Source organism: Pseudomonas sp. RGM 3321 (genome assembly GCF_022836805.1).
Lineage (GTDB): Bacteria > Pseudomonadota > Gammaproteobacteria > Pseudomonadales > Pseudomonadaceae > Aquipseudomonas.
The window spans coordinates 1-115,343 of sequence record NZ_JALHBH010000120.1 but is presented as its reverse complement, the minus strand read 5'-3'; the positions used below and the strand labels follow the sequence as shown (position 1 = coordinate 115,343).

The window sequence follows — 115,343 nt, the reverse complement described above, 5'->3', positions numbered from 1 at the left end:
GAGCAGGCTGGAGAACAACGGCACCGCCGTGGCCACGCTACTGCAACGCTGGGCCAGGGCCAATGATGCCTGCTCGTGGCTCAGTAACTCGCTGAGATCACGGTGGGTGGCCATGAGCAGTTCCTGGACACCCTGTGTGGCCAGTTGCACGCGAACCGGCAGGGTGTTCATGAACATGCCCATGGCCCGCTCGGCACCGACCGTACCTTGCAAACGACCGGTGACCACGGTGCCGAACACCACATCTTCGCGACCGGTACAACGCGCCAGCACCTGAGCCCAGGCGACATGGAACAGAACCGCTGGGGACATGCCGCGTTCCCGCGCCTGAGTGCGGATGCGTGCGCAAAGGTTACTGCTCAATGCCAGCTCGGCTTCTTCAACGTCATTGCCGTCGCCCTGAACTTCCAGCAGTTCGAACGGAGCGGTAGGTGAATCAACATCAGCCAGGCGGCGGGTGAAGTAGGCTTCGTGGGCACTTGAAGGGCTGGCGAGGGCCTGTGCGACAAACTCCCGATAAGGCTGCGGTGGCAGCAGGTCGGCGCTCTGGCCTTGCATCAGCAGACGAATTTCTTCGAGTATGAGCTCCAGGGTGACGTGGTCGCTGACCATGTGGTGATCAAGCAGCGCCAGTAGCCAACGATCCGAGTTGGGGTCGCCAGCAATGTAGGCCAGTAGCAGCGGGGCCTGTCGCAGGTCCAGGCTAAGACGATTGGGATCAGTGAGATGATCCACCTGGCTGAGTGCGTCTTCATCCGGCGTCAGGGTGAGGGTATGTACCGCGAATTGCGCCTGGCGGTGCACCACTTGCACCGCTTGTGGCAGGCCGCTCCAATGTACCGAACTGCGCAGGACATCATGGCGGTCGATAACCGTTTGCAGGCCCTCAAGAAAGGCGTCAAGACGCGCACGGCTGTCGAACTCGATCGTCGAGCGCATCAGGTAGGCGTCGCGTTCACGGTTCAGCAGGTAATGGAACAGGATGCCTTCCTGAAGCGGTGCCAGCGGATAGATGTCCTGGATATTGGCGGCTCCACCCGGAACGGCGGAGGTGATCAGTTCAATCTCATCAACGCTTAGTTCCACCAGCGGCAACATTTCTGGCGTTAATTGCGTGCAGTCGGTCGGGATGCGGTTAGCCGGTGCCTGGAACAGGGCTTGTTTATCCTGACTGATAGCCAGGGCCATTTCGCGCACGCTGGGCGCAGTGAATACAGTCTTTACGTTGAGATTCAGGCCGCGCTTGCGCAGACGCTCGATCAGAGAGACGGCCAACAGTGAGTGGCCACCCAGTTCGAAGAAATGGTCGTGACGGCTTACCTGCTCAATGCCCAACAGGTCTTGCCAGATAGCCGCGATCTGCGTTTCGGTTTCGCCTTGTGGGGCTTCATAGCCACGGCTGATCAGTGCATCGGCTTGCGGGGCTGGCAAGGCCTTGCGATCCAGCTTGCGGTTCGGCGTCAACGGCAAGGCATCGAGGATCACGAATGCGCTCGGCAGCATGTACTCGGCCAGTTGCGGTGCCAGTTCGGCACGCAGTTCAGCGGTTGTAAGCTGGCTTTGCGGCTGGGCAACCACATAGGCCACCAGGCGTTTGTCTCCCGGGTTATCTTCCCGAGCGACCACCACCGCTTCCTTGACCCCGGCGCAATTGCCCAGACGGGCTTCGATTTCCCCAAGCTCGATACGGAAACCGCGCACTTTGACCTGGAAGTCGTTACGACCCAGGTATTCAATACGTCCGTCAGCCATGTAGCGCGCCAGGTCACCGGTTTTGTACATCCTCGCGTCAGGGCTGTTGCTGAACGGATCCGCCAGGAAACGCTCGGCGTTGACCTCTTCAAGGTTCAGGTAACCCCGCGCAACGCCGTCGCCACCGATGAAAATCTCACCGGCCACGCCGTATGGCACTGGCTGCTGCTGAGCATCAAGCAGGTAGATACGGGTGTTGGCCATCGGTTTGCCGATGGTCGCGTTGCCACTGCCTTCGCTGCCGGCCACGACGTCATGGCTGACGTAGGCCGCAGTGCAGGAAACGGTGGCCTCGGTCGGACCATAGGTGTTGATCAGGCGAGTGTGCGCCGGGCGCATCTCGTCCCAGAGCTTGAGCTTCTGCGCCGACAGTGCGTCACCCGTGACGTTGATCAAGCGCACATGCTGCAGACGTTGCTCAGCGACCTGCGGCTGGTTGTGCCATTCGGCCACCAGCGTATGCCAGTGCGCAGCGGTCAGGTGCAGGACGGTGAGTTGAATGCCGTGACTTTCAGTCCCTTCGCTGCCGAAGATATCGCTGCTCGGCGCCAGAGTGGCACCAGCCAGCAAGGCCGGGAAGATTTCCTCCACCGAGAGGTCGAAGTTCAGGGTGTTCTGTTGCAGCACGGTGTCGGTTGGGGACAGAGCAAAAAGCCGCGCGGCATCGACGCTGTAGTTGACCAGGCCACGGTGTTCGATCATCACGCCCTTCGGATTGCCAGTGGAACCCGAGGTGTAGATCACATAGGCCAGGTTGCGCGCACCGAGGGCTTGCACCACAGGGTTGTCGTCACGCTCGGTAAAGGTGCTGCGCTGATCATCGTCGAGCAACACCAGTGGCAAGGTCAGAGTCGGCAGATATTCCTGCAAGTGACGCTGTGTCAGCAACGCCGACGGCTGGCTGTCTTCGATCATGTAGGCCAGGCGCTCGGCAGGGTAAGCCGGGTCCAGCGGCACATAAGCGGCACCGGCCTTGAGTACACCGAGCAGCCCGACCATCATTTCCACGCCGCGTTCGACGCAGATCGCCACCCGATCATCCGTGCCGATGCCCAGGCCGATCAGGTGATGAGCCAGACGGTTGGCCTGACGGTTCAATTCGGCATAGCTCAGGCGTTGCGCCTGGAAAGCCACGGCGATGGCATCCGGTTGCGTACGGACCTGTGCTTCGAACAGGTGCTGAATGCACAGGTCCGTCGGGTAGTCCTGGCGGGTCTGGTTAAAGGTCTCCAACAGCCGATTGCGCTCGGCGGCGGGCAGCACATCCAGCTGCGTAACGGCCATCTGCGGTGTATGCGCCAGCGCGTTAGTCAATTGCTCCAGCGCACACTGCATCATGGCGCACAGACGTTGCGGGTCCGCGGGCTGCACGCTGTGTATCAACAGGCCGAGGTCACTGCCGTAATCGTTAACCGACAAGCACAGCGGGTAGTTGGTGCGCTCAGAGCTGTCGAGCAAGCGCATGCCCGGCCATTGCAACTGGCTGTCCTTGCCCTGATGCCGGTAGTTGAGCAGGCTGGAGAACAACGGCACTGCCGTGGCCACGCTACTGCAACGCTGGGCGAGGGCCAATGATGCCTGCTCGTGGCTCAGTAATTCGCTGAGATCACGGTGGGTGGCCATGACCAGTTCCTGGGCGCCTTGCGTGGCCAGTTGCACGCGAACCGGAAGGGTGTTCATGAACATGCCCATGGCCCGCTCGGCGCCGAACGTACCTTGCAGGCGGCCGGTGACCACGGTGCCGAACACCACATCATCGCGACCGGTACAACGCGCCAGCACCTGAGCCCAGGCAACATGGAACAGAACCGCCGGGGACATGCCGCGCTCCCGGGCCTGAGTGCGGATGCGTGCGCAGAGGTCACTGCTCAATGCCAGTTCGGCCTCTTCAACGTCATTGCCGTCGCCCTGAACTTCCAGCAGTTCGAACGGAGCGGTGGGTGAATCAACATCAGCCAGACGGCGGGTGAAGTAGGCTTCGTGGGCACTTGAAGGGCTGGCGAGGGTCTGTGCAACAAACTCCCGATAAGGCTGCGGTGGCAGCAGGTCTGCGCTCTGACCTCGCATCAGTAGGCGAATTTCTTCGACTATGAGTTCCAGGGTGGTGTGGTCGCTGATCATGTGGTGATCAATCAGCGCCAGTAGCCAACGATCCGAGTGTGGGTCGCCAGCAATGTAGGCCAATAGCAGCGGTGCCTGTCTCAGGTCCAGGCGCAAACGACCTGGATCAGTGAGACGATCCACCTGACTGAGCGCATCTTCATCCGGCGTCAGCGTGAGGGTGTGTACTGGCAATTGCGCCTGGCGATGCACCACTTGCACCGCTTGCGGCAGGCCGGTCCAATGCACCGAACTGCGCAGGACATCATGGCGATCGATAACCGTTTGCAGCCCCTCAAGAAAGGCGTCAAGACGCGAACGGCTGTCGAACTCGATCGTCGAGCGCACCAGGTAGGCGTCGCGTTCATGATTCAGCAGGTAATGGAACAGGATGCCTTCTTGAAGCGGTACCAGCGGGTAAATGTCCTGGACATTGGCGGCTCCACCCGGAACGGCGGAGGTGATCAGTTCAATCTCATCAACGCTTAGTTCCACCAGCGGCAACATCTCTGGCGTTAATTGTGTGCAGTCGGCCGGGATGCGGTTAGCCGGTGCCTGGAACAAAGCTTGTTTGTCCTGGCTGATAGCCAAGGCCATTTCGCGCACGCTGGGCGCAGTGAATGCAGTGTTTACGCTGAGACTCAGGCCCTGCTTGCGCAGACGGTCGATCAGGCTCACCGCCAGCAGTGAGTGGCCGCCCAGTTCGAAGAAATGGTCGTGACGGCCTACCTGCTCAATGCCCAGCAGGTCTTGCCAGATAGTCGCGATCTGCTCTTCGGTTTCGCCTTGCGGCACTTCGTAGCCACGGCTGATCAGTGCGTCACCGTCTGGTGCTGGCAGCGCCTTGCGATCCAGCTTGCCGTTCGGCGTCAGTGGCATTGAGTCGAGCAGCACATAGGCCATCGGGATCATGTAGGCCGGCAGTTGTTCCTGCAGCGAATCGCGCAAGCTGTCGATGTCTACCGAAGCATGCTCTGCTATCAGGGTGTAATAAGCTACCAAGCGTTTATCGCCCGGCACATCTTCACGAGCAGTGACCACCGCTTCGTGGACCGCAGGGTGTTTGGCCAGAGCGGCTTCGATTTCGCCGATCTCGATACGCAAGCCGCGGATCTTCACCTGGAAGTCATTACGGCCCAGGTATTCCAGCGCGCCATTGGCCAGCCAGCGACCCACGTCGCCGGTTTTGTACAGGCGGGCCTGCGGATCGCTGGAAAACGGGTCAGCGATGAAACGCTCGGCACTCAGCTCCGGCTGGTTCAAATAACCTCTTGCCACGCCGATGCCGCCAATGTGCAGCTCACCGGCCACGCCCAACGGTTGCAACTGGCCCAGGGCATCCAGCACGTGCATCTGAATATTGGCAATCGGACGGCCGATAGGCACGCTTTCGCCCAGATCCGTCGGGCGGCATTCCCAGGCGGTAACGTCAATGGCCGCTTCGGTCGGGCCATACAGGTTGTGCAGTTCCACGCCCTTGAGTTGTTGCTCGAAGCGGCGCTGCAACGCACGAGGCAAGGCCTCGCCACTGCACAGCACGCGGCGCAGTTGCGGGAAGTCGCGGGTTGAGCGGTGTTCCAGAAACACATCGAGCATCGAGGGCACGAAGTGCAGCAGGGTAATGCCCGCGTCACTCATCACCTGCGCCAGATAGTCAGGGTCTTGATGGCCACCGGGACGGGCCATGACCAGTTCGGCACCGGTCAGCAGCGGCAGGAAAAACTCCCAGACCGACACGTCGAAGCCGAACGGGGTCTTTTGCAGCACCCGATCGTTGCTGTCCACTTGATAGGCGTCACGCGCCCAGAGCAGGCGGTTGACCACACCCAGGTGTTCGTTCATCACACCTTTGGGCGTGCCGGTGGAACCCGAGGTGTACAGCACATAGGCCAGATGATTGGGCTGCAGACCCAGGGCCTTGGCATCCGGGTTGCCGCTCGGCTGCCTGGCCAGTTGCGCGAGGTCATCGCGGCCATCGAGCACCAGCACCGGAACGCTAAGGGCTGGCAGATCTGCAAGCAGATCGCTGCTGGTCAGCACTGCCTGTGGCGAGCTGTCCTCAAGCATATAGGCCTGACGCGCGCTCGGCAGGTCAGGATCGATTGGCACATAGGCGCCACCGGCCTTGAGGATACCCAACAGCGCCACGACCATTTCCGCGCCGCGCCGCAGGCTTACCGCAACCCGCGAGTCGGGTTCCACGCCCAGTTCGATCAGGCGATGGGCGAGCTGGTTGGCCTGTTGGTTGAGTTCGGCGTAAGTGAGCAACGGCCCGCTATCGCCGCGCACGGCGCAGGCATCCGGACGCTGAGCAGCCTGTTGTTCGATCAGTTGGTGAATCAACACATCGCGAGGATAAGGATGGGCGGTGTCATTGAAGCCCGCCAGCAACAGCTCGCGCTCATCGCCCGGCAGTATCGACAGGCTGTTCAGTGCGGCATGCGGCGTGTGTTCCAGCGCTTCCACCAGGCTGCGCAATGCAACCTGCATGTACTCGCCGATGCGCTGGGCATTAATCTGCTGGACGGCCTGAATAGTGAGCGTGAAAGCATCGCCCAGGTCATCGACGTTCAGGGTCAACGGGTAGTTGGTATTGTCTTCAGTGCCGAAAGACTCGATCCCTTCCCAGGCGGCGGCAGCGTGTGCCGAAACATCGCCCACGACACTGTGCCGGTAGTTGAGCAATGCACTGAATAGCGGCGTCGGTGCGGCCACGCCACTGCAACGCTGGGCGAGCACCAGCGGAGCATGCTCATGCCCCAGCAAGGATGTCAGCCGCTCGTGGGTCGCCTTCAATCCCTCGGCTACTGTCGTCGCGCCGATGTCGACGCGTAGCGGCAAGGTATTGATAAACATGCCCAACGCACGGTCGGCACCGTCGCCGGCCTGCATACGGCCCAGCAGTACCGTGCCGAACACCACTTTTTCACAGGCCGAGACATTGCCCAGTACCCGCGCCCAAGCCAAATGCATCAGACTCGCGACGCTGACGCCTGCCTGCCGAGCCTGAGCCCGCAAACGCAGGTTCAGTTCGGCGGCCAGGGTCACGCTGGCCTCTTTGAGGTCGTGGCCGCCGTCCTGCACGTCCTGTACACCGAATGGCAGGGTCGGCTCGTCGATGTCGCCGAGCATCTCGCGGAAGAACGCTTCGTGCTGCGTATCACGGCCCCCCAGGCGAGCCTGGGCGACATAGTTGCGATACGGCACCGTCTCACCCAACGCATTGCCCTGACCGAGCAGGTGCGCCTGAATTTCATGCAGTACCACGGACAGGGAAGTGGCGTCGCTGACCAGGTGATGAGACAGCAGCATCGCCAGCCAGCAGTCGTTGACCGGGTCATGGCTAAAGACAATGCGCATCAATGGCGCGTTACGCACATCAAGGCGGTAATGCCGAGGGTCGAAGCGCTGGTGCAATTGCTCGTCAACAGGGCCGTCTGCAGGGTCGAGGAACAACTCGGTGACTTGCAGTTCAGCCTGGCGCAGCACCACTTGCACCGGTTCATGGAGATCTTCCCACAGCACCGCGGTGCGCAGGATATCGTGGCGGTTGATCACGCCTTGCAAAGCGCCGCTGAAAGCGTCCAGCCGCGCCCGGTCAGATAGGCCGAACAGTGCTTTCAGGGTATAAGGGTCGCCCTGTTCGGCACTGATATGGTGGTAAAGAATCCCCGCCTGCAACGGTGCCAGCGGGTAGATGTCCTGCACATTGGCAGCACCGCCGGGCACGTCCTTCACCACGCGGTCGATCTGCGCCTGAGTGAGGCTGATCAGCGGCAGCAAGTCAGGGGTGATGTGTTCGCAACGTTCGGGAATCAGGTTGGCCGGCACCACGACGTCCGTGCCGCCACCGACTGCTGCGGCGAGCGCCGCCACGGTCGGCTGGCCGAACAGCACATGCACATCGGCACTCAGACCGACATCGCGCATTTGCTGGATCAATTTCACCGCCAGCAGCGAGTGGCCGCCCAGTTCGAAGAAGTGATCATGACGACCCACCTGTTCAACCTTGAGCACGTCGGCCCAGATCGACGCCAGCAGCGTTTCCACTTCGCCTTGCGGCGCTTCGTAACCACGGCTGATCAGCGATTGCGCATCCGGAGCAGGCAGTGCCTTGCGATCCAGCTTGCCGTTGGGTGTCAAGGGCAGGCTGTCCAGCTGCACAAAAGCGCTGGGAACCATGTATTCAGGCAGGTGTTCAAGCAACTCTTTACGCAGGTCTTCGGCGCGGGCCGGTTCGCCACACAGGTAGGCCACCAGACGTTTGCTGTCAGGTTGTGTCGGGTCGTCTGCGCGGGCAACCACTACCACTTCACGCACACCGGCGCACAAGGCCAGAGCGGCCTCGATTTCGCCTATTTCGATACGCAAGCCGCGAATCTTCACCTGGAAGTCATTACGGCCCAGGTATTCCAGCGCGCCATTGGCCAGCCAGCGACCCACGTCGCCGGTTTTGTACAGGCGTGCCTGCGGGGCTTCGGAAAACGGGTCAGCGATGAAACGCTCGGCACTCAGCTCCGGCTGGTTCAGGTAACCCCTAGCCACGCCGATGCCGCCAATGTGCAGTTCACCGGCCACGCCCAACGGTTGCAACTGGCCCAGGGCATCCAGCACGTGCATCTGAATATTGGCAATCGGACGGCCGATAGGCACGCTTTCGCCCAGATCCGTCGGGCGGCATTCCCCGGCGGTAACGTCAATGGCCGCTTCGGTCGGGCCATAGAGGTTGTGCAGTTCAACGCCCTTGAGCTGTTGCTCGAAACGGCGCTGCAACGCACGAGGCAAGGCCTCGCCGCTGCACAGCACGCGGCGCAGTTGCGGGAAGTCGCGGGTTGAGCGGTGTCCAAGAAACACATCGAGCATCGAGGGCACGAAGTGCAGCAGGGTAATGCCCGCGTCACTCATCACCTGCGCCAGATAGTCAGGGTCTTGATGGCCACCGGGACGGGCCATGACCAGCTCGGCACCGGCCAGCAATGGCAGGAAAAACTCCCAGACCGACACGTCGAAGCCGAACGGGGTCTTTTGCAGCACGCGATCATTGCTGTCCACTTGATAGGCGTCACGCGCCCAGAGCAGGCGGTTGACCACACCCAGGTGTTCGTTCATCACACCTTTGGGCGTGCCGGTGGAACCCGAGGTGTACAGCACATAGGCCAGATGATTCGGCTGAAGACCCAGGGCTTCGGCATCCGGGTTGTTGATCGGCTTTGAGGCAAGCTGGGCGCTGTCCTGGTGTTCATCCAGAATCAATACAGGCTGCGTCATGGCCGGCAGGTTTTCGCTTAAGTCCAGAGTGGTCAGCACCGCCCTTGGCGAGCTGTCTTCGAGCATATAGGCCTGGCGAGCGCTCGGCAGGTCTGGGTCGACCGGTACATAGGCGCCACCGGCCTTGAGGATACCCAACAGCGCCACGACCATTTCCGGACCGCGACGCAGGCTCACTGCGACCCGCGTATCCGGTTCCACGCCCAGTTCAATCAGGTGATGGGCGAGCTGGTTGGCCTGTTGGTTGAGTTCGGCGTAAGTGAGCAACGGCCCGCTGTCGCTGCGCACGGCGCAGGCATCCGGACGCTGGGCGGCCTGTTGTTCGATCAGTTGGTGAATCAGGATGTCGCGAGGATAGGCGAGGGCGGTCTGGTTGAAAGTTGCCAGTTGCTGATGCTCGTTTTGGCTCATCAGCGGGAAGTGTGCCAAAGGGTTGTCGTGTTGATCCAGTACAGCTTCAAGCATGGCGAAAATGCGCTGCTGTATGCGCTGAACTTCCTCGAAGGTGAAGTAAGCCGTGTTGAAGTTGAAATCCAGGTGGATGTCTTCAGAGGGATGGTAATCGCGTACGAAGATCGCCATGGGCGTCTGTTCGTAGCCGTTGTCCAGCATCAGCAACCGCGCCGGGTCTTCACCGCCGAATGTGACGTCACCATCGAAGCTTTCAAATGACAGTGAAACATCGAACAGCTGGCGGCGTCCGGTTTGCGCCAGCCGCAGGCTACGGTTGAGCTCGGCAATCGGGAAACGCTGGTGACGGTAAGTGCGACGTAGTTGCGTACCGATGTTATTCATCAGGTCGACCAGCGTTGCATGCGGATCGAAGCCCACGCGAATCGGGCTGATCGAGGAAAACATCCCGATAGTGGCTTTCTGACGAGCATTGGTACGGTTATGCACCGGCATTCCGACAACGATCTCATCGACGCCTACGGTACGGCAGAAATAAGTGCTGATCACTCCGACCAGTACATGAGCCACAGACAGGTTGCATTCGCTGGCAAACTGCGTAAGCGCGTTGTAAAGCGCGCGGGGCAACATGGCTTGAACCTGGTCACTGGGGGCTGGACCGTTGGTTACGCCTGCCTTGAAATCTGCTCTGCGTTGCAGCAGAACCGGCGGCAGTTGGGCGTAGGTCTGCTCCCAGAACAGTCGATCACGCTCGTAGCGAGAAGACGTCATGTAGGCCTTGTCTTCTTCAAGGAACGAGAGGTAAGAAGGCCCCTCGGCAAGCGTTTCCTTGCCTTCCAGCAAGCCTGAGTAGGCATCGCCCACGGCATGCGTGATCAGCACTGCACCGATACCGTCGGCGACCAGGTGGTGCAAGCGATTGAACCAGTAATGCAATTGCGGCCCGCAACGAACCAGACGTGACTCCCAGAGTTGTCCGGTCATTGACTCAAAAGGTTGGCGGAAGGACTCGCGCAGATGCGCAATGGCATGCTCGGCGTCGCCGTCGACCTCAGGCAAGTCGGTCACTTCAAGCTTGAACGGCGCCTCGGACAGAATACGCTGGCCGCCCATACCACTCTCGTGGCTGAAACTCAGACGCAACGCGTCATGGCTGTCGATGACCATCTGGATGGCTTTCTCGAACAGCACAATATCGATCTCGCCCTTGATCTCCAGAGTCATGCCGATGTTGTAGTAAGGCAGGTGCGGGTGTGTGAGCTGATCGAGCCAGATACCTTGCTGAACCGAAGCCAGCGAAAGGGGTTCTTGTTCTTGCGTGCACAGATTGTCGATCAACGAATTCATCTCAAAGCACCTGTTTGCGAAATCAATTGGCTTGTCTCCGGTCGAAGGGCGGCGCGGCATATGGCTGGACGACTGCCAGTCGGAGGGAGGACTAAAAACATTGAAAAAAAAATAGAGCATCCCCTTGGGGATGTCTGTCGTGGGAAGCTGGGACAAGTGCGTGCGCCGGTCTTCCAGGCTGGGGAGCAATGATTCAAGGCTGTACCGAACCTCGGCCACGCAGAGGCCTGGGCCGATCGGAGTGGCGCATCGAGATGGGCCGGCGAGGGTAAGGTCGGCTGTTCGTGCCGCGCCAATAGGCCGCCGTGAAGGTATGCCGGGTGACGCTGCGCTCAAGGCCGCAAAGTAAAGTTGGGGCCCTCAGGCCCCGTTTATACAGCGAGGTATCAAGCCACTGTCAGGCGACAGCGGGCTGAAGGACCTCTTTGAGGAAGCGGAAGGCGGTTTGTTTCGATTGTTGAGTGGAGGAGAAGAATGCGAGGTGGCTGCCATCGCGCTCTACGTGTAGCCTGGCGCCTTTGATCGACGCTGCGATATGCCGTGAGCCGCCGACGTGAGTAGTCGAGTCGGCATCTCCAGCCACCACCAGGGTTGGCGCGGTGATGCGTGTCAGTCGTGGTGCCAGCTCGGTCTTGTTCAGCGCGTCGTTCAAGCGCGCATAGCGATAGAACAACTCGGGATTGACGTAGGGGTAAAGCACTACGTGGGCAATGGACTCAGGGGTGGTGGCCAGCGTTGCCTGATCGAGGAACATCGCTTGCAGGTCGGCAGCCTCGTCGCGATCCTGAGCAGCGCTTTCCATCAGCCACTCGAAGTTTTGCTGATGAGCGGTGCGCAGATCGTTGTCGCCCAGGTTGTAATCGCCATGCCACAAACTCAGAGAGTTGACCCGTTCGCGGTGGTCAGCGGCGGCGCACAGGGCGATGACCGCGCCGCCGCAGATGCCCATCAGGTGTGCGGTCGATAGCCTGAAGTGATTCATCACGCTGATCATGTCGGCGACCTGGGCATCGGTGTCCACCGCGACCTGGTCGAACGCCTCGCAGGCACCGAACAGCCCTCGGGTTTCCCAGGTCACGACAAAAAAGCGCTCGCTCAAGGCGTCGAACCAGTCGCGGCAGAGATCGAACGGAATGCCGCAAGGCAGTGCCAGAACCACGGGAGGCAGTTCGCGGTTGGCGCTGGCATGCACCAGCAATTGGGCATTATCGCGGGTGGTCAGGTGCAGTGTCTCTATATGCGGTACTGCACCGCTGAATTCAAAATGCTTGAGCAGTTGACTGAATGCGGTGACGTCTCCAGCATCGTCGAAGTGCTCGTAGCTATAGTCGAGCGCTTCACAGATTTTTCGGCTTATAAAGTATTCGAACGACGACAGTTGTGCCTCGCCACCGTGCAAGTACTGCAGGGTGCGCACGCCGAGGCGCGCAAACGCGGCATTGATCGCCCGCTCTGTGGCCCGCACGCTGGAGCACGCCGGCTCTGGCAGCGAGCCGTTGGCCTGGGCGAGAAAGCTCAGGCACACGGGATCGGGCAAATTGAGGGCAAGGTGCCTGAGCATCCTCACCGTCTCGCACAGACGCATCGCTGCGTCGGAGGAAATAGTCATGGATCGTTACTCTTTTTGGGCGCTTTTTCAGGCACATTGCGCGAGGCTACTGTCGTCTGCCGTAGTTGGATCAGACCGCTTCGAATTTTTTGCCGCGTGTGGTGTGGGTCACGAGGCGGTTGTATTCCGGTGTTTCGTCACCGATCACCTGCACCGCGCCGTATTTCTCCAGGCTGATGCGGCCGCCGTACTCTTCGATGTGGTCCGAGTCCGGGTAGACGTGCACGAAGGAAGGTACATAGCGTGACGCGAAGCCCATGCGCATTTCCTGTGATTCGCCGCTGTGCGGATAGGAAGCGTGCATCAGCGTTGACCAGAAAATGATGAACTGCCCGGCCTTCATCTGCATGGGCACAGCAGAGGCCTCGTCAGGCTTCCAGTTCTCATCGATCTGCAACTGGCGATAGTCGTAACCGAAGAAACCGCGACGCACGCCGTCCTTGACCACCGAATTGTTGGCATCGGGCTCATAGCTCATGCGCTTGGTTTCGTCATAGTTCATGCTGTTCTGGGTGCCAGGAATGAACTGCAGGCAACCATTGGCAATGTTCGCGTCAGTGAACGCCGTCCAGACGGTGATGGTGCCGCCGAACTCTTCGTTCTCCGGCCAGATGATCTGCGGTTTGCCGGAGGCATTGGCGAAGGTATCGGCCTGATGCCAGTCGGTGCCTTCATCGCCCGGATATTTAGGAAAGAACTCGGTGCGCCAGCAGAGCACGTTCGGACCGAGGATGCTTTCGACGCGGTCGCAGATTTCCGGGCGGCAGATGTGGCTGGCCAGAAAGTCATCGTCCAGATGGCGGTCGTAGTTGGCGATGTTGGTACCACCGGAGATGGCGTCCAGATCCTGGTAGGCCGCAGCGCTACGGTCGAGTAGACGCAGGCGGGTGCGCTTCCAGGTTTCTTTCATTTCTTCTGGCGAGTAGGCGTCAAACGGACCGATAAAGCCGTTTTTCTCGAACGAGGCACGCTGTTCCGCAGTTAAAGCGAATTTTTTGCTCATGAGCTTTTCCTTTTCGGTCAATGGGCTTGAACAAGGCTACGGGAGATGTGGTCGGCCAGGACTTTGGCTGTTGCGCCATCCGCCAGAATTCCCGGGTCGAGGTTGATTTTGTAGTGCGCTTTGAGCTTGCTAAGCGAACGGATCAGCGCCAGCGAGGTGCCACCGGAATCGAAGAAATCATCATTGACGCCGATGTTTTTCAGGCCCAGATCTTCGCTCCAGACCTTGAGCACGAAGTGCTCCTGTTCACTGAGGCCCTTGACGTCTGCCGCGCGTAAAGGCGTCGTGTCAGCGGTAGGCGAGGGCAGTTGTTGCTTGTCGATTTTGCCGTGGTGGGTCACCGGCAGCGATGCCAGCGGCACATACACCGAGGGCCGCATGTACTCCGGCAAACTTTCGGCCAGCAGTGCGGCAACTTCGCTGCGGGTCTGTTCAGTCCAGGCATCGACGCCCTTGCCTGGTACCACGTAAGCCACCAGACGCAGGTCTCCATCACCGTAATCGTGTACGCCGACATGGGCGGCGGCGACGTTCGGGCTGGTTTGCAGAGAGGCTTCGATCTCGCCCGGCTCGATGCGGAAACCGCTGATTTTCAATTGTTCATCGCAACGACCGGCGTAACGGTATTCACCATTACTTTCCAGGGTCATCAAGTCGCCAGTGCGGTAGGCGCGTACAGCACCGGGCAACTCGACGAAACGCTCGACGTTGAGCGCTTCACGGTTCAGGTAGCCCTGAGCCACGCCGGCGCCTTCGATGTACAGCTCACCCGTGGTGCCTTCCGCGACCGGGACCAGGCTTGCGTCAAGCAGGTGCAGGCGCCAGCCGTCCAGCGGTTTGCCGAGCGAGACCATGGCGGCTGTTTCCAGGTCCTGCGCCAACACTCGCTTGAAGGTGGTGTGAACGGTGGCCTCAGTGATGCCGTACATGTTGATCAGCGCGGGCTTCTGGTCGCCATGGCGCTCGACCCAGGGACGCAGCACGGTGGCGGGCAACGCTTCGCCGCCGAAGACCACGTAGCGCAGGGCAAGAGGTGCAGTGTTGCCACGATCAGCTTCATCAAGACCACGGAAGGCCGATGGTGTCTGGCTGAGCACGGTGATGCGCTGATCGGCGAGCCACTGACGCAGGCTGGCAGGAGAGCGCGAGACTTCATACGGCACTATAGCCACCTGGCCGCCGTTGGCGAGGGCGCCCCAGATTTCCCAGACCGAGAAGTCAAAACCGATGGAGTGGAACATCGACCAGACGTCCTGGGCGTTGAAGCCATAGGCACGTTGGGTACTTTCCAGCAGGCGACTGACGTTGCAATGGGAAACCTGCACACCTTTGGGCTCACCGGTGGAGCCAGAGGTGTAGATGATGTAGGCAGTGGCCTGATCCGGGTCTACATGGCCATCTTCGGCAGCCAGTTTCAGCGCCGGTGCGGACAGCAACTCGTCAAGGGCCAATACGCGCAGAGACGGTATTTTCGGCAGATCTGCAGCATCGCCGATGATCAGGCTGAGGCCGCTGTCGCGCATGATGTGTTCGACGCGCTTGCCAGGGTATTGCGGGTCGACCGGCACATACGCGCCACCGGCCTTGAGAATGCCCAGCAGACTGATGACCAGATCGATGCTACGCGACATGTACATCCCCACACGCATGCCGTGGGTCACACCTTCACTGCGCAAACGCGCAGCCAGCTTTGTCGAGAGTGCGTCGAGCTGTGCGTAGCTCAAGGTTCTGAGCGTATCGCTTGCTGCGATGCGCTCAGGAAATTGACGTGCCCTGTCACTGAATATCTCGTGCAGAAAAGCATCGGGCTTGAGAGGGACTGACGCGGCGCCAAGCGATTCGTCAGTGTTCTTGATCGGCATGACAAAGGCTCCTGTGTAGTAACCAGGTGCAGCGTTCAACTCCACTGCACTCGAGACATCCCTGCGGCCTGAAGGATCTGTTCGAAGGGCCGGCAAGATCCGCAGTTGGCGCATTTCAGCACCGACTGCCGGCTTGCGTCTGTCGAGGGAAATGGGGACAAGGCCCTGCTGAACAGCATGAATACGCTTCGACACGCTGCGCGACCGATGTCCCGGAATGCGGTGACAGACGCCCCCCGGCCATCAGTGTTTTTATTCTTGCGCGGTGCTGGAACGTGTTGGTCTGGCACCAAACAACGTGGATGTGAAGGGCTGAGGTCCAGGAGTTTATTCATGAGTCTTCAAGCTAACACTGCGCCCGTTTTCGCTGACGAACAGCAAGCGGATGCGCCAACGTGGCCCGACGGGGCCGCTGACCGCTCGGTGCGGCTGTCCCTGCTGGCTGCCGGCATCAGTTTGCCGATGGTCGTCGAGCCAATCGCTGACGGGCTCGACCCGGCTCAGTGGGCCAGCGAGCGACGCGAGGCGATTGAGGCATTGTTGTGTCGTCACGGCGCGGTGTTGTTTCGCGGGTTTGACCTGCCTTCGGTCGCTGCCTTCGAAGCATTTGCCGAGGCGCTGTCGCCTGGCCTGCACGGCACATACGGCGATCTTCCGAAGAAGGAAGGCGGGCGCAATGTCTATCGCTCAACGCCTTATCCCGAGCGCGAAATGATCCTTTATCACAACGAGAGTTCGCACCTGGAAAGCTGGCCTCGCAAGCAATGGTTCTTCTGTGAGAAGCCTTCGAAAGTGGGCGGGGCAACGCCGCTGGCGGACATTCGCCAAGTGCTCGCCTATCTGCCAAAAGAGGTGGTCGAGCGCTTTGAAAGCAAAGGCCTGCTTTACAGCCGCACCTTCACTGCCGGTATCGAGCCGAGCTGGGAATCGTTCTTCGGCACCTCTGAACGCAGCGTTATCGAGCAGCGTTGCCGCGAACAGGGTACGGACTTCGAATGGCTTGACGGCGACACACTGCAGCTTCGCACCCAGTGTCCGGCGGTAATCAGCCATCCGTTCACCGGCGAGCGTGGCTTTTTCAATCAGGTGCAATTGCATCACCCCTATTGCATGGGCGAAGAGCTACGCGAGGACCTGCTCGATATGTTCGGCCCCGACCGCCTGCCACGGTTGGTCAGCTATGGCGACGGCTCAGCCATCGAAGACTCGGTGATGGCCTTGATCGGCGATGCCTACGAGGCTTGCGCAGTGCGCTTCGACTGGCGCAAGGGCGATGTGGTGATGCTTGACAACATGCTCGTCGCCCATGCCCGAGACCCTTATGAAGAGCCCCGGCTGATCGTTGTAGCCATGGGTGAAATGACCGCTCGGGGCGATGTCTGGCAACCGGGCTGAATGATCGATCTCCAGTGATCCCGTCAGGGTTTTCAACCAGCGGCGCCCCGTGCGGGCTAATGCATCCAAGGACAGCAACCAATGAAAACCAAGCAAGAAAAGAAGGCCAGACCTGGCTCGATCATGCGTCTGTTATGGAACAGCCATCCCTGGCTGACGTTCTTTACGCTGGTGACCGGGATCATCAGCGGCATTGCGTCCATTGCCGTGGTCAATGTGATCAACCAGGCGATTCACGAGGAGACCTTTCAGCGTGAGTCGTTGTTCTGGTTCGTTGGCCTGAGCCTGGTTGCCCTGGTTTTCCGCAACGGTGCGTCGCTGTTTCCAGCCTACGCCAGCATGCGCATCATGACCCGTATGCGCATTGCCCTGTGCCGCAAGATCCTCGGCACGCCGCTTGAGGAAATCGACCGCCGTGGTGCGCCGAATGTGCTGACCCTGCTGACCAGTGATATGCCGCAACTCAACGCTACGCTGTTGGTCATGCCAACGATCCTGGTTGAGTCGGCGGTGTTCCTGTTCGGTATTGCCTACCTGGCCTACCTGTCCTGGGTGGTGTTTGCGATAACCATCTCGCTGATGGTGCTGGGCGTTGCAATGTACATGCTGTTTTTCATGGGTGGCATGAAGTTCACCCACAAGGTGCGCGACGAATTCACGGCCTTCAATGAATACACACACGCGCTTGTGTTCGGCCTCAAGGAACTGAAACTCAACGGTATTCGCCGCCGCTGGTTCAGCCGCTCGGCGATCCAGGAATCTTCGGTCCGGGTCGCGAAGTACAACTACATCGAACGGCTCTGGTTCACTGCCGCCGAAAACGTTGGCCAGTTGACCCTGTCGTTGCTGGTTGGCTGCCTGCTGTTCGCTGCGCCGATGTTCGCTGTTATCGATGCCAGGACCATGAGTGCCAGTGTGCTGGCGGTGCTGTACATCATGGGCCCGCTGGTGATGCTGGTCAGCGCCATGCCGATGCTGGCCCAGGGACGTATTGCCTGCACGCGACTGGCGGATTTCGGATTCTCCATCAACGAACCGCATCCAGAACCGGAAACCAGCGATGCCGACAATGTGCTGCTTCTCGATCACAAGAAGTCATGGGGCAGTATCCAGCTGAAGAACGTACACATGAACTACAAGGACCCGCAGAGCAGTTCCGGTTTTGCTTTGGGACCTATCGACCTGACGATCCACTCTGGTGAGCTGGTCTACATCGTCGGCGGCAACGGTTGTGGCAAAAGCACCCTGGCCAAAGTGTTCTGCGGCCTGTACATCCCGCAAGAGGGTCAGCTACTGCTCGACGGTACGGCGGTCACAGACGACTCGCGCGGCAACTATCGCGATCTGTTCTCGGCGGTGTTCTCTGACTTCCATGTGTTCAACCGATTGATAGGTCCTGACGAGAAAGAGCATCCCAGCACCGATCAGGCGCAGAAATACCTGTCGACTCTGGGCCTGGAAGAAAAGGTCAAGATCGAGGGACTTGGTTACTCGACCACCACGGACTTGTCATACGGCCAGCAGAAACGCCTGGCACTGGTTTGCGCCTACCTGGAGGACCGTCCGATTTACCTGCTGGACGAGTGGGCCGCCGACCAGGACCCGCCGTTCAAGCGTTTCTTTTACGAAGAATTGCTGCCGGACCTCAAACGTCGCGGCAAGACGATCCTGATCATTACTCACGACGATCAGTACTTCCAGTTGGCCGACCGCATCATCAAGTTGGCGGACGGTTGCATCGTCTCCGACGTGAAGTGCGCGGTTCAGGGCAAGCGCGCCTGATCTGAAGCGCTGTTCAACTTTCCAGGGACGATCCTTCACGAAATTGCATGAAGCCGGTTGCTCCCTGGCCACGACCTGACTAACGGCTGCCGCCGCCTTTTGCGCGCGGCGAGGCCGACCCTTTGCGAGAAGAAACGTATGGCATTTGCCCTGACCGCTGCCCAACGCAATATCTGGCTGGATCAGATGACCCAGGGCGACTCGCCGTTATACAACATCGGCGGCTATATTGAGATCGACGGCGCCGTCGATTCCGGGTTGTTCCAGCAGGCCGTGGACCTGTTGATTGAAAAACACGACGCTCTGCGCATGGTCCTGCTTGACGAGCGTGACGAGGAGGGCTTGCCGCTACAGGCCTTCGCCTCGAGCATGCCGATGCCGGTGACACCGATTGACCTGCAAGGGCAGGACGATCCGTTTCAGGCTGCCGAACGCTGGATGCAGCGTCAGCTTGAGCGTGCGTTCCGGCTCGATGGCGAACCGCTGTTCCGTATACATTTGCTCAAGCTCGAAGCACAGCGCTTCTACTGCATGATTTACGCCCACCACATTGCACTCGACGGCTGGGGCATCGACGGGCTCTGCGCGTCGCTCAGTAAGCTTTACAACGCGCTGCACGATCAGCACACGCCCGATCTGACGGCACCGTCCTATGTCGACTTCATCAAGGACGACAGCCAGTATCGCGGATCGCGACGTTTTGCCCTCGATCAAGCCTATTGGCTGGACAAGTACCGCGACATTCCCGAGCCCTTGCTGGTGCCACGCCCGCGTCCGGCTCAGATTCAGAACGAAGCACCAAGCCGCAGCGGCCACCTCAGCTACGGTCTGGCCCGTGACCTGGAACAGCAGATCGACGACCTGGCCCTGAGACTGAACGCCTCGTCGTTCCATGTTTTGCTGGCCGTGCTGTACGTGTACTTCACCCGCGCCTATCAGCGTGATGAACTGGTTATAGGCTTGCCGATCCTCAATCGCCCCAATGCCAGCTACAAAAAGACCCTTGGACTCTTTACCCAGCTCAGTTCAGTGCGTCTGAAATTCAGCGCCGACCTGCCGTTCGCCGAGCTGGTCCAGGGCATCTGCCGGGCGGTCAAGCAGGATTACCGCAGCCAGCGCTTTCCGGTCAGCGACCTCAACCGCCTGCTTGAGTTACGCCGTGCCGAGCGCACGCAACTGTTCGATCTGACGTTCTCCTATGAGCGCAACAATCACCTGCTGCGCTTCGGCCAGGCAACTGCCCACGCCGTCAAATCTTCGAACAATCACGAACAGACGCCGCTGGCCGTCCACCTGCGCACCAACGCTTACGAGGCTGAATCGCGACTGCACTACATCTACAACGAGGCGTATTTTCAGCACGACGAAATCGCCCCCCTTGCCGAGCGCATGCAGCATGTCATAGAGCAGGGGCTGGCGAACCCGCACCTGCCTGTGCACGGGTTCTCGCTGATCGGCAAGAGCGACACTTTGCAGATGCAGGCGTGGAATGCCGGTCAGCCCCATTTTGCCAATGACCTGACGATTCACCAGCAGTTTGAAGCTCGCGCCGCAGAACGCCCGGACGCCGCTGCACTGGTGTTCGAAGAGCAGACCCTGAGCTACGGCGAACTCAACGCGCGTGCCAATCAGGTGGCCCATCGTCTTTTGGCCTTGGGTGTACGCCCTGACGATCGCGTGGCCATCTGCGTCGAACGCGGCCCGGCAATGATTATCGGCTTGCTGGGCATCCTCAAATCCGGCGCCGGTTACGTGCCTCTGGACCCGGCTTACCCGCTTGAGCGTCTGGCCTACACCCTCGGCGACAGTGCGCCGGTAGCATTGTTGAGCCAGCAGTCAGTACAGTCGGCATTGCCGGTTTTAGATGTGCCGCTGATCTGTCTCGACGATGTCGACTTGCAGGACGAGCGCGCCTGCAATCCGCAGGTGTCGGTCAGGCCTAGCGACCTTGCCTACGTGATCTATACCTCCGGTTCCACCGGCCTGCCCAAGGGTGTGATGGTCGAGCATCGTAATGTTGCACGGCTGTTTTCGGCCACCGAAGAGTGGTTCGGCTTCAATGAACAGGACGTGTGGGCGCTGTTCCATTCGTTTGCCTTCGACTTCTCGGTCTGGGAAATCTGGGGCGCGCTGCTCCACGGCGGGCGCCTGTTGATCGTCCCGCAACTGGTCAGTCGCTCGCCCGAAGACTTCTATAACCTGCTGTGCAGCGCCGGGGTCACGGTGCTCAACCAGACGCCGAGTGCGTTCCGCCAACTGATTGCGGCCCAGGGCGACAAAGAGCAGGTGCATTCGCTGCGCCAGGTAATTTTCGGCGGTGAAGCGCTGGAAACAGCGATGCTCAAGCCGTGGTATGCCCGTAAAGTTAATGCCTCAACACAACTGGTTAACATGTACGGCATCACCGAAACTACGGTGCATGTGACCTATTACCCGCTGCAGCCCGAAGACGCCGAGCGAGTCGGCGCCAGCCCGATCGGCACGCGTATCCCGGACCTGCAGCTTTATCTGCTGGATGCCTATGGCCATCCGCTGCCACCGGGTGCAGTCAGCGAGTTGTACGTCGGCGGGGCAGGTGTGGCCCGTGGCTACCTCAATCGCGATGAATTGAACACGACGCGCTTTCTCGACGATCCGTTTGCCTCGGCGCCCGGTGCGCGGATGTACCGCTCTGGCGATCTGGGTCGCTGGTTGCCGGACGGCAGCCTGGAATACCTGGGGCGCAACGACGAACAGGTCAAGATTCGCGGTTTCCGTATCGAGCTGGGCGAGATCGAAGCCCGATTGAGTGCCTGCGAAGGCGTGCGTGACGCCGTGGTTGTGGTACGTGAAGACGAACCGGGCGACCAGCGTCTGGTGGCCTATGTCATCGGCACCGCGGGGCAGGAACCGGACGCTACCTGGTTGCGTGAACAGCTGCGTCTATCGCTGGCCGAGCACATGCTGCCGAGCGCTTTTGTCAGCCTGGAAAGTTTCCCGCTGACCGCCAACGGCAAGCTCGACCGCAAGGCTCTGCCGCTGCCCGCGGCCGAGGCCTTTGCCCGGCGCCAATACGAGGCACCGCAAGGTCTGACCGAAACCCGCCTGGCCGGGTTGTGGACCGAGTTGCTGGGCGTCGAGCAGGTAGGCCGTCATGACCAGTTCTTCGAACTGGGTGGGCATTCCATGCTGGCAGTGAAACTGATCGAACGCATGCGCGACGTCGGTCTGAATGCCGACGTGCGCGTACTGTTCGGCCAGCCGACCCTGGCCTCGTTGGCGGCCGCCAGTGGCAAGACCACAGACGTGCAGGTGCCAGCCAGCAGGATTCCCGCCGATTGCCAGCGTATAACGCCGAACATGCTGCCCCTGGCCCGGCTCACCCAGGCACAAATCGACCGTGTGGTCGCCGCAGTGCCGGGCGGGGTGAGCAACGTGCAGGATATCTATGGGCTGGTGCCGTTGCAGGAGGGCATCCTCTACCACCATTTGTCCAGTGGAGAGGGTGATCCGTACCTGTTGCAGGCGTTGTTGCGGTTCAATGGCTTCGAGCAGCTGCTGGACTTCACGGAGGCCTTGCAGCAAGTCATTGACCGTCACGACATTCTGCGCACGGCGGTAGCCTGGGAAGAGCTCGACGAGCCAGTGCAGGTGGTCTGGCGTCAGGCACGGCTGCGGGTCGAGGCGTTTTTGCCGCACCCGGACCAGGGTGATGTCGCGGCCCAGTTGCAGGCACAGTTCGATCCACGACGGATACGCATGGATCTGCATCAGGCACCGATGATGCGCCTGCACTACGCCGAAGATCCCGTCGACCATAGCTGGGTTGCGGTATTGCTGTTCCATCACCTGATCGATGATGCCACCTCGCTGGCCTTGCTGGGCGCAGAGATCGAGGCGTTCAGACAAGGACGCGGCAACCATCTGCCAGCGTCGGTACCGTATCGCAATCATGTGGCTCAGGCGCGATTGAGCATGAGCCGCGAGGAGCACGAAGCGTTTTTCCGCGACATGCTCGCCGATGTTGACGAGCCGACCCTGCCGTTCGGCCTGCAAGACGTGCAAGGCGACGGCAGCGGAGTGGACGAAGCCCTGTTGCCGGTTGACCCGGAGCTGGCCCGACGTCTTCGCGCCCATGCCCGGCGCCTGGGTGTCAGCAACGCGAGCCTGCATCACCTTGCGTGGGCACAGGTGGTAGGGCGCTTGTCTGGTCGTCAGGATGTGGTCTTCGGCACTGTGCTGCTAGGCCGCCTGCTCAGTGGTCAGGGCGCCGAACGAGCCTTGGGGATGTTTATCAATACCTTGCCATTGCGCGTCGCTGCCGGAGAGCAGGGCGTTGAGGCCGCTGTGCGCACCACCCACGCACGGTTGGCGGCGTTGGTCAGTCATGAGTATGCACCGTTGTCCCTGGCCCAGGGATGCAGCGGCGTGGCAGCACCGACACCGTTATTCAGTGCGCTGATGAACTACCGCCATGTCGCGGTCGGCGCCCAGACACCTCAACAGGCGGGGCAGACCAGAACCTGGGCCGGTGTCGAGGTGCTCGGCGGTGAAGAACGCACCAACTACCCATTATCGCTATCAGTGGACGACCTCGGCGAATCCTTCGGCCTGACCGTTCAGGCAGTAGCCGGAATCGGTGCCCGACGCATATGCGGTTACATGCACACCGTACTGGAGCAACTGGCCGACGCGCTGGACAGCCGGCCCGATGCTCCCTTGCACAGCCTCGACTGGTTGCCCGCGCACGAGCGTCGTCAATTGCTGGAGGACTTCAACGCGTTCGATCGCGACTACCCGCAAGACCTTCTGCTGCACCAACTGTTCGAGGCCCAGGCGGCTGCGCAACCGGATTCGGTGGCGGTCACCTACCAAGGCCAGCGCCTGAGCTACGCCGAGCTCAATCAGTGGGCCAACCAGATTGCCCATCGGTTGATCGCTGCAGGCGTTGGCGCTGATGACCGCGTAGCGATCTGTGTGGAACGCAGTCTGGAAATGATCGCCGGCCTGGTGGGCATTCTCAAGGCCGGCGCAGGCTACGTGCCACTTGACCCTTCCTACCCTGAAGAACGCCTGGCCTACATGCTCGAGGACAGCGCACCGAAAATGCTGCTGACCCAACGTGGTTTGCGCGAGCGCTTTGCGCAGGCCGCCATGCCGGTGCTGCTGCTGGAAGCTGACGCCCGCGCCGAGAACGGTATCGGCCGCGCGCCGGTGACCAATCCGCATCCCGCGGGGCTTGGCGCACAGCACCTGGCGTACCTGATCTACACCTCGGGCTCTACCGGTCAGCCCAAAGGCGTGGCCATGCCCCATGCGCCGCTGGTCAACCTGATGCAGTGGCAGATCGCTCAGAGTGTCGAGGACTCGCGCCCCAGGCAACGCACCTTGCAGTTCGCAGCACTGGGTTTTGATGTGGCCTTTCAGGAAATCTTCAGCACCTTGTGCGCAGGTGGCGAGCTGTCGCTGATCCACGCTGATACCCGACTGAATTTCCGCCGCCTGTTCGAGCATATCTGCGAGCAACGTATCGAACGCCTGTACATGCCGTGCATTGCCCTGCAGGCATTGGCCGAGGCCGTGGTCACCGAACCCGAACAGCCTGAGTGCCTGTTGCAGGACGTGATCACTGCGGGTGAACAACTGCGAATCACCGAACCGATGCGCCAGTTCTTCGCCCGTCTGAACGACGCTCGCCTGCATAACCACTACGGTCCGACCGAGTCCCATGTGGTCACGGCGCTGACCCTGGATGGCGACCCACAGACCTGGCCAACCTTGCCGAGCATTGGCCAGCCGGTGGCCAATACCCGCATTTACCTGCTCGACGAACACATGCGCCCGGTGCCGGTGGGCGTGGCAGGCGAACTGTACATCGGCGGTGCGTGTGTCGCGCGTGGCTACCTGAACCGCGATGACCTGACCACCGAACGCTTTATCGCTGATCCGTTTGCCGCCAGCGATGTCGGCAACCCACACGCGCGCCTGTACAAGACCGGCGACCTGGGTTGCTGGCAGGCCGACGGCAAGATCGTCTATCTGGGCCGTAACGACGATCAGATCAAGATCCGAGGTTTCCGTATCGAACTGGGCGAAATCGAGGCGCGTCTCGGTCAATTTACAGGCCTGCGCGATGCAGCGGTGCTGGCCCGCGAAGACGTTCCCGGTGAAAAGCGCCTGGTCGCTTATTTCAGCGTGCAGGCCGGGCAGGTTGTGCCCGAGGCCGACCAGATGCGTCTGCATTTACAGGCTCTGCTGCCTGATTACATGATCCCTGCAGCCTATGTACACCTGGAAAAACTGCCGGTCTCGCCCAACGGCAAGCTGGACCGCCGCGCACTACCGCAGCCATCAGCCGATGCCTTCGTCAGTCGCGACTATCAGGCCCCGATCGGCGACATCGAAACCACGCTGGCTGCGCTCTGGTGCGAAGTGCTGAGTGTGGAACGGGTCGGTCGGCAGGACCATTTCTTCGAGCTGGGCGGTCATTCGCTGCTGGCGGTGAAGCTGATCGAGCGCATGCGCCAGGTTGGCCTGAGTGCCGACGTTCGCGTCCTGTTCGGCCAGCCCACCCTTGCTGCACTGGCGGCGGCGGTGGGCGGCGGCATCGAGATCGAAGTGCCCGCCAATGGCATTCCCGAGGGCTGCAGGCACATCACCCCGGACATGCTGACCCTCACCGCGCTGGACCAGGCAAGTATCGAACGCATTGTCGCCGACATTCCCGGTGGCGCGGCGAACGTGCAGGACATCTACCCGCTGGCGCCGTTGCAGGAAGGCATTCTTTATCACCATCTCGCCGCGGAGCAGGGCGACCCCTATCTGCTGCAAGCAACCTTTGTCCTGCATGATCCGGCACACGTACGGCGCTTTGCCGAAGGCTTGCAGGCGATGATTGATCGCCATGACATCCTGCGCACGGCGCTGGTCTGGGAGGGTCTGGAACAACCGCTGCAAGTGGCTCTGCGCCGGGTCGAACTGTCGATGGAGCAGATCACCCTGGCCCAGGACGGCGGCGATATCGTCGCTCAGTTGCAACGCCGTTTTGATCCACGCGAGTACCGCCTCGATCTCAATCAGGCCCCGCTGATTCACCTGGCCTTTGCCGAGGACTCGGAGAACCAGCGCTGGGTGGCAATCCTGCTGTTCCACCACATTGCCCTTGACCACACCGCGCTGGACGTGATGAGCGTAGAAATGCTCGCCCACTTGCAAGGCACCGCAGCGCAACTGCCGGTAGCGATGCCTTACCGGAATTACGTGGGTCAGGCTCGTCTGGGCGTGAGTCGCAAGCAACACGAAGCGTTTTTCCGCGAGATGCTCGGTGATGTCGATGAACCGACCCTGCCATTCGGCCTGCGTGAAGTGCAGGGTGACGGGCAGGGTATCAAGGAGGTTCGCCACGCTCTTCCGGCTGATCTGTGTCAGCGTCTGCGTACTCAGGCGCGGCAACTGGGGGTGAGTGCAGCCAGCCTGCATCACCTGGCCTGGGCGCGAGTGCTGGGCAGCGCCAGCGGACGTGAAGACGTGGTCTTCGGCACTGTGTTGCTGGGACGCATGCAAAGTGGCCTGGGTGCTGACCGCGCCCTGGGGATGTTCATCAACACCTTGCCGCTGCGGGTCGATGTCGGTAACTGCGCCGTGCGTCAGGCCGTGCGTCAGACCCACGCCCGATTGACCGCATTGCTCGGCCACGAACATGCGCCGTTGGTGCTGGCGCAACGCTGCAGTGCGGTGGACGCAGCGTCGCCGCTGTTCAGCGCGTTGCTCAACTATCGCCACAGCCCGGCACGTGAAGCCAGCGGTGGCGATCGTTGGGCGGATACCCAGGTGCTCGGCGTACTCGAACGGACCAATTACCCGTTGACCCTGTCGGTGGACGATCAAGGCGAAGGCTTCCTGTTGAACGTACAGGTAGCAGCCGGCTTCGATGGCCAGCGGATCTGCGACTACATGCAGACCGCCCTGAGCCATCTGGTTCAAGCCCTTGAATCCGCGCCGGACTCAGCAGTGCGCGATCTGCCGGTGGTGCCGGAAGCCGAACGGATGGAGCTGCTGGTGGCGTTCAACGACACCGCGCGGGACTATCCGCAGCAACATACCGTGCATGGCCTGTTTGAAGCTCAGGTGCGGGCGTTCCCCGAGGCTTGTGCGGCAATCCACGACGGCGTTGCAGTGAGCTATGCCCAACTCAACACTCGGGCCAACCGTCTGGCGCGGCATCTGCTGGGTCTTGGCGTGCAGCCGGGCGACAGCGTGGCGACTTTGCTGGAGCGCAGCCGCGACCTGCTCGCCAGTCAACTGGCAGTGCTCAAGTGCGCGGCGGTGTATGTGCCGCTGGACATCAATGCACCGGTCGAGCGTCAGGCGTTCATGGTCGAGGACAGTCAGGCGCGTGTACTGCTCACCCACAGCCACGTTTCGCTGGCAACTGCGGCACAACGTGTCGATCTCGATGGTTTGACCCTGAGTGATCTGAAAGACACTGATCTGGCGTTGCCGCAGTCAAGCGAAAGTGTTGCCTACATCATGTACACCTCTGGTTCGACGGGTGTTCCGAAAGGTGTGCTGGTGCCGCATCGGGCCATAAGCCGTTTGGTGATCAACAACGGTTATGCCGATTTCAACGCTCAGGACCGCGTGGCGTTCGCTTCCAACCCTGCGTTTGACGCCAGCACGCTGGATGTCTGGGCACCGCTGCTCAATGGCGGCTGTGTGGTGGTGATCGGGCAGAACGCCTTGCTGTCTCCGCGCGACTTCCAGCGTCTGCTGCTGGAGCAATCGGTAACCGTGCTATGGATGACCGCCGGTTTGTTCCATCAATACGCCTCGGGGCTGGGCGAGGCTTTTTCGCGCCTGCGCTACCTGATTGTCGGCGGTGATGTGCTGGACCCTGCTGTCATAAGCAGAGTATTGGCAAACAGTGCACCGCAACACCTGCTTAATGGCTATGGCCCGACCGAGGCGACGACCTTTTCCGCGACCTGCGAGATTACTTCGGTCGGCAATGGCTCGATTCCTATTGGTAAACCCGTGGGCAACAGCCGCCTGTATGTGCTCGATAGCCAAGGCCAACACGTGCCGTTGGGCGTGCCCGGCGAGCTGTATATCGGCGGGCAGGGTGTCGCCAGGGGTTATTTGAATCGGGATGAACTGACCCTTGAGAAATTCGTTGCCGACCCGTTCGACAGCGACCCACAGGCACGCTTGTACCGCACCGGCGACCTGGTTCGCTGGCGTGCCGACGGTAATCTGGAATATCTGGGTCGCAATGATGATCAGGTGAAAATCCGTGGTTTCCGTGTTGAACCGGGTGAAATCGAGGCACGCCTGGCCGAACACGTCGATGTACGCGAGGCCGTGGTGCTGTGCCGTCAGGATGTGCCGGGCGACAAGCGTCTGGTGGCTTATGTCACGGCGCGGCAGCCTGTCGACATCGAACAACTGCGCAGCCATCTGCAAGGATTGTTGCCAGACTACATGGTGCCTGCGGCCTACGTGCAGCTCGATGCGCTGCCGCTGACCGCCAACGGCAAGCTAGACCGCAAGGCACTGCCGGCGCCGGATGCGCAATCGCTGATCAGCCGTGGCTATGAAGCCCCTCAAGGTGAAGTCGAGACCCTGTTGGCGTCGATCTGGGCCGACGTGCTCCAGGTCGAGCAGGTAGGGCGTCATGATCATTTCTTCGAACTGGGCGGCCACTCGTTGCTCGCGGTGAAGCTGATCGAGCGCATGCGTCAGGTCGGCCTGAGTGCCGATGTCCGTGTGCTGTTCAGCCAGCCTACTCTGGCGGCGCTGGCAGCGGCAGTCGGCGGCGGAACGGAAGTTGTAGTGCCGGCCAACCTGATTCCAGAATGTTGCGAACACATCACCCCGGACTTGCTGCCGCTGATGAGTCTGACCCAGGCGCAGATCGACCTGGTGGCTGCCAGCGTGCCGGGCGGCATGGCGAACGTGCAGGATATTTATCCACTGGCGCCTTTGCAGGCCGGGATTCTCTATCACCACATCAGCGCCGAAGAGGGTGACCCCTACACCTTGAAAGCGTTGTTCGGGTTATGTGACCGGGCGCGCCTGGACGATTTCAGCGGCGCTCTGCAAGGCGTGATCAATCGCCACGACATCCTGCGCACCGCCGTGCTGTGGGAAGGTCTCGACGAGCCGGTGCAGGTGGTGCTGCGCAGGGCCGAACTGCCAGTCACCGAGCTGTTCCTCGACCCGGCGGACGGCCCGGTCGATGAGCAATTGCACCAGCGCTTCGATCCTCGGCATTACCGCCTCGATGTGCGTCAGGCGCCACTGATGCAGATTGTCTTCAGCCACGACCCGCTCAACGACCGCTGGCTGGCAATGCTGCTGTTTCACCACATGGTCAACGACGCCACCTCGCTGCAGGTAGTGCTGCATGAAGTTCAAGCGCACCTGCTTGGCCAGAGCGCAGTCTTGGGTGAGCCAGTGCCGTATCGCAACTATGTTGCCCAGGCTCGTCTGGGTGTCAGTGAGGCACAGCACGAAGCGTTCTTCCGCGACATGCTCGGCGATATCGACGAACCGACACTGCCGTTCGGCTTGCAGGACGTGCAGGACGGTGGCCGCGACATCGAAGATGCCTGTGTGACCCTGACCACAGAACTGAACCAGCGTCTGCGGGGTCAGGCCAGGCAGGCGGGCGTCAGCGCCGCGAGCCTGATGCACCTGGCCTGGGCGCGGGTGCTGGGCAGTGTCTCGGCCCGCGAGCAGGTGGTGTTCGGTACGGTACTGCTGGGCCGTATGCAGGCCGGTGATGGAGCCGACCGCGCCCTGGGCATGTTCATCAACACCTTGCCGCTGCGCGTCGATGTCGGCGCGAAAGCGGTGGTCGAGGGATTAAAAGCAACTCACGAGCAACTGACGGCCTTGCTGGGCCATGAACATGCGCCGCTGGTACTTGCCCAACGCTGCAGCGGTGTCGCTGCACCGGCCCCTCTATTCAGCGCGTTGCTCAACTACAGGCACATGGCAGCGACCCAAGTGACAGCGCAGCATAAAGCCGCCTGGCAAGGGATCGAGACCTTCAACGCCAAGGACAACACCAATTACCCCCTGACCCTGAACATCGACGATGCAGGCGATGGTTTCCGGTTGTCAGTGCTGGTCACTGCCCGGATCGGTGCGCAACGTCTGTGCGATTACATGCAGGCGGCGATTGAGCAACTCGTTCATGCGCTGGAGCAAACGCCTGCGGCGCCACTGAACAGCCTGTCGATTCTGCCAGCGGCGGAGCGTCAGCAGGTACTGGTCGGTTTTAACGCCACGGCTACCGATTCACCACAGCAAATGACCGTGCATGCGCTATTCGAGGCTCAGGCACAGCGCACACCCGAGGCCGCTGCGGTGGCGCATGATACGACGACGCTGAATTACTACGAGCTGAATGTTCAGGCCAACCGTCTGGCGGCAAAACTCCTGGAGCTGGGCGTGCAGCCGGGGGACAGCGTAGCGCTGCTGTTGCCACGTTCCATCGACCTCGTGCTCAGCCAACTCGCAGTGCTCAAATGTGCGGCCATCTACGTGCCGTTGGACATCAATGCACCGCGTGAGCGTCAGACCTTCATGGTGCAAGACAGCCAGGCGGTACTGGTTCTGACCTACAGCACTGAAACCCTGGATCCGGGCATGCGGCGTCTGGATCTGGACACCCGGCCAGCGAGCACGGCACCGGCAGACAACCCCGATCGGCCGACCTGCGCCGATTCTGTGGCCTACATCATGTACACCTCCGGCTCGACCGGCACGCCAAAAGGTGTGCTGGTGCCGCACCGTGCCATCAGCCGTTTGGTGATCGACAACGGCTACGCCGACTTCAACGGGCAGGATCGTGTGGCTTTCGCCTCCAACCCGGCCTTCGACGCCAGCACCCTGGATGTCTGGGCGCCACTGCTCAACGGCGGCTGCGTGATCGTGGTCGAGCAGTCGGTATTACTCTCGCAGGAGGCATTCCGGGCGCTGTTGCTGGCGCAGTCGGTCAGCGTGCTGTGGCTCACCGCAGGCCTGTTTCATCAATACGCCGACGGCCTGATGGAGGTGTTTTCCGACTTGCGCTACCTGATTGTGGGCGGCGATGTGCTGGACCCAGCGGTCATCACCAGAGTTCTGGCACAAGGCGCACCACAACATCTGCTCAACGGTTACGGCCCGACCGAGGCCACGACCTTTTCCACGACCTACGAGATTACTGCGGCGGACCACGGTGGCATTCCGATCGGCCGGCCGATTGCCAACAGCCAGGTTTACGTCCTCGATGCCTTGCGTCAACCGGTGGCGGTGGGCGTGCCCGGCGAGCTGTACATAGGCGGGCAGGGCGTGGCCAGGGGTTACTTGAACCGCGATGAATTGAGCGCCACACAGTTTGTCGCCGATCCATTCAGCGAGCATGACGACGCGCTGATGTACCGCACCGGCGACCTGGGACGCTGGAGGGCCGACGGCAATCTGGAATACCTGGGCCGTAACGACGGTCAGGTGAAAATTCGCGGTTTCCGTATTGAACTGAGTGAAATCGAGGCCGTTCTGGCCACGCACCTTGCGGTACATGAAGTAGTGCTGCTGGCACGACAGGACGCAGGAGAAAAGCGCCTGGTGGCCTATTTCACCCAGCGTGAGCCACAGCAAACGCTGGAAATCGAAACCCTGCGTAACCATCTGCAATCGCGCCTGCCGGACTACATGGTGCCCGCAGCTTATGTGCGCCTCGATGCGCTGCCACTGACAGCCAACGGCAAGCTGGACCGCAAAGCGCTGCCCGTACCGGATGCGCAGGCATTGGTCAGCCGTGGCTACGAAGCACCGCAAGGCGAAGTGGAAAACCTGCTGGCGACGATCTGGGCCGACGTGCTCAAAGTCGAGCAGGTCGGTCGACATGACCATTTCTTTGAACTGGGCGGGCACTCGCTGCTGGCGGTGACGCTGATCGAGCGAATGCGTCAGATCGGCCTGAGTGCCGACGTTCGCGTGCTGTTCGGCCAGCCGACTCTCGCCGCGCTGGCTGCGGCTGTAGGTGGCGGAAGTGAAATAACAGTCCCGGAAAATGTCATCCCGGACAACTGCACGCGCATCACTCCAGAGCTTTTGCCGCTGGCCGAACTCGATCAAGCCGCTATCGACCGTATTGTCGCCAGCGTGCCGGGTGGCGTAAGCAATGTGAAGGACATCTACCCGCTGGCACCTTTGCAGGAGGGGATCCTCTACCACCATCTGGCCGCAGAACAAGGCGACCCTTACGTCCTGCAAACGGTATTCGAGGTCGCCGATCGCGAGCGCTTGAACGCGTTTATCGACGCCCTGCAAAGTGTGATCGACCGTCACGACATCCTGCGTACCGCAGTGCTCTGGCAGGGGTTGGAAACACCGATGCAGGTGGTCTGGCGGCAGTCCAGACTGCATCTGGAACAGGTCGAACTCGACGCGGTCGAGGGCCCGATCATGGACCAGTTGCAACAGCGCTTCGACCCTCGCCATTCGCGACTGGACATGAGCCAGGCACCATTGCTGCGCCTGGCCTTCGCCGAAGACTCGCCCAACCAGCGTTGGGTGGCAATATTGCTGTTCCATCACATGATTCTCGACCATACGGCGATGGAAGTTGTGCTGCATGACATGCAGGCACACCTGCTGGGCCAGACCGGCCAGCTCGACGTCGCCATTCCATATCGCAACTACGTGGCCCAGGCCCGTCTGGGCGTGAGCCGCGAGGCCCATGAAGCGTTTTTTCGCGAACTGCTGGGGGACATAGACGAACCGACGCTGCCGTTCGGCCTGCTGGATGTGCAGGGCGACGGCCGCGATATCGAAGACAGCAGCCTGACACTGGACGCTCAGCTCAATCTGCGCCTGCGTGCCCAGGCCCGCCAGTTGGGAGTAAGTACCGCGAGCCTGGTGCATCTGGCGTGGGCTCAGGTGTTGGGCAAGGTATCGGGCAGGCAAACAGTGATATTCGGCACTGTGCTGATGGGCCGCATGCAGAGTGGCGAAGGTGCCGACCGGGCGTTGGGGATGTTCATCAATACTTTGCCGCTGCGCGTCGATCTGGCCGGGCAGGGTACACGGGACGGGGTGCGGGCGACCCATGCCCGGCTCACTGCGTTGCTCGGCCACGAACACGCGCCGTTGGTGCTCGCGCAGCGTTGCAGCGGTGTGGCGGCGCCATTGCCACTGTTCAGTTCGCTGCTCAACTACCGTCACAGTGCCGTGGCAGAGCCCTCAGACGAGTCAATTGCGGCCTGGCGCGGTATCGAAGTACGCAGTGGCGATGAGCGCACCAATTACCCGTTGACCTTGAACGTCGATGACCTGGGCGACGGTTTCAAGTTGTCGGTGCTGGTGACCGACAAGGTCGGTGCCGGGCGAGTGTGCGGATATATGCAGACTGCGCTGGAAAATCTGCTGGTTGCGCTGGAACAATCACCGGACACTGCCCTCGACAGCCTGTCGGTTCTGCCTGCTGCCGAGCGCGAGCAGTTGCTGGAGCAGTTTAACGATACTGCTCTGGATTTCCCGCGGCAGCAGACCATTCATGGCTTGTTCGAAGCACAAGTGGAGCGCACACCGGAGGCGCTGGCAGTGGTCCACGGCGAACAGCGCCTGACTTATCGCCAGCTTAACGAACAGGCCAACCGTTTGGCACATGCCTTGCTCAAGCAGGATGTGCAGCCGGATTCGCGGGTCGGTATCTGCGTTGAGCGCGGCATGGAGATGGTCGTCGGCTTGCTGGCGATCCTCAAGGCGGGCGGCGGTTATGTACCGCTGGACACGGCTTATCCAGCGGAACGTATTGCTTACATGTTGCAGGACAGCGCTCCGGCTGCCGTGCTGGCGCAGTCGGCAACTGAAGCGCTGCTGGCCGATGTTTCGGTGCCCGTCATCAATCTTGATCGGAGCAACTGGCAGGACCAATCCGCCCAGAATCCGCAGGTGCCTGGGCTGACTTCGGCGCACCTGGCGTACCTGATCTACACCTCAGGTTCGACCGGTCTGCCGAAAGGCGTGATGATCGAGCACCGCAACACCGTGAACTTCCTGACCTGGGCGCACACGGCTTTCGATGCTGGCCAAAACAATTCGGCGCTGGAAAAAACGCTGTTCTCCACCTCATTGAACTTCGACCTCGCAGTCTATGAGTGCTTCGCGCCACTGACTTCGGGCGGAAGCATCGCGGTAGTTAAAAACGTTCTGGAACTGCAACACGGCGAACACGATATCGGCCTGATCAACACCGTGCCATCGGCGCTCAAGGCCTTGTTGGGAGTCAATGGCTTGCCAACATCGGTCCACACGGTAAACGTTGCTGGTGAAGCGCTGAAACGCAGCCTGGTAGAAAACCTGTTCGAAAAAACCGGCGTGCAGCGGCTGTGCAACCTCTACGGCCCATCCGAAACGACCACCTATTCAAGCTGGGTGGCGATGGATCGTGAAGACGGCTTCGCTGCACACATCGGCAAACCAGTGGGCAATACGCAGTTCTACCTGCTGGATGAGCAGCAACAGCCCGTGCCACTGGGTGTGGCGGGAGAGATCTACATCGGCGGCGCTGGCGTGGCCCGTGGCTACCTGAACCGCGACGACCTGACTGCCGAACGCTTCCTCAAAGACCCATTCAGCCAGCTGCCAGCGGCACGCATGTACCGCACCGGCGACCTTGGCCGTTATCTGCCAGATGGCAATATCGAATACCTCGGCCGTAACGACGATCAGGTGAAAATCCGCGGCTTCCGTATCGAGCTCGGCGAGATCGATGCGCGTCTGGCCAAACACCCGGCCGTCCATGAAGCGGTGGTTACCGCCCGTGAAGACGTCCCTGGTGAAAAACGTCTGGTGGCGTATTACACGGTCCGATCCGCGCAAGCAGAACCGGAACCGGCCATCGACAGTCTGCGCGGCTGGCTGCTAGGGCAATTGCCGGCCTATATGGTCCCGGTGGCTTACGTGCATCTCGACGCATTGCCTCTTACGCCCAACGGCAAGCTCGACCGCAAGGCGCTGCCTGCGCCGAGCGAGGGCGCGTTGATCAGCCGCGGCTATGAAGCCCCACAAGGCGAGAGAGAAATACTGATCGCAGAGATATGGCAAGACTTGCTGGGTGTCACTCAGGTTGGACGGCATGACCACTTTTTCGAACTGGGCGGCCACTCGCTGCTTGCTGTGAGCCTGATGGAGCGCATGCGCCAGGAAGGCCTGGATGCGGAAGTCAAGTCACTGTTCGAGCACCCGACCCTTTTGGAATACGCGGCAACAACGGAAAGAATGGAGATTGTTCTGTGAGCATGGTCGAACTGTTGGCATTACTGAAAGAGAAAGATGTGCAGCTTGCCGTCAAGGGCGACCAACTGATCGTCAGTGGCAAGCGACAGTCGCTTATCGAACCCGCCGTACTGGCGATGTTGCGCGAGAACAAGGCGGCGTTGATCGAATTGATCAATGCCGGCGAGTATTACAGCGGCAAGGCCGATGAAGTGGAGGTCCCTGCCCAGGCGATCATGCCTGGCTGCGAGCGCATCACCCCCGAAATGTTGCCGCTGATCAAACTCGACCAGGCAGCCATCGAAACCATCGTTGCCCGCGTCCCTGGCGGTGTGCGCAATGTGCAGGACATCTACCCGCTGGCGCCGTTGCAGGAAGGCATTCTTTATCACCACATCGCCGCTGATCAGGGCGATCCTTACGTACTGCAAGCTCAGTTTACGATTGCCAGCCGGGAACGTTTCGACGAGTTCACCACAGCCTTGCAGCAAGTCATCGACCGTCATGACATCCTGCGTACCAGCGTGGTATGGGAAGGCCTGGACGAGCCAGTGCAGGTTGTCTGGCGCAAGGCTGATCTGGTGCTTAGCGAAATCACCATTGACCCTGCCGCCGGCCCCGCCAGCGAGCAATTGCAACAACGCTTCGACCCACGGCATTACCGCCTCGATATCAGCCAGGCACCGTTGCTGCGGCTGGCCTTCACCCACGACGTGGTCAACCAGTGCTGGGTGGCGATGCTGCTGTTTCACCACATCGCCATCGACCATGCGGCACTGGACCACGTACAGCATGAAATCCATGCGCACCTGTACGGTCAGGCCCACACCCTCGGCGAGCCGGTGCCATATCGCAACTACGTGGCCCAGGCCCGGCTCGGCGTCACGAATAAACAGCACGAAGGTTTTTTCCGCGAGATGCTCGGCGATGTCGATGAACCAACGTTGCCATTCGGCCTGCACGATGTGCGCGGCGATGGCCATGGCATCGAAGAAGCACACCAGACCCTGTCGGCCGAACTGAGCAAGCGTTTGCGCACCCAGGCCCGACAGCAGGGGGTGAGTGCGGCGAGTCTGCATCACCTCGCCTGGGCTCATGTGCTTGGGCGCCTGAGCGGGCGCACTGATGTTGTATTCGGCACAGTGCTGCTCGGGCGCATGCGTGGCGGCGAAGGGATTCGCCGGGCCTTGGGAATGTTTATCAATACCTTGCCACTGCGGGTGAACGTGGGTGAGCAGGATGTGTGCTCAGGGGTCAAGGCGACCCATGCACGTTTGACAGCGTTGCTCGGCCACGAACACGCGTCACTGGCGTTGGCCCAGCGTTGTAGCGGTGTGACCGCGCCGACGCCACTGTTCAGTGCGCTGCTCAACTACCGCCACAGTTCCGCTGAGGCGGTAACCGGTCAGGCGATTCAATTATGGGAAGGGATCAAGGTCAGGGGCGGCGAAGAACGCACCAACTACCCGTTGATTTTGTCCCTCGACGATCTTGGCGAAGGGTTCAGCCTCAATATTCAGGCTGTCGCCGGTATCGGCGCCCAGCGGGTTTGCGGGTATATGCGAGCGGCGCTGGAAAGCCTGGTGCATGCGTTGGAACAGACGCCACAGGCGTACTTGAACAGCTTGCCGATTTTGCCTGCTGCAGAGCGCGAGCAGCTGCTGTCAGCATTCAACGATACCGTGCTGGATTACCCGCAGCAGCAGACCATTCATGGCTTGTTCGAAGCGCAGGTCGAGCGCACCCCGCAGGCGCTGGCAGTCGTGCATGGCGAACAGCGCCTGACGTATCGCCAGCTTAACGAGCAGGCCAACCGCCTGGCCCATGCCTTGCGCAAGCAGGGCGTGCAGCCGGATTCGCGGGTCGGCATTTGCGTTGAGCGCGGCATGGAGATGGTCGTCGGCTTGCTGGCGATCCTCAAGGCGGGCGGCGGTTACGTGCCGCTCGACCCGGCTTATCCAGCGGAACGTATTGCTTACATGTTGCAGGACAGCGCTCCGGCCGCAGTACTGGCTCAAACCGCTACTCAGGGCCTGCTGGCCGACGTTTCGGTACCTGTCATCAATCTTGATCTGAGCGATTGGCAGGACCAATCCGTCCAGAATCCGCAGGTGCCTGGTCTGACTTCTGCGCATCTGGCGTACCTGATCTACACCTCGGGTTCGACCGGTCTGCCGAAAGGCGTGATGATCGAACACCGCAACACCGTGAACTTCCTGACCTGGGCGCACACGGCTTTTGATGCGTCTGCTCTGGAAAAAACACTGTTTTCCACCTCGCTGAACTTTGACCTTGCGGTCTACGAGTGCTTCGCGCCGCTGACCTCGGGCGGCAGCATCGAAGTCGTCAAGAACGTGCTGGAACTGCAGCACGGCGAGCACGATATCGGCCTGATCAACACCGTACCGTCGGCGCTCAAGGCCTTGTTGGGAGTCAATGGCTTGCCAACATCGGTCCACACGGTAAACGTTGCTGGTGAAGCGCTGAAACGCAGCCTGGTAGAAAACCTGTTCGAAAAAACCGGCGTGCAGCGGCTGTGCAACCTCTACGGCCCATCCGAAACGACCACCTATTCAAGCTGGGTGGCGATGGATCGTGAAGACGGCTTCGCTGCACACATCGGCAAACCAGTGGGCAATACGCAGTTCTACCTGCTGGATGAGCAGCAACAGCCCGTGCCACTGGGTGTGGCGGGAGAGATCTACATCGGCGGCGCTGGCGTGGCCCGTGGCTACCTGAACCGCGACGACCTGACTGCCGAACGCTTCCTCAAAGACCCATTCAGCCAGCTGCCAGCGGCACGCATGTACCGCACCGGCGACCTTGGCCGTTATCTGCCAGATGGCAATATCGAATACCTCGGCCGTAACGACGATCAGGTGAAAATCCGCGGCTTCCGTATCGAGCTCGGCGAGATCGATGCGCGTCTGGCCAAACACCCGGCCGTCCACGAAGCCGTAGTGACAGCCCGCGAAGATGTGCCGGGCGACAAGCGTCTGGTGGCTTATTACACACTGGTCGCCGGGCATACGGCGGTGGACATCGATAGCCTGCGCAACCATTTGCAGGAAAAACTGCCGGAATACATGGTTCCAGCCATTTACGTGGCGCTGGAGAAGCTGCCACTCACCCCCAACGGCAAGCTCGACCGCAAGGCGCTGCCAGCGCCGGACGTTGACGCACTGATCAGCCGTAACTACGAAGCCCCCAAGGGCGAAACCGAAACGCAGATCGCGGTTATCTGGCAAGAATTGCTGGGCGTCGAGCAGGTCGGTCGTCACGACAACTTCTTCGAACTGGGCGGTCATTCGCTGCTGGCGGTGAGCCTGATCGGGCGCATGCGTCAGGTCGGTCTGAGTGCTGATGTAAAGACGCTGTTCAGTCAGCCAACCCTCGGTGCACTGGCCCGTAGCGTAAGCGATGGTGAATCAGGCAGCGGGGAAATAAATGTACCGGCCAACCTGATTACCCAAGGTTGCGAACGCATCACTCCAGACCTGTTGCCACTGATCAACCTGACCCAGGCGCAGATCGATCAGGTAGTGGCCTGCGTGCCCGGCGGCGTGGCGAATGTGCAGGACATCTACCCGCTGGCGCCATTGCAGGAAGGCATTCTCTATCACCATATCGCCGCAGAGCAGGGCGACCCTTACGTGCTGCACTCACAGTTCACACTGTCGGATCGTCAGCGTCTGGAAGCCTTTGCCAAAGCGCTGCAACAGGTCATCGACCGCCATGACATCCTGCGCACCGCGGTGATCTGGCAGGGGCTGGACGAACCGCTGCAAGTGGTCTGGCGCAAGGCCGAGCTGAGTATGGAACAGGTCCATCCGGACCCGCGCAACGGCGATATCGCACGCCAGTTGCGAGAGCGCTTCGACATTCGTCACTCGCGCCTTGATCTGACCAGGGCGCCACTGATGCAACTGGTGTTTGCCGAAGACGAGGCCTGCCAGCGCTGGGTGGTAATGCTGCGCTTCCATCACATGGCGCTGGACCACACTACGCTGGAGGTGGTGCGCCATGAGATTCAGGCGTATTTGCTCGACCAGCCCGATACCCTCGCCGCGGCCATACCGTATCGCAACTACGTGGCCCAGGCCCGCCAGGGTGTAGGCCGCGAGGAGCAAGAGGCGTTCTTTCGCGACATGCTCGGCGATGTCGATGAACCGACGCTGCCGTTTGGCGTAAGCGATGTGCAAGGCGACGGTCAGCCGGTCAAAGAGGCCACCTGTGTGCTGCCGTCGACGCTGAGCCTGCGTCTGCGCGCCAGTGCCCGACAACTGGGGGTGAGTGCCGCCAGCCTGCATCACCTGGCCTGGGCTCAGGTGCTGGGCAGGGTATCGGGCAAGCAGGATGTGGTGTTCGGCACCGTACTGATGGGCCGAATGCTGGGCGGCGAGGGCACGGAACGGGCACTGGGGATGTTCATCAACACTCTGCCACTGAGGGTTGTCGTGAGCGAACAGGGCGTGCGCGCCGGGGTCAGAGCGACCCACGAAAGCCTGACCGAATTGCTCGGCCATGAGCACGCATCCCTCGCCCTGGCCCAGCGTTGCAGCGGCGTAGCCGCACCGACCCCGTTGTTCAGCGCCTTGCTCAACTACCGGCACAGCGCCCCGGCCAGCGTGTCCGAACAGGCCATGCAGGCGTGGCAGGGTATTGATGCCCTGAGCAGCGAAGAACGCACAAACTACCCGCTGACCTTGAACATCGATGATCTGGGTGACGGCTTCAGCCTCAATGTATTGGCGGTCGCGGACATTGATGCCCAGCGCGTCTGCGATTATATGCAGACGGTCTTGAGCCATCTGGTCGAAGCTCTTGAATCTGCACCGGATTCAGCCGTGTGCGGCCTGCCGATAGTGCCGGAAGCCGAACGTCGGCAACTGCTGGTCGCATTCAACGACACCGCGCGGGATTACCCGCAGCAACAGACCGTGCATGGCCTGTTCGAAGCTCAGGTGCGTAACAACCCGGAAGCTTGCGCCGCAATCCACGACGGCGTTGCCTTGAGTTATACCGAACTCAACACCCGGGCCAACCGCCTGGCGCGGCATCTGCTGGGGCTCGGTGTGCAGCCGGGTGACAGCGTGGCGATCCTGCTGGAACGCAGCCATGATTTGCTCGCCAGTCAGTTGGCAGTGCTCAAGTGCGCGGCGGTGTACGTGCCGCTGGACATCAACGCACCGGTCGAGCGCCAGAGTTTCATGATTGAAGACAGCCTGGCGCGTGTCCTGCTGACTCACAGTCAGGTATCGCTGACAACAAGCGCCCAGCGTATTGACCTCGATGGCCTGACGCTGGAGCGTCTGAAAGGCACCGATCTGGCATTGCCGCCGCAGTCCAGCGAAAGCGTTGCCTACATCATGTACACCTCCGGTTCCACCGGCACACCGAAGGGGGTGCTGGTGCCGCACCGGGCCATCAGCCGTCTGGTGATCAACAACGGCTATGCCGATTTCAATGCACAGGATCGCGTCGCATTTGCCTCCAACCCGGCCTTTGACGCCAGTACCCTGGATGTCTGGGCGCCGCTGCTCAATGGCGGCTGTGTGTTGGTGATCGGGCAGCACGACTTGCTCTCGCCGCTGAATTTCCAGCACCTATTACTGGAACAATCGGTAAGCGTACTGTGGATGACCGCCGGATTGTTCCATCAATACGCTTCAGGTCTGGGCGAGGCCTTTTCGCGCCTGCGCTACCTGATTGTCGGCGGTGATGTGCTGGACCCGGCCGTTATTGGCCGAGTGTTGGTGAATAATCCGCCACAGCATCTGCTCAACGGTTATGGCCCGACCGAAGCCACGACGTTCTCCGCGACTTACGAAATTACCTCGGTCGGCAATGGCTCGATCCCTATCGGCAAACCCGTGGGCAACAGCCGCCTGTATGTGCTCGATAACCAAGGCCAACCGGTGCCGTTGGGCGTGCCCGGCGAGCTGTATATCGGTGGGCAGGGTGTCGCCAGGGGTTATTTGCACCGGGATGAGCTGACCCTTGAGAAGTTCGTCGCCGACCCGTTCAACAGTGACCAGCAGGCTAGCTTGTACCGCACCGGCGACCTGGTGCGCTGGCGTGCCGACGGCAACCTCGAATACCTCGGTCGCAATGACGAGCAGGTGAAGATTCGTGGTTTCCGTGTTGAACTGGGTGAAATCGAAGCACGTCTGGCCGAACACGCCGAGGTTCGCGAAGCCGTAGTGCTGTGCCGTCAGGATGCGCCTGGCGACAAGCGTCTGGTCGCTTATGTCACGGCGCAGCAGCCTGAAACTGCACTGGACATCGAACACCTGCGCAGCCATCTACAAGGCTTGTTACCGGACTATATGGTGCCGGCGGCCTACGTGCAGCTCGATTCACTGCCGCTGACCGCCAACGGCAAGCTCGATCGCAAGGCCCTGCCAGTGCCGGATGCGCAGTCGCTGGTCAGCCGTGGTTACGAAGCACCGCAAGGCGAAGTGGAAAAACTGCTGGCCTCAATCTGGGCAGACGTACTCAAGGTCGAGCAGGTCGGTCGTCATGATCACTTCTTTGAACTGGGCGGCCACTCTCTGCTCGCGGTGACGCTGATCGAGCGCATGCGTCAGATGGGGCTGAGTGCCGATGTGCGTGTGCTGTTCAGCCAACCGACCCTGGCCGCGCTGGCAGCAGCGGTCGGCGGCGGCAAGGAAATCGTAGTCCCGGCCAACCTGATCCCGGAACGCTGCGAACACATCACCCCGGACTTGCTGCCGCTGATCAGTCTGACCCAGGCGCAGATCGACCTGGTGGTTGCCGGGGTGCCGGATGGCGCGGCAAACGTGCAGGATATCTACCCGCTGGCGCCCTTGCAGGCGGGGATTCTCTATCACCACCTCAGCGCGGAACAGGGCGACCCCTATGTGCTGCAATCGCAGTTTGCTTTTACAAGTCAGGAGCGTCTGGAGGATTTCGTCGTGGCCCTGCGACGGGTTATTCAACGCCATGACATCCTGCGTACTGCGCTGGCCTGGGAAGGACTTGATGAGCCGGTGCAAGTGGTCTGGCGTCACGCCAGCCTGATCCGCGAGCGTCTGCATCCGGACCCGCAAGGCCCCGATGTGTCTGCACAGCTTCATCAGCGTTTCGACGCCCGGCACTATCGTCTGGACATTCGTCAGGCACCGATGATGCGTTTGATTCATGCCTGGGATGAGCCCAACCAGCGCTGGCTGGCCTTGCTGCTGTTTCATCACCTGGCGCTGGACCACACCGCGCTGGATGTGCTGCGACACGAGATGCAGGCCTGCCTGCTGGGCCAGCAAGCGCAACTGGGCGCGCCGGTGCCGTATCGCAATTATGTGGCTCAGGCGTGTCTGGGCCTGAGCCGCGAGGAGCACAAGGCATTCTTCCGCGACATGCTGGGCGACGTCGACGAGCCGACGCTACCATTTGGCCTGCAGGATGTGCAGGGCGACGGTCACGCTATCGAAGAGGCGACGCGGGTCTTGTCTGCGGCGCTGAACCTGCGCCTGCGGGCTCAGGCACGGCAACTGGGCGTGAGCGTTGCCAGCCTGGCGCACCTGGCGTGGGCGCAAGTACTGGGTAAGGTGTCGGGCAGGCAGGATGTGGTGTTCGGCACCGTACTGATGGGCCGGATGCAGGGTGGTGATGGCGCTGACCGGGCCCTGGGGATGTTTATCAACACCTTGCCGCTGCGGGTTGCCGTAGGTGAGCAGGGCGTGCGGGCCGGGGTGCAGGCGACGCATGCGCGACTCACGGCATTGCTGGGCCATGAACACGCGTTTCTGGCACTGGCCCAGCGTTGCAGTGGCATATCCGCGCCGACACCGTTGTTCAGCGCCTTGCTCAACTACCGGCACAGCGCCGAGGCCCGGGTGTCCGAGCAGGCCACACTGGCCTGGCAGGGTATCGAAACCCTCGGTGGAGAGGAACGCACCAACTACCCGCTGGCCTTGAATGTCGACGACCTGGGCGATGGTTTCAGCCTGAATGTGCAGGTCAGCGGCAACGTAGGCGCCATGCGGGTGTGTGACTATATGGAAACCGCGCTGGAGCAGCTGCTTCTGGCGCTGGAGCAGGACCCCGAAGCGCCGCTGAACAGCATTGCGATTCTTTCGGCTGCCGAACGGGAGCAGCTACTGGTCGGGTTCAATAACACCGCGCTGGATTACCCGCACCAGCAGACCGTGCATGGCCTGTTCGAAGCACAGGTCCGTAACTACCCGGAAGCCTGCGCCGCAATCCACGACGGCGTTGCCTTGAGTTATACCGAACTCAACACCCGGGCCAACCGTCTGGCGCGGCATCTGCTGGGGCTTGGCGTGCAGCCGGGCGATAGCGTGGCGATCCTGCTGGAGCGCAGCCATGATTTGCTCGCCAGTCAGCTGGCAGTACTCAAATGCGCAGCGGTGTATGTACCGCTGGACGTCAACGCTCCGGTAGAGCGCCAGGCGTTCATGATCGAGGACAGTCAGGCGAGTGTCCTGCTGACTCTCAGTCAGATGTCGCTGACAACCAGCACTCAGCGCGTCGACCTTGACCGCCTGATGCTAAACGGCCTGGATAACGATGATCTGGCGCTTGCGCAGTCCAGCGAAAGCGTCGCCTACATCATGTACACCTCAGGCTCCACCGGCACGCCGAAGGGGGTGCTGGTGCCGCACCGGGCAATCAGCCGTCTGGTGATCAACAACGGTTATGCCGACTTCACTGCGCAGGATCGCGTGGCGTTCGCCTCCAATCCGGCCTTTGACGCCAGCACCCTGGACGTCTGGGCGCCACTGCTCAATGGTGGCTGTGTGGTGGTGATCGGGCAGCACGACTTGCTCTCGCCGTTGAATTTCCAGCGCCTGCTGCTGGAACAGTCGGTCACCGTGCTGTGGATGACCGCCGGGCTGTTCCATCAATACGCCTCGGGTCTGGGCGAAGCCTTTTCACGCCTGCGCTACCTGATTGTCGGCGGCGATGTGCTGGACCCGGCAGTGATTGCACGGGTACTGGCCAACAACGCGCCGCAACATCTGCTCAACGGTTATGGCCCGACAGAAGCCACGACATTCTCCGCCACCTACGAGATTGTGTCGGTCGACAATGGCTCGATCCCTATCGGCAAACCGGTGGGCAACACTCGCCTGTATGTGCTCGACAGCCAAGGCCAGCCAGTGCCGTTGGGCGTACCCGGCGAGCTGTATATCGGCGGGCAGGGCGTTGCCAAGGGCTATTTGAATCGAGATGAATTGAGCGCCACGCAATTTGTCGTCGATCCGTTCAGTGAGCGAGCCAATGCGCTGATGTACCGCACCGGCGACCTGGTTCGCTGGCGCGCCGACGGCAATCTGGAGTACTTGGGTCGCAATGACGCTCAGGTGAAAATCCGCGGTTTCCGCGTTGAGCTGGGTGAAATCGAAGCGCGCCTGGCCGAACACGCCGCTGTTCGCGAAGCTGTGGTGCTGTGCCGTCAGGATGTGCCCGGCGACAAGCGTCTGGTGGCTTATGTCACTGCGCAGCAGCCTGAAACTACGCTGGACATCGAACACCTGCGCAACCACCTGCAAGGCACGTTGCCGGACTACATGGTGCCCGCAGCCTACGTGCAGCTCGATGCGCTGCCGCTGACTGCCAACGGCAAGCTCGACCGCAAGGCGCTGCCCACGCCGGATGCGCAAGCGCTGATCAGCCGTGGTTATGAAGCACCGCAAGGCGAAGTCGAGACCCTGCTGGCAGCGATCTGGGCGGACGTACTGACGGTCGAACAGGTCGGTCGTCATGATCACTTCTTCGAACTGGGCGGCCATTCGCTGCTGGCAGTGATGCTCATTGAACGCATGCGTCAGGTCGGTCTGAGTGCCGACGTACGTGCGCTGTTCAGCCAGCCGACCCTGGCCGCGCTGGCGGCGGCGGTGGGCAGCGGTCATGAAGTTCACGTTCCGGCGAATGGCATTACAGCGGACTGCCAGCGGATTACACCGGACATGGTGCCGCTGGCAAACCTCAATCAGGTCGCCATCGACCGGATCATTGCAACGGTTCCCGGTGGCGTCGCCAACGTACAGGACATCTACCCACTGGCACCGCTGCAGGAAGGTATTCTCTATCACCACCTCAGTGCCGAACGCGGCGATCCCTATTTGCTGCAATCGCTGTTCAGCTTCGCCAGCCAGGAGCATATCGATGATTTTGCCCGCGCCTTGCAGTTCGTGATCCAGCGTCATGACATCCTGCGCACCGCACTGGTCTGGGAGGGCCTGGACGAACCGATGCAAGTGGTCTGGCGTCAGGCGTTGTTGATGCGCGAAAGCTTTGATGCCGACCCGCATGCTAGCGACATGGCGGCACAGTTGCACCAGCGTTTCGACGCCAGGCACCATCGCCTGGACATTCGTCAGGCGCCGATGATGCGTTTGATTCATGCCTGGGACGAACCAAACCAGCGCTGGCTGGCGTTGCTGCAGTTCCATCACCTGGTCATGGACCACACCACGCTGGACGTGGTGCGCTACGAGATGCAGGCCAGCCTGCTGGGGCAGGAGGCGCAACTGGGCGCGGCGGTTCCGTATCGCAACTATGTCGCTCAGGCCCGACTGGGCGTTAGCCAGGATGAGCATGAGGTGTTCTTCAGCGACATGCTCGGTGACGTCGACGAGCCGACGCTGCCTTTCGGTTTGCAGGAGGTGCAAGGTGACGGCCATGGCATCGAAGAAGACCAACTGGCGGTAGGTGCAGACCTCAGCGGTCGCTTGCGGGTCCAGGCCCGTCAACTGGGAGTGAGTGCCGCGAGCCTGGTCCACCTGGCCTGGGCGCGACTGTTGGGGCAGGTTTCGGGGCGTGACGACGTGGTGTTCGGCACCGTGCTACTGGGCCGGATGCAGGGCGGCGACGGCGCCGACAGGGCGCTGGGGATGTTCATCAACACCTTGCCGCTGCGGGTGACGTTGGGCAGTCGCAGTGTCTGTGAAAGTGTCAGGGAGGTGCACGACAAACTGACCGCGCTACTCGGCCATGAGCACGCATCGCTGGCACTGGCCCAGCGTTGCAGCGGCGTAGTCGCACCGGCGCCGTTGTTCAGCGCCTTGCTCAACTATCGCCACAGCAGCGTTGCCGTGACCGATGAGGCGCTGACGGCCTGGAATGGCATGCAGTCGCTGGGCGATGAAGAACGCACCAACTATCCGTTGACCCTGAACGTTGATGACCAGGGCGCAGACTTCCTGTTGACGGTGCAGACCGTGCCACAGATCGGGGCCGCACGGATTTGCGCCTACATACAGCAAACCCTGGACGGTCTGGTGAATGCGCTGGAACATACGCCGCAGACCCCGTTGCACGCCATTTCGATACTGCCGCCCAGCGAGCGTGAGCAATTGCTCGAACAGTGGAACGAACCTGGCAAGCACTACGCGAATGACACACCGATCCACCAGCAATTCGAAGCCCGCGCCGCAGAACGGCCGAATGCCGTGGCGCTGGTGTTCGAAGAACAGACACTGAGCTACGACGAACTCAACGCGCGTGCCAACCAGGTTGCCCATCGCTTGCTCGCGCTGGGTGTGCGCCCGGACGATCGTGTGGCGATCTGCGTCGAACGTGGCCCGGCGATGATTATCGGCTTGCTGGGCATCCTCAAATCCGGCGCTGGTTACGTGCCACTGGACCCGGCTTATCCCCCTGAGCGCCTGGCCTACACCCTCGGCGACAGCACGCCGGTGGCATTATTGAGCCAGCAGTCAGTGCAGCAAGCGTTGCCGGTGTCGCAAGTGCCGGTGATCTATCTCGACGATGCCGGTTTGCAGGACGAATCCGTCTGTAATCCGCAGCTGTCGGTCAAGTCCAGCGATCTTGCCTATATCATCTACACCTCCGGTTCCACTGGTCTGCCGAAGGGCGTGATGGTCGAGCACCGCAACGTTGCACGGCTGTTTTCGGCCACCGAAGACTGGTTCGGCTTCAATGCACAGGATGTCTGGGCATTTTTCCACTCGTTCGCCTTCGACTTCTCGGTCTGGGAAATCTGGGGCGCGTTGCTGCACGGCGGCCGTCTGTTGATCGTGCCGCAACTGGTCAGCCGCTCCCCGGAAGACTTCTATACGCTGCTGTGCACTGCCGGTGTCACGGTGCTTAACCAGACACCGAGTGCGTTCCGGCAACTGATTGCTGCCCAGGGCGAGAAAGAGCAGGCACATTCATTGCGCCAGGTGATTTTCGGCGGCGAGGCGCTGGAAACGGCGATGCTCAAGCCTTGGTACGCCCGCAACGTGAATGCTGGTACACAGTTGGTAAACATGTACGGCATCACCGAAACCACAGTGCATGTGACCTATTACCCGTTGCAGCCTGAAGATGCCCAGCGCGTTGGCGCCAGCCCGATCGGCACGCGCATTCCGGACCTGCAGCTTTATCTGCTCGATGCCCAAGGTGAACCGGTGCCGGCAGGTGTGGTCGGCGAGTTGTACGTGGGCGGTGCCGGTGTGGCGCGGGGCTATCTGAACCGCGAAGCACTGACGGCCGAACGTTTCATCGATAACCCGTTCAATACGACGCCGGGCACGCGCCTGTATCGCACCGGCGATCTGGGACGCTGGCTGACCGATGGCAGCCTGGGATATCTGGGCCGCAACGACGAACAGGTAAAGATTCGCGGTTTCCGTATCGAGCTGGGTGAAATCGAAGCGCGTCTGGCTGAACATCCTGAAGTACGCGATACCGTGGTGCTGTGCCGTGAGGATGTGCCCGGCGACAAGCGTCTGGTGGCCTATTTCACGACGCAGCACCCGGAAAGGCTGCTGGACATCGAAACCCTGCGCGAACATCTGCAAGGGTCATTGCCGCAGTACATGGTGCCTGCGGCCTACGTGCAGCTCGGTGCACTGCCACTGACCGCCAACGGCAAGCTCGACCGCAAGGCGCTGCCAGCGCCTGACCGTTCTGCGGTGGCCAATCGTGGCTACGAAGCGCCCGAAAGCGATACCGAAATGGCCATTGCGCATATCTGGCAAGACCTGCTGCAACTGGAGCAGGTCGGCCGGCATGACCATTTCTTCGAACTGGGCGGCCACTCGCTGCTGGCCGTGAAACTGATCGAGCGTATGCGCCAGATCGATCTGGTTGCCGATGTACGCGTGCTGTTCAGCCAGCCGACCCTGTCTGCCCTGGCGGCGGCGGTGGGCGGCAAGGGGGCCGTCGAGGTGCCCGCCAACCTTATTCCCGCCGACTGCGAGCGCATCACTCCGGGCATGCTGCCGCTGGCATCGCTGAGCCAGGACGACATCGATCGCGTGGCGTCCAGCGTGCCCGGCGGCATGGCCAACGTGCAGGATATCTATGCCCTGGCGCCGCTGCAGGAGGGGATTTTGTATCACCACCTTGCAGCGGTCGAGGGTGACCCGTACCTGCAATACGCCCTATTTTCCTTTGACAGTAACCAGCGTCTGCACAGTTTTGCCCAGGCACTGCAAGGTGTGATCGCGCGGCACGATATCCTCCGCACTGCCGTGCTTTGGGAGCGTCTCAAGGCTCCGGTGCAGGTGGTCTGGCGTGAAGCGCCTCTGATGCTTGATGAGCTGGTAATAGACCCGGCCGATGGCGACGTCACCGAACAGTTGCTCAAGCGTCTTGACCCGCGTCACACGCGGCTGGACATCCGTCAGGCGCCGATGCTGCGCATCGGTTACGCCTACGAGGCAGTAAATAATCGCTGGCTGGGTATGCTGTTGTTCCACCACCTGGTGGACGACGCCACGTCGCTGCGCATTCTCACCAGCGAAATCGAGGCGCACATGCTCGGCCAGCAAGCCTCGCTGCCGCCGTCCGTGCCTTATCGCAATTATGTGGCTCAGGCCAGGCTCGGTGTCAGCCGCGAGGAACATGAGGCGTTTTTTCGTGACATGCTCGGTGACATCGACGAGCCCACGCTGCCATTCGGCGTGCAGGACGTGCAGGGCGACGGGCGCGGTATCGAGGAAGCATGCCAGCGGGTCGATATCGACCTGAGTCAGCGCTTGCGGGCGCAGGCTCGTCAACTCGGGGTCAGTTCCGCCAGCCTGTATCACCTGGCCTGGGCCCGTGTACTGGGCGCGTTGTCAGGCAAAGGCGATGTGGTGTTCGGCACTGTGTTGCTCGGTCGTTTGCAGGGCGGTGTCGGCTCCGACAGGGCGCTGGGAATGTTCATCAACACCTTGCCGCTGCGCGTCACGCTGGGCGAGCAGGGCGTGCGCAGCGGCCTGAAAGCCACTCACGCACGGCTCAGTGGCTTGCTCGCCCATGAGCACGCCTCACTGGTACTGGCCCAGCGCTGCAGCGGGGTGCCCGCGTCAACGCCACTGTTCAGTGCCTTGCTTAACTACCGGCATATCGACGCAGAGCTCAATCAGCAGGCTTTCGACGCCTGGCAGGGCATCGAACATCTGCACGGTGAAGAACGCACCAACTATCCGCTGACTCTTTCGGTCAACGATGAAGGAGTGGGCTTCAGCCTCACGGTCCAAGCCATCGCCAGTATCGATGCGCAACGGGTCTGCGCGTATATGCAAACGGCGCTGGAGAGCGTGGTCAGCGCACTGGAGCAGTCCAGCGAGGTGCCTCTGGCAGGTTTGTCGGTTGTGCCGGCAGCAGAGCGTGAGCAACTGGTGTTCTGGCTCAACGCTACCGAGCTGGATTACCCGCAGCAGCAGACCATTCATAGCCTGTTCGAAGCGCAGGTCGAGCGCACGCCGCAGGCTTTGGCGGTGGTGCATGGCGAACAGCGCCTGACGTATGGCGAGCTCAACGAGCAGGCCAACCGCCTGGCCCATGCCTTGCGTAAACAGGGCGTTCAGCCGGATTCCCGCGTGGGGATCTGCGTAGAACGCGGGGCAGAAATGATCGTCGGCTTGCTGGCGATCCTCAAGGCGGGCGGTGGCTATGTGCCGCTGGACCCGGCTTATCCGGCGGAACGAATTACTTACATATTGCAGGACAGTGAGCCAGCGGCGGTGTTGGTCAAGGCAGCCACTCGGCATTTGCTGGCAGGCGTTTCGGTGCAGACCATCGACCTTGATGATCAGAGCGCCTGGCAACACGAATCAATACACAACCCGGAAGTCGAGGGCCTGACTTCGGCACATCTGGCGTACCTGATCTACACCTCGGGTTCGACCGGTCTGCCGAAAGGCGTGATGATCGAACACCGCAACACCGTCAACTTCCTGACCTGGGCGCACACGGCATTCGACGGTTCTGCACTGGAAAGGACGTTGTTCTCCACCTCGCTGAACTTCGACCTCGCAGTCTACGAATGCTTCGCGCCGCTGACGTCGGGTGGCAGCATCAACGTGGTGAAAAACGTCCTTGAACTGCAACACGGCGAACACGATATTGGCCTGGTCAACACCGTGCCGTCAGCGCTGAAAGCGCTGCTGGAAATCAACGGTTTGCCAGAGTCGGTCCACACCGTAAACGTCGCCGGCGAAGCGCTCAAGCGCAGTCTGGTGGAAAACCTGTTCGAAAAAACCGGCGTGCAGCGGCTGTGCAACCTTTACGGACCGTCTGAAACCACCACCTACTCAAGCTGGGTCGCCATGGATCGCGAAGACGGCTTCGCTGCGCATATCGGCAGGCCGGTGGGCAACACCCGGTTCTACCTGCTGGACGAGCAGCAACAGCTCGTTCCACGCGGCGTGCCAGGTGAAATCTATATTGGCGGGGCCGGTGTAGCCCGCGGTTATCTGAACCGCGATGATCTGACCGCCGAACGCTTCCTCACGGACCCGTTCAGCCTCACACCGGGGGCGCGGATGTACCGCACCGGCGACCTGGGTCGCTACTTGCCGGATGGCAATATCGAATACCTGGGGCGCAACGACGATCAGGTGAAGATCCGAGGTTTTCGTATCGAACTGGGCGAGATCGATGCGTGTCTGGCCAAACACCCAGCGGTACACGAAGCGGTGGTCATGGCTCGTGAAGACGTGCCGGGCGAAATCCGTCTGGTGGCGTATTTCACACCGACCGACCCGGCAGTGATAACGGATAGCGGGAGTCTGCGCACACACCTGCAAGGGCTGCTGCCGGACTACATGCTGCCGGCCGCGTATATGCCGCTTGATGCGTTGCCGTTGACGCCGAACGGCAAGCTCGACCGCAATGCCCTGCCAGTACCGGACAGCAGCGCATTTGCCTCGCGAGCCTACGAAGCCCCGGTGGGTGAGGTGGAGATCAAGCTGGCAGCGCTATGGGCGGAGCTGCTCAATGTCGAAAAGGTCGGGCGTCATGACCATTTCTTCGAACTGGGCGGGCATTCATTGTTGGCGGTGACCCTGATCGAACGCATGCGTCAGGCGGATCTGGAAGCTGACGTGCGAGTGCTGTTCGGTCATCCGACGCTTCTTCAGGTGGCGGCCTCGGTGGGGCAGGTCAAGCGGGTGGAGGTGCCGCAGACGAAAATCCCGATGCTCAATCGCAAACGCCGTATCTGAAACCACGGCAACCGCCCGACCGATCGGTAATCGGTCGGCCGGTTGCCTTTTACCTTGAAGCCCTTCTCAGGACCTCGTCTCAAGGCCGGTTCGCAACCTCCCGATCCGTATCCGCCTGACTGAACGCCCCTGTATCGCTGCGTCGACGTCACGCTCAAGTCTTGTCCCAGCTTCCCACGACAGACAGTCGCCCATGGATGCTCTAATTTTTGCGGCGTGTGGGAAGCACGGCGAACGGGAAGTTTCGTGTGTGTATCGAAGGACCGCAGCCCTTTGTTGCTGCGGCTCTCATCATACCTGCGCCCGGACCCCGCTCTGTCTTCGAGTTTCGAAGCCCCTCCGTTTTTATCGTGCGAAACACTGTTTGCGACTCCGTGCTCCAGAGTCGTCGACCCTCTCCGAAATGATAAACAGCAGGTTACTCGATGCACTTCAGCGAATTGATGGCAGTTCTTTCCACGCACGCTATCCGTCTTCAACAGGAAGAAGACGATCTGGTGATTCTCGGTGACGACGAGGGGCTGGACAGTGCCACTCTTGAAAGCCTGAGCGTGCACAAGGCGGAACTGCTTACGCTGGTGGCTCGAATGGGCGGTGACTGGCTCAGCCCGGCCTTTCGCATTACTGTCGACATGCTGCCGCTGGCCAATCTGAGCCAGGAAGCGATTGACAGAATCGTCGACGCGATACCGGGTGGGGCTGGCAATGTGCAGGACATCTACCCGCTGGCGCCCCTGCAGGAAGGCATTCTCTATCATCACCTGACGGCCGGGCAGGGCGACCCCTATGTGTTGCGGGCGTTGTTCGGAGCCGAAAGCCGCGAACGTCTCGACGACTTCGCCCAGGCACTGCAGGCGGTGATCGAACGCCATGACATCCTGCGCACGGCGATGGTCTGGGAAGGCCTCGAAGAACCGGTGCAAGTGGTGTTGCGCGAAGCAACGCTGGCCGTGGATGAGCTGACGCTGGACGCGGCTGGCGGCGACATCGAAACCCAGTTGCACGAACGCTATGATCCCCGGCATTTCCGCCTCGATTTGCGCCAGGCCCCGTTGATGCGCATGGTGTGCGCTGAAGATCCGGCCAACGCGCGCTGGGTCGCTATCCTGCTGTTCCACCACATCGCCATTGACCACGCTGCGCTGGACCTGGTGAAGCATGAGATGCAGGCGTTTCTGCTCGGCGAAGGCCATGCCTTGCCCGAAGCAGTGCCTTATCGTAACTACGTGGCACAGGTCCGACTGGGTGTCGGGGCTGATGCTCATGAAGGTTTTTTCCGCGAGATGCTGGCCGACATCGATGAGCCGACGCTGCCGTTCGGCGTGCTCGAAACGCCGGGCGGCGACTCACTGATCGAAGATGTGCACCTGCCCGTCGATGACGCATTGAGCGCGCGTCTGCGGACCCAGGCCCGACAGCTTGGGGTCAGCGCCGCGAGTCTGCATCACCTCGCCTGGGCGCGGGTGGTGGGTGCACTGTCGGGCAAATCGGATGTGGTTTTCGGCACGGTGCTGATGGGCCGGATGCAGGGCGGCGACGGCGCCGACCGGGCGTTGGGCATGTTCATCAACACCTTGCCGTTGCGGGTCAGGCTCGAAGGGCATGCGGTGCGTGAAGGGGTCAGAACCACTCATGCACGGCTGACTGCCTTGCTCGGTCATGAACATGCGTCGCTGGCCCAGGCCCAGCGTTGCAGCGGCGTTGCCGCACCGGCGCCGTTGTTCAATTCGCTGCTCAATTACCGTCACAGTGCCAGCGAATCGGTGGCTTCGGCCGAAGCGCTCCAGGCCTGGAAAGGCTTGCAGAGTCTGGGCAGCGAGGAGCAGAGCACATACCCGATCACGCTGTCGGTGGATGACCTGGGCCAGGGCTTCAGCCTGACGGTTCAAGCCCTGGCGCAGATCGGTGCACAGCGTATCGGCGAGTACATGTTGACGGCACTCGGCGCGCTGGTAGAGGCGCTGGAGCAGCAGCCGCAAACCCCGTTGCAGCGTCTGCAAGTCCTCTCTGCAGCCGAACGCCAGCAAGTGCTGCACGACTTCAATGACACGGCACGCGAATACCCACGCAACAGCAGCCTGCAGGAACTTTTCGAACAACAAGTGGCGACGCAGCCTGATGCACTGGCTGCTGTGCAGAATGACCAGTGCCTGACGTACCGGGAACTGAACGGTCGCGCCAACGCGCTGGCCCGTCACCTGGTCGACCTCGGTGTGCAACCGGGCGAGCGGGTGGCATTGCTGCTGGAGCGCTCCCTTGATCTGCTGGCCGGTCAGTTGGCGATTATCAAATGCGGGGCGGCGTATGTGCCGCTGGACAGCAAAGCCCCCGCCGAACGTCAAGCGTTCATGCTGCAAGACTGCGGTGCGCGGCAGGTGCTGACGCTGGCTCGCCATGACCTGCCTGAAGGCATCCAGCGGATTGACCTTGACCTGCTGCAACTGCCAAGCGATGCGCCCAACCCGGAATCATCAACCTCCGCCGAGTCGGTGGCTTACATCATGTACACCTCCGGTTCCACCGGTATGCCCAAAGGCGTATTGGTGCCGCACCGTGCTGTCAGCCGCCTGGTCATCAACAACGGTTACGCTGACTTCAATGCACAGGATCGTGTAGCGTTCGCCTCAAACCCGGCTTTCGACGCCAGCACCCTGGATGTATGGGCGCCACTGCTCAATGGCGGCTGCGTGGTTGTGGTGGAGCAGTCGGTATTGCTGTCTCTGGACGAGTTCCGCGCGCTGCTGCTGTCCCAGTCGGTCAGCGTGCTGTGGATGACCGCGGGCCTGTTCCATCAGTATGCCGACGGCCTGATGGAGGCCTTCGCCAAATTGCGCTACCTGATCGTCGGTGGTGATGTGCTGGACCCGGCGGTAATCGCTCGGGTATTAAAAGAAGGCACACCGCAACACTTGCTCAATGGCTACGGCCCGACCGAAGCGACGACCTTTTCCACGACCCATGAGATCACCTCGGTCGGCAACGGCGGTATTCCTGTCGGTCGCCCGATTGGCAACAGTCAGGTCTATGTGCTCGATACCCTGCGCCAACCGGTGGCCGTTGGCGTGGTCGGGGAGCTGTATATAGGCGGGCAGGGCGTGGCCAAGGGTTACCTGAACCGTCCGGAGCTGAACGCCACCCAGTTTGTCGCCAACCCTTTCAGCGACGACGCTGGAGCCCTGCTGTACCGCACTGGCGACCTTGGCCGCTGGAACGCAGACGGGATTGTCGAGTATCTGGGCCGTAACGACGACCAGGTGAAAATCCGTGGTTTCCGTATCGAACTGGGTGAAATCGAAGCACGTCTGGTGGAATGCTTTGGCGTCAGAGAGGCCGTGGTGCTGGCCCGCCAGGACGAATCTGCACACAAACGCCTGGTGGCGTACGTGGTCGGCGAAGACAACAGCGCTTTGTCAGCGGTCGAACTGCGCCGCGAGTTGGCGGCGTCGCTCGCCGAATACATGGTGCCAAGCGCCTTTATGGTGCTGGATTCGTTCCCGCTGACCGCCAACGGCAAGCTTGATCGCCGAGCCCTGCCGGTACCGGACGCTGACGCCTATGCCAGCCGTGAATTCGAGGCTCCCGAGGGTGAAGTGGAAATCGCCCTGGCGCGCCTGTGGTCCGAACTGCTCAACGTTGAACGCGTCGGTCGCCACGATCACTTCTTTGAGCTCGGCGGGCATTCGCTACTGGCCGTCAGCCTTATCGAACGCATGCGCCTGGCGGGGCTGAGCGCCGATGTACGCGTGCTGTTCAGCCAGCCCACGTTGGCCGCACTGGCCGCCGCCGTCGGCGCAGGCCGTGAAATCAATGTACCGGCCAACCTGATTGGCCAAGGCTGCGAGCGCATCACTCCAGAGCTGTTGCCGCTGGCAAGTCTGACCCAGGTGCAGATCGACCAGGTGGTGGCCAGCGTGCCCGGCGGCGTGGCGAATGTTCAGGATATCTACGCGCTGGCGCCGTTGCAGGAAGGCATTCTTTATCACCACATGGCAGCCGAGGTCGGCGACCCCTATGTGTTGCAGAGCCAGTTCGCCTTTGATAACCGCGAGCGCCTGGACGCCTTCGTTCAGGCTTTGCAGATGGTTATCGACCGTCATGACATTCTGCGTACCGGTGTGGTCTGGGACGGTCTGGACTCACCGGTGCAAGTGGTCTGGCGCGAAGCGCGGTTGCACCTTGAAGGTCTTGAGCTTGACCCGGCAGACGGTGAGATCGGCGCGCAACTGCATAGCCGCTTCGACCCGCGTCACTACTGCCTCGATATGACTCAGGCGCCACTGATGCGCCTGGTCTACGCCGAGGATCCGCTCAATCAGCGAATCACCGCGATGCTGCTGTTCCATCATATGGCCCTGGATCATATGGCCATGGAGGTGGTGCAGCATGAAATGCAAGCCTGGCTGCTCGGCGAGAGCGAAACCCTGTCGGCGCCAGTGCCATACCGCAACTACGTGGCTCAGGCGCGGCTGGGTGTCAGCCAGGCTGATCATGAAGTGTTTTTCCGCGACATGCTGGGTGATATCGACGAGCCGACGCTGCCGTTCGGCCTGCAGGATGTGCAGGGCGACGGGCGTGATATAGAAGAAGCCGTCCTTGCCGTGGATAGCCAGCTGAACCTGCGCCTGCGTGCTCAGGCCCGACAACAAGGGGTGAGTGCCGCCAGTCTGGTGCACCTGGCCTGGGCCCAGGTGCTGGGCAAGGTTTCCGATCGTCGCGATGTGGTGTTCGGCACCGTACTGCTGGGCCGTATGCAGGCCGGCGAAGGCGCTGACAGGGCGCTGGGAATGTTCATCAATACCTTGCCGCTGCGGGTCGCCGTAGGCGGGCAAGGGGTACGCGCCGGGGTCAAGGCAACACACGCGCAACTTACCGCATTGCTCGCTCACGAACATGCCTCACTGGCGCTGGCCCAGCGGTGCAGCGGTGTAGCCGCACCAACGCCACTGTTCAGCGCACTGCTCAATTACCGCCACAGCGCGGTGGGCAGTGCTGCAGAACAAACTGCCCAGGCCTGGCAGGGTATCCAAGCCCTGAACAGTGAAGAACGCACCAACTATCCATTGACCTTGAACGTCGATGACGTCGGTGACGGTTTCAAATTGACCGCGCTGGCGGCGACCACGGTCGGTGCGCAGCGAGTGTGTGGCTATATGCACACGGCGCTGGAACAACTGGTGGACGCTCTTGAGTTAATGCCACAAGCGTCGTTGCAAAGTTTGTCGATTCTGCCAGCTGTCGAGCGTGATCAGTTGCTGGTGGATTTTAATGACACCGCGCTGGATTACCCGCAACAGCAGACCATTCACGGGCTGTTCGAAGCGCAAGCCGAGCTCACCCCGCAGGCGCTGGCAGTGGTTTATAGTGAGCAGCGCCTGACGTATGGCGAGCTTAACGAGCAGGCCAACCGTCTGGCCCATGCCTTGCGCAAGCAGGGTGTGCAGCCGGATTCGCGGGTCGGGATCTGTGTAGAGCGCGGCATGGAGATGGTCGTCGGTTTGCTGGCGATCCTCAAGGCGGGCGGCGGTTACGTGCCGCTGGACCCGGCTTATCCAGCGGAACGTATTGCTTACATGTTGCAGGACAGCGCTTCGGCCGCAGTACTGGCTCAAACCGCTACTCAGGGCCTGCTGGCCGACGTTTCGGTACCTGTCATCAATCTTGATCTGAGCGATTGGCAGGACCAATCCGTCCAGAATCCGCAGGTGCCTGGTCTGACTTCTGCGCATCTGGCGTACCTGATCTACACCTCGGGTTCGACCGGTCTGCCGAAAGGCGTGATGATCGAACACCGCAACACCGTGAACTTCCTGACCTGGGCGCACACGGCTTTTGATGCGTCTGCCCTGGAAAAAACACTGTTTTCCACCTCGCTGAACTTCGACCTCGCAGTCTATGAGTGCTTTGCGCCGCTGACCTCGGGCGGCAGCATCGAAGTCGTCAAGAACGTGCTTGAACTGCAACACGGCGAGCACAATATCGGCCTGATCAACACCGTACCGTCGGCGCTCAAGGCCTTGCTGGACGTCGATGGTTTGCCGCCGTCGGTGCACACGGTGAACGTCGCCGGTGAAGCGCTGAAACGCAGCCTGGTGGAAGACCTGTTCGAAAAAACCGGCGTGCAGCGGCTGTGCAACCTCTACGGCCCTTCGGAAACCACCACCTACTCAAGCTGGGTAGCGATGGACCGTGAAGACGGCTTCGCAGCTCACATCGGCAAACCGGTCGGCAATACACAGTTCTACCTGCTGGACGAACAGCAACAGCCTGTGCCACTCGGCGTTGCCGGTGAGATCTACATCGGCGGTGCTGGCGTGGCCCGTGGCTACCTGAACCGTGACGACCTGACTGCCGAGCGTTTCCTCAAAGACCCGTTCAGTCAACAGCCTGCGGCACGCATGTACCGCACCGGCGACCTTGGTCGTTATCTGCCAGACGGCAATATCGAATACCTCGGTCGTAACGACGATCAGGTGAAAATCCGCGGCTTCCGTATCGAGCTCGGCGAGATCGATGCACGCCTGGCCAAACACCCGGCCGTCCATGAAGCGGTGGTTACCGCCCGTGAAGACGTCCCTGGTGAAAAACGTCTGGTGGCTTATTACACCTTGGCGACCGGAAACACCGTGGTCGACATCGATAACCTGCGCAGGCATTTGCAGGAAAAGCTGCCTGAGTACATGGTGCCGGCCATTTATGTGCGGCTTGAGGCCATGCCGCTGACCCCGAACGGCAAGCTCGACCGCAAGGTCCTGCCGGCACCGGACAGTGATGCACTGATCAAACGCGCCTACGAAGCTCCACAGGGTGAAACCGAAACGCAGATCGCGGCTATCTGGCAAGACCTGCTGGGCGTTGCCCAGGTTGGTCGTCACGACAACTTCTTCGAACTCGGCGGTCACTCGCTGCTGGCAGTCAGCCTGATCGGGCGTATGCGCCAGTTGGGCCTGAGCGCCGATGTGCGCGTGCTGTTCAGCCAGCCAACCCTGGCCGCACTGGCTGCTGCAGTTGGCGGTAGCACGGACATCGTGGTGCCGGCCAATCTGATCACCGAGGATTGCCAACGCATTACGCCTGATCTGCTGCCACTGGCCAGCCTGACCCAGGCGCAGATCGATCAGGTGGTCGCCACAGTGCCGGGCGGCGTGGCGAATGTGCAGGACATCTACCCGCTGGCACCGTTGCAGGAAGGCATTCTCTATCACCACATCGCCGCCGAGCAGGGCGATCCCTATGTGCTGCAGGCGCATTTCGCCTTTGAGGACCGCGCGTGCCTGGACGCTTTCGTCCAGGCTTTGCAGGCAGTTATCGATCGACACGACATTTTGCGCACCGGTGTAATCTGGAAAGGCCTGGACTCACCCGTGCAGGTGGTCTGGCGCCACGCACAATTGCCTCTTGAGATGTTGCAACTCGACCCGGCAGCCGGTGATGTCAGCGCGCAACTGCACGACCGCTTCGACCCGCGTCACCACCGCCTTGATGTCACTCAGGCACCGCTGATGCGCCTGGCCTATGCCGAAGACCCGCTGAATCAGCGCATCTGCGCGATGTTGCTGTTCCATCACATGGTCCTCGATAACATGGCGATGGCCGTGGTACAGCATGAAATGCAGGCCTGGTTGCTGGGCGAAGCTCAAAACCTGGCGACACCGGTGCCATACCGCAATTATGTGGCCCAGGCACGCCTGGGCGTCAGCCAGGCCGATCACGAAGCGTTTTTCCGCGACATGCTCGGTGATGTGGACGAGCCGACGCTGCCGTTCGGTCTGATCAATGTGCAGGGCGATGGCCTTGATATCGAGGAAGCCAACCTTGCGCTGGCCCCTCGGTTGAACCTGAGACTGCGCGCTCAGGCCCGACAACAGGGGGTGAGCACCGCCAGTCTGCTGCACCTGGCCTGGGCTCAGGTATTGAGCTCGGTTTCAAACAGGCAGGACGTGGTGTTCGGCACCGTTCTAATGGGCCGGATGCAGGCCGGGGAAGGCGCCGAGCGGGCATTGGGGATGTTCATCAACACCTTGCCGCTGCGGGTTTCGGTGGGCGGGAAAAGCGTGCGGGACGGGGTCAAGGCCACTCATGAACGTCTGACTGCCTTGCTGGGTCATGAGCATGCTTCACTGGCGCTGGCTCAGCGTTGCAGCGGCATTCCCGCACCAACGCCACTGTTCAGTTCGCTGCTCAACTATCGCCATAGTGCGCCTGGCAGCGTATCCGAGCGGGCAACCCAGGCCTGGCAGGGTATTCATACGCTGAACAGCGAAGAACGCACCAACTATCCATTGACCTTGAACGTCGATGACTCCGGTGAAGGCTTCAACCTGAACGTACTGGTCACCGGCGCCGTGGGTGCCAAACGGGTCTGCGCTTACATGCAGACCGTGCTGGAACATCTGGTGGATGCGCTTGAGCAGTCACCGTCTGCGGCCCTCGACAGCCTGTCGATCCTGCCTGCTGGCGAACGTGCGCAATTGCTGGTGGCGTTCAACGACACAGCAATGGCTTACCCGCAGCAGCAGACCATTCATGGCTTGTTCGAAGCACAGGTCGAGCGCACCCCGCAGGCGCTCGCAGTGGTTCACGGCGAACAGCGCCTGACGTATCGCGAACTCAACCAGCAGGCCAACCGCCTGGCCCATGCCTTGCGCAAGCAGGGCGTGCAGCCGGATTCCCGCGTCGGTATCTGTGTTGAACGCAGTGCCGAGATGGTCGTCGGTTTGCTGGCGATCCTCAAGGCGGGCGGTGGTTACGTGCCGCTGGATCCGGCTTATCCAGCGGAACGTATTGCCTACATGCTGCAGGACAGTGCGCCTGCCGCCGTGCTGGCGCAGTCGGCAACCGAGGCGCTGCTGGCCGACGTTTCGGTGCCTGTCATCAACCTTGATTTGGGCAACTGGCAGGACCAATCCGTCCAGAATTCGCTGGTGCCGGGGCTGACTTCTGCGCATCTGGCGTACCTGATCTACACCTCGGGTTCGACCGGCCTGCCGAAAGGCGTGATGATCGAACACCGCAACACCGTGAACTTCCTGACCTGGGCGCATAGCGCTTTCGACGCCGGGACAGCCACTTCGGCACTGGAAAAAATGCTGTTCTCCACCTCATTGAACTTCGACCTGGCGGTCTACGAGTGTTTTGCGCCGCTGACCTCGGGCGGCAGTATCGAAGTCGTCAAGAACTTTCTGGAACTGCAACATGGCGAGCACGATATCGGCCTGATCAACACCGTACCGTCAGCGCTCAAGGCCTTGCTGGAAGTCGATGGCTTGCCGACGTCGGTCCATACCGTGAACGTGGCGGGTGAAGCGCTGAAACGCAGCCTGGTGGAATCGCTGTTCGAGAAAACCGGCGTCCGGCGCCTGTGCAACCTCTACGGGCCTTCGGAAACCACCACCTATTCAAGCTGGGTCGCGATGGATCGCGAAGACGGCTTCGCTGCGCACATCGGCAAACCGGTCGGCAATACGCAGTTCTACCTGCTGGATGAACAGCAACAGCCCGTTCCGCTGGGCGTTGTGGGCGAGATCTACATCGGCGGGGCCGGTGTGGCGCGCGGTTATCTGAACCGTGACGACCTGACTGCCGAGCGCTTCCTTACGGATCCGTTCAGTCAGCAGCCAGCAGCACGTATGTACCGCACCGGCGACCTTGGCCGTTATTTGCCAGACGGCAATATCGAATACCTGGGTCGTAACGACGATCAGGTGAAAATCCGTGGCTTCCGCATCGAACTGGGCGAGATCGATGCACGCCTGGCCAAACACCCGGCGGTCCATGAAGCGGTAGTCACCGCCCGTGAGGACATTCCGGGCGACAAACGCCTGGTGGCTTATTACACCGTTCAGGCAGCTCACACTGAGCCGGACATCGACAGCCTGCGCGGCTGGCTGCAGGAACAACTGCCGGCCCACATGATCCCGGCGGCCTATGTGCTGCTCGATGCAATGCCGCTGACCCCGAACGGCAAACTCGACCGCAAGGCCCTTCCCGCACCGGACGGCGATGCACTGATCCGTGGCGGCTACGAGGCGCCACAAGGCACAGCCGAAATCACTCTGGCGAAGATCTGGAGCGACTTGCTCAACATCGAACGTGTCGGTCGCCACGACCACTTCTTTGAACTGGGCGGCCATTCGCTGCTGGCAGTGAGCCTGATTGAACGTATGCGCCAGGCCGGCCTGAGTGCCAACGTGCGTACATTGTTCAGCCAGCCGACCCTCGCGGCACTGGCTGCAGCGGCAGGCGCGGTCGACGAGCTGGTGATCCCGGCCAACCGCATTCCAGCCGACTGCCAGAAAATCACCCCGGACATGCTGCCGTTGATCGACCTGAGTCAGGAGCAGATCGACCAGGTGACGGCCTGCGTGCCCGGCGGCGCAGCGAACGTGCAGGACATCTACCCGTTGGCGCCGTTGCAGGAAGGCATTCTCTACCACCACATCAGCGCCGAACGGGGCGACCCCTATGTGTTGCAGGCGCAGTTTGCCTTTGACAGCCGCGCACACGTGGATACCTTCGCCAAAGCGCTGCAAATGGTCATCGACCGCCATGACATTCTGCGCACGTCCATGCACTGGGAAAGCCTTGATGAACCGTTGCAGGTGGTCTGGCGCCAGGTCGAGCTAAGCGTCGAAGAGGTTGAGTTCAACTCTTGCCTCGGTGAGATATCCCGTCAGTTGCAAGATCACCTCGACCCGAGCCAGGTACGCCTGGACGTCCGCCAGGCACCCTTGATGCGCCTGGTATGCACCCTGGACAGCGGCAATGAACGCTGGCTGGCGACCTTGATGTTCCACCACATGATCCTTGACCACACCGCACTGGATCAGGTGAAGCATGAAATGCAGGCCTGCCTGCTCGGTCAGGCCGAGCAACTCGGCGACTCCATTCCCTACCGCAATTATGTCGCTCAGGCCCGACAAGGCCTGAACGAACAGGATCACGAGCAGTTCTTCCAGGACATGCTCGGCGACATCGACGAGCCGACGCTGCCGTTCGGCCTGCACGATGTGCAAGGCGACGGCAGCGCTCTCGATCATGCCCGTCTACAGCTGGACGGCGCTTTGAACCAACGCCTGAGAGTTCAGGCGCGGCAACTTGGGGTCAGTGCGGCAAGCCTGATCCACCTGGCGTTCGCGCAAATGCTGGGCCGCGTCAGCGGACGTGAACACGTGGTGTTCGGCACCATCCTGATGGGCCGCATGCAGAGCGGACGAGGTGCCGAACGAGCACTTGGCATGTTCATCAACACCTTGCCGCTACGGATAGACCTGGGCGACCAGGGCGTGCGTGACGGGGTCAAGGCCACGCACCAGCGCTTGATCGGGCTGCTCGGGCATGAACATGCGTCACTGGCGCTGGCCCAGCGTTGCAGTGGCGTGGTCGCACCGACGCCGCTGTTCAGCGCCTTACTCAATTATAGGCATAGCAACGTTGCCGTGACCGATGAGGCACTGACGGCGTGGAGTGGCATGCAGTCGTTGGGGATGGCCGATGAAGAACGCACCAACTACCCATTGACCGTCAACATCGACGATACGGGTGAAGGTTTTCTGTTCACCTCGCTGGTAACGGCGAGTATCAGCGCGCAGCGTGTGTGTGACTATTTTCAGCTGGCTGTAGAGGGGCTGGTCGATGCGCTGGAACAGGCACCGCAAACCCCGCTGCACGCTATTTCGATATTGCCGCTCAGCGAGCGTAAGCAGTTGCTCGAACAGTGGAACGAGCCCGGCAAGACCAGTGCACACGAAACACCGATCCACCAGCAATTCGAAGCCCATGCAGCAGAACGACAAGACGCCGTGGCGCTGGTGTTTGAAGATCAGACCCTGAGCTACGGCGAACTCAACGCCCGCGCCAACCAGGTTGCCCATCGCTTGCTGGCATTGGGTGTGCGCCCGGATGATCGCGTGGCGATCTGCGTCGAACGTGGCCCGGCGATGATTATCGGCTTGCTGGGCATCCTCAAATCCGGCGCCGGTTATGTGCCACTGGACCCGGCTTATCCGCTGGAGCGCCTGACCTACACCCTCGGCGACAGCACGCCGGTCGCACTGTTGAGCCAGCAGTCCGTGCAGCAGGCCTTGCCAGTGACGGAACTGCCAATCATCAGTCTTGACGATTCCGACTTGCAGGACGAATCCGTCTGCAACCCCGAGGTAGCGGGGCTGACGGCTGCGAGCCTGGCCTACGTCATCTACACCTCCGGCTCCACCGGTCTGCCCAAGGGCGTGATGGTCGAGCACCGCAACGTTGCGCGGCTGTTTTCGTCCACCGAAGAGTGGTTCGGTTTCAACGAAAAGGATATGTGGGCGCTGTTCCACTCGTTCGCCTTCGACTTCTCGGTTTGGGAAATCTGGGGCGCGCTGCTACATGGCGGACGTCTGTTGATCGTGCCGCAACTGGTCAGCCGCTCGCCGGAAGACTTCTACAGCCTGCTATGCGGCGCCGGGGTGACGGTGCTTAACCAGACGCCAAGTGCGTTCCGCCAACTGATTGCCGCCCAGGCTGAGAACCCTCGGCCACATTCGCTGCGCCAGGTGATTTTCGGCGGCGAAGCACTGGAAACGGCGATGCTCAAGCCGTGGTACGCCCGCAACGTGAATGCCGAGACACAACTGGTGAACATGTACGGCATCACCGAAACCACGGTACACGTCACCTACTATCCGTTGCAGGCCGAAGATGCACAGCGTATCGGTGCCAGCCCGATTGGCAGGCGCATTCCCGATTTGCAACTGTATGTCCTCGACACCCATGGCGAGCCGGTGCCGGTCGGCGTGGTCGGCGAGTTGTATGTCGGCGGTGCTGGTGTAGCGCGTGGCTACCTGAACCGCGAAGCACTGACGGCCGAGCGTTTCATCGATAACCCGTTCAATACGGCGCCGGGTGCGCGCCTGTACCGCACCGGTGACCTGGGCCGCTGGCTGGCCGATGGCAGCCTTGAGTACTTGGGACGGAACGACGAACAGGTCAAGATTCGCGGCTTCCGCATCGAGTTGGGCGAAATAGAAGCACAACTCTGCGCGTGTGACGGTGTACAGGATGCCCTGGTGCTGGTGCGTGAGGACGAACCAGGCGACAAACGTCTGGTGGCGTATATCATCGGTACCGCGGACGTCGAGCTGGACGCCACCCGATTGCGCGAGCAACTGCGCCTGTCGCTGGCCGAATACATGCTGCCTAGCGCTTTTGTCAGCCTGTTGAGTTTCCCGCTGACGGCCAACGGCAAGCTCGACCGCAAGGCTTTGCCTGCGCCTGACCGCTCGGCGGTGGCCAGTCGCGGCTACGAAGCGCCCGAGGGCGACACCGAGATGGCCATTGCACGGATCTGGCAAGACCTGCTGCAACTGGAGCAGGTCGGCCGGCATGACCATTTCTTCGAACTGGGCGGTCACTCGCTGCTGGCCGTGAAATTGATCGAGCGCATGCGCCAGATCGATCTGGTTGCCGACGTGCGCGTGCTGTTCAGCCAGCCGAGCCTGTCTGCCCTGGCGCAGGCGGTGGGCGGCAAGGGGGCCGTCGAGGTACCCGCCAACCTTATTCCCGCCAACTGCGAACGCATCACCCCGGACATGCTGCCGCTGGTGTCACTGAGCCAGGACGACATAGAACGTGTAGTAGCCAGCGTGCCCGGCGGTCTGGCCAACGTGCAGGACATCTACGCGCTGGCGCCGTTGCAGGAGGGGATTTTGTATCACCACCTTGCCGCGGCCGAGGGTGATCCATACCTGCAATACGCACTGTTTGCCTTTGACAGCATCGAGCGTCTGCACAGTTTCGCCGAGGCCCTGCAAGGCGTGATCGCCCGGCACGATATCCTGCGCACTGCGGTGCTTTGGGAGCGTCTCGATTCCCCGGTGCAAGTGGTCTGGCGTGAAGCGACTCTGGGTCTGGATGAACAGCTGCTGGACCCGGCCGATGGCGATATCACCGAACAATTGCTCAAGCGCCTGGACCCGCGTAACACGCGCCTGGACATCCGTCAGGCGCCGATGCTGCGCATCGGCTACGCACAGGACGCGGCGAACAACCGCTGGCTGGGCATGCTGTTGTTCCATCATTTGGTGGACGATGCCACCTCGCTGCGCATTCTGAGCAGCGAAATAGAGGCGCACATGCTCGGTCAGCAAGCCTCGCTGCCGCCGTCCGTGCCTTATCGCAACTACGTGGCCCAGGCCATGCTCGGCGTCAGCCTTGAAGAGCACGAGGCGTTTTTCCGCGACATGCTCAGTGACCTCGATGAGCCGACGCTGCCGTTCGGCCTGCAGGACGTGCAGGGCGACGGGCGCGGTATCGAGGAAGTACGCCAGTTGGTCGACATCGACCTGAGCCGCCGCCTGCGCGTGCAGGCCCGACAGCTCGGGGTCAGCTCCGCCAGTCTTTATCACCTGGCCTGGGCCCGTGTACTGGGCGCAGCATCCGGCAAGGACGATGTGGTGTTCGGCACCGTATTGCTCGGCCGCCTGCAAGGTGGTGCCGGGTCTGACCGGGCGCTGGGGATGTTCATCAACACCTTGCCGTTGCGTGTCACGCTGGGCGAGCAGGGCGTGCGCAGCGGTCTGAAGGCTACCCACGCACGACTCAGCGGGCTGCTGGCCCATGAGCATGCCTCGCTGGTACTGGCCCAACGTTGCAGTGGTGTACCCGCTTCGACGCCATTGTTCAGCTCGCTGCTCAACTTCCGCCATACCGGTGATCTCGACGCAAGCGATCAGGCGCTGGTCGCCTGGGAAGGCATTCAGGCGCTGCACGGCGAAGAACGCACCAACTACCCGCTGACCTTGTGCGTGGATGATCTGGGCGAAGGTTTCGCTCTGACCGTGATGGCCGAAGGGCAGATCGGTGCCAAACGCGTGTGTACCTACATGCACTGTGTGCTGGAAAATCTGGTGCAAGCACTGGAACAGACCCCGGATGCTGCGCTGGGAGCGCTGAATATCCTGCCCGCGATCGAGCGCCAGCAACTGCTGGAGAGCTGGAACACCCCGCATGCCCTGCAGGCCGACGACGCCCTGATTCACCGTACCTTCGAAGCCTGGGTGGTGGCGCAGCCGAATGCCGTGGCCCTGCATTATGACGACCGCACCCTGACCTATGCCGAGTTGAACACCCGCGCCAATCAGGTAGCCCATTACTTGCTGGGCCTGGGTGTGCAGCCGGACGACCTAGTGGCGATCTGTGTCGAGCGCAGCCTGGAAATGATTGTCGGTCTGCTTGGGGTTCTCAAGTCCGGGGCGGGTTACGTGCCTATTGACCCGGCCTATCCGGCCGAGCGTATCGCCTACCAGTTGCAGGACAGCGCACCGATGGCGGTGCTGGCCGATGCTGCAGGGCTGGCGCGTCTGGGCACATTCGACGGCCCATGCGTAGATCTGCACAGTCCGGCGTTGCAGGCACAACCGGGTCACAATCCACAACTGACCGGGCTCAGCCCGCGCCACCTGGCTTACGTTATCTACACCTCCGGTTCGACCGGCCTGCCCAAGGGCGTAATGGTCGAGCACCGCAACGTGGCCCGGCTGTTCTCGGCCACCCAGAGCTGGTTTGGCTTCAACGAGCAGGATGTCTGGGCGTTGTTCCATTCATTCGCCTTCGACTTCTCGGTCTGGGAAATCTGGGGTGCGCTGTTGCACGGCGGGCGTTTGCTGATCGTGCCGCAGCTGGTCAGCCGCTCCCCGCAAGACTGCTACGCACTGTTGTGCAACGCAGAAGTGACAGTGCTCAACCAGACTCCGAGCGCGTTCCGCCAGTTGCTCAACGCACAGGGCGAGAGCGATCAGCGGCACTCGTTGCGCAAGGTTATTTTTGGCGGCGAAGCGCTGGACACCGGGATGCTCAAGCCGTGGTACGCCAGGGTGATCAACGCCGGTACGCAACTGGTGAACATGTATGGCATCACCGAAACCACGGTGCATGTGACCTATCAGCCCTTGGTGGCGGCAGATGCGCAGCGTTCAGGCGTGAGCCCTATTGGTGTGCGCATTCCCGATTTGCAGTTGTATGTACTTGATGCACGCCGCGAGCCGGTGCCGGTGGGTGTGGTCGGCGAGTTGTATGTCGGCGGCGCCGGCGTTGCGCGGGGCTACTTGAACCGTGAAGCGCTGACGGCCGAGCGTTTCCTGGCGAATCCGTTCAGCAAGGAGCCTCAGGCGCGCCTGTACCGAACCGGCGACCTGGGTCGCTGGATGGCCGATGGCAGTCTCGACTACCTGGGCCGCAACGACGACCAGGTGAAGATCCGTGGTTTCCGTATCGAGCTGGGCGAAATTCAAGCCGTGCTGGCCGCCTGCAACACGGTCCGCGAAGCGCTGGTGCTGGTCCGCGAAGATCAACCGGGCGACAAGCGCCTGGTGGCCTATGTGATCGCTGCGCCCGGCCACGAAATCGTGGCGGCTGACTTGCGTGCGCAGTTGCTGCTGTCCCTGGCCGACTACATGGTGCCCAGTGCTTTTGTAGCCCTGGACAGCTTCCCGCTGACCGCCAACGGCAAGCTCGACCAAAAGGCGTTGCCTGCACCGGATGCTCAGGCGCTGGCAATGCGCGAATACGCGCCGCCAGAGGGCGACGTCGAGATCGCCATCGCACAGATCTGGCAGTCTCTGCTGCAAGTGCCGCAGGTTGGCCGCCACGATCATTTCTTCGAGCTGGGCGGGCATTCGCTGCTGGCCGTCAAACTGATCGAGCGCATGCGCCAGATCGACCTCTCGGCTGACGTGCGCGTGCTGTTCAGCCAGCCGACCCTGGCCGCACTCGCCGCGGCGGTGGGCGGGTACACAGAAGTACAGGTGCCGGATAACCTGATCGTACCGGGCTGCGAGCGTATTACCCCGGACATGCTGCCGCTGGCTGATCTGGATCAGGCAGGGATTGATCGCGTTGTGGCGAGCGTGCCGGGCGGCCTGGCCAACATCCAGGACATCTACGCTCTGGCCCCATTGCAGGAAGGCATTCTCTATCACCACCTGGCCGCGGATGAAGGTGACCCCTACGTCTTGCAGATGCTCTTCGCCTTCGATGATCGCGAGTGCCTGGCTGGTTTCGCCGCGGCCTTGCAGAGCGTGGTCGAACGCCACGATATCCTGCGTACCAGTGTGGTCTGGGAAGGGCTTGAGCAGCCGGTACAGGTGGTATGGCGCAACGCGAAACTGAGCCTGGAAGAGGTGGCCATCGATCCGCTCGACGGTGACGTGCTGACACGACTGCGCGAGCGTTTTGACCCGCGTCACTATCGCCTGGACATCGGCCAGGCGCCGCTGATGCGCATCGCCTACGCCGAGGACAACACCCACCAGCGTCTGGTCGGCATGTTGCTGTTCCACCATCTGGCGCTGGATCACACCTCGCTGGAAGTGGTGGTGGAGGAAATGCAGGCCAGCCTGCAGGGCAAGGTCGAGCAATTGCCGGCCCCGGTGCCTTATCGCAACCATGTGGCACAGGCGCGTCTGGGTATCAGCAAGGCCGAGCACGAAGCGTTTTTCCGCGACATGCTCGGCGACATCGACGAACCGACCCTGGCTTACGGCATACAGGACGTGCAGGGCGATGGCAGTGGCATCGAGGAAGTGCGTCAGTTACTCGACAGCCAACTGAGCAGCCGTATACGCAGCATTGCGCGGCAGTTGGGGGTCAGCGCTGCAAGCCTTGCCCACCTGGCATGGGCTCAGGTGACAGGTCGGGTCGCGGGGCGCGAAGAAGTCGTGTTCGGCACCGTATTGATGGGCAGGATGCAGGGTGGCAACGGTGCCGACCGGGCGCTGGGCATGTTCATCAATACCTTGCCGCTGCGCATCAGCGTCGGCAGCCAGACCGCTCTGGCGGCGGTCAAGGTCACTCACCAGCGCCTGTCTGCGCTGCTGGGGCATGAGCATGCCTCGCTGTCGCTGGCCCAGCGCTGCAGCGGCGTACCGAGTTCGCTGCCGCTGTTCAGCACCTTGCTCAACTACCGCCACAGCAACAACGGTGCGGCATCGAGCGAAACATTGTCAGCCTGGCAGGGCATTCAGACCCTGAGCATGGAGGAACGCACCAACTATCCGTTGTGCCTGAACGTCGATGACCTGGGCGATGACTTCATGCTCACCATTCAGGCCGTCAAGCAAATCAGTACCACGCGCATCGGCGAGTACATGCAGGTTGCATTGCGCAGCCTGGTGGAAGCGCTGGAACACACGCCGCATGCCGCACTGAACAGCCTGTCGATACTGCCGGACGATGAGCGCGAGCTGTTGCTGGCGGGCTTCAATGACACCGCCCATCCTTATCCTCGCGATGTGTTGATTCACCAACTGATCGAACAACAGGCTGCTCAGCGTCCGGATGCCTGCGCCGTGCGCGGCGATAGCGGGCCGTTGCTCACTTACGCCGAACTCAACCAACAGGCCAACCAGCTCGCCCATCGCCTGATCGAACTGGGCGTGGAACCCGACTCGCGGGTTGCGGTAAGCCTGCGGCGCGGCGCGGAAATGGTCGTGGCGCTGTTGGGTATCCTCAAGGCCGGTGGCGCCTATGTGCCAATCGATCCTGACCTGCCGAGCGCGCGTCAGGCCTATATGCTTGAGGACAGCTCGCCACAGGCAGTGCTGACCAGCAGCGATCTGCTTGCAGATCTGCCAGCCCTTAGCGTTCCGGTGCTGGTGCTCGATGGCCGCGATGACCTCGCGCAACTGGCCAGGCAGCCGAGCGGCAACCCGGATGCCAAGGCCCTGGGTCTGCAGCCCAATCATCTGGCCTATGTGCTGTACACCTCGGGTTCCACCGGCACGCCCAAAGGTGTGATGAACGAACACCTGGGTGTGGTCAACCGCCTGCTCTGGGCGCGTGACGCCTATCAGGTGAACAGTCAGGATCGCGTACTGCAAAAGACCCCGTTCGGTTTCGACGTGTCGGTCTGGGAGTTTTTCCTGCCGCTGCTGACCGGTGCCGAACTGGTCATGGCCCGTCCCGGTGGCCATCAGGATCCGGACTATCTGGCGCAGGTGATGAGTGACGCGGGTATTAGCCTGCTGCACTTCGTGCCCTCGATGCTCGACGTGTTTCTTGGACACCGCTCAACCCGCGACTTCCCTCAACTGCGCCGCGTGCTGTGCAGCGGCGAGGCCTTGCCCCGCGCGTTGCAGCGCCGCTTCGAGCAACAACTCAAGGGCGTGGAACTGCACAACCTGTATGGCCCGACCGAAGCGGCCATTGACGTTACCGCCTGGGAATGCCGCCCGACGGATCCGGGCGAAAGCGTGCCCATCGGCCGCCCGATTGCCAACATTCAGATGCACGTACTCGATGCCTTGGGCCAGCTGCAACCACTGGGTGTGGCCGGTGAGCTGCACATTGGCGGCATCGGCGTGGCGCGGGGCTACCTGAACCTGCCGGAGCTGAGTGCCGAGCGGTTCATCGCCGACCCGTTTTCCGACGACCTGCAGGCACGCCTGTACAAAACCGGCGACGTCGGTCGCTGGCTGGCCAATGGCGCACTGGAATACCTGGGCCGTAATGACTTTCAGGTGAAGATCCGCGGCTTGCGTATCGAAATCGGCGAAATCGAGGCCGCCCTGGCTAAACACCCGGCGGTCCACGAAGCGGTGGTCACTGCTCGCGAAGACATACCCGGCGACAAACGTCTGGTGGCTTACTACACGCAGTCTGCCGAGCACACTGCTGTCGATATCGAAACCCTGCGCGGCCACCTGCAGCAACAGTTGCCGGAGTACATGGTTCCGGCCATTTATGTACTGCTCGAGGCCATGCCATTGACGTCCAACGGCAAGCTGGATCGCAAGGCGCTGCCGGCACCCGACGGTGACGCGCTGATCAGCCGTGGCTACGAAGCCCCACAAGGCGAAATCGAGGAGCAGATCGCGCTTATCTGGCAAGACCTGCTGGGCGTCGAGCAGGTCGGGCGTCACGACAACTTCTTCGAACTCGGCGGTCACTCGCTGCTGGCGGTCAGCCTGACCGGGCGTATGCGCCAGTTGGGCCTCAGCGCCGATGTACGCGTACTGTTCAGCCAGCCGACGCTGGCAGCACTGGCCGCAGCCGTGGGCGGTGGCACCGAGATCGTGGTACCCGCCAACCTGATCACCGAGGACTGCCAACGCATTACGCCTGAGCTGCTGCCATTGGCCAACCTGACCCAGGCGCAGATCGATCAAGTCGTCGCAACCGTGCCGGGCGGCGTGACCAATGTGCAGGACATCTACCCGCTGGCGCCGTTGCAGGCAGGCATTCTTTATCACCATCTGGCCGCCGAAATCGGCGACCCCTATGTGCTACAGACGCAGTTCGCGTTCGCTGACAGCGAGCGTCTGAACGCCTTCGTTCATGCCTTGCAGATGGTCATCGACCGTCACGACATTCTGCGCACCAGCGTGGTCTGGGACGGTCTGGACTCGCCGGTGCAAGTGGTCTGGCGTCAGGCCCGGTTGCACCTTGACGCACTTGAGCTCGATCCGGCAGACGGCGATATCGGTGCGCAACTGCACAGCCGCTTTGACCCGCGTCACTACCGCCTGAACATCGGCCAGGCACCTTTGATGCGTGTGGCCTATGCCGAAGACCCGCTCAACCAGCGCATCTGCGCGATGCTGCTATTCCATCACATGGCGCTGGACCACGTCGCGCTGGAAGTGGTGAAGCATGAAATGCAGGCATGGCTGGCAGGCGAGGCCGACACTTTGGCGGCGTCGGTACCCGTGCCGTATCGCAACTATGTGGCCCAGGCACGCCTGGGTGTCAGCCAGGCCAATCACGAAGCGTTTTTCCGCGACATGCTCGGCGATATCGACGAGCCGACGCTGCCGTTCGGTTTGCAGGATGTGCAGGGTGAAGGTCGCGACATCGAGGAAGCCAGCCTGGCGCTGGATCCTCAACTCAACCTGCGCCTGCGTGCTCAGTCCCGGCAACAGGGTGTGAGTGCCGCAAGTCTGGTGCACCTGGCCTGGGCTCAGGTGTTGGGCAAGGTATCAAACAAGCAGGATGTGGTGTTCGGTACCGTCCTGATGGGCCGGATGCAGGGTGGCGAAGGTACCGAGCGAGCCTTGGGGATGTTCATCAACACCTTGCCGCTGCGGGTTTCGGTAGGCGAGCAGGGCGTACGCGACGGGGTCAAGGCCACTCATAAGCGCCTGACTGCCTTGCTCGGTCACGAACATGCCTCGCTGGCGTTGGCCCAGCGTTGCAGCGGTGTTGCCGCACCCGCGCCGCTGTTCAGCGCGCTGCTCAACTATCGCCACAGCGGGGTCGGCAGTGTATCCGACCAGGCCATGCAGGCGTGGCAGGGCATCGCGGTCCTCAGCGGTGAAGAGCGCACCAACTACCCACTGACCTTGAACGTCGATGATCTGGCCGATGGGTTCAGCCTGACGGCGTTAGTGGCTTCGTCAATCGGTGCGCAACGGGTATGCGGCTATATGCACACGGCGCTGGAAAACCTGTTGACGGCGCTGGAGCAGACGCCAGAAACGTCATTGCAAGGTTTGTCGATCCTGCCAGTTGTCGAGCGCGAGGAGTTGCTGGTGGCGTTCAACGACACCGCACTGGATTACCCGCGGCAGCAGACCATTCACGGGCTGTTCGAAGCCCAGGTCGAGCGCACGCCGGAAGGCGTGGCAGTGGTCCACGGCGAGCAGCGCCTGACGTATCGCGAGCTTAACCAGCAGGCCAACCGCCTGGCCCATGCGTTGATTAAGCAGGGCGTGCAGCCGGATTCCCGCGTCGGAATCTGTGTTGAACGTGGCGCCGCGATGGTCGTGGGTTTGCTGGCGGTCCTCAAGGCGGGCGGCGGTTACGTGCCGCTCGACCCGGCTTATCCGGCAGAGCGAATTGCCTACATGTTGCAGGACAGCGCTCCGGCGGCCGTGCTGGCTCAAACCGCGACTCAGGGCCTGTTGACCGACGTTTCGGTACCTGTCATCAATCTTGACCTGAGCGATTGGCAGGACGAATCCGTCCAGAATCCGCAGGTGCCAGGGCTGACTTCGGCACATCTGGCTTACCTGATCTATACCTCTGGCTCCACCGGTCTGCCGAAAGGCGTGATGATCGAACACCGCAACACCGTGAACTTCCTGAGCTGGGCGCACACGGCTTTCGACGGCTCTGCACTGGAAAAAACGCTGTTCTCAACCTCGCTGAACTTTGACCTTGCGGTCTACGAGTGCTTCGCGCCGCTGACCTCGGGCGGCAGCATCGAAGTCGTCAAGAACGTGCTGGAACTGCAACACGGCGAGCACGATATCGGCCTGATCAACACCGTGCCTTCAGCGCTTAAAGCACTGCTGGACGTTGATGGCCTGCCAGAATCGGTACACACCGTGAACGTGGCCGGTGAAGCGCTGAAGCGCAGTCTGGTTGAGTCGCTGTTTGAGAACACCGGCGTGCAGCGCCTGTGCAACCTCTATGGCCCCTCGGAAACCACTACCTACTCAAGCTGGGTGGCGATGGACCGCGAACAGGGCTTCGCTGCGCACATCGGCAAACCGGTCGGTAATACGCAGTTTTACCTGCTGGACGAGCAACAGCAGCCCGTGCCACTGGGTGTCGCGGGTGAAATCTACATCGGCGGTGCCGGTGTGGCTCGGGGCTACCTGAACCGCGACGACCTGACTGCCGAACACTTCCTCAAAGACCCGTTCAGCCAAAACCCGGCAGCACGCATGTACCGCACCGGTGACCTGGGGCGCTACCTGCCAGACGGCAATATCGAATACCTCGGCCGTAACGACGATCAGGTGAAGATCCGTGGCTTCCGTATCGAACTGGGCGAGATCGATGCACGCCTGGCCAAACACCCGGCCGTCCACGAAGCGGTAGTAAATGCTCGCGAAGATGTGCCCGGCGACAAGCGTCTGGTGGCTTATTACACCCTGGCGTCCGGGCACACCTCGGCGGACATCGACAGCCTGCGCGGCTGGCTGCAGGAGCAATTGCCGACCTACATGATCCCGGTGGCCTATGTGCTGCTCGATGCACTGCCACTGACGCCAAACGGCAAGCTGGACCGCAAGGCCTTGCCGGCACCGGAAGCCGATGCACTGATCAGCCGTGGTTATGAAGCCCCGCAAGGCGAAACCGAAGCGCAGATCGCAGCCATCTGGCAAGACCTGCTGGGCGTTGCCCAGGTCGGTCGTCACGACAACTTCTTCGAGCTGGGCGGTCATTCGCTGCTGGCGGTGAGCCTTATCGGCCGTATGCGCCAGTTGGGTTTGAGCGCTGACGTGCGCGTGCTGTTCGGCCAGCCGACGTTATCTGCCTTGGCGGCCGCAGTCGGCGGTAACACGGACATCGTGGTGCCAGCCAATCTGATCACCGAGGATTGCCAACGCATTACGCCTGAATTGCTGCCACTGGCCGACCTGACCCAGGCACAGATCGATAAGGTAGTCGACAGCGTGCCGGGCGGCGTGGCGAATGTGCAGGACATCTACCCGCTGTCGCCGTTGCAGGAAGGCATCCTCTATCACCACCTCAGCGCTGAGCGTGGAGATCCGTATTTGCTGCAATCGCTGTTCGCCTTCGACAGCCAGGAGCATGTCGACGACTTTGCCCGCGCCTTGCAGTTCGTGATCCAGCGCCATGACATTCTGCGCACCGCACTGGTCTGGGAGGGGCTGGACGAACCGATGCAAGTGGTCTGGCGTCAGGCGTTGCTGACGCGTGAAAGCTTTGAGCCGGACCCGCAAGGCGGTGACGTCGCGACACAGTTGCACCAGCGTTGCGACGCCCGTCACACCCGCCTGGACATTCGTCGGGCGCCGATGATGCGTCTTGTACATGCCTGGGATGAGTCAAACCAGCGCTGGCTGGGCTGGTTACAGTTCCATCACCTGGTCATGGACCATACAACGCTGGAAGTAGTGCGCCATGAGATGCAGGCCTGCCTGCTGGGGCAGGGGGCTCAACTGGACCGGGCGGCACCATATCGCAATTATATTGCTCAGGTCCGCCTGGGCATGAGTCAGGAGGAACATGAGGTGTTCTTCCGCGACATGTTGAGCGATGTTGACGAGGCGACGCTGCCGTTTGGTTTGCAGGAGGTGCAAGGTGACGGTCATGACATCGAAGAAGACTTTCTGCCGGTGGATCTGCAGCTCAGCCGTCGTTTGCGGGCCCAGGCCCGTCAGCTGGGAGTAAGTGCCGCGAGCCTGGTCCACTTGGCCTGGGCGCAGCTGTTGAGTAAGGCCTCGGGGCGTGACGACGTAGTGTTCGGCACCGTGCTGCTGGGCCGGATGCAAGGTGGAGAAGGCTCGGACCGAGCGCTGGGCGTGTTTATCAACACCTTGCCGCTGCGTGTGGGCCTGGGCGACCAGGGCGTGCGTGACGGGGTCAAGGCCACGCACCGGCGCTTGACCGCATTACTCGGGCATGAACACGCGTCTCTGGCGCTGGCCCAACGTTGCAGTGGCGTGGTCGCACCGGCGCCGTTGTTCAGCGCGCTGCTCAACTATCGCCACACCAGCGTTGCCGTGACCGATGAGACGCTGACGGCCTGGAATGGCATGCAGGCAATAGCACTGGGCGATGAAGAACGCACCAACTATCCACTGACCCTCAACGTCGATGACCGCAGCGAAGACTTCCTGTTGACCGTACAGACCATACCGCTGATCGACGGCGCCCGGATTTGCGCCTACATGCTGCAAACATTGAGCAATCTGGTCAACGCGCTGGAGCAGGCGCCGCAGACACCGTTGCACGCCATTTCGATCCTGCCGGACAGCGAGCGCGAGCAGTTGCTCGAACAGTGGAACGAGCCTGGCAATACCTATACGAGCGAGACACCGATTCATCTGCAATTTGAAGCCCGCGCAGCAGAGCGGCCGAATGCCGTGGCGTTGGTGTTCGAAGAGCAGACCCTGAGCTACGGCGAACTCAACGCCCGTGCCAACCAGGTTGCACATCGCCTGCTGGCCCACGGCGTTCGCCCGGATGATCGGGTAGCGATCTGCGTCGAACGCCGCCCGGCGACGATCATTGGCTTGCTGGGTATTCTCAAATCCGGCGCTGGATACGTGCCACTGGACCCTGCATACCCCCTTGAACGGCTGGCCTACACCCTTGGTGACAGCGCGCCAGTAGCGTTGTTGAGTCAGCGGTCAGTGCAGAGCACCTTGCCAGCCTCGGAAGTGCCGGTGATCAGTCTCGACGATGACTTGCAGGGCGAATCCGTCTGCAATCCGCAGGTGCCGGTAAAGCCCACCAACCTGGCTTATGTGATCTACACCTCCGGCTCCACCGGTCTGCCCAAGGGTGTGATGGTCGAGCATCGCAACGTTGCGCGGCTGTTCTCGGCCACCGAAGAGTGGTTCGGCTTCAATGAACAGGATGTCTGGGCGCTGTTCCATTCGTTCGCCTTCGACTTCTCGGTCTGGGAAATCTGGGGCGCGCTGCTGCACGGCGGCCGTCTGTTGATCGTCCCGCAACTGGTCAGCCGCTCGCCCGAAGACTTCTATAACCTGCTGTGCAGTGCCGGGGTGACGGTGCTCAACCAGACGCCAAGTGCGTTCCGCCAGCTGATTGCTGCCCAGGCTGAAAACACTCAGGCACATTCGCTGCGCCAGGTGATTTTCGGTGGTGAAGCGCTGGAAACGGCAATGCTCAAGCCGTGGTACGCCCGCAGCGTGAACGCTGGCACGCAACTGGTGAACATGTACGGCATCACTGAAACCACAGTGCATGTGACCTATTACCCGTTGCAGCCTGAAGACGCCCAGCGCGTCGGTGCCAGCCCGATCGGCAAACGCATCCCGGACCTGCTGCTCTATCTGCTCGACGCCCATGGCGAACCCGTGCCGACAGGCGTGATCGGCGAGCTGTATGTGGGCGGTGCCGGTGTTACTCGTGGCTACCTGAACCGTGAAGCACTGACGGCAGAGCGTTTCCTCGATAACCCGTTCAGCACTGTACCGGGTGCGCGCTTGTACCGTACCGGCGACCTGGGACGCTGGCTGGCCGATGGCAGCCTTGAATATCTGGGCCGCAACGACGAACAGGTCAAGATTCGCGGCTTCCGCATCGAACTGGGCGAGATCGAAGCGCGTCTGGCTGCCTATCCTGACGTCCGCGATGCCGTCGTGATGTGCCGTGAGGATGTGCCCGGCGACAAGCGTCTGGTGGCCTATGTCACGGCGCAGCAGCCGGAGAGCCTGCTGGACAACGAAAGCCTGCGCGAGTATCTGCAGGGTGCATTGCCGGAGCACATGGTGCCCGCAGCCTACGTGCAACTCGATGAGTTGCCACTGACGGCCAACGGCAAGCTCGACCGCAAGGCATTGCCGGTGCCCGACCGCTCGGCGGTGGTCAGTCGTGGCTACGCAGCACCTGAAAACGACACCGAGATGGCCATTGCGCGTATCTGGCAAGACCTGCTGCAACTGGAGCAGGTTGGTCGTCATGACAACTTCTTTGAGCTGGGCGGCCACTCACTGTTGGCCGTCAAACTGATCGAGCGCATGCGCCAGATCGATCTGGTTGCCGACGTGCGCGTGCTGTTCAGTCAGCCGACCCTGTCTGCCCTGGCAGCAGCGGTGGGCGGCAAGGGTGCACTGGAAGTACCCGCCAACCTTATTCATTCCGACTGCGAGCGCGTCACCCCGGACATGCTGCCTCTGGCAGTACTTAGCCAGAATGACATCGACCGTGTGGTGGCAAGCGTGCCCGGCGGCCTGGCCAACGTGCAGGATATCTACGCTCTGGCGCCGCTGCAGGAAGGTATCTTGTATCACCACCTTGCCGCGACCGAGGGAGACCCGTACCTGCAATACGCGTTGTTTGCCTTTGATAGCCTCGAGCGTCTGCACGGTTTCGCCCAGGCACTGCAAGGCGTGATTGCGCGCCACGATATCCTGCGCACCGCCGTGCTTTGGGAGCGTCTCGAGGCTCCGGTGCAGGTGGTCTGGCGTGAAGCACCTTTGGGCCTGGATGAGCTGATACTGGACCCTGCCGATGGCGATATCGCCGAACAACTGCTCGAACGTCTGGACCCTCGCCACACGCGTCTGGACATTCGTCAGGCACCGATGTTACGCATTGGTTATGCACATGACGCAGAGAACGACCGCTGGCTGGGCATGCTGCTGTTCCATCACCTGGTGGACGACGCCACGTCACTGCGTATTCTCACCAGCGAAATCGAGTCGTACATGCTCGGGCAGCAAGCCTCGCTGCCACCGTCCGTGCCTTACCGCAATTACGTGGCACAAGCCATGCTCGGCGTGAGTCGCGAGGAGCACGAAGCGTTTTTCCGCGACATGCTCGGTGACATCGATGAGCCGACGCTGCCGTTCGGCCTGCAGGACGTGCAGGGCGACGGTCGCGGTATCGAGGAAGCGCGCCAGTCGGTCGACGTGGACCTGAGCCGCCGCCTGCGCGTGCAGGCCCGTCAGTTCGGGGTCAGCTCCGCCAGTCTGTATCACCTGGTATGGGCCCGGGTTCTTGGCGCTTTGTCAGGCAAAAAGGATGTGGTGTTCGGCACCGTATTGCTCGGCCGCCTGCAAGGTGGTGCCGGGTCTGACCGGGCGCTGGGGATGTTCATCAACACCTTGCCGTTGCGTGTCACGCTGGACGAGCAGGGCGTGCGTAGCGGTCTGAAGGCTACCCACGCAAGGCTCAGCGGGCTGCTTGCCCATGAACACGCCTCGCTGGTACTGGCACAGCGTTGCAGTGGCGTGTCCGCTTCGACGCCGCTGTTCAGTGCCTTGCTCAACTACCGACATGTCGCCGCTGAGGCCAACCAGCAGACACTGGACGCCTGGCAAGGCATCGAAAGCCTGCGCGGCGAAGAGCGCACCAACTATCCGCTGACCCTTTCAGTAAACGACGAGGGAACGGGCTTCAGTTTAACGATCCAGGCCAGTGCCAGCATCGACGCGCAACGCGTCTGCGCTTATGTGCAGACCACTCTGGAGAATGTGGTCAGCGCACTGGAGCAGTCCGGCGAGGTGCCGCTGGCAGGCTTGCCGGTTCTGTCGGCTGTCGAGCGTGATCATTTGCTGGTGGATTTCAATGACACCGCGCTGGATTACCCGCAGCAGCAGACCATTCACGGGCTGTTCGAAGCGCAAGTCGAGCGCACACCGGAAGCCATGGCAGTGGTTCATGGCGAGCAACGCCTGACGTATGGCGAGCTTAACGAGCAGGCCAACCGTCTGGCCCATGCCTTGCGCAAGCAGGGTGTGCAGCCGGATTCGCGGGTCGGCATTTGCGTTGAGCGCGGCATGGAGATGGTCGTCGGCTTGCTGGCGATCCTCAAGGCGGGCGGCGGTTACGTGCCGCTGGACCCGGCGTATCCGGTAGAACGAATTGCCTACATGTTCCAGGACAGCGCTCCGGCAGCAGTGCTGGCGCAAACCGCGACTCAGGGCTTGCTGGCCGACGTGTCGGTACCTGTGATCAATCTTGATCTGAGCAACTGGCAGGACCAATCCGTCCAGAATCCGCAGGTGCCTGGGCTGACTTCGGCGCATCTGGCCTACCTGATCTACACCTCGGGTTCCACCGGCCTGCCGAAAGGCGTGATGATCGAACACCGCAACACCGTTAACTTCCTGACCTGGGCGCACACGGCTTTCGACGGCTCTGCGCTGGAAAAAACACTGTTCTCCACCTCGCTGAACTTCGACCTCGCGGTTTACGAGTGCTTCGCGCCGCTGACGTCGGGTGGCAGCATCAATGTGGTGACAGATGTTCTGGAAGTGCAGCACGGCGACCACGATATCGGCCTGATCAACACCGTACCGTCTGCGCTCAAGGCCTTGCTGGAAGTCGATGGACTGCCGAAATCGGTCCATACGGTCAACGTCGCAGGTGAAGCGCTCAAGCGCAGCCTGGTCGAATCGCTGTTCGAGAAGACTGGTGTGCAGCGCCTGTGCAACCTCTATGGCCCGTCCGAAACCACCACCTACTCAAGCTGGGTAGCGATGGATCGTGAAGATGGCTTCGCAGCTCACATCGGCAAACCGGTTGGCAATACCCGTTTTTACCTGCTGGACGAGCAACAGCAGCCTGTTCCGCTGGGTATTACAGGTGAAATCTACATCGGTGGTGCCGGTGTAGCTCGGGGTTATCTGAACCGCGAAGACCTGACCGCCGAGCGTTTCCTCACGGACCCGTTCAGCGAACAGCCCGCGGCACGCATGTACCGTACCGGCGACCTGGGTCGCTACCTGCCAGACGGCAATATCGAATACCTCGGTCGTAACGACGATCAGGTGAAAATCCGCGGCTTCCGTATCGAGCTGGGCGAGATCGATGCACTCCTGGCCAAACACCCGGCCGTACACGAAGCGGTGGTCAACGCCCGCGAAGATGTTCCGGGTGACAAGCGTCTGGTGGCTTATTACACCTTGAGCGCAGGGCACGCGTCGGTGGACATCGACAGCCTGCGCGGCTGGCTGCAGGAGCAATTGCCGGCCCATATGATCCCGGTAGCCTATGTGCTGCTCGACGCACTGCCGCTGACGCCTAACGGCAAGCTGGACCGCAAGGCCTTGCCAGCACCGGACACCGATGCACTGATCCGCCGTGGTTATGAAGCCCCACAAGGCGAAACCGAAACCTTGCTGGCGCAAATCTGGGGTGACCTGCTCCAGGTTGAACGCATCAGCCGTCACGACCAGTTCTTCGAGCTGGGCGGCCACTCCTTGCTGGCAATGCGCTTGATTTCGCAGATTCGCCAACAACTGGGTGTCGAACTGAGCCTGGCCGCGCTGTTTGCCCACCCTGAACTGAGCGCGCTGGCGCAGGCCATCGCCCAAGCCGGACGCAGCATCCTGCCGGATATCGTGCCGGTGGCACGCGATCAGGCTTGGCCATTGTCGTTCGGCCAGCAACGCCTGTGGTTCCTCGCCCAGATGGAAGGTGCCAGCGCGGCCTACCACATGCCTGTCGGCCTGAGCCTGCGTGGCGAACTGGATCGCGCGGCGATGCAACGAGCCCTGGAGCGTATCGTGGCTCGCCATGAGGGCTTGCGCACTACCTTCATTCAGGGCGATGACGAACAGCCCTTACAACGGATCAGCCCGGCGGATGCCGGCTTCAACCTGCAACTGCACGATCTGCAAGGGCTGGTGGATGCCAAAGAGAAGCTTCAGGCACTGGCCAGCGAAGAGTCGCTGCAAGGCTTCGATCTGGAACAGGGCCCATTGATCCGGGGCCGCCTGATTCGTATGGCCGAGGACCATCACGTCCTGTTGCTGACCATGCACCACATCGTTTCCGATGGCTGGTCGATTGGCGTGCTGACCCGTGAACTGGCCGCGCTTTACGCAGCATTCATTCAGGGCCAGGACGATCCACTGGCGCCACTGACGCTGCAATACCTGGACTACGCGGTGTGGCAGCGTCGCTGGTTGAGCGGCGATCTGTTGCAGCAACAAAGCGACTATTGGCAGCAGACCCTGGCAGACGCTCCGGCGCTGCTGATGTTGCCCAACGACCGGGTACGTCCGGCGCAGCAGGACTATACCGGCGCGGTGCTGCCCATCGTTTTCGACGAAGACCTGACTCGCGGCCTGAAGGCATTGAGCCAACGTCACGGCAGCACACTGTTCATGACACTCATGGCCGCCTGGGCTGCGCTGCTGGGGCGTCTGTCCGGTCAGGACGACGTGGTCATCGGCACGCCAGTGGCCAACCGCACACGCAGTGAGACCGAAGGATTGGTGGGCCTGTTCGTCAATACCCTGGCCATCCGCGTCAACCTCAGTGACAAGCCCACGGCAAAGACTCTGCTGGCGCAGGTCAAGACCAACACGTTAGGCGCCCAGGACCATCAGGACCTGCCGTTCGAGCAAGTGGTGGAAGTGATCAAGCCGGTGCGCAGCCTGTCGCACAGCCCGGTGTTCCAGGCCATGCTCAGCTGGCAGGACATGGGCGGCGGGGATTTCGCCCTCGGCGATCTGCAACTGGAAAGCCTGAGCGCGGAACATACGCTGTCCAAGTTCGATCTCTCGCTGGACATCGGCGAAGCCCAGGGTCAGCTGTTCGGTTCACTGGAATACGCCACCGCGTTGTTCGATGAGAGCACCATCGCCCGTTATCTGGGCTACCTGCAGAGTTTGCTGCACGCCATGGTTGCCGATGACAGTCAGGTACTGGAGCATGTGCCACTGCTCGATACGGTGGAGCGCAAGCGTCTGCTGGTCGACCTTAACGCTACCGACGTGCCTTACCCGCAAGACTGCACGATTCATCAGCTGTTCGAAGAAAAGGTCAAGGCACAGCCCGACGCCATCGCTGTGGCTTTCCAGGCGCAGCGCTTGAGTTATGCCGAATTGAACCGTCAGGCCAACCGTCTGGCTCATCACCTGATTGGCCTGGGCATCGGTCCGGATGATCGGGTGGCGATCTGCGTCGAACGTGGAGTGAAAATGATCGTCGGCCTGCTCGGCGTGCTCAAAGCCGGTGCCGCCTATGTGCCGCTGGACCCGGCTTACCCGGCCGAGCGCCTGGCGTACATGATCAACGACAGCCGGCCAGCGGCGTTGCTTACCCAGCGCGGCTTGCAGGAGCGTTTGCCCGCACTGGCGATGCCGCTGGTATTGCTCGACGACGATCATTGCCAGGGTTTCACCGAGTGTGATGACAACCCGGTCGTAGCGACTCTCGGCGTGCGCAACCTGGCCTATGTGATCTACACCTCGGGTTCCACTGGCAATCCGAAAGGGGTAATGATCGAACACCGTGGCCTGGTCAACTACAGCGTCGATGCTGCACGCTTGTTTGGCCTGTCCCAGAGCGACACTGTGCTGCAACAAAACACCCTTAACTTCGACCTGTCGGTGGAGGAGATCTTCCCGGCACTGTTGGCCGGTGCCACCCTGGCGCCGAGCCGCGAGATCTTCGGCAGTGAGGGCATTGAAAATCACGGCATCTACCCGACCGTTCTGCACTTGACCGCCGCGCATTGGCACACGCTGGTGGCCGAATGGCACAACCAGCCGCAGGCTGCTGAACAACGCCTTGCCGAGGTGCGCCTGATCAACGTCACAGGTGACGCATTGTCGGCGCAGAAACTCAAGCTCTGGGATGAGGTGCGCCCGGCACACACTCGCCTGATCAACACTTACGGGCCGACCGAAGCGACGGTGTCCTGCACCGCCGCCTACGTAAGCCACGACGCTGCTGCTGGCAGCGAAGGCAGCGGCAACGCGACCATCGGTAAGCCGATGGCCAACACCCGCATCTACCTGCTCGATGCTCATCAGCAGCCAGTGCCGTACGGCGTGGCCGGTGAGATTTTCATCGGTGGCGACGGCGTGGCACGCGGTTACCTGAACCTTGAAGAGGTCAACGCAGAGCGCTTCCTCGCGGATCCGTTCAGCGACAGCCCTGACGCCAGGATGTACAAAACCGGTGACCTGGCGCGCTACATGGCTGACGGCCGTATTGAATACCTGGGTCGTAACGACTTCCAGGTCAAAGTGCGCGGTTTCCGTATCGAGCTTGGGGAAATCGAAGCCCGTCTGGGCAATTGTGTCGGGGTCAAGGAAGCGGTGGTGATCGCCCGGGAAGACAATCCCGGTGAAAAACGTCTCGTGGCCTACGTGATCGCCCAGCCACAAGCGAACCTGGATGCCGCCAGCCTGCGCGCCGAACTGGCGCCGCAACTGGCCGAGTACATGCTGCCGAGCGCATTCGTGATCCTCGATGCCTTGCCGTTGACGCCGAACCGCAAGCTGGATCGCAACGCCTTGCTGGCTCCGGCGGACGATGCCTTTGCCAGTCGCGAACATGTCGCACCGCAAGGCACCAGCGAAAAAGCCCTGGCGCAGATCTGGCAGAACCTGCTCAACCTGGAAGCAGTAGGGCGCCATGACCACTTCTTCGAACTGGGCGGGCACTCGCTGCTGGCGATGCGCCTGATTTCCCAGGTGCGTCAGCGCATGGGCGTCGAGCTGAGCCTGGCGGACATCTTCGCCCAGCCGGAACTGGCGGCGCTGGCTCAGGTAGTGGCGCACGCTGCCGGCAGCAGCCAGCAGCCTATCGTGCCGGTGTCCCGCGACCAGTCCTTGCCGCTGTCGTTTGCCCAGCAGCGTCTGTGGTTCCTGGCGCAGCTGGACGGCGGCAGCGCGGCTTATCACATTCCAGCCGGTCTGCGTCTGCGCGGCAGCCTCGATAAAGTCGCCCTGAAACGGGCGCTGGACCGTATCGTTGCGCGTCACGAGGCGTTGCGTACCACCTTTGTGCAGGAGCAGGACCAGGATCCGCTGCAGCGCATCGCCCCGGCCGATGTCGGCTTGAGCCTGCAATTGCAAGTGCTGAGCGGGCAGGATGATGCGGAACAACAACTGCTCGCCATCGCCGCAGAAGAGGCCGAAGAGGGCTTTGATCTGCTCAATGGCCCGCTGGTGCGCGGACGTCTGGTATGCCTGGCCGATGACGAACATGTGTTGCTGGTGACCATGCACCACATCGTCTCTGACGGTTGGTCCGCGGGTGTGTTGACCCGTGAGCTGGGCGTGCTCTATGCAGCGTTCAGCGAGGGTGCCGAGGATCCGTTGCCAGCGTTGCCGGTGCAATACGCCGACTACGCGCTGTGGCAGCGCAACTGGCTGAGCGGTGACGTGCTGCAACAACAGCGTCAGTACTGGCAGCAGACCCTTGCCGGTGCGCCGGCCTTGCTGACCTTGCCAAGCGACCGGCCACGCCCCGCGCAACAGGACTACAGCGGTCAACTGCTCGGGCTGGTGCTCGATGCCGATCTGACTCGCGGCCTCAAGGCGCTGAGCCAGCGGCATGGCAGCAGCCTGTTCATGACGGTCATGGCCGCATGGGCTGCGCTGCTCGGACGTCTGGCTGGTCAGGACGACGTGGTCATCGGTACGCCGGTGGCCAACCGCATGCGCGCTGAAGTGGAGGACCTGATCGGGTTCTTCGTCAACACCCTGGCGGTACGCGTCGATCTCTCGGGTACACCGAGCGTGCAAAGCCTGTTGCAGCAGGTCAAACAGCAGACGCTGGCCGCCCAGGCGAATCAGGACCTGCCGTTCGAACAGGTGGTTGAGGTGGTTCGCCCACAACGCAGCCTGTCCCACAGCCCGATTTTCCAGGCCATGTTGTCGTGGCAGAACAACGAAGCGTCCGATCTGGCGCTTGGCGACATGAGCCTGCAGGGCGTCGCAGTGGCTGGCCATACGGCCAAGTTCGACCTGACGCTGGACATGACCGAGGTCGGCGATCAATTGATCGGCACGCTGGAGTACGCCACTGCGCTGTTCGACGAGAGCACCATGCAGCGCTACATGGGCTACTTCCAGCGCTTGCTGGAAGCGATGGTCGCCGACGACCGTCAGTTGCTGGAGCAGGTGTCGTTGCTTGATGCGGTGGAACGCCAGCATCTGCTGGTCGACCTCAATGCTACCGACGTACCTTACCCGCACGACTGCACGATTCATCAGCTGTTCGAAGCAAAGGTTCAGACACAGCCCGACGCCATCGCCGTGGTCTTTGAGGCACAGCGCCTGAGCTATGCCGAATTGAACCGTCAGGCCAACCGTCTGGCCCATCACCTGATCGGCATGGGCATCGGTCCGGACTATCGGGTGGCGATCTGCGTCGAGCGCGGCGTGGAAATGATGATCGGCCTGCTCGGTGTACTTAAGGCAGGAGCGGCTTATGTGCCGCTGGACCCAGCGTATCCGGCCGAGCGCCTGGCCTACATGATCAACGACAGCCAGCCAACGGCATTGCTGACCCAGCGTGATCTGCAGAAACGCTTGTCGCCCCTGACCTTGCCACTGGTGCTGCTCGACGATGATCAGCGCAGCACCTTTACCGAGCGTGACGACAACCCGGTGGTGGAAGCCCTCGGCGTGCGCAACCTGGCGTATGTGATCTACACCTCGGGCTCCACTGGCAATCCGAAGGGGGTGATGATCGAACATCGCGGTCTGGTCAACTACAGCGTCGATGCCGCACGTCTGTTTGCCCTGTCCCAGAGCGACACCGTGCTGCAACAGAACACCTTGAACTTCGACCTGTCGGTGGAGGAAATCTTCCCGGCGCTGCTGGCCGGCGCCACCCTGGCGCCAAGTCGCGAGATCTTCGGCAGCGAAGGGACTGAAACTCACGGCATTCAACCCACCGTACTGCACTTGACCGCTGCGCATTGGCACACGCTGGTGGCCGAATGGCACAACCAGCCGCAGGCTGCTGCGCAACGTCTGGCTGAGGTGCGCCTGATCAACGTCACGGGTGACGCACTTTCGGCACAGAAGCTCAAGCTCTGGGATGAGGTGCGCCCGGCGCACACTCGCCTGATCAACACCTATGGCCCGACCGAAGCGACGGTGTCTTGCACCGCGGCTTACGTCAGCCATGACGCTGTAGCTGGCAGCGAAGGCAGCGGTAACGCGACCATTGGAAAGCCGATGGCCAACACGCGTATCTACCTGCTTGATGCCCATCAACAGCCGGTGCCGTATGGCGTGGCCGGTGAGATCTTCATTGGTGGCGACGGCGTGGCACGGGGTTACCTGAATCTTGAAGAGGTCAACGCCGAACGCTTCCTCGCGGACCCGTTCAGCAACAGCCCTGATGCCAGGATGTACAAAACCGGTGACCTGGCACGCTACATGGCCGACGGCCGTATCGAGTATCTGGGTCGTAACGACTTCCAGGTCAAGGTGCGTGGTTTCCGTATCGAACTGGGCGAAATAGAAGCCCGCCTGGGTAATTGTGTAGGGGTCAAGGAAGCAGTGGTGATCGCTCGGGAGGACAATCCGGGAGATAAACGTCTGGTGGCCTACGTAGTCGCGCAGCCGGATATGTACCTCACGGCCGCCAGCCTGCGCACCGAACTGGCACCGCAACTGGCTGAATACATGCTGCCGAGTGCATTCGTGATTCTCGACGCCTTGCCGTTGACGCCGAACCGCAAGCTTGACCGCAGCGCCTTGCCGGCTCCGCAAGCCGAGGCCTTTGCCAGCCGTGAACATGTGGAACCGCAAGGCGACACCGAGATGGCGCTGGCGCAGATCTGGCAGAACCTGCTCAACCTTGAACAGGTGGGCCGTCATGACCAGTTCTTCGAGCTCGGCGGGCACTCGCTGCTGGCGATGCGCCTGATTTCCCAGGTGCGCCAGCACCTGAGCGTCGAGCTGGGCCTGGCGGATATCTTCGCCCAGCCGGAACTGGCCGCCATGGCGCGCATTCTCGCCGACGCCAAAGGCAGCAGCCAGCCGCCTATCGTGCCGGTGTCCCGCGACCAGACCTTGCCGCTGTCGTTTGCCCAGCAGCGCCTGTGGTTCCTCGCACAGCTGGAGGGCGGCAGCGCGGCTTACCATATTCCGGCAGGGCTGCGTCTACGTGGCACTCTGGATAACCCTGCGCTGAAACGCGCGCTGGACCGCATCGTCGCCCGCCACGAAGTGCTGCGCACGACCTTCGTGCAAGTACATGGCGAGGACGTTGCACAACACGTAGCCTCGGCCGATATCGGTTTCAGTCTGCAGCTGCAGGTGCTGGCCGGGCAGGCGGATGCTGAAGAGCAACTGCTCGCCATCACCGCTGAAGAAGCCAACGAAGGCTTCGATCTGCTCAACGGTCCGCTGGTACGCGGACGTCTGGTGCGCATGGCCGAGGACGATCACGTGTTGCTGGTGACCATGCACCATATCGTCTCCGACGGCTGGTCCGCGGATGTGTTGACCCGTGAGCTGAGTGCGCTCTATGCCGCGTTCAGTGAAGGTGCCGAGGATCCGTTGCCCACCTTGCCGGTGCAATACGCCGACTATGCCGTGTGGCAGCGCAACTGGCTGAGCGGCGACGTGCTGCAGCAACAGCGTCAATACTGGCAGCAGACCCTGGGCGGTGCGCCAGCCTTGCTGACCTTGCCGACCGACCGGCCACGCCCGGCACAACAGGACTACAGCGGCAATATTCGCGGCCTGGTGCTCGATGCCGAGCTGACCCTCGGCCTCAAGGCCCTGAGCCAGCGGCATGGCAGCACGCTGTTCATGACCGTGATGGTCGCATGGGCCTCGCTGCTGGGGCGTCTGGCCGGTCAGGATGATGTGGTGATCGGTACACCGGTGGCCAACCGCCTGCGGGCCGAAGTGGAGGACCTGATCGGGTTCTTCGTCAACACCCTGGCGATCCGCGTCGATCTGTCCGGCGCACCGAGCGTCGAAGCGTTGATGCAGCAGGTCAAGCGTCAGACGCTGGCAGCGCAGAGCCATCAGGACCTGCCGTTCGAACAGGTGGTCGAGGTGGTTCGTCCGCAACGCAGCCTGTCCCACAGCCCGATCTTCCAGGCGATGTTGTCCTGGCAGAACAACGAAACGTCCGACCTCTCGCTCGGCGCCATGAACCTGCAAGGCGTGGCGGTAAACGACCACACGGCCAAGTTCGATCTGGTGCTGGACATGACCGAGGTTGGCGGTCAATTGATCGGCACGCTGGAATACGCCACGGCGCTGTTCGACGAAAGCACCATGGACCGTTACCTGGGCTATTTCCAGCGCCTGCTGGAAGCCATGGTCGCCAATGAGCACCGCATACTGGAACACGTGCCATTGGTGGATGCGGTCGAGCGCGAGCACCTGTTGACCGGTCTCAATGCAACCGAACGCGCTTACCCTCAGGGTCAGTTGATGCATCGCCTTTTCGAGGCGCATGCAGCGTCTCGACCCCAAGCGATTGCGGCCCGTCAGGGCGAGCAGACGCTGACCTACGCCGAACTCGACAGCCGCGCCAACGCCCTGGCTCAGCACTTGCGCCAGCACGGCGTGAAAGCGGGAGCCCGAGTGGCGATCCTGCTGGATCGTTCGGTGGAGCTGCTGACCAGTATGCTGGCCACGCTCAAGTGCGGCGCGGCGTACCTGGCGCTGGATCGCCTGGCCCCCGAAGAACGTGTGCGCTTCATGCTCGAGGACAGCGAAGCAATCATGTTGCTGACCCGCAGCGAGCTGACAGCACCTGAAACGACGCCGCGACTCGATCTGGACACCCTGGATCTATCAGTGGCCGGCCAAGGGCCAGTCGCGCTTGCAGATGAAGTCGCAGGCGAGACCCCGGCGTGCATTATCTACACCTCCGGTTCAACCGGCATGCCGAAGGGCGTGATCGTGACCCACAACGGCATCGTGCGACTGGTTCGGGATAACTACGACTTCCGTGCCGATGACCGCGTGGCGTTTTCTTCCAACCCGGCGTTCGACGCCAGCAGCCCGGAGATCTGGGGTGCGTTGCTCAATGGTGGCCAGTCGATAATCGTCGAGCCTTCCGTGTTGCTTGAGCCGACAGCCTTTGCCGCCGTGCTCAAACGCCACGCAGTGACGGTGATGTTCAGCTCGACCGCCTTGTTCAACCTGTATGCCGGGCTGATTCCCGAGGCCCTGGCAGGCTTGCGCATTCTGGAGTGCGGTGGCGAACGGGCGGATCCGGCGTCGTTCCGCCGGGTACGTGAGCATTCGTCCCAAGTGCGCCTGTTCAACGGCTATGGCCCAACCGAGGGCACGACCTGCGCCACTCGTTACGAAGTGTTTGATGTGCAGCCAGGCACCCTGAGCCTGCCGATCGGCAAACCCAACGCCAACGTGCGCGTCTATCTGCTCGACGCTTGCGGCGAGCCGGTGCCGATGGGCAGCGTCGGCGAGATCTACATCGGCGGTGTCGGGGTCGCGCTTGGCTACCTGAATCGCCCGGAACTGAGTGCCGAACGCTTCAGCGACGACCCGTTCAGTCAGCAGGCAGGCGCGCGGCTCTATCGCACTGGCGACCTGGCGCGCTGGTTGCCGGACGGCAACCTCGAATACCTGGCGCGTAACGATGGCCAGGTGAAGGTCCGCGGCTTCCGCGTCGAACTTGGTGAGGTCGAAAGCAGCCTGCATGGGTTCGATGGCGTGCGCAACTCCGTGGTGGTGGCACGCCAAGACAGCCCGGGCGACACGCGTCTGGTGGCGTATTACACCGTGCACGCTGACGTTGAAGCACCCGAGCCGGAGGCCCTGCGTGCGCAACTGAGCGCCGGATTGCCGGAATACATGGTCCCGAGCGTCTTCATCTGCTTGCCAGACTTGCCGCTGACGCTCAATGGCAAGGTGGACGTCCATGCATTGCCAGCGCCGACAGCGGATCAGTTCGCGAGCCACGCGTTTGAAGCCCCGGCAGGCGAGTTGGAGATTCGTCTGGCGAAAGCCTGGGCGGAGGTACTCGAATTACAGCAGGTGGGACGCCATGACAGCTTCTTCGATCTCGGCGGTCACTCGCTGATGGCCGTGCGACTGGTCAACCAACTGGTGCAGAGTGGCTTGGCGGTGTCCCTGGCCGACGTTTTCCAGCATGCCAGCGTGGCGGCTCTGGCCAGCCTGCTGGGCAGCCGCAGCGAAGAGGTTGCAGCGCAGCTTCATGAGCAACTGGTGCCGGTGCGCACCACCGGCAACCAGCGTCCATTGTTCCTGGTTCACGAGTTTACCGGCCAGGATGTGCACTTCGCGGCGCTGGCGGTACACATCGACAGCGATATTCCGGTCTACGGCCTGAGCGGCATCCCGCTCGGTCAGGCACAGTTGCTGACCATGGAATGCCTGGCAACGCGCTTGTTGAATGTGATGCGCAGTGTTCAGCCGCAAGGGCCTTATCGTCTGGCGGGCTGGTCGTTCGGTGGGCTTCTGGCCTACGAAATCGCCATTCAGTTGGAGGGCATGGACGAGCAGGTAGAGTTTATCGGCATGCTCGACACCTACATGCCGCGCCTGGTGGATCAGGGTCGCGAGCGCTGGGACCTGAAGACCGCCCACAGTCAGCACCTGCTGGAACACTGCGAGCAGTTCTGGAAAGCCCGCGGCGAATGCGCGCAGGCTCTGGAGGCCCTGGAGCGAGTGCGTGCAAACCGCCAGGACTTTGATTTCGCCGGGCTCCTGCAGCACTGCCGTGAGCAGGGTGCACTGCCGCCGGAGCTGGACATCTACACGAACGAGGGTCTTTGCCAGTACCTCGACCGAGAGGTGGCTCACGGTCATGCGCAGGCCAATTACACGGTTTACCCCAACAGCGTGCCGCTGCACCTGTTCACTGCCAGCGAGTGGCAACCCAACTCGCAGAAACACAGCGGTTACCTGGGTTGGGACAGCGTCCTGCCCGTCAGTCAGTTGCGCAGTATCAAGGTTGCGGGCGATCACATGAGCATGATGAAGCCGCCGCATATCGAGGGCCTGGGTCAGGCGATCAGCCAGGCGCTGGCTGATCTGCCCGATCGGCCACGGGAGGCTGACAGCGCCCACCGGCCGTTGCTGACGATTCAGGGCGGACGTCGCGACCACGCGCCAGTGTTCTGCGTACCGGGGGCAGGAGACAGTGTGACCGGCTTCATCGGTCTGGCCGAGGCATTAGGCCCGCACTGGCCGATTCACGGGCTGCAACCGCGCGGGCTGGATGGCCGCACGGTGCCTTACAGCCTGGTGGAAACCGCCGCCGAGGCGTATCTGCAAGCACTCGACAGCACTCACCCCGAAGGGCCGGTGCATCTGCTCGGTCATTCGTTCGGCGGCTGGGTAGCCTTTGAAATGGCCCAGCGCCTGACGGCACGCGGCCGCGAAGTGGCTTCGCTGACACTGATCGACAGCGAGTCGCCGGGCGGCAACGGGGTGGTGGGCAAACCTTACACCGCGATAGGCGTACTGGAACGTTTGATCGAGACCATGGAACTGGCTGCGGGCAAGTCGCTGGGCATTGATCGTGCGGCCTTCCGGGCCCAGGACGATGTTGGCCAGATGCGCTTGTTGCATGCCGGGATGGTGCGCGCAGGGATGTTGCCGCAGCGTTCATCGCCGGACGCAATGCGCGGGCCTGCGCGAGCCTTCGGTACGGCGTTGCGTACACGTTATCAACCTGCGCAGATCTACACCGGGCCGGTGCGCCTGGTGCTGGCCGATGACCCGGTGCTGGATGCGGCGGGCAATCAGCGCGAACAACAGGCGATGGTCAGCGGCTGGCGCCAGTGTGCCCCGGATCTCACTGTCTGGCGTGGACCGGGCAACCATTTCACCATCCTCAAGGCGCAGCATGTACGGCATCTGGCGAACTGGTGGCTACCCCATGAATAACGTCGTTTCTTCAAGCCCGGCGGCTGATCGCCGGGTCAATCCTCAACACATTCGTGGCTTTCTATGAAAAAGTTGAAGTTTCGCAAAGTGCTCATCGTTGTCGTGCTGGTGGTTCTGGCCGCGGGTATTGCCTACAGCGTCCAGTCCCCGGAAAAGGCTCCGGAGTACCTGACTGCCAAGGTCGAACGCACCGATATCGAAAACTCGGTGCTGGCCAGCGGGGTGCTGCAGGGCATCAAGCAGGTTGACGTCGGCGCGCAGGTCTCGGGCCAGCTCAAGTCTTTGAAGGTCAATCTGGGCGACAAGGTCAAACAGGGTCAGTGGCTGGCGGAAATCGATCCCGTGGTGCTGCAGAACACTCTGCGCCAGTCGCAGGTCAACGAACAGAACCTGATCGCCCAGAAGGATGCGGCTGTCGCACAGCTCAAGGACGCCAAAGCCATTTACCAACGCTACAAGCAACTGCGTGCGGATGATGCGATCTCGCAAAAGGACTTCGATACGGCGCAATCGGACTTCGAGGTCCGGAGTGCCAACCTGCGGTCGCTGGAAGCCCAGGTGCGCGACGCAAGAATCCAGATCGAGACCGCCAGGATCAACCTGGGCTACACCCGTATCGTCGCGCCGATCAGTGGTGATGTGGTGGGTATCGTGACGCAGGAAGGTCAGACTGTAATCGCCAGCCAACTGACACCGGTGATTCTCAAATTGGCGGATCTGGACACCATGACCGTCAAGGCGCAGGTCTCAGAGGCCGACGTGATTCATATCACCCCAGGTCAAGAGGTGTATTTCACCATCCTCGGCGATGCCGAAAAACGCTATTACGCCAAGCTGAAAGGCACGGAGCCAGCGCCGCAAAACTTCCTTGATGCGCAATCCAGCACCGCCAGCAAACCGAACAGTGCGGTGTTCTACAACGCATTGTTCGACGTCCCCAACCCTGATCACCGCCTGCGTATTTCGATGACCGCCCAAGTGCATATCGTGCGTGAAAAGGCCAAGGACGTACTGACTGTGCCTGTTGCAGCTTTGGGCGACAAGAACGGCGACGGCACCTTCCCGGTGCGCGTGATGGACAATCAGGGCCAGGCCCAGCCCCGTAACGTGCAGACCGGCATCAACAACAACGTGCGGGTCGAGATCAAGAGCGGCCTTGCCGAGGGCGACCAGGTGGTGATCGGTGAACCGTCGGCCACACCAGCGACAGCGGGGGCCTGACCATGAGTCGAGCTCTTCTGGAACTCAAGGGGATAACCCGTCGTTTCGTCGCCGGCGAAAAGGACTTCATCGCGCTTAATGACATCAACCTCACGATCAATGCCGGCGAACTGGTTGCCATTACCGGGGCCTCGGGTTCCGGCAAGTCAACGCTGATGAACGTGCTGGGTTGTCTGGATCACGCCAACAGCGGCAGTTACAAGGTCGACGGACGTGAAACCGGTACGCTGACCGATGATGAGCTGGCGGAGCTGCGCCGCGATCACTTCGGTTTCATTTTTCAGCGTTATCACCTGTTGCCGCACCTGCCGGCGATACAGAATGTCGAAATGCCTGCCATTTACGCAGGCACCGGCAAGGGCGTGCGCGTGGAGCGCGCGCAGAAGCTGCTTGAGCGGCTGGGCCTGCCCGGGCATCTGGAGCATCGGCCAAGCCAGCTTTCAGGCGGCCAGCAGCAGCGGGTCAGTATTGCCAGGGCGCTGATGAACGGCGGCGAGATCATTCTGGCCGACGAACCCACTGGCGCCCTCGACAGCGTGAGCGGCAAGGAGGTGATGAATATCCTCCTGGAGCTCAACAGCGCCGGACACACCGTGATCCTGGTGACCCACGACGAGAAGGTGGCAGCGCACGCCGAGCGTATCATCGAGATGCGTGACGGCGAGATCATCGCCGACCGGGTCAACACTGACCGCCCGATCATCAACGAAAAAACCACCGAGCGCCTGCCGACCAAACCCAGCCAGGGCAACCGGCTGATGGCTAACATCGGCCTGTTCCAGGAAGCTTTCGTCATGGCCTGGGTGGCGCTGATCTCGCATCGCATGCGCACGCTGCTGACCATGCTCGGGATCATCATCGGCATCACCTCGGTGGTGTCGATCGTTGCGATCGGCGAAGGGGCCAAGCGCTATGTGCTCAAGGACATTGAGGCCATCGGCAGCAACACCATCGAGGTGTTCCCAGGCAGTGACTTTGGCGACACCAAGTCAATGGATATCCAGACCCTGGCGCTGTCCGATGTGGCGGCGTTGAGCAGTGAGTACTACATCGACAGCGCCACACCGAATATCGGCCGCAACCTGCTGGTGCGCTACCGAAATATCGATGTATCGGCAACGGTGAGCGGGGTCAGCCCGAGCTACTTCCAGGTGCGTGGCACGAAGATGGGCCTGGGGGTGGGTTTCAACAAGGATGACGCCCGGCGGCAGGCACAGGTGGTGGTGATCGATTACAACACGCGGATTCGCCTGTTCGGTCCCAAGGTCGACCCGCTGGGCCAGGTGATCCTGGTGGGTAACCTGCCGTGTACGGTGATCGGCGTGACCGAGAACAAGAAAAACATCTTCGACACCAGCAAGAATCTGAATATCTGGATGCCCTACGGAACCGCCTCCGGACGCCTGCTGGGTCAGACCTACCTGGACGGCATCACCGTGCGGGTAAAGGACGGACAGCCAAGCAAGGTGGTCGAGGACAACGTTAACAAGCTGTTGCAAAAGCGGCACGGGACCAAGGACTTCTTCACCTACAACCTCGACAGCGTGATGCAAACGGTGCAGAAGACCAGTCAGTCGCTGGCCCTGTTGCTGTCGTTGATCGCGGTGATCTCGCTGGCGGTCGGCGGCATCGGGGTGATGAACATCATGCTGGTGTCGGTCACGGAACGGACGCGCGAGATCGGCATTCGCATGGCCGTCGGGGCACGCCAGTCGGATATCCGTCAGCAGTTTCTGGTGGAGGCGGTGATGGTCTGCCTGATTGGCGGGGTCATCGGCATAGGCCTGTCTTTCGTGATCGGCTATGTGTTTTCACTGCTGGTCAAGGAATGGCAGATGGTGTTTTCCGTGGGCTCGATTGTCACTGCGTTCATCTGCTCGACATTGATCGGCATCGTGTTCGGCTTCGTACCGGCACGTAACGCGGCACAGCTCGATCCGATCGAGGCGCTGGCGCGGGATTGACGAGGGGATTGCAGGACAGGGATGTTCTGCATGACGATATCGACAGCCCGCTGATGTGGGCAGTGTGGAAGAGATCCTGCTCACGAGAGGCTGATGCAGCCGACGGCTATCTGTCGGCTGTATCAGCCTCTCGAGCAGGCTGTTGCGAGTACTCAGCCTACCGCGCTGACGCTGGAAACCCGTGCTGCGCTGCTGCTCATCAGGGCTTGTTCGAAGCGGTCGAGGACCATGCCCACTTCCGATTCGGTAATATTCAACGGTGGCAGGAAGCGCACGACTGCGCTGTTGCGTCCACCTGTCTCGATGATCATGCCGTTGTTGAAGCACTCCAGCTTGATCGCCCGCGCACGTGCACCATCGCCAACGCCCGGACGTGATCCTGTAGCCGGTTTGACGATTTCTACCCCGAGCATCAAGCCACGACCACGGACATCGCCGATAAACGGGAACTGTCGAGCGATGTTCTCCAGCCCGCTGTGCAACTGCTCACCACGCAGCACGGCATTGCCGACCAGATCGTGCTCCTTGATATGACGCATGGTCGCAGCCCCGGCCACCATCGCCACCTGATTGCCACGGAACGTTCCTGCGTGCATGCCTGGGCCCCATGTATCGAGGTGCTCGGCATAGACGATCACTGACATCGGGTAGCCGCCACCGATGGCCTTGGACAGCACCAGAATATCCGGCGTTATCCCGGAATGTTCGATAGCAAACAGGTTGCCGGTACGTCCGAGTCCGGTTTGTACTTCGTCGACAATCAGCAGGATTCCCAACTCGCGAGTGATATCACGCACAGCGCGCAGCCATTCTGCCGACGCCGCGATGCAGCCGCCTTCGCCCTGAACCACTTCGACCACCACCGCAGCCGGCTTGGACACACCGCTTTCCGGGTCGCTGAGTACAGTACGGATGTACTCGATGGAGAGGCGGTCGGTGTTTTCGCCATCGGTGCCGAACGGGCAGCGGAAACGATAGGGGAAGGGCAGGAAGTGGGTGCCCTGGGCCAGCAGCCCGGCCTTGGGGTTGAGGTTGCCCATGGCCGACAATGCGCCAGCGGTCATGCCGTGATAACCACCGTGAAAGGACATCAGCGGCGAGCGCTGGGTGTAATGGCGGGCCAGCTTGATTGCGGCTTCGACCGCGTCAGAACCGCTGGGGCCGCAGAACAGAATTTTGCTGTTGTCGCGCATTCTGGCGGGCAACGTCGCGAACAGCTCTTCGACGAAGGCGTGCTTGGCCGGTGTGGCCAGGTCAAGGGCCTGCTGCAGATGATCACTGTTGAGGAATTCGATCACCGCCTCGCGGACCACCGGCGGGTTATGACCCAGTGCCAGTGTGCCAGCGTTCGACAGGCAGTCGAGGTACTCCTGGCCGTTGGCGTCCTTGACCCGCATGCCCTTGCCACTGACAAACAGCTGCTGGAAGGTCGCTGCGTAGGTGCGCGCATTCGACTCCAGTTTCTTGAGATTACTTAACTCTTCCATAGTCGATCCCTTGTTGGCACAGGTACGGATTCATTGCTACTCGGTTCGAGCAGGGCCCGATTCTGTAAGAACCTCAGGGGGATCGCCAACTTATCGCCGTGGGACTGTCCCCGTATTCCACGACATACATACCGCGGCCTCCAGCGTTAAATGCATGCTACGAAAGGGATTTGTGGCGCAGCAGGAAACCTCGCGACAACGCTCCTGATCGTCCGGATTCCTGCCCCGTTGCTTCTTTTCTCAAGACACCACTGTTCCGGAATTTTCGAGAGCTTTATGTCTATTGGCAAACCTGCTGGCCGATTCCTGTTGTCGATGTTTGTGGTGTCACTGCTCAGCGGCTGCACGCTAGGGCCGGACTACCAGTTGCCTGCGGTGGCGGTTGCCGGCAAGTGGCATGCGCCGCTGCCCCATGAAGCGTCGATGGTGCGGCTGCAGGATTGGTGGCAACAGTTCGATGACCCGGCACTGGCAACCCTGTTGCGCCTGGCGCAAGCAGACAGCCCGTCTCTCGATCAGGCGCTGGCGCGCATCGCCCAGGCACGCGCGACGCTGGACGGCAGCTTTGCCGACAGGCTGCCGCAAGTGAGCGGCGGCGTGAGCAAGTCACGCGCTGGCATCAGGCAGAGCGGGGTGCGCCAGAGCGGTACGACTTCCGGCGCAACTCTCGATGCATCCTGGGAACTGGACCTGTTCGGCAAACTGCGACGCACCGACGAGGCTTCACGCAATCTGCTCGAAGCACGTGTCAATGACTGGCATGAAGCTCGTGTGTCGCTGGCCGCCGAGGTAGGTGATGACTTCGTGCAATACCGCGGCTGCCAGATGCTGGTTAACGCTTACCGTGATCAGGCGCAATCCCAGGAACAGACCGCACGTCTGACTCGTGTGTCGTTTCAGGCCGGGTTTACCGCAGCCGCTGATTCATCGCTGAGCGACGCCAGTGCGGCGGCCAGTAATGCGACCCTCATCAAGCAACAAAGTGAGTGCGACGTGCTGCTCAAAAGCCTTGTGGCCCTGACCGGTAGCGACGAGGAACAGGTGCGGGAAGTGCTCGGCCATAACCCCGCGCGACTGCCCCAGCCTGCGTCGCTGGATGTACGGGAAATACCCGCCGACCTGGTGCGCCAGCGCCCGGACCTGGCGTCCAGCGAACGCGAACTGGCCGCAGCGAATGCGAAGATCGGCGCTGCTCAGGCGGATCGTCTGCCCAGCCTGAGTCTGATCGGATCGTTCGAGGTGGGGACCACCACTGGAGTATTCAGCCGTAACTGGAGCCTCGGCCCGCAACTGACTGTTCCGCTGTTCGACGCAGGCAAGCGCCGGGCGGCAGTGGACTCGGCGCGGGCAGATTATGACGCGGCGCTGGCGACCTATCGGCAGACCTTGCGCACGGCGGTAATGGAAGTCGAGCAGTCACTGGTGCGTCTCGACGCGGCGCGGCGTTCGCAAGCCAGTACGCAGCGGGCCAGCGACGGCTATGAAGCGTCGTTCGAGGCCACAGACCGCAACTGGCAGGCCGGTAACGCCAGCCTGCTGGACCGCGAAGTGGCTCGACGCTCGGCCCTTTCGGCGCAAATCGAACTGATCACCGTGCAACAAAATCAAGTGCGCTACTGGATTGCCCTGTACAAGGCCCTGGGCGGTGGATGGCAGGACGGTCGCGAAGGTTTGGCCAGTGAGACAGCGAAGCGGGACGGCGCATGAGGAAGATACGCATGTATGGGCTGCTGACGCTGGCGGTGTTGGGCGTTTCAGGCTGGCTATTGTTTGGCCGTGCAGAGCCGACCCCGGCTGCTGCTGTTGCGCCGTCAACCAGCCTTACCGTCGAGGCGGTTCAACCGCGCCACGAAGAATGGCCACAGGAACGGGTCGCCAGCGGTGCGCTCGCGCCGTGGCAGGAAGCTGTTATCAGTGCCGAGACCGGAAGCTTGCGTATCGCCAGCCTGAAGGCTGATATCGGCGATCAGGTGAAGAAAGGCCAGGTCTTGGCGACCCTGGCCGATGACAGCGTGCTGGCCGAGGAAAACAAGCAGAAGTCAGCGGCAGCCCAGGCCACGGCGCAATTGCAGGAAGCCCGCTCCAATGCGCGACGTGCGGCGTTGGTCGGACAGAGCGGGGCCTTGTCTGAGCAGCAACTGGAAGAATACCGGGTCAAGGTGCAGACCGCTGAAGCCAACTTGGCCTCGGCAAATGCCGACCTGCGCAGCATCCGGATCAAACTCACGCAGACACGCATTGTCGCGGTGGATGACGGGGTCATATCCGGGCGCAAGGCCTTGCTCGGCGATGTGGTGTCGGCGGGCAGCGAAATGTTCAGGATGATCCGGGATGGCCGCATCGAGTGGCAGGCAGAACTGGATGCACAGCAACTGCCAGGTGTGCAGGTCGGACAGCTCGCTCGCGTGACGTTGCCAGGCGGTATTCAGGTCGAAGGTCGCGTGCGGCTGGTCTCGCCCATACTCGACAGCAAGACCAGCAGGGCGCTGGTCTATGTGTCCCTGCCCACGGGGTCGATGGCGCGCGCCGGCATGTACGCCAGCGGTCGCATCGAACTGCCATCCACTGCGGCGCTGACTGTCCCGGACACCAGTGTGATTCTGCGTGACGGACGCTCTTATGTGTTCGTGCTGGGCAAGGATATGCATGTCAGCCAACACGTCGTAGAGGTCGGGCGGCGGCGTGGATCGGCGCTGGAAATCCTCGGAGGTCTGACACAGCAGGCACAGATCGTCCGTAGCGGTGGGGCCTTTCTCAATGACGGGGCCAGCGTGACGCTGGTCAACGCCGAGGCGCGCACGCAATGAATATCTCCGCGCTGTCGATTCGTTACCCGGTTCCGGCGGTCATGCTGTTTTTACTGCTGACCCTGTTTGGTGCCCTCGGATTCGATCGTCTCGGTATCCAGGACTTTCCCGACACCGATCTGCCCGCAGTGGTCATCAGTGCCTCACTGGAAGGGGCCGCCCCCGAGCAACTGGAAACCGAAGTCGCACGCAAGCTCGAAGACAAGCTGACCTCGCTGCGCCTGCTCAAGCATGTCAGCACGCAAATTGCCGAAGGCAGCGTCATCATCAATGTGATCTTCGACATCGATAAGGATGGCAATGAAGCGCTCAACGAGGTGCGCAATGCGGTGGACAGCGCTGCCGCCGAGTTGCCAGCCAACCTCGACACGCCATCGGTAACCCGCCTGACCACCAATACCACGGCGTTGCTGACCTATGTGGTCGATGCGCCACGCATGGACGAAGAAGCGTTGTCCTGGTTTGTCGACAATGAGCTGAGTAAAAAGCTTCTGACCGTGCGTGGTGTCGCGAACATCGGCCGCGTGGGCGGTGTGGATCGCGAAGTCCAGGTGGACCTCGATCCCGCGCTGATGGCCGGCCTGGGTTTGAGCGTGACGGACATCGCGGATCGTTTGCGGACAATGCAGAAAGACAATTCCGGCGGTCAGGGCGATCTGGGCAGCGGACAGCAGGCGCTGCGTGTGCTCGGCGGCATTGACGACCCTGCCGCGCTGGGCGCTATCCGCATTCCCGTCAGCGAGGGGCGAATGCTCGCTGTGCAGCAGTTGGCCACCGTGCGTGATACCCATGCCGAGCGCACCACACTGGCGTATCGCGACGGCAAACCGGTCATTGGCTTTCAGGTCATGCGCTCTCTGGGTTTTTCCGACGTCGGAGTGACCAGGGATGTGCGCCAGGCAGTCAGTGAGTTCGCCAGGCAACATCCTGATGTGCGTATTGAAGAAGCGAGTAATGCCGTCGACCCGGTGATGGAAAACTATCGCGGCTCCATGATGCTGCTATACGAAGGAATGTTGCTGGCGGTGTTGGTGGTCTGGTGGTTCCTGCGTGACTGGCGGGCTACGATTATCGTGGCCACAGCACTGCCTTTGTCGATCATCCCGACATTTGGCGTGATGTATTTTGCCGGTTTCAGCCTCAATACAGTTTCGCTGCTGGCGCTGGCCCTGGTGATCGGCGTTCTGGTCGATGATGCAATTGTCGAGGTCGAAAACATTGCGCGCCACCTGCGTATGGGCAAAACCCCGACTCAGGCGGCGATTGAGGCGTCCGACGAGATCGGCCTTGCGGTATTGGCAACCACTGTGACTCTGGTCGCGGTGTTCCTGCCAACCGCTTTCATGGGCGGGGTTTCCGGCAAACTGTTTCGCCAATTCGGTGTGACTGCCAGCGCTGCGTTGATGTTTTCGTTGTTGGTCGCCCGTCTGCTGACGCCAATGATGGCGGCGTATTTTCTCAAGGCTCGCGCGCATGGTGAGCACGACAGCGGTTTGATGAGACGTTACCTGAGCTGGATTCACACCAGCCTGAGCCGCCGCAAGACCACCATGACCATTGCTGGTGTCTTGTTCATAGGCTCGCTGGCACTTATTCCCTTGCTGCCTACCAGCTTCTTGCCTGCGCAGGATATTGCCAGCAGCACCGTCAGCCTGGAGTTGCCGCCCGGCAGCAGCTTGGCCCAGACCGGCGAGATTGCCTTGCTGGCTGAGAAGCGTTTACGCGAGATTCCAGAAGTGGCCCACGTTTTCATCGCGGCGGGCAGCGGCGATGCGGGCAGTGCGGGTGATCGCAAGGCGGCGCTGACCGTCGATCTGCTACCACGTAACCAGCGCGCACTGAAACAGTCCCAGGTGGAAGCGAGCATGCGTGAAAGTCTGCGCAGTTTGCCCGGTGTGCGGGTGAATGTCGGTGGTGACGCCAGCGGCGAGCGGCTGGACATCGTCCTCGCCAGCGATGATGGCGATTTGCTGGAGCGTACCGCAGCCGCTCTTGAACCGCAGCTGCGCCAGATAAAAGGCGTAGGCAACATCACCTCCAGTGCTGCGGTGCAAAGGCCGGAAATCCAGATGCGCCCGGATGTTATCCGCGCGGCAGAGCTTGGCGTCAGCAGCCAGGACATCGCCGACACACTGCGCATGGCCACCTACGGCGAATACAGCTCGTCCCTGGGCAAGATCAATCTGTCCCAGCGCCAGGTCAATGTGCGGGTGCGTATGCAGCCGCAAGTACGCACCGACCTGCAGAGTCTCGCTCAGTTACGGGTCACGGGGCGTGATGGCCAGATCGCGCTGGCGTCTCTGGGAGAAATCAGCATGGGCAGCGGCCCCGCGCAGATTAATCGTATCGATCGCTTGCGCAATATCACTCTTTCCATCGAGCTCAATGGGCGCAATCTGGGCGAAGTGATGGAGCAGGCCAGGCAAGCGCCGGTCATGCAGAACCTGCCAGCGCAAGTGAAACTGGTAGAGCAGGGCGAGTTGCAGTTGATGAGCGAGCTGTTTGGCAATTTCAGCCTGGCTATGGCCGTCGGCGTGTTCTGTATCTACGCGGTGCTGGTGCTGCTGTTCCATGATTTCATGCAGCCGCTGACAATCCTCTCGGCACTGCCTTTATCACTCGGCGGCGCACTGTTGGCACTGTTGATAGGCGGGATGAGCTTTTCCATGGCGTCGGTCATCGGCTTGCTGATGCTGATGGGGATTGTGACCAAGAACTCGATCCTGTTGGTGGAGTACGCGATTATGGCTCGTCGTGAGCCGACCGTGAGCCGTTATGAGGCGTTGATCGACGCCTGCCACAAACGTGCCCGGCCGATTCTGATGACCACTATTGCAATGGGTGCGGGCATGTTGCCGACAGCATTGGGATGGGGCGGAGAATCGGGCTTCCGCCAGCCGATGGCGGTGGTCGTCATTGGCGGACTATTGGCCTCGACCGTACTAAGCCTGTTGGTAGTGCCCGTTATTTTTACTTATATCGATGATGGCCACGAGACACTTAAAGGATGGTTTCGCAGGCCTCGATAAAACCGTGTAATCCGCTATCGTCGCAGGCTCCCTGACCTAGGCTAATGCCTGAGAATACCTGGCATGCCGACACATTTCCCTCCTTGGGTTCTACTTGGCAAACCCTGCGCAGCCGTGCCCGTTTTTTATCTGGTCGCCACCTTTTTATCCAGTAACACCGCAGTGTCTATTCATAAAATCCGGTTCATGCCGGTAACGACAGGAATCGCGAAAAGTCAGGATGCAGTGAACAAGCAGGTCCTGCTCGGGCACAGAAATTGGATGAATACTTCTGCAGTCCGAAAAATCGCTTATCGCAAAAGTGCGCAAAACCCACGTTCAACTACTTGCCTCTAGTGCAGTAGGGCGCTCGGACAGAAGTGCCCCCTTACTTAACGATGATGGTTAATCAATGAACCTGATAAATCGCACCAGTTTCGCTAAAAAACTCATGGCCGCGTTCATCGTTTGCGCCATGATCACCTTGGCTGTGGGTGGTTTGGGTATGCTCGGTATCAACCGGCTCTCCGATGCCCTTGAGCTGACGTTCTGGAATAACCTGGTTTCAGTGGCCAACACCAACGAGACGATGACCGCCCTGACCACTCATAACCGCGGGCAAACTGGAAGACGCGCGCAATCGCCTCAACGCGCTGGCCGACGGAGAGTTCAACAAGGCTCGCGGCTACCCGCAGATCATGATCGACTCCAACAAGCGCCAGATCAAAAACGCATTGTTGCGCAGCTCAAGCTTTAACGGGCTTGTGCGGGTGTATTTCCGGCTTGGTCGTCTGGACCATTTGGGACGGGAATACACGCTGCTTTCCTTTGCTTTTCTCTTGTTTACGGGTTGACCTCGCCAGTTTGCGGGGCCGAAGCGCTTGAGAGTGATTAGAGTCTGGTCTCGACGCTGAAGACGAATAGCGACCAGATGCGAAATATCTTGAAACATTCGTGTCACATACCGAGTCAATGGAATAACCCTCTTCAAGGTTTTTCCAATGAAAACGCCTCGCCCCGACACCCGTCTCAAATCCCTCACCAACTTGCGCAATTTAAAGATGGCGCGGTCTGCGCACGCATTCGTGCGAGGCAATACCGCGCAGTTCTATGAGTGGCTTCACAGTCAGTCGGGCAGGCGTCTGCCCAGCGGTCCGCCGGTCTGGATCTGCGGAGATTGCCATGCCGGTAATCTGGGGCCCACAGGGGATTCGAGAGGGCGCATCGATATGCATATCCGCGACCTCGATCAAGCCGTCATCGGTAATCCGGCCCATGACCTGGTGAGGCTGGGGCTGTCGTTGGCGACGGCTGCCCGTGGCTCGGATCTACCCGGAGTGACCACGGCAAGAATGCTGGAAGAGATGATGCAGGGCTACGAAGAGGCTTTTATCGGCAACGACGATGAAGAGCCGGATCGTCCTGCGCAAGTGAAAGCGGGGATGCGCAGCGCGGTACAACGCACGTGGAAGCATCTGGCAAAGGAGCGTTTCGAAGGCACCCAACCGACCATTCCGCTGGGCAAGCATTTCTGGCAACTGTCACGTGCGGAACGCGATGCGATCAAGGCGCTTTGTGAAACGCCGGAGATTCATGCGCTGGTGACATCGCTCAAAGGCAGGTCCCAGGATGACCGTGTGCGCTTACTCGACTCCGCCTATTGGGTAAAAGGATGCAGCTCTCTGGGGCTGCTTCGCTACGCAGTGCTGATGGGGGTTGGCGATGAAGAGGATGAAGAGTTCTGCCTGCTCGATGTCAAGGAAGCGGTCGCAGCAGCGGCCCCACGTACGGCGAGGGCTCGCATGCCCAGAGACAACGGCAAACGGGTAGTGGAGGGCGCTCGGCACCTGTCGCCCGGCCTGGGTAGCCGAATGGTTGCCGTGCGAATGCTGGGTCACTCGTTCTTCATTCGTGAGCTACTTCCTCAGGACATGAAGCTGGAACTTGATGAGCTCACTGAGCAAGAGGCCATGCAGGCCGCAGCTTATCTCGCCAAAGTTGTGGGTAAAGCCCACGCCAGACAGATGGATCTGGCCACACGTGCGGCGTGGATCAGTGACCTGCAAACCAATCGATCCGATACCCTGGACGCGCCCTCCTGGCTATGGTCGAGCGTCGTTCAACTGGTCGGTAGTCACGAGCAAGGCTACCTTGAGCATTGCCGCCGTTACGCGCTGTAGCGGTTTCGCCTTAGAGCCAATAGACGGCAAAGCCGGGATGGTTATCTATTGTGGCGCAGAATGGAAAAGTTCAGCGCCGCTGCCACCGAGAGCCATACCAGATAGGGGAATAAAATCAGCCCCGTAATGATGTCCAGCTGCAAGGCCATTACGATCATCGAGGCGACAACAATCCACAGCAAAGCAAGAATCACCATCGCAGCGACAATGCGGTTCGCACCAAAAAATAACGGTGTCCACAACGTGTTCAGTGCAATCTGAGCAGCCCACAGGGCAAGCACGATCTGGCTGCCGGGGAGCAGCGTCAGGAGATACCCTGCCCAGGCGAGGAGCAGGTAGATCACGGTCCACGCTACCGGAAATACCCAGTTTGGCGGGGTGAAGCTCGGTTTCTGAAGGGATTCGTACCATGCTCCTGGTTTAAAGATGATGCCGGTTGCTGCGGCGGCGCTGCAGGCTAGAAGGAAGATCAAAAAGGTCATGGCTTTTCCTGGGTTGAAACGCTGTAGGGTGTGAGATGAATGGCGATCTCAAGCTTGGACGCCGGCGCGCTGGAAAGGTCCGATCTTTTGAGTGGCAAGGTGAGGCCAGCGAAGCTGATTGAACAGTCAATGCCCTGCTGCGCTGGCCGAACCGCTGCGTTTGATCAATAAGCCGCGACCACTCCATCCTTCCTGGGATCGGTCCCGCCCACATAGCCATGCGCCGTGCGCTGGATAATCTGCGCACCGCCGAAGGCAAATACGCCGCTTGGCTCTTCGACATCGATGTCGTGACCTTTTGCGCGCAGTGCTTTCACCACGTCAGGGTCAAACGCACGCTCCACGGCGACTTTCAGGCCGGATTCGATTCTCCAGCGCGGTGCGTCGGCAGCAGCTTGCGGGTTTTGCTTGTAGCGCAGGATGCGCATCATCATCTGCAAGTGGCCCTGCGCCTGCATCGGGCCGCCCATCAGCCCGAATGACATCAGCGGCGTGCCGTCGGCATTCATGACAAAGCCAGGGATGATGGTGTGAAACGGACGCTTGCGCGGTGCAACGTAATTGACGTGCTGCGGGTCCAGGGAAAAGCCTGCGCCACGGTTCTGCATGCTGATGCCGGTGCCGGGTACAACGACACCCGAGCCGAAGCCCATGTAGTTGGACTGGATGAACGAGATCATCATGCCGCTTTCATCCGCCGCTGACAGGTACACCGTGCCGCCCGGTTTCGGTGAGCCGTGCCCGGGATTGGCGGCCTGATCGGTGATCAGGCCCGCGCGTTCTGTCAGGTACGCCTTGCCCAGCAAATCGGCTGAGGGCACGCGCATGTGCTCGCTGTCGGCGACATGTTCGTCGAGGTCGGCCAAGGCCAGTTTCATTGCTTCCAGCACCGGGTGAACCGTTTCAAGGCTGTCCACCGGGTGTTCGCCGACGCCCAGCGCTTCAAGCATGGTCAGGCCGGCGAGGGTGGCAATGCCCTGGCCATTTGGCGGAAGTTCATGCACCACGGCGCCCGCGTATGGCACCGACAGCGTATCGATCCAGTCCACGGTGTGCGTGGCCAGATCGTCGAGGCTCATCACGCTGCCATTGGCGTTGGCATGGGCGATGATCGCCTGTGCCAGTTCGCCGCGATAGAACGCTTCGCCTTTGGTCTGGGCGATCAGTTCCAGCGTGCGAGCATGGTCCTTGAGCTGGATTTTTTCTCCGGCCAAGGGGGCTTTGCCATCCGGCATGAAGCATTCGGCAAAGCCCGGTTGATCCTTGAGCAGGTGCGAGCCACGTTTCCACAGCTCGGCGATAATCGGCGTTACCTGATAACCATCGCGGGCATAGCCAATCGCCGGCTCAGCCAGGGTCGCGAAGGGCAGCTTGCCGTAACGCTCGGACAGCGCCACCCAGGCCGAAACCGCCCCCGGCACGCTGACCGCAGGCCAGCCACGTTGCGGCATCTGGCTACGGCCTTCGAAGTACTCAGGCGTCCAGGCTTGTGGCGCGCGGCCGGAAGCGTTCAAACCTTGCAGCGTACTGCCGTCCCAGACGATGGCGAAGGCGTCGCTGCCAATCCCGCAACCAGTGGGCTCTACCACGGTCAGCACCATGGCTGCTGCGATGGCGGCGTCGACCGCATTGCCGCCACGGCGCAGCATGTCCAGCCCGGCCTGAGCGGCCAATGGCTGAGAGCAGGCGACCATGTTGTTGCCCATCACCGGCGAGCGCGCCGAAGCGTAGGGTTGGCTGTAATCCAGATCATCGAACATAAGCGTTTCTCTTGGCAGAACGAAAGGTTTAGCCCTTGGGGTCCAGCGCATCGCGCAGGCCGTCACCCAGCAGGTTGAAGCACAGGACCGTGATGTAGATCGCCACACCTGGCGCAATCGACATCCACGGAGCCTGCTCCATGAAATTCTTCGCTGTATTGAGCATCGAGCCCCACGATGGCGAAGGCGGTTGCTGACCCAGGCCAAGGAACGACAGGCTGGCTTCAGCCAGAATCGCCGAAGCGATGGTCAGCGTCGCTTGCACCACCAGCGGCGACATCACGTTGGGCAGCACGTAACGCAGGATAATCCAGCGATCCGGCAGGCCGATGGCGCGGGCACCTTCCAGGTAATCCTCATGCTTGATCGACAGCACCTGGCCACGGGTCAGCCGGGCAAAGATCGGCATGGCCGACAGGCCGATGGCGATCATAGCGTTGGTCAGACTTGGGCCGAGAAAGGCGCCCAAAGCGATGGCCAGCACCAGAAACGGACAGGACAACAGTGCTTCCATGACCTGTGAAATTAGCGTGTCCAGCTTGCCACCAAAGTACCCGGCCAGCAGGCCCAGAGGCACGCCGATGAGCATGGCGATGGCTACCGAAACGCCACCGGCCAGCAGCGAGCTCCGAGCGCCATACAGCAAGCGTGAAAACAGATCGCGACCCAGTTCGTCGGTACCCAGCCAGTAGATCAACGAGGGAGCCTTGCGTACGGCGAGAAAGTTGGCCTTTAGCGGATCATGGAGCGCAATCCAGGGGGCCAGAATGGCCGCGAGGACAAACAGCAGCAACACCGCCGTGCCAATCACTGCGCCTTTGTTGGCGAGGAACTTCTTCAGAAAAGGCGAGCGACTGCGCGGCATGATCGCGCTATGCGGCAGGCTGGCAATAGCGGTCATCAGGCAGTCCTCAGGCGTGGGTTGATCAAGCGGTAGAGCACGTCGGCAAGCAGGTTCAACAGCAGAAAGCCAATCGCGACACACAACACCACACCTTGCACCACGGCGTAGTCGCGGTTGAACACAGCGTCGACGATCATCTTGCCGAAACCCGGAATGCTGAACACTTGCTCGGTCAGCACCGCGCCGCCAAGCAATTCACCAAACAGCAGCGTCGTGAGGGTGACGATGGGCATCAGCGCATTGCGCAGCGCATGCTTGAGAATCACTGTGCGCGGGAACAGTCCTTTGGCACGAGCTGTGCGGACGTAGTCAGTGCGCAATACTTCCAGCATGGCGCTGCGGGTGTGACGCATGAGAATCCCCGAAAGCCCGGCACCCAGTACGAAGCCTGGCAGAATCAAGGTCTTCAGGTTTTGCCCAAAGTCCTCCCCCAGAGGCACGAAGCCGGAAGCGGGCAGCCATTGCAGTTTCACCGCAAAGACCATGATCAGAAGAATGCCCAGCCAGAAGTGCGGAATAGAAATCCCCGACAGCGCCACCACGTTGGCCCCATAATCCACCGCAGTGCCTTTGCGCACCGCCGAAATGATCCCGGTTGGAATGCCTATCAATAGCGCAATCAGCAGGGCCAGCACGGCCAGTTCAATGGTCACTGGTAGCTTGGACGCCAGCAGCGTGGTCACCGGCTGTTCGGTACGCAGTGATGTGCCGAAATCGCCGCTCAGCACGTTGCCGACCCAGTTCAGATACTGCAACGGGATCGGGTCATCTAGCCGGTATTTGTCGCGCAGGTATTCCATGACCGCCGGATCGCGTTCTTCACCGGCCATCGCCAGCACCGGATCACCCGGCAGCAGCTTCTGCAGGGTGAAGACAAACAGCGAAACCAGAATCAGCGTCGGTATCGAGCTGAGCAGGCGTCGCAGGATGAACATCAGCATACCGGAACCTCGCAGGTGCGCCCGTCAGTCATGGCTTGAACGCGACATTGGCCAGACGAATCAGACCGTCCGGGTTAGGGACGAAACCAGTCACGTTGTTACGCATTGCAATGATTCGCGGGTCGAAATACAGGTAGGCGGTCGGTACTTCATCGGCCAGCAAACGCAGCGCTTCGTTGTAAAGCGCCTGGCGTTGTGCAACGTCGTTTACCGTGCGCGCCTTGTTCAACAGCTCGTCGAGCCTGGCGTTGCAGTATTTACCGTCGTTCTGGCCGCCTTTGCAGGTCACGAACTGATGGATATCGCCATCCGGATCAGGACGGCCCGACCAGGCGCTCATGCCGATCTGGAAATTGCCGCTCGCCTGTTCGCTGAGCATCGTGGCGTATTCAGTGGCAATCAGGTTGACCTTGAAGCCCGCTTCTTCAGCCATGGCCTGAATGATCTGCCCGACCTGTTGCGCGATAGGGTTGTTGGCCACTTTCAGGTCCACCGCCAACGGTAGTTTCACTCCGGCCTCAGCCAGCAGCGCTTTGCTTTTCTCGACATCGCGAGCCGGGATCGGTAGGTCCTTGTCGTAATACGGGCTGTTTTTCGGGAACGGCTGAGCGCTTGGCGCGTACAGGCCCTCGAACACCACCTGGTTAATGGCATCGCGGTCGATAGACAGCTCAAAGGCTTTACGTACGCGCTTGTCCTTGCCAATCGGCGAGTTGGCTTTTTCCCCGTTACCGATGTTGAACATGAGTTGCATGTAGCCCAGGCCTGGCGTGTTGTAGATCGCCAGCTTGCTATCGCCCTTGACGGTCTTCACATCGGTAGGTGCAACGCGTTCGATAATGTCCAGGTCGCCGGATCGCAGGTTTGCCAGGCGCACCGAGGTGTCCGGAATCGGCAGGAACACCACTTTGTCGAAGTGATAAGCCTGCTTGTTCCAGTAGTTGTCAAAACGCTCCAGCACGATTCGATCCTGCTGCACGCGCTGCACGAATTTGTAAGGGCCGGAGCAGACCGGGTTGGAGGCGAACTCGCCTTGCGCAGCTTTCGGCGCGAGCATCATCCCGGCACGATCCGACAGCTGTGAAACCAGCGTGGCATCGGCTTGTTTGAGCTTGATGGCGACGGTTTTTGCGTCTATTACCTCCACGCTGTCCACCGAGGCCAGCTCGCTTTTGCGCAGTGAGTCGGGCAGGGTGCGGGCGCGGTCGAGGTTGAACTTCACCGAGGCCGCATCAAAAGGTTCACCATCGTGGTACGTCACGCCATCGCGCAACGTCATGGTCAGGGTTTTACCGTCTTCGCTCCAGTTCCAGGCGGTGGCCAGTTGCGGCGAGTAGGTCAGGTCCGGGTTGACGTCCACCAGTTTGTCGCACAGCGCGGTGTAGACCAGGCGGCCGGAGTAGGTGCGCGAACGGTGCGGATCCAGCACATCGGGATCGTCCTGAATACCGATGCGCAACGTCGATTCGGCAAAGGCAGCGTTGGCGGCCAGCAATAACAACGTTCCTGTCACGACGCGTGCGATTTTCATGGCTGGCTCTCCACTGCAAGGGATTGATGGTGCTTGAACAGATTCAGGCGCTGGGTGTAGGCAGCGCTGGGTGTCGGAAGGATCAGCGTGGCGCTGCCTGCGTTGGCGATTTCACGCCAGAAGTGGCAGGCGACCTGGCGTTCGGCCTCGACCGTTTCCATGACCGGCGCAGCCTCCTTGCACAGCGCACGAGCGTGCGGGCAACGGGTATGAAAGCGGCAGCCTGAAGGCGGGCGGCTGGGGCTGGGCATATCGCCGCCGAGTAACGGACGCGGCTGGCGCAGGTCAGGGTGGCTGACCGGCACGGCGGCCATCAACGCCTGGGTATAAGGGTGCAAGGGGTTTTCGAACAGCGCGTCGACCGGCGCCAGTTCTACGATTTCACCCAGGTACATCACCGCCACGCGGTCGCTCATGTGGCGAATCACGGCCAGGCCATGGGCAACAATCACCAGGGTCAGGCCGAATTGATGCTTGAGGTCTTCGAGCAGGTTGACCACTTGCGCCTGCACCGAAACGTCCAGCGCCGAGACCGGCTCGTCACCGAGGATCAGGCGTGGCTCGGAAGCCAGTGCGCGGGCAATGCCGATGCGCTGGCGTTGGCCACCGGAGAATTCATGGGGATGCCGACCACCGTGTTCAGGAGCAAGGCCTACGGTGCGCAGTAACTCGGCGACTCTTTCCTGACGGTCGCTGCGGCTGGCCTGACTGTGTAGCCAGATTGGTTCGCCAACGATGGATTCCACGGTCATGCGTGGATTCAGCGAGGCGAACGGGTCCTGGAAGATGATCTGCAGGTCACGGCGTACCTGACGCAGCTTTTCCGGTGTCAGGTTGGCGAGGTTGCGGCCCTCGTAGATCACGTCACCCGCAGTCGGTTGCAGCAGGTTGAGCAGCAAGCGGCCGAGGGTTGATTTACCCGAGCCGGACTCGCCCACCAACGCCAGTGTCTCGCCTTTGCGGACTGACAGGTTGACCTGATTGACGGCCTGTACCGGTGGTTTCTTCGGGCGTAACAGACCGCTTTCCACGGCAAAGTGCTTGCTCAGTCCTATGCCTTCCAGAATAGGTTTCTGCGCGCTACTGTCGGCACTGACGCGCTCGGCGAAGTCTCGTTCGGAAAAGCTCACGCACTGACTCCCACATGCTGTTCCAAAGGCGCACGAATGCACGCGGCGAAGTGTCCGGGAGACAACTCAAGTAGCGGCGGGCGTTTGTCTCGGCATTGCTGGATCACGAACGGGCAGCGCCCGGCAAAACGGCAACCACCGGGCATTTCTGCCGGCGTCGGCACTCGGCCGTTAATCGTTGCCAGGCGGCTCTCACGAGGCCCAATCGATGGCATCGAGCCCATCAGGCCGATGGTGTATGGGTGCTGCGGGTCATCGAACAGGGTTTTCACCGGGCCGCTTTCAACCACGCGACCGGCGTACATCACCAATACGTCATCGGCGACTTCGGCCACCACGCCCAGATCGTGGGTGATCAGAATCATCGCTGTGCCAGTCTCGGCCTGCAGGTTGGCGATCAGCGAGAGGATCTGCGCCTGAATGGTTACATCCAGCGCAGTGGTCGGTTCATCCGCAATGATGAGCGCCGGATCATTGGCCAGCGCCATGGCAATCATCGCCCGTTGACGCATGCCGCCGGAGAGTTCGTGAGGGTAGGCGTCCAGCCGCTGGCGAGCGTCCGGCACGCGGACTTTTTCCAGCATTTCCAGCGCCCGCTGCCGGGCAGCCTTGTCTGCAAGGCCCTGATGGCGAATCACGCTTTCGGCGATCTGCTCGCCGATGGTGAAGACCGGGTTCAGGGAAGTCATCGGCTCCTGGAAAATCATCGCCATGCGGTTACCCCGCACATCCAACAGGCGTTCTTCGGACATGCCCAGCAAGGCTTCATCGATCAGTAGCGAGTCGCTGGCGTCTACCTTGGCCGTCGTCGGCAACAGGCCCATCAGACCCATTGAGGTCACGCTCTTGCCGCAGCCGGACTCGCCGACGATGGCCAGGGTCCTGCCGCGCTTGACGGAAAACGACACGCCGTCGACAACATTGGCGGGCGCACCGGCAAAGCGGACGGTCAGGTCGCTGATGCTGAGCACTGTGCTGTCGCCGTTTTCTGTGAGGTGGGCAGTGGCGCTCATAGGCTGGCCTCCAGGTCTTGGTTGATGACGGTGTTCAGGGCCTGTTGCAGCGCCCGTAAATGGCCGCGCATGGCGGTGGCGGCCTTGATCGGATCGCGGCTTTCAATAGCGCTGACGATGTCGTCGTGATCATGGCTGTAAGTGTCGAGGCGATCGGCATTGCGCGCCCGGTGACGCAAGTCGCGCCAGGCGGGGTCCAGACGGATCGCATCGAGCATTTCGAAGATATCCAGCATCAGCCGATTACCTGCGGCTTCGGCAATGGCACGGTGCAGGGCGCTGTCCCACAGTTCAATACCTTCAGCATCAGTCTGCTCGGCGACCTGCTGGCGAGTAGTGCGCTCGGCAAGGCGGCGCAAAATCGCCATCTGCTCACCATTGGCCCGCACCGCTGCCAATGAGGCAAGTGCCGGTTCCAGATGCAGACGCGCTTCCATGACCTCGCTGAAATTGGTCCGGCCAGAAAGCCGGGCGAAACTCATGGCGGCGCTGGGTGGTGTAGGTCCGACAAAGGTTCCTTTACCTTGCCGCCGCCAGATCTGGCCTTCGGCTTCGAGCACCGACAAGGCCCGACGAATTGCCCGTCGGCTGACCCCGAAATCGACAGCCAGATCCCGCTCGGTAGGCAGCGCCCGCTGGGGAAATGCGGCATGCTGAGCAACGATCTGCCGCAAGGCATCCAGTGCCAGTTTCGAAGAGTTGTCGATGGGGACGTCAGGATCGAACCTTTGCATCGTGGTACTCGCACCAGACTGAAAAAAGATGCCCTGAGCTGCCTATAGGCATATGTTCAAGGCAAAAGGGCTGGTGCAAGAGCGATGCCAATGAAAATTGGTTCGATCAACTTCCAATTGCAGGATTCCTTACGAGTGCAGGCGATCAAGCCCGGCGCGCCAATGCTCAAAGGTTCGGCTGATCGGTTCCAGGCATGGAAGAGGATTGGTTCGCAGGTCTGTGAACCAATTTTTCGGAGGGGGCGTTTTTTTGCATCAATCCGGGCATAGTGCGCCAGTGAGGCGCGCATTCTGCGGGGAGTTTCTGGCGTGGCGTTGAAAAATGCATCGATCGCTTTGCTGTTACTGGTATTGGCGGCTAGCGTCGGAACTTTCCTCCTGGAGAATGAAGTGCAACAAGGGGAAGCGTTAGCGTTAATAGCTAATGCGCACATTGATGGTTTGATCAGGGAGCCTTTGCTTCTCAGCGTTCGCTTGCCCCATGGTTCAAGTGCGCTTCTCGATGCTTTTGTCACACGACCGGAGAAGCCCGGGCGCTGGCCAGTTGCTCTGATCACTCATGGTACTAACGGTAATTCGAGCGACCGCACCAAAAGCCCCAATCTTTTTTCGTCCGCGGCCACCGTAGGTGCGCCAGGTTTGCGCGCCTTGCATCAGGCTCTGACTGCCGTGTGGCAGGTGCAGCGCCATTCGCAATATTGCGGATGGAAGCGTGAGGTTTGCTCCGATGGGAGGCGAGTACGGTGCATACACCCTAAGCTTCCGATTCCCTAGTGCACTGCCCGAAAGGTGATTTACGACACCTTGGCCTGTTCGGGGGACGAGCGCACCGAGATCATGAATCCCAGATACATGAGTCCCAGGTGGAGCAGCGCAAGCTTCAGGAAACCTTGGTACTGAAACAGGATGACCTGACTCGGCTGAACCGTGACAACGAACGGTTGCTGGGAGAATACCGGCAGCAAGTTAAAGTCCTCCATGCTCATGAAGCGCGGATTCAGACCCTGACAGGCGAGATCCAGGGCTTGCAGCTGGCAGAGGCGAAGTCGGTCGGTATCACGGAGCAGCTTCAGCAACAGATCGCTACGCTTCGACTGGACGCGAAGGCCTTTAATGAGACTGCCGCCAGAAGCAGCGAGCGGGAGCTAGCGTTGAAACTACAGCTTGCCTCTGCTCAGTTTGAAAACGAGCAGCTCCGGCGTGCCCTGTCGGAACAGGCTCAGCCTGAAGAGAGCAATGGTGAGACAACCGATGCCTCAGCCTCAAAAGGCGCCGGCGCAAAACAACCAAAAACACGGAGGAGTTGATCATAAAGGTACCTGCATCCCCAAAGAGCGGGGATTTCTCTTCCCTGAAACGCGCTCACCATTGCCTTGCGGTGATGATGGCTAACGGTATGTTCCGTCACGCTCTGAGGCGCTCAGCAGACGCAATCGCCACAAGCACCAAGAGCAACGTATTTGCCTAGTTGCAGAGGCGGGAAGGCTGTCAAAGGTAACGGTCGAGCTCCGGCGTCGGATGCAAAGCCTGACGTGGAACCGCATTGAACCTCAAAAGGTGGTGCTTAGCGAAAGCTTCCTTGGGTTACCCCAGCATCTTCGGGAGACGTTTAATGTCTTACGAAACGTCCCCGGTACCCCGGCCATGATTGGCAGTAAGCTTCTCCCATTGCGTCGTCGATCGGTATTCCCGCAGCAACGTTTATGGGCAATGAGTTTGGGTGGCGAGCCGCCTTTTGTGCTCTGACTGGGCTAACAGTAGTACTGATAGCCTGGATTCTGGTATCGGTGCCAGACTTTGCTTGAGCTGGTCTAATGACCCCGGACACCTTAATGGGTGAAACTATATCCATTGAGGAGTCACCATGACCAAGAAATACAGAAAATTCGATGCAGCCTTCAAGCTTGATGTCTGCAAGCTCATCGTTGA

General features: G+C 61.2%; 26 protein-coding genes and 2 pseudogenes (1 of these 28 running past the window's edge). 13 read left to right on the top strand and 15 right to left on the bottom strand.

What is annotated here, in order from left to right; all coding sequences use genetic code 11:
* The 4 genes from syrE to syrB1 form a co-directional block, all read right to left on the bottom strand.
* Positions 1–10,878 carry the 5' portion of a syringomycin E biosynthesis non-ribosomal peptide synthetase SyrE gene (gene syrE, locus RGM3321_RS24260; protein WP_244395146.1) on the bottom strand. 17,493 nt of this gene lie to the left of the window's left edge, so only the first 10,878 of its 28,371 coding nucleotides appear in the window; the start codon lies at positions 10,876–10,878; the stop codon falls past the left edge of the window.
* A gap of 397 nt (positions 10,879–11,275) precedes the next feature.
* Complete coding sequence (gene syrC, locus RGM3321_RS24255) at positions 11,276–12,487, bottom strand: syringomycin E biosynthesis aminoacyltransferase SyrC (protein ID WP_244395145.1); 1,212 nt, start codon at positions 12,485–12,487, stop codon at positions 11,276–11,278.
* A gap of 70 nt (positions 12,488–12,557) precedes the next feature.
* Positions 12,558–13,490 carry a syringomycin E biosynthesis L-threonyl-[L-threonyl-carrier protein] 4-chlorinase SyrB2 gene (syrB2, locus tag RGM3321_RS24250; RefSeq protein ID WP_003383694.1) on the bottom strand — a complete coding sequence of 311 codons (933 nt, stop codon included), beginning with the start codon at positions 13,488–13,490 and terminating at the stop codon, positions 12,558–12,560.
* 17 nt (positions 13,491–13,507) lie between these two features.
* Complete coding sequence (gene syrB1, locus RGM3321_RS24245) at positions 13,508–15,352, bottom strand: syringomycin E biosynthesis L-threonine--[L-threonyl-carrier protein] ligase SyrB1 (RefSeq protein ID WP_244395144.1); 1,845 nt, start codon at positions 15,350–15,352, stop codon at positions 13,508–13,510.
* 333 nt (positions 15,353–15,685) lie between these two features.
* On the opposite strand from syrB1, the gene RGM3321_RS24240 reads away from it, so the two are divergent.
* The 7 genes from RGM3321_RS24240 (at position 15,686) to RGM3321_RS24210 (ending at position 95,437) form a co-directional block, all read left to right on the top strand.
* Positions 15,686–16,747, top strand: coding sequence for a TauD/TfdA family dioxygenase (locus tag RGM3321_RS24240; protein ID WP_244395143.1), 1,062 nt, complete (start codon positions 15,686–15,688; stop codon positions 16,745–16,747).
* Between the two features lie 81 nt (positions 16,748–16,828).
* Entirely contained in the window at positions 16,829–18,529 is a 1,701-nt protein-coding gene (gene syrD / locus RGM3321_RS24235; protein WP_244395142.1) for a cyclic peptide syringomycin export ABC transporter SyrD, read from the top strand.
* 138 nt (positions 18,530–18,667) lie between these two features.
* A complete protein-coding gene (sypA, locus tag RGM3321_RS24230; RefSeq protein WP_244395141.1) occupies positions 18,668–34,804 on the top strand; it encodes a syringopeptin non-ribosomal peptide synthetase SypA in 16,137 nt (5,378 codons plus the stop codon).
* A 38-nt stretch (positions 34,805–34,842) separates the two neighbouring features.
* Positions 34,843–51,216 carry a syringopeptin non-ribosomal peptide synthetase SypB gene (sypB, locus tag RGM3321_RS24225; RefSeq protein WP_244395352.1) on the top strand — a complete coding sequence of 5,458 codons (16,374 nt, stop codon included), beginning with the start codon at positions 34,843–34,845 and terminating at the stop codon, positions 51,214–51,216.
* A 425-nt stretch (positions 51,217–51,641) separates the two neighbouring features.
* Positions 51,642–92,252 carry a syringopeptin non-ribosomal peptide synthetase SypC gene (gene sypC / locus RGM3321_RS24220; protein ID WP_244395140.1) on the top strand — a complete coding sequence of 13,537 codons (40,611 nt, stop codon included), beginning with the start codon at positions 51,642–51,644 and terminating at the stop codon, positions 92,250–92,252.
* A gap of 63 nt (positions 92,253–92,315) precedes the next feature.
* Positions 92,316–93,473 (top strand): macrolide transporter subunit MacA, encoded by a 1,158-nt coding sequence (gene macA, locus RGM3321_RS24215; RefSeq protein WP_244395139.1) that lies wholly within the window; start codon positions 92,316–92,318, stop codon positions 93,471–93,473.
* Positions 93,474–93,475: 2 nt separating this feature from the next.
* On the top strand, positions 93,476–95,437 hold the full coding sequence (locus RGM3321_RS24210) for a MacB family efflux pump subunit (protein ID WP_244395138.1): 1,962 nt from the start codon (positions 93,476–93,478) through the stop codon (positions 95,435–95,437).
* A gap of 152 nt (positions 95,438–95,589) precedes the next feature.
* Here RGM3321_RS24210 and RGM3321_RS24205 read toward each other — a convergent pair whose 3' ends face one another.
* Complete coding sequence (locus tag RGM3321_RS24205; RefSeq protein WP_122259896.1) at positions 95,590–96,924, bottom strand: diaminobutyrate--2-oxoglutarate transaminase family protein; 1,335 nt, start codon at positions 96,922–96,924, stop codon at positions 95,590–95,592.
* A gap of 276 nt (positions 96,925–97,200) precedes the next feature.
* On the opposite strand from RGM3321_RS24205, the gene RGM3321_RS24200 reads away from it, so the two are divergent.
* From RGM3321_RS24200 to RGM3321_RS24180, 5 genes and pseudogenes are all read left to right on the top strand, one after another.
* Positions 97,201–98,631, top strand: coding sequence for an efflux transporter outer membrane subunit (locus tag RGM3321_RS24200; protein WP_244395137.1), 1,431 nt, complete (start codon positions 97,201–97,203; stop codon positions 98,629–98,631).
* Complete coding sequence (locus RGM3321_RS24195; RefSeq protein ID WP_244395136.1) at positions 98,628–99,731, top strand: efflux RND transporter periplasmic adaptor subunit; 1,104 nt, start codon at positions 98,628–98,630, stop codon at positions 99,729–99,731. The genes RGM3321_RS24200 and RGM3321_RS24195 overlap by 4 nt, the downstream gene beginning before the upstream one ends.
* Positions 99,728–102,760 carry an efflux RND transporter permease subunit gene (locus RGM3321_RS24190; protein ID WP_244395135.1) on the top strand — a complete coding sequence of 1,011 codons (3,033 nt, stop codon included), beginning with the start codon at positions 99,728–99,730 and terminating at the stop codon, positions 102,758–102,760. The genes RGM3321_RS24195 and RGM3321_RS24190 overlap by 4 nt, the downstream gene beginning before the upstream one ends.
* A gap of 391 nt (positions 102,761–103,151) precedes the next feature.
* Positions 103,152–103,358 (top strand): annotated as a pseudogene (locus tag RGM3321_RS28535) (MCP four helix bundle domain-containing protein); the annotation flags it as partial.
* 382 nt (positions 103,359–103,740) lie between these two features.
* Positions 103,741–104,919, top strand: coding sequence for a DUF2252 domain-containing protein (locus tag RGM3321_RS24180; protein ID WP_244395133.1), 1,179 nt, complete (start codon positions 103,741–103,743; stop codon positions 104,917–104,919).
* Positions 104,920–104,960: 41 nt separating this feature from the next.
* Here RGM3321_RS24180 and RGM3321_RS24175 read toward each other — a convergent pair whose 3' ends face one another.
* The 9 genes and pseudogenes from RGM3321_RS24175 to RGM3321_RS28530 all read right to left on the bottom strand — a co-directional run.
* The gene (locus RGM3321_RS24175) at positions 104,961–105,401 is read right to left on the bottom strand and encodes a TspO/MBR family protein (RefSeq protein WP_244395132.1); all 441 of its coding nucleotides are present in this window, start codon (positions 105,399–105,401) and stop codon (positions 104,961–104,963) included.
* Positions 105,402–105,565: 164 nt separating this feature from the next.
* Positions 105,566–107,161, bottom strand: coding sequence for a gamma-glutamyltransferase family protein (locus tag RGM3321_RS24170; RefSeq protein ID WP_244395131.1), 1,596 nt, complete (start codon positions 107,159–107,161; stop codon positions 105,566–105,568).
* Positions 107,162–107,189: 28 nt separating this feature from the next.
* A complete protein-coding gene (locus RGM3321_RS24165) occupies positions 107,190–108,062 on the bottom strand; it encodes an ABC transporter permease (protein ID WP_244395130.1) in 873 nt (290 codons plus the stop codon).
* Positions 108,062–109,006, bottom strand: coding sequence for an ABC transporter permease (locus RGM3321_RS24160; RefSeq protein WP_244395129.1), 945 nt, complete (start codon positions 109,004–109,006; stop codon positions 108,062–108,064). Before RGM3321_RS24160 ends, RGM3321_RS24165 begins: the two co-directional genes overlap by 1 nt.
* Positions 109,007–109,034: 28 nt before the next feature.
* Positions 109,035–110,537, bottom strand: coding sequence for an ABC transporter substrate-binding protein (locus RGM3321_RS24155; protein ID WP_244395128.1), 1,503 nt, complete (start codon positions 110,535–110,537; stop codon positions 109,035–109,037).
* Positions 110,534–111,667 (bottom strand): oligopeptide/dipeptide ABC transporter ATP-binding protein, encoded by a 1,134-nt coding sequence (locus RGM3321_RS24150; RefSeq protein ID WP_244395127.1) that lies wholly within the window; start codon positions 111,665–111,667, stop codon positions 110,534–110,536. The genes RGM3321_RS24155 and RGM3321_RS24150 overlap by 4 nt, the downstream gene beginning before the upstream one ends.
* The gene (locus tag RGM3321_RS24145; protein ID WP_244395126.1) at positions 111,664–112,680 is read right to left on the bottom strand and encodes an ABC transporter ATP-binding protein; all 1,017 of its coding nucleotides are present in this window, start codon (positions 112,678–112,680) and stop codon (positions 111,664–111,666) included. Before RGM3321_RS24145 ends, RGM3321_RS24150 begins: the two co-directional genes overlap by 4 nt.
* On the bottom strand, positions 112,677–113,414 hold the full coding sequence (locus RGM3321_RS24140) for an FCD domain-containing protein (RefSeq protein ID WP_057431575.1): 738 nt from the start codon (positions 113,412–113,414) through the stop codon (positions 112,677–112,679). Before RGM3321_RS24140 ends, RGM3321_RS24145 begins: the two co-directional genes overlap by 4 nt.
* Positions 113,415–114,041: 627 nt before the next feature.
* Positions 114,042–114,263: pseudogene (locus RGM3321_RS28530) on the bottom strand (ABC-three component system protein); the annotation flags it as partial.
* Positions 114,264–114,277: 14 nt separating this feature from the next.
* Here RGM3321_RS28530 and RGM3321_RS24135 point away from each other — a divergent pair.
* On the top strand, positions 114,278–114,721 hold the full coding sequence (locus RGM3321_RS24135; protein WP_244395125.1) for a hypothetical protein: 444 nt from the start codon (positions 114,278–114,280) through the stop codon (positions 114,719–114,721).
* 302 nt (positions 114,722–115,023) lie between these two features.
* Here RGM3321_RS24135 and RGM3321_RS24130 read toward each other — a convergent pair.
* Positions 115,024–115,343: hypothetical protein (locus RGM3321_RS24130; RefSeq protein WP_244395124.1), on the bottom strand; the 320-nt coding region annotated here is incomplete at its 5' end.

Excerpts from the sequence above, each read along its gene's own strand:
- syrD (WP_244395142.1), top strand. The coding sequence starts at position 16,829 with ATGAAAACCAAGCAAGAAAAGAAGGCCAGACCTGGCTCGATCATGCGT.
- RGM3321_RS24140 (WP_057431575.1), bottom strand. The coding sequence starts at position 113,414 with ATGCAAAGGTTCGATCCTGACGTCCCCATCGACAACTCTTCGAAACTG.
- RGM3321_RS24190 (WP_244395135.1), top strand. The coding sequence starts at position 99,728 with ATGAATATCTCCGCGCTGTCGATTCGTTACCCGGTTCCGGCGGTCATG.
- RGM3321_RS24210 (WP_244395138.1), top strand. The coding sequence starts at position 93,476 with ATGAGTCGAGCTCTTCTGGAACTCAAGGGGATAACCCGTCGTTTCGTC.
- macA (WP_244395139.1), top strand. The coding sequence starts at position 92,316 with ATGAAAAAGTTGAAGTTTCGCAAAGTGCTCATCGTTGTCGTGCTGGTG.
- RGM3321_RS24205 (WP_122259896.1), bottom strand. The coding sequence starts at position 96,924 with ATGGAAGAGTTAAGTAATCTCAAGAAACTGGAGTCGAATGCGCGCACC.
- syrB2 (WP_003383694.1), bottom strand. The coding sequence starts at position 13,490 with ATGAGCAAAAAATTCGCTTTAACTGCGGAACAGCGTGCCTCGTTCGAG.
- RGM3321_RS24240 (WP_244395143.1), top strand. The coding sequence starts at position 15,686 with ATGAGTCTTCAAGCTAACACTGCGCCCGTTTTCGCTGACGAACAGCAA.
- syrC (WP_244395145.1), bottom strand. The coding sequence starts at position 12,487 with ATGACTATTTCCTCCGACGCAGCGATGCGTCTGTGCGAGACGGTGAGG.
- RGM3321_RS24145 (WP_244395126.1), bottom strand. The coding sequence starts at position 112,680 with ATGAGCGCCACTGCCCACCTCACAGAAAACGGCGACAGCACAGTGCTC.
- RGM3321_RS24200 (WP_244395137.1), top strand. The coding sequence starts at position 97,201 with ATGTCTATTGGCAAACCTGCTGGCCGATTCCTGTTGTCGATGTTTGTG.
- RGM3321_RS24180 (WP_244395133.1), top strand. The coding sequence starts at position 103,741 with ATGAAAACGCCTCGCCCCGACACCCGTCTCAAATCCCTCACCAACTTG.
- RGM3321_RS24170 (WP_244395131.1), bottom strand. The coding sequence starts at position 107,161 with ATGTTCGATGATCTGGATTACAGCCAACCCTACGCTTCGGCGCGCTCG.
- RGM3321_RS24175 (WP_244395132.1), bottom strand. The coding sequence starts at position 105,401 with ATGACCTTTTTGATCTTCCTTCTAGCCTGCAGCGCCGCCGCAGCAACC.
- RGM3321_RS24165 (WP_244395130.1), bottom strand. The coding sequence starts at position 108,062 with ATGACCGCTATTGCCAGCCTGCCGCATAGCGCGATCATGCCGCGCAGT.
- syrB1 (WP_244395144.1), bottom strand. The coding sequence starts at position 15,352 with ATGCCGATCAAGAACACTGACGAATCGCTTGGCGCCGCGTCAGTCCCT.
- sypA (WP_244395141.1), top strand. The coding sequence starts at position 18,668 with ATGGCATTTGCCCTGACCGCTGCCCAACGCAATATCTGGCTGGATCAG.
- RGM3321_RS24195 (WP_244395136.1), top strand. The coding sequence starts at position 98,628 with ATGAGGAAGATACGCATGTATGGGCTGCTGACGCTGGCGGTGTTGGGC.
- sypC (WP_244395140.1), top strand. The coding sequence starts at position 51,642 with ATGCACTTCAGCGAATTGATGGCAGTTCTTTCCACGCACGCTATCCGT.
- RGM3321_RS24155 (WP_244395128.1), bottom strand. The coding sequence starts at position 110,537 with ATGAAAATCGCACGCGTCGTGACAGGAACGTTGTTATTGCTGGCCGCC.
- RGM3321_RS24160 (WP_244395129.1), bottom strand. The coding sequence starts at position 109,006 with ATGCTGATGTTCATCCTGCGACGCCTGCTCAGCTCGATACCGACGCTG.